This is a genomic window from Pantoea sp. OVA07A (genome assembly GCF_019969975.1).
Taxonomy (GTDB): domain Bacteria; phylum Pseudomonadota; class Gammaproteobacteria; order Enterobacterales; family Enterobacteriaceae; genus Pantoea; species Pantoea agglomerans.
The window spans coordinates 1,487,534-1,602,519 of the sequence record NZ_JAHXYM010000001.1; the positions used below are offsets into that span (position 1 = coordinate 1,487,534).

105 protein-coding genes (1 of these 105 cut by a window edge) are annotated in these 114,986 nt (G+C 56.4%); 65 read left to right on the forward strand and 40 right to left on the reverse strand.

Translation table 11 applies throughout. The features are described 5' to 3' along the window. Positions 1-46 precede the first annotated feature (46 nt). From LC417_RS07155 to idi, 5 genes are all read left to right on the forward strand, one after another. Complete coding sequence (locus LC417_RS07155) at positions 47-532, forward strand: DUF2778 domain-containing protein (RefSeq protein WP_223565655.1); 486 nt, start codon at positions 47-49, stop codon at positions 530-532. A 2-nt stretch (positions 533-534) separates the two neighbouring features. After that, entirely contained in the window at positions 535-762 is a 228-nt protein-coding gene (locus LC417_RS07160) for a hypothetical protein (protein ID WP_223565656.1), read from the forward strand. Between the two features lie 331 nt (positions 763-1,093). Further along, positions 1,094-2,203, forward strand: a complete 1,110-nt coding sequence (locus LC417_RS07165; protein WP_033779531.1) for a suppressor of fused domain protein — start codon at positions 1,094-1,096, stop codon at positions 2,201-2,203. Positions 2,204-2,394: 191 nt separating this feature from the next. Next, the gene (locus LC417_RS07170) at positions 2,395-4,290 is read left to right on the forward strand and encodes a methyl-accepting chemotaxis protein (RefSeq protein ID WP_022625996.1); all 1,896 of its coding nucleotides are present in this window, start codon (positions 2,395-2,397) and stop codon (positions 4,288-4,290) included. A 146-nt stretch (positions 4,291-4,436) separates the two neighbouring features. Beyond that, a complete protein-coding gene (idi, locus tag LC417_RS07175) occupies positions 4,437-4,979 on the forward strand; it encodes an isopentenyl-diphosphate Delta-isomerase (protein ID WP_010669710.1) in 543 nt (180 codons plus the stop codon). 124 nt (positions 4,980-5,103) lie between these two features. On the opposite strand, the gene LC417_RS07180 is transcribed toward idi, so the two are convergent. Next, complete coding sequence (locus tag LC417_RS07180; RefSeq protein ID WP_223565657.1) at positions 5,104-6,579, reverse strand: MFS transporter; 1,476 nt, start codon at positions 6,577-6,579, stop codon at positions 5,104-5,106. A 306-nt stretch (positions 6,580-6,885) separates the two neighbouring features. Here LC417_RS07180 and LC417_RS07185 point away from each other — a divergent pair, with 306 nt between their 5' ends. The 4 genes from LC417_RS07185 to LC417_RS07200 are packed head-to-tail and all read left to right on the forward strand — an operon-like array spanning position 6,886 to position 10,635. Beyond that, positions 6,886-7,797, forward strand: a complete 912-nt coding sequence (locus LC417_RS07185) for an ABC transporter substrate-binding protein (protein WP_050679471.1) — start codon at positions 6,886-6,888, stop codon at positions 7,795-7,797. A 3-nt stretch (positions 7,798-7,800) separates the two neighbouring features. After that, positions 7,801-8,976 (forward strand): ABC transporter permease, encoded by a 1,176-nt coding sequence (locus tag LC417_RS07190; RefSeq protein WP_223565658.1) that lies wholly within the window; start codon positions 7,801-7,803, stop codon positions 8,974-8,976. Further along, positions 8,969-9,916 (forward strand): ABC transporter ATP-binding protein, encoded by a 948-nt coding sequence (locus LC417_RS07195; protein ID WP_010254263.1) that lies wholly within the window; start codon positions 8,969-8,971, stop codon positions 9,914-9,916. The genes LC417_RS07190 and LC417_RS07195 overlap by 8 nt, the downstream gene beginning before the upstream one ends. Continuing rightward, a complete protein-coding gene (locus tag LC417_RS07200; RefSeq protein ID WP_223565659.1) occupies positions 9,904-10,635 on the forward strand; it encodes an ABC transporter permease in 732 nt (243 codons plus the stop codon). The genes LC417_RS07195 and LC417_RS07200 overlap by 13 nt, the downstream gene beginning before the upstream one ends. 175 nt (positions 10,636-10,810) lie before the next feature. Here LC417_RS07200 and LC417_RS07205 read toward each other — a convergent pair whose 3' ends face one another. Beyond that, positions 10,811-11,545 (reverse strand): MerR family transcriptional regulator, encoded by a 735-nt coding sequence (locus LC417_RS07205; protein WP_010254274.1) that lies wholly within the window; start codon positions 11,543-11,545, stop codon positions 10,811-10,813. A gap of 149 nt (positions 11,546-11,694) precedes the next feature. On the opposite strand from LC417_RS07205, the gene LC417_RS07210 reads away from it, so the two are divergent. From LC417_RS07210 to ybiB, 4 genes are all read left to right on the forward strand, one after another. Then, positions 11,695-12,258: an XRE family transcriptional regulator gene (locus LC417_RS07210; RefSeq protein ID WP_223565660.1), complete on the forward strand. Its 564-nt coding sequence runs from the start codon at positions 11,695-11,697 to the stop codon at positions 12,256-12,258. Further along, positions 12,255-12,773 carry a GNAT family N-acetyltransferase gene (locus LC417_RS07215; protein ID WP_061901634.1) on the forward strand — a complete coding sequence of 173 codons (519 nt, stop codon included), beginning with the start codon at positions 12,255-12,257 and terminating at the stop codon, positions 12,771-12,773. Before LC417_RS07210 ends, LC417_RS07215 begins: the two co-directional genes overlap by 4 nt. Before the next feature lie 191 nt (positions 12,774-12,964). Continuing rightward, on the forward strand, positions 12,965-15,133 hold the full coding sequence (dinG, locus tag LC417_RS07220; protein WP_033767358.1) for an ATP-dependent DNA helicase DinG: 2,169 nt from the start codon (positions 12,965-12,967) through the stop codon (positions 15,131-15,133). A gap of 26 nt (positions 15,134-15,159) precedes the next feature. Beyond that, positions 15,160-16,128, forward strand: coding sequence for a DNA-binding protein YbiB (ybiB, locus tag LC417_RS07225; RefSeq protein WP_223565661.1), 969 nt, complete (start codon positions 15,160-15,162; stop codon positions 16,126-16,128). Between the two features lies 1 nt (position 16,129). Here ybiB and LC417_RS07230 read toward each other — a convergent pair whose 3' ends face one another. The 3 genes from LC417_RS07230 to hutH (LC417_RS07240) form a co-directional block, all read right to left on the reverse strand. Continuing rightward, entirely contained in the window at positions 16,130-17,287 is a 1,158-nt protein-coding gene (locus LC417_RS07230) for a M20 aminoacylase family protein (protein ID WP_223565662.1), read from the reverse strand. Positions 17,288-17,487: 200 nt separating this feature from the next. Continuing rightward, positions 17,488-19,173 (reverse strand): urocanate hydratase, encoded by a 1,686-nt coding sequence (gene hutU, locus LC417_RS07235; RefSeq protein ID WP_033757077.1) that lies wholly within the window; start codon positions 19,171-19,173, stop codon positions 17,488-17,490. Positions 19,174-19,188: 15 nt separating this feature from the next. Continuing rightward, positions 19,189-20,739 (reverse strand): histidine ammonia-lyase, encoded by a 1,551-nt coding sequence (gene hutH, locus LC417_RS07240; RefSeq protein WP_010254298.1) that lies wholly within the window; start codon positions 20,737-20,739, stop codon positions 19,189-19,191. 326 nt (positions 20,740-21,065) lie between these two features. Here hutH (LC417_RS07240) and hutC point away from each other — a divergent pair, with 326 nt between their 5' ends. After that, entirely contained in the window at positions 21,066-21,821 is a 756-nt protein-coding gene (gene hutC / locus LC417_RS07245) for a histidine utilization repressor (RefSeq protein ID WP_223565663.1), read from the forward strand. Here hutC and LC417_RS07250 read toward each other — a convergent pair. Both LC417_RS07250 and LC417_RS07255 read right to left on the reverse strand, forming a co-directional pair. After that, entirely contained in the window at positions 21,805-22,347 is a 543-nt protein-coding gene (locus tag LC417_RS07250) for a HutD family protein (RefSeq protein ID WP_223565664.1), read from the reverse strand. The two genes, hutC and LC417_RS07250, sit on opposite strands and share 17 nt — an antisense overlap. Beyond that, a complete protein-coding gene (locus LC417_RS07255; protein WP_045140597.1) occupies positions 22,344-23,699 on the reverse strand; it encodes a formimidoylglutamate deiminase in 1,356 nt (451 codons plus the stop codon). The genes LC417_RS07250 and LC417_RS07255 overlap by 4 nt, the downstream gene beginning before the upstream one ends. Positions 23,700-23,780: 81 nt before the next feature. On the opposite strand from LC417_RS07255, the gene hutI reads away from it, so the two are divergent. Continuing rightward, entirely contained in the window at positions 23,781-24,998 is a 1,218-nt protein-coding gene (hutI, locus tag LC417_RS07260) for an imidazolonepropionase (protein WP_223565665.1), read from the forward strand. Beyond that, on the forward strand, positions 24,995-25,786 hold the full coding sequence (gene hutG / locus LC417_RS07265) for an N-formylglutamate deformylase (protein ID WP_062758093.1): 792 nt from the start codon (positions 24,995-24,997) through the stop codon (positions 25,784-25,786). The genes hutI and hutG overlap by 4 nt, the downstream gene beginning before the upstream one ends. On the opposite strand, the gene LC417_RS22410 is transcribed toward hutG, so the two are convergent. Continuing rightward, positions 25,773-25,907, reverse strand: a complete 135-nt coding sequence (locus tag LC417_RS22410; protein WP_255601832.1) for a hypothetical protein — start codon at positions 25,905-25,907, stop codon at positions 25,773-25,775. The genes hutG and LC417_RS22410 overlap by 14 nt on opposite strands. 194 nt (positions 25,908-26,101) lie before the next feature. Here LC417_RS22410 and LC417_RS07270 point away from each other — a divergent pair, with 194 nt between their 5' ends. From LC417_RS07270 to hutH (LC417_RS07290), 5 genes are read left to right on the forward strand one after another with little or no spacing between them, the layout of a single operon-like run. Further along, a complete protein-coding gene (locus tag LC417_RS07270; RefSeq protein WP_010669726.1) occupies positions 26,102-26,950 on the forward strand; it encodes a transporter substrate-binding domain-containing protein in 849 nt (282 codons plus the stop codon). Positions 26,951-26,962: 12 nt separating this feature from the next. Next, positions 26,963-27,682, forward strand: a complete 720-nt coding sequence (locus LC417_RS07275; RefSeq protein ID WP_010254310.1) for an ABC transporter permease — start codon at positions 26,963-26,965, stop codon at positions 27,680-27,682. Between the two features lie 8 nt (positions 27,683-27,690). Continuing rightward, a complete protein-coding gene (locus LC417_RS07280; RefSeq protein ID WP_010254311.1) occupies positions 27,691-28,422 on the forward strand; it encodes an ABC transporter permease in 732 nt (243 codons plus the stop codon). A 2-nt stretch (positions 28,423-28,424) separates the two neighbouring features. Then, entirely contained in the window at positions 28,425-29,219 is a 795-nt protein-coding gene (locus LC417_RS07285) for an ABC transporter ATP-binding protein (protein ID WP_022625980.1), read from the forward strand. Continuing rightward, positions 29,216-30,733: a histidine ammonia-lyase gene (gene hutH / locus LC417_RS07290; protein ID WP_223565666.1), complete on the forward strand. Its 1,518-nt coding sequence runs from the start codon at positions 29,216-29,218 to the stop codon at positions 30,731-30,733. The genes LC417_RS07285 and hutH (LC417_RS07290) overlap by 4 nt, the downstream gene beginning before the upstream one ends. Positions 30,734-30,736: 3 nt before the next feature. On the opposite strand, the gene LC417_RS07295 is transcribed toward hutH (LC417_RS07290), so the two are convergent. Then, positions 30,737-31,369 carry a flavin reductase family protein gene (locus tag LC417_RS07295; protein WP_010254320.1) on the reverse strand — a complete coding sequence of 211 codons (633 nt, stop codon included), beginning with the start codon at positions 31,367-31,369 and terminating at the stop codon, positions 30,737-30,739. Positions 31,370-31,510: 141 nt separating this feature from the next. On the opposite strand from LC417_RS07295, the gene rlmF reads away from it, so the two are divergent. After that, complete coding sequence (rlmF, locus tag LC417_RS07300; RefSeq protein WP_022625977.1) at positions 31,511-32,443, forward strand: 23S rRNA (adenine(1618)-N(6))-methyltransferase RlmF; 933 nt, start codon at positions 31,511-31,513, stop codon at positions 32,441-32,443. A 78-nt stretch (positions 32,444-32,521) separates the two neighbouring features. On the opposite strand, the gene glnQ is transcribed toward rlmF, so the two are convergent. From glnQ to rhtA, 5 genes are all read right to left on the reverse strand, one after another. Beyond that, positions 32,522-33,244: a glutamine ABC transporter ATP-binding protein GlnQ gene (glnQ, locus tag LC417_RS07305; RefSeq protein ID WP_010254327.1), complete on the reverse strand. Its 723-nt coding sequence runs from the start codon at positions 33,242-33,244 to the stop codon at positions 32,522-32,524. After that, the gene (glnP, locus tag LC417_RS07310) at positions 33,241-33,900 is read right to left on the reverse strand and encodes a glutamine ABC transporter permease GlnP (protein ID WP_022625976.1); all 660 of its coding nucleotides are present in this window, start codon (positions 33,898-33,900) and stop codon (positions 33,241-33,243) included. Before glnP ends, glnQ begins: the two co-directional genes overlap by 4 nt. Before the next feature lie 78 nt (positions 33,901-33,978). Beyond that, positions 33,979-34,725: a glutamine ABC transporter substrate-binding protein GlnH gene (gene glnH, locus LC417_RS07315; protein ID WP_010254333.1), complete on the reverse strand. Its 747-nt coding sequence runs from the start codon at positions 34,723-34,725 to the stop codon at positions 33,979-33,981. A 319-nt stretch (positions 34,726-35,044) separates the two neighbouring features. After that, a complete protein-coding gene (gene dps, locus LC417_RS07320) occupies positions 35,045-35,548 on the reverse strand; it encodes a DNA starvation/stationary phase protection protein Dps (protein ID WP_010254336.1) in 504 nt (167 codons plus the stop codon). Positions 35,549-35,874: 326 nt separating this feature from the next. Further along, positions 35,875-36,789, reverse strand: coding sequence for a threonine/homoserine exporter RhtA (rhtA, locus tag LC417_RS07325; protein WP_010254339.1), 915 nt, complete (start codon positions 36,787-36,789; stop codon positions 35,875-35,877). A gap of 368 nt (positions 36,790-37,157) precedes the next feature. On the opposite strand from rhtA, the gene ompX reads away from it, so the two are divergent. Continuing rightward, a complete protein-coding gene (gene ompX, locus LC417_RS07330) occupies positions 37,158-37,670 on the forward strand; it encodes an outer membrane protein OmpX (protein WP_010254344.1) in 513 nt (170 codons plus the stop codon). Between the two features lie 240 nt (positions 37,671-37,910). Here ompX and LC417_RS07335 read toward each other — a convergent pair whose 3' ends face one another. After that, positions 37,911-38,102 carry a hypothetical protein gene (locus LC417_RS07335; protein ID WP_029518943.1) on the reverse strand — a complete coding sequence of 64 codons (192 nt, stop codon included), beginning with the start codon at positions 38,100-38,102 and terminating at the stop codon, positions 37,911-37,913. 253 nt (positions 38,103-38,355) lie between these two features. Here LC417_RS07335 and mntR point away from each other — a divergent pair, with 253 nt between their 5' ends. The 7 genes from mntR (at position 38,356) to LC417_RS07370 (ending at position 47,374) form a co-directional block, all read left to right on the forward strand. Beyond that, positions 38,356-38,814: a manganese-binding transcriptional regulator MntR gene (mntR, locus tag LC417_RS07340; RefSeq protein ID WP_010254350.1), complete on the forward strand. Its 459-nt coding sequence runs from the start codon at positions 38,356-38,358 to the stop codon at positions 38,812-38,814. A 20-nt stretch (positions 38,815-38,834) separates the two neighbouring features. After that, a complete protein-coding gene (locus tag LC417_RS07345; RefSeq protein ID WP_022625975.1) occupies positions 38,835-39,944 on the forward strand; it encodes an SLC13 family permease in 1,110 nt (369 codons plus the stop codon). Positions 39,945-40,094: 150 nt separating this feature from the next. After that, positions 40,095-41,240: an HlyD family secretion protein gene (locus LC417_RS07350; protein ID WP_010254357.1), complete on the forward strand. Its 1,146-nt coding sequence runs from the start codon at positions 40,095-40,097 to the stop codon at positions 41,238-41,240. After that, a complete protein-coding gene (locus LC417_RS07355; RefSeq protein ID WP_010254360.1) occupies positions 41,237-42,805 on the forward strand; it encodes a DHA2 family efflux MFS transporter permease subunit in 1,569 nt (522 codons plus the stop codon). Before LC417_RS07350 ends, LC417_RS07355 begins: the two co-directional genes overlap by 4 nt. Position 42,806: 1 nt before the next feature. Then, on the forward strand, positions 42,807-44,336 hold the full coding sequence (locus LC417_RS07360) for an efflux transporter outer membrane subunit (RefSeq protein ID WP_010254363.1): 1,530 nt from the start codon (positions 42,807-42,809) through the stop codon (positions 44,334-44,336). A gap of 865 nt (positions 44,337-45,201) precedes the next feature. Further along, on the forward strand, positions 45,202-45,603 hold the full coding sequence (locus LC417_RS07365) for an H-NS family nucleoid-associated regulatory protein (RefSeq protein WP_003850507.1): 402 nt from the start codon (positions 45,202-45,204) through the stop codon (positions 45,601-45,603). A gap of 178 nt (positions 45,604-45,781) precedes the next feature. Next, positions 45,782-47,374, forward strand: a complete 1,593-nt coding sequence (locus LC417_RS07370; protein ID WP_010254366.1) for an ABC-F family ATPase — start codon at positions 45,782-45,784, stop codon at positions 47,372-47,374. A gap of 90 nt (positions 47,375-47,464) precedes the next feature. On the opposite strand, the gene moeB is transcribed toward LC417_RS07370, so the two are convergent. Then, a complete protein-coding gene (moeB, locus tag LC417_RS07375; protein WP_187508164.1) occupies positions 47,465-48,223 on the reverse strand; it encodes a molybdopterin-synthase adenylyltransferase MoeB in 759 nt (252 codons plus the stop codon). Then, the gene (gene moeA, locus LC417_RS07380) at positions 48,224-49,459 is read right to left on the reverse strand and encodes a molybdopterin molybdotransferase MoeA (RefSeq protein ID WP_163637315.1); all 1,236 of its coding nucleotides are present in this window, start codon (positions 49,457-49,459) and stop codon (positions 48,224-48,226) included. 256 nt (positions 49,460-49,715) lie between these two features. On the opposite strand from moeA, the gene LC417_RS07385 reads away from it, so the two are divergent. The 9 genes from LC417_RS07385 (at position 49,716) to LC417_RS07425 (ending at position 59,660) form a co-directional block, all read left to right on the forward strand. Beyond that, entirely contained in the window at positions 49,716-50,675 is a 960-nt protein-coding gene (locus LC417_RS07385; protein WP_010254371.1) for an isoaspartyl peptidase/L-asparaginase family protein, read from the forward strand. Positions 50,676-50,684: 9 nt separating this feature from the next. Continuing rightward, complete coding sequence (gene gsiA, locus LC417_RS07390; protein ID WP_187499891.1) at positions 50,685-52,541, forward strand: glutathione ABC transporter ATP-binding protein GsiA; 1,857 nt, start codon at positions 50,685-50,687, stop codon at positions 52,539-52,541. Between the two features lie 54 nt (positions 52,542-52,595). Beyond that, positions 52,596-54,131: a glutathione ABC transporter substrate-binding protein GsiB gene (gene gsiB, locus LC417_RS07395; protein ID WP_010669736.1), complete on the forward strand. Its 1,536-nt coding sequence runs from the start codon at positions 52,596-52,598 to the stop codon at positions 54,129-54,131. 46 nt (positions 54,132-54,177) lie between these two features. Then, positions 54,178-55,107 carry a glutathione ABC transporter permease GsiC gene (gsiC, locus tag LC417_RS07400; protein WP_223565667.1) on the forward strand — a complete coding sequence of 310 codons (930 nt, stop codon included), beginning with the start codon at positions 54,178-54,180 and terminating at the stop codon, positions 55,105-55,107. Further along, a complete protein-coding gene (gene gsiD / locus LC417_RS07405; RefSeq protein WP_010254377.1) occupies positions 55,104-56,009 on the forward strand; it encodes a glutathione ABC transporter permease GsiD in 906 nt (301 codons plus the stop codon). The genes gsiC and gsiD overlap by 4 nt, the downstream gene beginning before the upstream one ends. Further along, positions 56,006-56,455: a DUF4385 domain-containing protein gene (locus tag LC417_RS07410; RefSeq protein WP_010254385.1), complete on the forward strand. Its 450-nt coding sequence runs from the start codon at positions 56,006-56,008 to the stop codon at positions 56,453-56,455. Before gsiD ends, LC417_RS07410 begins: the two co-directional genes overlap by 4 nt. A 516-nt stretch (positions 56,456-56,971) precedes the next feature. Then, positions 56,972-57,607: a carbonic anhydrase gene (locus LC417_RS07415; RefSeq protein WP_010254395.1), complete on the forward strand. Its 636-nt coding sequence runs from the start codon at positions 56,972-56,974 to the stop codon at positions 57,605-57,607. Between the two features lie 141 nt (positions 57,608-57,748). Further along, entirely contained in the window at positions 57,749-58,408 is a 660-nt protein-coding gene (locus LC417_RS07420) for a DUF3313 domain-containing protein (RefSeq protein WP_050679483.1), read from the forward strand. A 115-nt stretch (positions 58,409-58,523) separates the two neighbouring features. Next, positions 58,524-59,660, forward strand: a complete 1,137-nt coding sequence (locus LC417_RS07425) for a PQQ-dependent sugar dehydrogenase (protein WP_010254401.1) — start codon at positions 58,524-58,526, stop codon at positions 59,658-59,660. Between the two features lie 208 nt (positions 59,661-59,868). Here the strand turns inward: LC417_RS07425 and LC417_RS07430 are convergent, their stop codons facing one another. Continuing rightward, a complete protein-coding gene (locus LC417_RS07430; protein ID WP_022625965.1) occupies positions 59,869-60,525 on the reverse strand; it encodes an HAD family phosphatase in 657 nt (218 codons plus the stop codon). A gap of 272 nt (positions 60,526-60,797) precedes the next feature. Between LC417_RS07430 and LC417_RS07435 the strand changes: the two genes are divergently transcribed. Continuing rightward, the gene (locus LC417_RS07435) at positions 60,798-62,000 is read left to right on the forward strand and encodes a serine hydrolase (protein ID WP_010254406.1); all 1,203 of its coding nucleotides are present in this window, start codon (positions 60,798-60,800) and stop codon (positions 61,998-62,000) included. 222 nt (positions 62,001-62,222) lie between these two features. Here the strand turns inward: LC417_RS07435 and ybjG are convergent, their stop codons facing one another. Both ybjG and LC417_RS07445 read right to left on the reverse strand, forming a co-directional pair. Then, positions 62,223-62,828 carry an undecaprenyl-diphosphate phosphatase gene (gene ybjG / locus LC417_RS07440; protein ID WP_010254408.1) on the reverse strand — a complete coding sequence of 202 codons (606 nt, stop codon included), beginning with the start codon at positions 62,826-62,828 and terminating at the stop codon, positions 62,223-62,225. Positions 62,829-63,232: 404 nt separating this feature from the next. Continuing rightward, positions 63,233-64,921 carry an aspartate:alanine antiporter gene (locus LC417_RS07445; protein WP_010254410.1) on the reverse strand — a complete coding sequence of 563 codons (1,689 nt, stop codon included), beginning with the start codon at positions 64,919-64,921 and terminating at the stop codon, positions 63,233-63,235. Positions 64,922-65,179: 258 nt separating this feature from the next. On the opposite strand from LC417_RS07445, the gene ybjM reads away from it, so the two are divergent. Continuing rightward, on the forward strand, positions 65,180-65,545 hold the full coding sequence (gene ybjM / locus LC417_RS07450) for an inner membrane protein YbjM (protein WP_010254412.1): 366 nt from the start codon (positions 65,180-65,182) through the stop codon (positions 65,543-65,545). A gap of 88 nt (positions 65,546-65,633) precedes the next feature. On the opposite strand, the gene LC417_RS07455 is transcribed toward ybjM, so the two are convergent. Beyond that, the gene (locus LC417_RS07455; protein ID WP_010254413.1) at positions 65,634-65,897 is read right to left on the reverse strand and encodes a GrxA family glutaredoxin; all 264 of its coding nucleotides are present in this window, start codon (positions 65,895-65,897) and stop codon (positions 65,634-65,636) included. 255 nt (positions 65,898-66,152) lie between these two features. On the opposite strand from LC417_RS07455, the gene LC417_RS07460 reads away from it, so the two are divergent. The 10 genes from LC417_RS07460 (at position 66,153) to rlmC (ending at position 74,975) form a co-directional block, all read left to right on the forward strand. Continuing rightward, positions 66,153-66,404 (forward strand): DUF1418 family protein, encoded by a 252-nt coding sequence (locus tag LC417_RS07460; protein ID WP_031593165.1) that lies wholly within the window; start codon positions 66,153-66,155, stop codon positions 66,402-66,404. A 16-nt stretch (positions 66,405-66,420) separates the two neighbouring features. Beyond that, positions 66,421-67,143, forward strand: a complete 723-nt coding sequence (gene nfsA, locus LC417_RS07465) for an oxygen-insensitive NADPH nitroreductase (RefSeq protein WP_050679485.1) — start codon at positions 66,421-66,423, stop codon at positions 67,141-67,143. A 20-nt stretch (positions 67,144-67,163) separates the two neighbouring features. Continuing rightward, the gene (rimK, locus tag LC417_RS07470) at positions 67,164-68,066 is read left to right on the forward strand and encodes a 30S ribosomal protein S6--L-glutamate ligase (protein WP_010254416.1); all 903 of its coding nucleotides are present in this window, start codon (positions 67,164-67,166) and stop codon (positions 68,064-68,066) included. 87 nt (positions 68,067-68,153) lie between these two features. Further along, positions 68,154-68,633 (forward strand): YbjN domain-containing protein, encoded by a 480-nt coding sequence (locus tag LC417_RS07475; protein ID WP_022625960.1) that lies wholly within the window; start codon positions 68,154-68,156, stop codon positions 68,631-68,633. A 387-nt stretch (positions 68,634-69,020) separates the two neighbouring features. Continuing rightward, entirely contained in the window at positions 69,021-70,130 is a 1,110-nt protein-coding gene (potF, locus tag LC417_RS07480) for a spermidine/putrescine ABC transporter substrate-binding protein PotF (protein WP_010254418.1), read from the forward strand. Positions 70,131-70,252: 122 nt separating this feature from the next. Next, the gene (potG, locus tag LC417_RS07485; protein WP_010254420.1) at positions 70,253-71,386 is read left to right on the forward strand and encodes a putrescine ABC transporter ATP-binding subunit PotG; all 1,134 of its coding nucleotides are present in this window, start codon (positions 70,253-70,255) and stop codon (positions 71,384-71,386) included. Positions 71,387-71,395: 9 nt separating this feature from the next. After that, on the forward strand, positions 71,396-72,358 hold the full coding sequence (gene potH, locus LC417_RS07490) for a putrescine ABC transporter permease PotH (protein ID WP_010254421.1): 963 nt from the start codon (positions 71,396-71,398) through the stop codon (positions 72,356-72,358). Next, entirely contained in the window at positions 72,355-73,200 is an 846-nt protein-coding gene (gene potI, locus LC417_RS07495; RefSeq protein ID WP_010254422.1) for a putrescine ABC transporter permease PotI, read from the forward strand. Before potH ends, potI begins: the two co-directional genes overlap by 4 nt. 75 nt (positions 73,201-73,275) lie before the next feature. Beyond that, a complete protein-coding gene (locus LC417_RS07500) occupies positions 73,276-73,743 on the forward strand; it encodes a YbjO family protein (RefSeq protein WP_010254423.1) in 468 nt (155 codons plus the stop codon). A 41-nt stretch (positions 73,744-73,784) separates the two neighbouring features. Next, entirely contained in the window at positions 73,785-74,975 is a 1,191-nt protein-coding gene (gene rlmC / locus LC417_RS07505; protein ID WP_187508161.1) for a 23S rRNA (uracil(747)-C(5))-methyltransferase RlmC, read from the forward strand. Here rlmC and LC417_RS07510 read toward each other — a convergent pair. The 6 genes from LC417_RS07510 to LC417_RS07535 all read right to left on the reverse strand — a co-directional run bounded on the left by LC417_RS07510 (position 74,954) and on the right by LC417_RS07535 (position 79,431). Continuing rightward, entirely contained in the window at positions 74,954-75,685 is a 732-nt protein-coding gene (locus tag LC417_RS07510) for an arginine ABC transporter substrate-binding protein (RefSeq protein ID WP_010254425.1), read from the reverse strand. The two genes, rlmC and LC417_RS07510, sit on opposite strands and share 22 nt — an antisense overlap. Positions 75,686-75,800: 115 nt before the next feature. Further along, positions 75,801-76,469 carry an arginine ABC transporter permease ArtM gene (artM, locus tag LC417_RS07515; protein WP_061704166.1) on the reverse strand — a complete coding sequence of 223 codons (669 nt, stop codon included), beginning with the start codon at positions 76,467-76,469 and terminating at the stop codon, positions 75,801-75,803. After that, the gene (gene artQ / locus LC417_RS07520; protein ID WP_010254430.1) at positions 76,469-77,185 is read right to left on the reverse strand and encodes an arginine ABC transporter permease ArtQ; all 717 of its coding nucleotides are present in this window, start codon (positions 77,183-77,185) and stop codon (positions 76,469-76,471) included. Before artQ ends, artM begins: the two co-directional genes overlap by 1 nt. Before the next feature lie 6 nt (positions 77,186-77,191). Beyond that, on the reverse strand, positions 77,192-77,923 hold the full coding sequence (artJ, locus tag LC417_RS07525; RefSeq protein WP_010254432.1) for an arginine ABC transporter substrate-binding protein: 732 nt from the start codon (positions 77,921-77,923) through the stop codon (positions 77,192-77,194). Between the two features lie 15 nt (positions 77,924-77,938). Then, positions 77,939-78,667 (reverse strand): arginine ABC transporter ATP-binding protein ArtP, encoded by a 729-nt coding sequence (artP, locus tag LC417_RS07530; RefSeq protein ID WP_010254433.1) that lies wholly within the window; start codon positions 78,665-78,667, stop codon positions 77,939-77,941. A 224-nt stretch (positions 78,668-78,891) separates the two neighbouring features. Continuing rightward, entirely contained in the window at positions 78,892-79,431 is a 540-nt protein-coding gene (locus tag LC417_RS07535) for a lipoprotein (protein WP_010254434.1), read from the reverse strand. Positions 79,432-79,537: 106 nt separating this feature from the next. Between LC417_RS07535 and LC417_RS07540 the strand changes: the two genes are divergently transcribed. Together LC417_RS07540 and LC417_RS07545 are read left to right on the forward strand one after the other, a co-directional pair. Next, positions 79,538-79,858 (forward strand): heavy metal-binding domain-containing protein, encoded by a 321-nt coding sequence (locus LC417_RS07540; protein WP_003849304.1) that lies wholly within the window; start codon positions 79,538-79,540, stop codon positions 79,856-79,858. Further along, complete coding sequence (locus LC417_RS07545) at positions 79,855-80,679, forward strand: N-acetylmuramoyl-L-alanine amidase (RefSeq protein ID WP_223565668.1); 825 nt, start codon at positions 79,855-79,857, stop codon at positions 80,677-80,679. The genes LC417_RS07540 and LC417_RS07545 overlap by 4 nt, the downstream gene beginning before the upstream one ends. A 4-nt stretch (positions 80,680-80,683) precedes the next feature. Here LC417_RS07545 and ltaE read toward each other — a convergent pair whose 3' ends face one another. From ltaE to LC417_RS07560, 3 genes are all read right to left on the reverse strand, one after another. Continuing rightward, positions 80,684-81,685, reverse strand: coding sequence for a low-specificity L-threonine aldolase (ltaE, locus tag LC417_RS07550; RefSeq protein ID WP_223565733.1), 1,002 nt, complete (start codon positions 81,683-81,685; stop codon positions 80,684-80,686). Positions 81,686-81,754: 69 nt separating this feature from the next. Continuing rightward, positions 81,755-83,476 (reverse strand): ubiquinone-dependent pyruvate dehydrogenase, encoded by a 1,722-nt coding sequence (gene poxB / locus LC417_RS07555; protein ID WP_010254446.1) that lies wholly within the window; start codon positions 83,474-83,476, stop codon positions 81,755-81,757. A gap of 130 nt (positions 83,477-83,606) precedes the next feature. Beyond that, positions 83,607-84,506 carry a lysine exporter LysO family protein gene (locus LC417_RS07560; RefSeq protein ID WP_223565669.1) on the reverse strand — a complete coding sequence of 300 codons (900 nt, stop codon included), beginning with the start codon at positions 84,504-84,506 and terminating at the stop codon, positions 83,607-83,609. A gap of 132 nt (positions 84,507-84,638) precedes the next feature. Between LC417_RS07560 and LC417_RS07565 the strand changes: the two genes are divergently transcribed. After that, positions 84,639-86,276, forward strand: a complete 1,638-nt coding sequence (locus LC417_RS07565) for an ATP-dependent endonuclease (protein ID WP_223565670.1) — start codon at positions 84,639-84,641, stop codon at positions 86,274-86,276. Between the two features lie 73 nt (positions 86,277-86,349). Here LC417_RS07565 and cspD read toward each other — a convergent pair whose 3' ends face one another. Continuing rightward, positions 86,350-86,571, reverse strand: coding sequence for a cold shock-like protein CspD (cspD, locus tag LC417_RS07570; protein WP_154209695.1), 222 nt, complete (start codon positions 86,569-86,571; stop codon positions 86,350-86,352). A gap of 316 nt (positions 86,572-86,887) precedes the next feature. On the opposite strand from cspD, the gene clpS reads away from it, so the two are divergent. Further along, positions 86,888-87,208 carry an ATP-dependent Clp protease adapter ClpS gene (clpS, locus tag LC417_RS07575; protein WP_010254453.1) on the forward strand — a complete coding sequence of 107 codons (321 nt, stop codon included), beginning with the start codon at positions 86,888-86,890 and terminating at the stop codon, positions 87,206-87,208. A 52-nt stretch (positions 87,209-87,260) separates the two neighbouring features. Next, positions 87,261-89,537, forward strand: a complete 2,277-nt coding sequence (gene clpA / locus LC417_RS07580) for an ATP-dependent Clp protease ATP-binding subunit ClpA (protein ID WP_010254457.1) — start codon at positions 87,261-87,263, stop codon at positions 89,535-89,537. A gap of 86 nt (positions 89,538-89,623) precedes the next feature. Here clpA and infA read toward each other — a convergent pair whose 3' ends face one another. From infA to trxB, 5 genes are all read right to left on the reverse strand, one after another. Then, entirely contained in the window at positions 89,624-89,842 is a 219-nt protein-coding gene (gene infA, locus LC417_RS07585; RefSeq protein WP_002211347.1) for a translation initiation factor IF-1, read from the reverse strand. A gap of 345 nt (positions 89,843-90,187) precedes the next feature. Then, positions 90,188-90,880, reverse strand: a complete 693-nt coding sequence (gene aat, locus LC417_RS07590; protein ID WP_187507063.1) for a leucyl/phenylalanyl-tRNA--protein transferase — start codon at positions 90,878-90,880, stop codon at positions 90,188-90,190. Positions 90,881-90,913: 33 nt separating this feature from the next. Further along, a complete protein-coding gene (cydC, locus tag LC417_RS07595; protein ID WP_223565671.1) occupies positions 90,914-92,644 on the reverse strand; it encodes a cysteine/glutathione ABC transporter ATP-binding protein/permease CydC in 1,731 nt (576 codons plus the stop codon). Beyond that, positions 92,644-94,413, reverse strand: coding sequence for a cysteine/glutathione ABC transporter permease/ATP-binding protein CydD (cydD, locus tag LC417_RS07600; protein WP_158149440.1), 1,770 nt, complete (start codon positions 94,411-94,413; stop codon positions 92,644-92,646). The genes cydC and cydD overlap by 1 nt, the downstream gene beginning before the upstream one ends. A 143-nt stretch (positions 94,414-94,556) precedes the next feature. Beyond that, a complete protein-coding gene (trxB, locus tag LC417_RS07605; protein WP_003849329.1) occupies positions 94,557-95,525 on the reverse strand; it encodes a thioredoxin-disulfide reductase in 969 nt (322 codons plus the stop codon). A 520-nt stretch (positions 95,526-96,045) separates the two neighbouring features. Here trxB and lrp point away from each other — a divergent pair. From lrp to LC417_RS07635, 6 genes are all read left to right on the forward strand, one after another. After that, entirely contained in the window at positions 96,046-96,540 is a 495-nt protein-coding gene (lrp, locus tag LC417_RS07610) for a leucine-responsive transcriptional regulator Lrp (RefSeq protein WP_006118610.1), read from the forward strand. 118 nt (positions 96,541-96,658) lie between these two features. Beyond that, positions 96,659-100,210 (forward strand): DNA translocase FtsK 4TM domain-containing protein, encoded by a 3,552-nt coding sequence (locus LC417_RS07615; protein WP_223565672.1) that lies wholly within the window; start codon positions 96,659-96,661, stop codon positions 100,208-100,210. Between the two features lie 177 nt (positions 100,211-100,387). Continuing rightward, positions 100,388-100,999, forward strand: coding sequence for an outer membrane lipoprotein chaperone LolA (gene lolA / locus LC417_RS07620; RefSeq protein ID WP_003849334.1), 612 nt, complete (start codon positions 100,388-100,390; stop codon positions 100,997-100,999). Positions 101,000-101,006: 7 nt separating this feature from the next. Beyond that, a complete protein-coding gene (locus LC417_RS07625) occupies positions 101,007-102,350 on the forward strand; it encodes a replication-associated recombination protein A (RefSeq protein ID WP_033757131.1) in 1,344 nt (447 codons plus the stop codon). Between the two features lie 92 nt (positions 102,351-102,442). Beyond that, positions 102,443-103,735 (forward strand): serine--tRNA ligase, encoded by a 1,293-nt coding sequence (serS, locus tag LC417_RS07630; RefSeq protein WP_010254930.1) that lies wholly within the window; start codon positions 102,443-102,445, stop codon positions 103,733-103,735. 318 nt (positions 103,736-104,053) lie between these two features. Beyond that, positions 104,054-105,205 (forward strand): MFS transporter, encoded by a 1,152-nt coding sequence (locus LC417_RS07635; RefSeq protein ID WP_010254932.1) that lies wholly within the window; start codon positions 104,054-104,056, stop codon positions 105,203-105,205. Between the two features lie 53 nt (positions 105,206-105,258). Here LC417_RS07635 and pflA read toward each other — a convergent pair whose 3' ends face one another. The 4 genes from pflA to ycaO form a co-directional block, all read right to left on the reverse strand. Beyond that, the gene (pflA, locus tag LC417_RS07640; RefSeq protein WP_010254935.1) at positions 105,259-105,999 is read right to left on the reverse strand and encodes a pyruvate formate lyase 1-activating protein; all 741 of its coding nucleotides are present in this window, start codon (positions 105,997-105,999) and stop codon (positions 105,259-105,261) included. Positions 106,000-106,163: 164 nt separating this feature from the next. After that, the gene (pflB, locus tag LC417_RS07645; protein ID WP_010254936.1) at positions 106,164-108,446 is read right to left on the reverse strand and encodes a formate C-acetyltransferase; all 2,283 of its coding nucleotides are present in this window, start codon (positions 108,444-108,446) and stop codon (positions 106,164-106,166) included. A gap of 71 nt (positions 108,447-108,517) precedes the next feature. Further along, a complete protein-coding gene (focA, locus tag LC417_RS07650) occupies positions 108,518-109,378 on the reverse strand; it encodes a formate transporter FocA (RefSeq protein WP_010254939.1) in 861 nt (286 codons plus the stop codon). A 372-nt stretch (positions 109,379-109,750) separates the two neighbouring features. Next, positions 109,751-111,514 (reverse strand): 30S ribosomal protein S12 methylthiotransferase accessory factor YcaO, encoded by a 1,764-nt coding sequence (gene ycaO / locus LC417_RS07655; RefSeq protein ID WP_033771267.1) that lies wholly within the window; start codon positions 111,512-111,514, stop codon positions 109,751-109,753. Positions 111,515-111,840: 326 nt separating this feature from the next. On the opposite strand from ycaO, the gene serC reads away from it, so the two are divergent. The 3 genes from serC to cmk form a co-directional block, all read left to right on the forward strand. After that, a complete protein-coding gene (gene serC / locus LC417_RS07660; RefSeq protein WP_010669757.1) occupies positions 111,841-112,926 on the forward strand; it encodes a 3-phosphoserine/phosphohydroxythreonine transaminase in 1,086 nt (361 codons plus the stop codon). An 82-nt stretch (positions 112,927-113,008) separates the two neighbouring features. After that, the gene (aroA, locus tag LC417_RS07665) at positions 113,009-114,295 is read left to right on the forward strand and encodes a 3-phosphoshikimate 1-carboxyvinyltransferase (protein WP_060679863.1); all 1,287 of its coding nucleotides are present in this window, start codon (positions 113,009-113,011) and stop codon (positions 114,293-114,295) included. Between the two features lie 198 nt (positions 114,296-114,493). Continuing rightward, positions 114,494-114,986, forward strand: partial view of a (d)CMP kinase gene (gene cmk, locus LC417_RS07670; protein ID WP_010254946.1) — the 5' portion only. It continues 194 nt past the right edge of the window; the window shows 493 of its 687 coding nt (coding positions 1-493); the start codon lies at positions 114,494-114,496; its stop codon lies beyond the right edge, outside the window.

Below are 114,986 nucleotides of genomic sequence, written 5' to 3' on the forward strand. Positions count from 1 at the left end.
GAATCAAGTGGATCTACTATATTCGCACATAAGGAATGGAATTCTCATGTCATATAGCTGCTATTTACTTCTCAATCGGCGTGAAATGACCAGCCTGAGCTGCCCTGGTATTGTTACATTTCCTGCTTTTTCTGGTCAAAAAGAAGGCCGCAATAATCCAGAAAAAACAAACGTACCCGATATAGGCCCAATAGTTCGTGGCCGTTACTTTATTGTAGAACGACCTTCAGGCGGAAGATTGGGACCGTTTAGAGAACGCTTGTTGAAAGACATATACGGTACGGATCGCTCAACATGGTTTGGACTATTTCGTGACGATGGAAAAATTGATGACTACACGTTTGTACAAGGCATCAGGCGGGGTGATTTCCGTCTGCACCCTATTGGGCCATTAGGGCTGAGTGAAGGCTGCATCACACTTCAGCATCCTCTTCAGTTCAATTACATGCGCGACATGTTCCTTAAATCTGGCCCAACGCTTAACATCCCGGGCAGCCAGCTCAAAGCCTATGGAACGGTAAAGGTATACTAACGATGCGCTTAATTTTTACTATTTTGCTGTTTGTTTTTTGTGCGATTGCTATTTCAAAAGCTATTGCTGTCATAGTGCCGGTAACATTCTTTTATGCCATCGCAGGTTTTCTCAATATTAATGGCGATGAGGCAACCATCGACTTTGTACTCTCAGCCAATATCCTTATTTCTATCATTATGTCTGTTGCGCTTTTATGGGTGCTGAAAGGTTTTTTCAAAAAGCATTAAACAGGACGATATGAGTACCATTGATTAGAAAAGTCAGTCTGCTAACCATAGTGAACGCTACAATCAACACCGTATCCGGTTGACTTTATGGGGCAGTGCATCGCGCTCCTTCGCTGCATCCACCCGTTACTGTAAGAGCATTATCAGACCGTGATGGTATGATTATGCTGCCAGATGGGCCTCTACTCCCGCCAATTGCGCCTGCTGTACTCTTCACTGCACTCCACCCCCCCCACACTTTGAGACTATTACCCTTGTCTCAGATAGCCGCAGCCAGGATCCTGCTCTATTCTCGGGGAAAATGGATTCCTCCAGGCTTTGTCGAGGCACTATGACGTACAAATCCCTGATTGCTGAAGTCCACAATCAGCAGCGCACCCTGACCGCTATTGTCGAACAGGATGAGCGCACTGCCTATTTTTACATCTGGCCAACCGACCTGTTCCGCAGCCAGTATGCGGTACGCGGCTGCTGGCTACGAAACCTGCTGCCGGCACCGGCGCAGGAAGATCGCGAGGCGATGGAGCAGGGCATAGCGCCGCTGCTCAGCGCCGAGTATTGCCGTAATCTGGAAGCCGAACCCGCGCTGGATCCAGCCGGTCTGCAGGTGCTATGGGAGCCGAGCGATGATGGCGCGGCGCTGTGGTATTACGGCCAGCTGCTGGCGGTGATCCCCGGCTGGAGTCTCTATCAGGAGAAGCAGGTGAGCTTCTCTGCAGGCTGCATCAAAAAGAACCGGCTGACGGCACCGCTGGGGTCGGCATCAACCAATGACTACTACGCCCGTGCGGAGCATCAGCGTCAGTTCTGGCGCGAATGGCACGACGGCAGCGAGTGGGATAAGGTGCAGAACGATCTGATGGCCTGCTATCAGGCGCGCTTTGGCGAGTCAGTGAAGTATTACGCTATCGATCAGGGCAGTTGGCCGCCGATGGCAATCTCCCAGCACTGGCATCAGGGCGTCTGGTATTTCCTGACCATCGGCATGAGCATTCGGCCGATGCCGCAGGTCGATTATCTGTTTGATGAGCTGGCGCCGCAGTATCGCCGCATTGAACTCGGCATGGCGGTTGACGGTGAAGTCATGACCGAAGGCAACGCGGTGCAGATGGCCAGCGCGCTGGCGGAGTTCGTGCATCTGCCTTGGGCGCGGCTGACCTGGCTGGGCGAGGGCCATACGCTGGCGTCGGAAGTGGCACCCGTCGGCTTTGAAAGCTTCCTGCTCGCCAATGAGCTGGCAACCGATCAGGCGCAGTTCTCGCTGCCAAAACGCGACGGCGATCGCCCGACTCTGCTCTGGACCACGCCGATTACTGAAGCGGAACGGCAGTTCGCGCAGGCGGATGAACATGGCGGTCAGAAGTTACGGGAATTGTTAACGGCGGATGGCAATAATCACATCTTCCGCCCGCGCCAGCAGGTCGTCAGTTCAGAAGAGTAGGCCAGCAATAATGCGGCTGTTCGCCCATTCCCCGGCGCCCGCCGGGGATGTGATAGTTTCCATATGAAATTAAATTTTTACAAAAATCAAACATTTCTCAAATATGTGATCCTGCTCATCTCAAGTTCCCGCTTGCCGCGCCGTTAAACCCGATCAGGCAATCGCGCCGCACCAGGTTCAGGGGAACGAAGATGTTTAAAACAACACAATCCCGCTTCACCGCAACAATGATCGCGTTCTTTGTTGCGCTTTTACTCGTTACAGTCTGGGTTATTAATCAGTTTGTCGCGCCACAACTGGTGGATAGCGAAAGCCGTCTGGTTCGCTATCAGGTGGATTCGCTGGCTTCCGGTATCGTTGAACAGATGAACCGCGTTCAGGCCCAGCAGCGCGCCATTACCGAAGCCGCATCTGTCATGGACAGCGCCACCATCGACACCCTATTACCGACGCTGGTTAACCAGTATCAGGACAGCAATGTGTTTGGTGGCGGGATCTGGCCACTGCCAAATCGTCGTGACCCGGCCAAAGAGAAGGACAGCAGCTTCTTTGCCCGTAATGCCAGCAATGAACTGCAGGTGAACACCTACTGGAACTCCGACGCGGCTGACAAATACTGGGAGCAACCCTGGTACAAAGATGGCATGGCCGCTCCGAAAGGCCAGTGTGCCTGGGCAAAAGCCTATCAGGATGCCGCCAGCCCGCAGCCGCGTACCAACTGTGCTATGGCCATCTACAAAAACGGCACGGCCTGGGGTGTCGCCACCATCGACGTGACGCTGGGGTTCTTTAACCAGCTGGCGAAGCAGATGGGTGAAACCATTCAGGGCAACGTCCTGATCGTCGAAGCCGACGGTAAAGTCGTGGGCAATGGCGCACTGGTGAATGCCGCACCGAAGCTGGAGAACCTGGCTGACGTGCAGATGCCGATGGCAGCACCGCTGAAAACGCTGCTTAACGGTGTTGGCAATCAGCCGCTGGAAACCACCTATGACAGCAGTGAAGGCGAGCAGACGCTGTTCGTGCAGGCCATTCCTGGCAGCCCGTGGTATCTCGCCAGTAGCCTGCCAACCAGCCTGCTGAAAGCGCAGTCGCATAACATGCTGACCCGCCTGGGTCTGGTGCAGATCCCTCTGGCGGTAATCCTGCTGCTGGTGTCGCTGGGCTTTGTCCGCGCCATGATGAAACGTCTTAACGTGCTGAACAGCAACATTGAAGCGCTGTCGACCGGTGGTGCGGATCTGACTCAGCGTCTGCCAGCCAGCAACAGCCCGGAGTTCAACGCCGTCGCGCAGAGCTTTAACCAGTTCATCAGCTATCTGCAGGGACTGCTCCAGCAGGTGGGCGACAGCGCGCTGGCGATCACTGCCGCGTCGCGGGAAATTGCCAGCGGCAACGCTAATCTCTCTTCCCGTACCGAAGATCAGGCCAGCTCGATTGTAGAAACGGCCGCGTCGATGGAGCAGCTGACCGGCACCGTGCGTCAGAACGCTGACAACGCCACCCACGCTAACCAGCTGGCGGGTGATGCCTCGCAGGTGGCCGCACGTGGCACCGAAGTGGTCCGTCAGGTGGTGACCACCATGGGCGAGATTCATCACTCATCCCGTAAAGTGGTCGATATCATCAGCGTGATCGACAGCATCGCATTCCAGACCAATATCCTGGCGCTGAACGCCGCAGTAGAAGCCGCTCGTGCCGGTGAACAGGGTCGCGGTTTTGCGGTGGTGGCATCGGAAGTGCGTAACCTGGCACAGCGTTCAGCCAACTCGGCGCGTGAGATTAAAAAGTTAATCGAAGAGTCGGTGGCGAACATCGATACCGGCAGCGCGCTGGTCGAGCAGGCGGGTCAGACCATGGATGAGCTGATGAAGGGCGTGAGCAGTGTGACAACGCTGATGAGCGAAATCATGTCAGCCAGCCGCGAACAGAGCCTGGGCATCGAACAGGTTAACGTTGCGATTACCCAACTGGATGGCACCACACAGCAGAACGCCGTGCTGGTGGAGCAGGTTTCTGCTGCCGCGCAGGCGATGGAATCGCAAAGCACCCAGCTTGAGCGGGTGGTTCAGAGCTTCCGACTGTAATCCCTCTCCAGGCCAGCCCTGCTGGCCTGATTTTCTCTCTGCTTCATCCGCTTATCTCCGCCTGACCCGGGTAAAAAATCCTCGATGATCCGCCCAAACCGATAATTCTGTGCCAGAATAGTTGGGAATAATCTCAAGGAAACGCCATGTCTGCTATTGAAGTTATCCTCGTTGACCACCTCGATCGTCCCACCGGCAAGATGGAAAAGCTGGAAGTGCATGAAAAAGGATTACTGCACCGCGCGGTGACGGTCTACGTCTTCAATTCCCGGCAGGAGCTGTTGCTACAACGGCGTGCCAGCGATAAATATCATTGTGGTGGCTTGTGGAGTAATACCTGCTGTGGTCATCCTTATCCCCATGAATCAACCCGCGACGCCGCCGAGCGCCGCTTGCGTGAAGAGATGGGGATGGTGGTGACGCTGACGCCGGTGTTTGAGCTGAGCTACAACCTGAAACTGAGCAATGGCCTGACTGAACATGAGTATGGTCACGTCTTCTTTGCCGTCTGCGACAGCCTGCCGCAGCTGAATCCGCAGGAAGCGGATGCCTGGGATTATCGCCCGATGGCGCTCATTGAGCAGCAGATGCAGCAGCAGCCACAGCAGTTCACACCGTGGTTTTTGCATACCTTCCCGCGCATCCCGGACTATCTGGAGCAGTTTCCTTTCCCGGCAGTTACCGCATAAAAAAACCGCACTAAGGTGCGGTTTCAATGCTGGCCGGAGAAGTCGGGCCGGGGTAAACAGTGCGCCAGGGCTATGAGCCCGTTTGCTCCCTGAGCCGGTGCGCTATCCACGTCCTTACCATTGATTATCGCTGCAGCTCGAAATCTTCCGCATCCACATCATAACCCGACGGTTCCCAGCGGATCGCCAGCAGCGCCAGCAGGCCCGCCAGTGGTGCCAGGAAGATCACCCAGAACACGCCGGTGCCCAGCGCCGCGACCAGCACCGGAAACAGAAACAGCGAAACGGTAGAGCTGCCGCGCATCAGCGTCTGGTTAAAGCCGACACCCACGCCGCGCAGCGACGTCGGATAGCTCAGCGACGCAAAAGTCATGGTATGCGAACCCGGCCCGAATCCCTGTCCAAACAGGAACAGCGCCAGCATGCCGATCGCCAGCGCGGCTTCCTGACCGCCTTCCGGACGACCAATCAGCGCCAGCCCGAGCAGCGCCACGCACTGACAGGCATAACCCGCCACCGACATCTTCCACGCCCCGAGGCGCGGCACCAGTCGCACCGCCAGTATCCCGCCGACAAAGGCGAACAGCAGATTCAGCGCCAGCGACACCAGAATGGTGGTAAGCATTGACTGGGCAAAGAAGCTGGAGATGATCACCGGCAAGCCAAACGCCACCGCGTTATAAGCAAAAGATGAGGCAATGGAAGTGATGGTCGCCAGCAATGTACGGCGGCGATAAACGCCCTGTAACAACGCACCATAGTTACGCCAGCTCGCCTTGCGCACCGGCATGGCAGGCGTCAGCGCGGCGTCGGGTGCCACCTGGGCATTAATACTCCACGCACTGCGTAAAATCGCCGCGGCACCTTTCAGGTCGCCCTGATTCGCCGCCCAAACCGGGGATTCGCTCATGTAACGGCTACGGATGGCGATGATGATAATCGCCGGAACGGCACCAAAACCAAGGATTAGACGCCAGAGCCAGTCGGTGTGGCTTTCGGGTAACACGGCATAGAGCAAGAGCACCAGCAGATAAGAGATGCTGATTGCCGCATACCAGGTTGGGCACCACATCGCCACGCTGGCCGCTTTATTTCCCTTGCCACGTAGTCTGGAAAACTCCGCCAGAAACGCCATCGCCACCGGCAGATCGATTCCGACTCCCAGACCCATCACAAAACGCGCGCCGGCCAGCACATACTCATTGGGGGCAAACGCACAGGCGATAGCCGCCACTACGAAAAAGAACATATCGGCCATAAACACCCGATAACGGCCAATTTTATCCGTGAGATAGCCGCCGATCAGTGCGCCGATAATGGCCCCGAAGGTGATTGCCGAAGCGACCATGCCGGTGCCGGCCGGGGTGAGATTAAATTCGCGCGTGATGTCTTTGATGCCAAAGGCCAGCGCACCCAGGTCGTAGGCGTCAAGGAAGACGCCCCCCAGCGCAATCGCCACCACAATGCGGGCATTATTACGGGCGCTGTCGCCACTGTTCACTAATCGGGAGACGTCAGCTGCGCTGCGGATCCACTGTGTTTCGCCACCGGGCGAACTCCCTGCTGTTGCCACGTGGGCGGAAGAGGTCAGGTCGGACATGATGTTGTGCGTCTTTTATTATAAAAACAGATTTCCGAGAATAGCCGTTTAGACGCCCAGACGTAAATTCATTTCGGTTATATGAGATGAATTTATAATCTCAAATCGTTATCAATTTGCGATAAAGTCAGCTACATCGCCGCTGCGCCAGGCTACGCTTTTAAGGCAGATAATTTCCGCTGTACGCCTTGCCAGCCTCCCGCAGAGTGGCAGGAGGGCAGCCTGAACGCGCAGGCGCACAACGCCTTGTTAATCATCACGCACGAACAAAACGTAAAAACAACACACTGCGATAAGGAAAAAGCCATGGTCAGAATTCGGGGTTGGATGGGCGTCAGCGCTTTGCTGCTCAGCATGGGGATAGCACAGGCGGCGGACCCGGTGCGGGTCGGCTCGAAAATTGATACCGAAGGTTCACTGCTGGGCAATGTGATTCTTCAGGTGCTGGAAAAGCACGGGGTAAAAACCGTCAATAAAATTCAGCTCGGCACCACGCAGGTGGTGCGCGGTGCCATCACGGCGGGCGAACTTGATATCTATCCGGAATATACCGGCAACGGTGCATTTTTCTTCAATGATGAGAAAGACAGCGCCTGGAAAAATGCCGCCGAAGGCTACGAGAAAGTGAAGAAGCTGGATGCGGAGAAAAACCATCTGGTCTGGCTGACACCGGCTCCGGCCAACAACACCTGGACTATCGCCGTGCGTAAAGACCTGGCGGAGAAGAACCAGCTCAACTCGCTGGCCGATCTCAGCGCCTGGCTGAAAAAAGGCGGCACTTTCAAACTGGCGGCCTCAGCAGAATTTATTGAACGCAGCGATGCCTTACCCGCCTTTGAAAAAGCCTATGGCTTTGACCTCAAGCAGGACCAGCTGCTGTCGCTGGCTGGCGGCGATACCGCTGTCACCATCAGCGCAGCGGCACAGCAGACTTCCGGCGTAAACGCGGCGATGGCGTACGGCACCGACGGTCCGGTAGCGGCATTAGGTCTGCAGACGCTCAGCGATCCTAAAGGGGTTCAGCCGATTTATGCGCCGACGCCGGTGATCCGTGAATCGGTACTCAAAGCCTATCCAGAGATTGCAGAGTGGCTGAAGCCGGTGTTCAGCGCACTTGACGAGAAGACGCTGCAACAGCTCAACGCCAGAATCGCAGTCGACGGTCAGGATGCCAGCAGCGTAGCGACCGAATGGCTGCAGCAGAAAAAGCTGCTGTAACCGATGCAGATATCGCGGGAAGCGATACGCCGTCCGGTTGAGCAGCCGGTGGCACTGCTGCTGCTGACGCTGCTGACTCTGGCGCTGGTGGCATTGCCGTTTCTGAACTTCGCCCCGAACCGCCTGGTGGCGGGTGAACCGCTGATGGGCTGGCAGATTAGCCGCTTCGGGCTGTTGCTGCTGCCGCTGTTGACGCTGTGGCTGCTGCTGTGGCGGCAGCCGACCCGCATCACGCTGATGCTGGCGCTGCTGGCGGCAGAACTGATGCTGGCGGCGATTATCTGGCTCAGCGGTCATCAGGCCACTTTACTCAGCCAGCAGGGCAGCCGTCTGGCGCGCACCAGCTTTGCCAGCGGATTGTGGTGCAGCGGCGCGCTGATCCTGCTGCTGATCACCGATCAGGTGCGGCAACTGACCCGCCATCGGCTGGCACAGCTGCTGCTCAATCTGCAGGTCTGGCTGTTGCCGCTGCTGCTGCTGTTCAGTGGCCAGCTCAGCGATCTCTCCCTGCTGAAAGAGTATGCCAACCGCCACGCGGTGTTTGATGCCGCGCTGAGCCGTCATCTCACCCTGCTGGCGGGTACGGTGGTGCCTGCGCTGATGATTGCGCTGCCGCTGGGCGTCACGCTGTTCCGGCGGCCTGGGTGGCAGGGCGGTGTGTTCGGCGTGCTGAATGTGATTCAGACTGTGCCCTCGGTGGCGCTGTTTGGTCTGCTGATTGCGCCGCTGGCCGGACTGGCTCAGCAGTTTCCGTGGCTCGGCGACTGGGGCATCAGCGGCATTGGGATGGCTCCGGCGCTGATCGCGCTGGTGCTTTACGCCCTGCTGCCGCTGGTGCGCAGCGTGGTGGTGGGGCTGCAACAGGTGCCGCACGAGGTGCGTGAGAGTGCACGTGGCGTCGGCATGAGTGGCTGGCAGCAGTTTATTGCGGTGGATGTGCCGCTGGCGCTGCCGGTCTGGCTGGCGGGCCTGCGGGTAGTGGTGGTGCAGACGCTGGGCATGGCGGTGGTGGCGGCGCTGATTGGCGCGGGCGGCTTTGGCGCGATTATTTTCCAGGGACTGCTAAGCAGTGCGCTTGATTTGGTGTTGCTGGGGGTGATCCCGGTGATTGCGCTGGCGGTGGTCATCGATGCGCTGTTCCGCCTGCTGATCTCACTGCTGGAGAGAAAAGATGATTGAGTTTGACGGCGTTTCCCGCGCGTTTAACGGTAAAGCGGCGGTGAAAGATCTGTCGTTACAGGTGGCGAAAGGGGAATTTTGCGTGCTGCTTGGCACCTCCGGTTCGGGCAAATCGACCACCCTGAAGATGATCAACCGGCTGGTGGAGTTTGACAGTGGTGAAATCCGCTTTGCCGGAGAGTCGATTCGCCAGCTCGATGCCCGCACGCTGCGGCGGCGCATGGGCTACGCGATCCAGTCGATTGGTCTGTTTCCGCACTGGACGGTGCGGAAGAATATCGCCACGGTGCCAGTGCTGCTGGGCTGGCCCCGGGCACAGGTCAATGAACGTATCACGGCGCTGCTGGCGCTGCTGAATCTCGATGCGCAGCTGCTGGACCGCTATCCGCATCAGCTCTCGGGTGGGCAGCAGCAGCGCATCGGCGTGGCGCGGGCGCTGGCGGCGGATCCGGAAGTGTTACTGATGGATGAGCCGTTTGGTGCACTCGACCCGGTGACGCGCGGGGTGCTGCAACAGGAGATGTTGCGCATTCATCAACTGTCGGGCCGCACCATCGTGCTGGTGACGCACGACATCGACGAAGCGCTGACGCTGGCAGACCGTATTGTGCTGATGGATAACGGCGAGATTGTTCAGCAGGGCAGGCCAGTCGAGCTGCTGACCCAGCCGAAAAATGATTTTGTGCGCGACTTCTTTGGTCGCAGCGAAATGGGGGTACGGCTGTTGTCGCTGGAGCAGGTCGGTAATGCCGTGCGGCGCGGCGAGTGGCTGCCGGGCGAACCGATCGCTGCGGCACTGACGCTGCGCGATGCCCTGTCGCAGTTTATCGCCCGGCGTACCGATAAACTGCCGGTCATCGACGATCAGCAGCGGCCGCTGGGCGTGCTCCACTTTGGCGATCTGCTGCAACTGCGCGAGGATTTAACATGCGCAGGCTAAGCGATCCGCTGCTGTGGCTGGTGCTATTCTACGGCGCGCTGCTGACCCTGATGCCTTACAGCGGGCCGCTGTTTCACCGCTGGTTTCCCGAACTGGCGCGGCCACTCTATCAGCAGGAGAGCTTCTGGCAGCTGACGCTGGCGCATCTGTTTCTGGTGATCACCGCCAGCCTGCTGGCGATTGTGATTGGCATCGGCAGTGGTGTGCTGGTGACACGGCGGGCGGGGCGGGCCTTCCGGCCGCTCATGGAAACCATTGTGGCGGCAGGGCAGACGATTCCGCCGGTGGCGGTGCTGGCGATTGCGGTGCCGGTGATGGGATTTGGGGCCTGGCCCGCAGTCGTGGCGCTGCTGCTCTACGGATTGCTGCCGATTTTACAGGGGACGCTGGCGGGTATTGATAGCGTACCGGCCAGCAGTCGGGAGATCGCCATCGGGGTCGGCATGAGTAGCTGGCAACGGCTGTGGCAGATTGAGCTGGCGCTGGCTGCGCCGGTCATCATCGCCGGGATACGCACCTCGGTGATCATCAACATCGGCACCGCTGCCATCGCCTCGACGGTCGGCGCGAAAAGTCTGGGATCGCCGGTGATTATCGGCTTAAGCGGCTTTAATACAGCCTATGTCATTCAGGGGGCATTACTGGTGGCGCTGCTGGCGATAGTCAGCGATCGCCTGTTTGAACGCCTGCAGCGCTGGCTTAGCGTGAGTGAACGATGAGAGAGTATCCCACCAGCATCAGACCGCCGGTGCCGCCTGCCGCCATAATAAAAAACAGCGTGGCGAAGAAAGCTTTTTTACAGTTCATGGGTAAAACCTGAGCTCGTTAACAGTGAGGCGGGGATAATAGCGCGCGCAAGGCAGCAGGCAAAGTGCCCGGCGTGCGTTTTTGTTATCAGGCGGGATCGTGCAACCGCACGGCATAGCCCTGTTCCTGCCAGTGTGACAGCTGTTCCTGCTGGCGGCGGGTCAGTTTTTTACCGGTAAAGACAAACATATTCATGCCGGGAAAGAGTTCAGGACGCGGTAAATCCAGCGGTTCTGCCAGCACATCAATCCGCCAGCCATGCTGCGACAGACGCCAGCCTTCCAGCCAGATTCGGGTACGATCGTCGATACCCCAGCCAATAATCAGCGCATCTTTACCCGATTTTTTGCGGCTGCCGGTCAGGCAGAACGCGACATAATCGATCAGCAAACCATCCAGCAGACTGCACATGGTGCGGGCGGTGTTCTGATCCAGACTCAGCTTCTGGCGCACCGGCATAAAAACATGATCGATCAGCGCATCAATCGGATGTTCGCGACCAATCGCGGCAATTTTATTACGAAGTTTAGCGGGTCTCACGTGACGCAGGACGCTGATCAGCTCATCCTGGAGTGTGGTCCAGCCGTCATGGGCATCTACATCGCCACCTTCCAGCAGTGCCTTAACTTTACCGACCGGCACGCCGCTTTCAATCCAGCGCATAATCTCTTCGATGCGATGAACATCTTCTTCGTCAAACTGACGATGTCCGCCTTCGGTACGTTGCGGCTTCAGTAAGCCATAACGACGCTGCCAGGCGCGCAGGGTGACTGGGTTTATGCCACAGCGCTCGGCGACGTCACCGATACTGTATAAGGTCATAAATTCCTCTTTCGATTGGTCTGAGTGCAATTACCATAACGAAGCCGACTAAGTTGTACAATACATTTCTCGATGTACAACTTGACTGATAAGCCGTTTCTCCGTTATATCTCATGTGAGAGAATTATTCCCAAATATGAGAAATCATCATGTCAGAGCTGAATACGGAGCAACGACTGGCGGTGAGGCTGGCAGAATTACGCCTGCAACGCGGCTGGTCGCTGGATGAACTTGCTGTCGCAACGGGCATCAGTCGTGCGTCATTATCGCGCATTGAGCGAAGCGAGACCAGCCCTACTGCTGCGCTGCTTAACCGTCTGTGTGTTGCCTACGGATTAACGATGTCGCGCCTGCTCAGTGAAGTGGAGGAGGAGTCCAATTTACTGATCAGAGATGACCAGCAGCCCGTGTGGCAGGATGAATCCAGCGGATTTATTCGCCGGAATGTTTCACCTCCTGCGCTTCATTTCCGATGCGAACTCGTTGAGGGCAGATTACGGCCTGGTGCACGTATAGATTACGATGCGCCACCCATTCAGGGTCTGGAGCAGCATATCTGGCTACGCGAGGGCGGCCTCACCGTCACGATGGGGGCGCAGCAGTGGGCGCTGAAGCCCGGTGACTGCTTACGTTTTCATCTGGTCGGGAAATCGGCTTTTGAGGCGCACCTGACTGACGGCGCGCGCTATTTACTGGTGGTGGCGAAACCATGATCGATTACACAATACTTCGCGCCGACGAAGCGCAACAGCAACTGGGTGAACTCACTGCGGTGCTGCAGGCCTGTGTGGCAGACGGTGCCAGCGTCGGCTTCATTGATGCCGCAGACGAAGAGGTGATGACGCGATTCTGGCAGCAGCGGATCGCCGGTCTGGCAGACGGCGACAGCGAATTATTCGTTGCGCGGCAGCACGGTCGCATCGTGGGCACGGTCATTCTCAGTGGCAGCGCGATGCCTAATGGCCGCCACCGGGCGGAGATCAGCAAACTGCTGGTGCATCCGCAGGCGCGCCGTCAGGGCATCGCGCGTGAGCTGATGCAGCGCGCTGAGCAGCAGGCCCGTGCGCAGGGCAAAACGCTGCTGGTGCTGGATACGCGCAGCGGCGATGTCGCCAGCGATCTCTATCGCTCGCTGGGCTGGCAGGTGGCGGGGTCGATCCCGTTTTATGCCGAATCCACCGCAGGCGTGCTGGATGCCACCACCTATATGTACAAAGTGCTGGCGTAGCCAGCCGCTAGCTCATGCGGCTGGCCTTTCTTCGTGCCGGCCCGGCCCGGGTTGACGGGCTGCCCGCACGACCCTGAAACGGGCAACTGCTGAAATTTACGACGTCGCACGAAAAATTCGGCGCGAAAGCTGACGCCAACAGGATACTGTGTAAAAATACAGGCCATATTTTCGGTGTGGTAACGCAAATCATGGCCCTGACAGCCGCAGTAAAAAGCCAGATAGCGCAGTGGTATAAAGCGCTTCAGGAGCAGGTGCCTGACTTCATCCCGCGTGCGCCGCAGCGCCAGATGATCGCCGAAGTGGCGAAATGTCTGGCGGGCGACGATTCGCGCCATCTGGCGGTTGAAGCGCCAACCGGCGTGGGCAAAACCCTCTCTTATCTGATCCCGGGCATCGCGGCCAGCCGCGCCCAGGAGAAACGGCTGGTGATCAGCACCGCCAACGTGGCGCTGCAGGATCAAATCTTCACCAAAGATCTGCCGCTGCTGAAAAAAATCATTCCCGATCTCACCTTTACCGCCGCTTTTGGTCGCGGGCGCTATGTCTGTCCGCGTAATCTGGCGGCGATGGCGGCCGATGACGATGAGCAGGGCGATCTGCTGCTTTATCTGGACGATGACGCCGTCAGCAGCACTAAAGAGGAGCAGACTCAGTGTGGCCGGTTGCAGAAATCGCTGGATCGCTATCAGTGGGACGGCCTGCGCGATCACAGCGACGAGAACGTCAGCGACAGCCTGTGGCAGCGGCTCTCCACCGACAAAGCGAGCTGCCTTGGCGCACACTGTCGCTGGTATCGTGAATGCCCGTTCTTTGTGGCGCGGCGCGAAATCGAGCAGGTGGATGTAGTGGTGGCGAACCATGCGCTGGTCATGGCAGCAATGGAGAATGAGTCGGTGCTTCCACCGGCAAAAAACCTGATGCTGGTGCTGGATGAAGGGCATCACTTGCCGGAAGTGGCCCGCGATGCGCTGGAGATGAGCGCCGACATCACGCCGGGCTGGAGCAGCCTGCAGCTCGACCTCTTTATCAAGCTGGTGGAGAGCATCATGACGCAGATGCGGCCAAAATCGCCGCCGCCGCTGGCTAACCCGGAGCGGCTGAAAGCGCACTGCGATGAGCTGCGTGAACTGCTGACGATTACCGCTCAGGCGCTGAATCCGCTGCTGCCACCGCATAATCAGCCGGGCGAATTCCGCTTTGTGCTGGGGGCGTTGCCCCAGGAGTTGCTGGATCTCTGCGCCCGGCTCTTTAAGCTCAGCGATGCGCTGCGCGGCCTGAGTGAAGGTTTGATTAATGCGCTGAGCGAGCAGACCGGCAAGGTGGATGTGGTGCGACTGCATCGCAATCTGCTGCAGCTCAATCGCCAGTTTGGCTGGTTTGAATCGGTCAGCAAACTGTGGCGGCTGGCGGCGATGGAAAAAGCCTCTGGCGCGCCGGTGTCGAAGTGGATCACCCGCGAGCTGCGCGAAGGTCAGGCGCACCTGCTGTTTCACTGCGCTGGCATCCGCGTCAGCGACCAGCTGGAGAAGATGCTGTGGCGTAAAATTCCGCACGTGGTCGTGACCTCCGCCACGCTGCGATCGCTTAACAGTTTCAACCGCCTGCAGGAGATGTCGGGACTCAGCGAGAAAGCGGGCGACCGCTTTGTGGCGCTGGACTCCCCGTTTAACCACGTGGAGCAGGGCAAGCTGGTGATCCCGCAGATGCGCTATGAGCCGCTGATGACGCACGAAGCGGAGCATATCGCGGAGATGGCCGGTTTCTTCCGGCAGCAGATGGCGGAGAAAAAGCACAAAGGCGTGCTGGTGCTGTTTGCCAGCAACCGGGCGATGCAGCAGTTTGTCGCCTGTCTGCCCGACCTGCGCCTCTCAATGCTGGTTCAGGGCGATCAGCCTCGCAGCCGCCTGGTCGATCTGCATCGTCAGCGCGTCGCCAAAGGGGAAACCAGCATCCTGATTGGCCTGCAGTCGTTTGCCGAAGGGCTGGATCTTAAAGGCGATCTGCTGAGTCAGGTGCATATCCACAAAATCGCTTTTCCCCCGGTAGACAGTCCGGTAATTTTGACCGAAGGCGAGTGGCTGAAAAGCCTTAAACGCTATCCGTTTGAGGTGCAGAGCTTACCCAGCGCCTCTTTTACCCTGATTCAACAGGTCGGACGCCTGATTCGCAGCCATCAATGTTATGGCGAAATCGTCATTTACGACCGCCGTCTGCTGAGCAAATCCTACGGCAGCCGGCTATTAGCGGCGCTGCCGATCTTCCCGATTGAGCAGCCGGAAACGCCAGAGCCGGCAGCGATACCGGCCACCGTGGTGCCAAAAAATACGGTGCGTAAACGACGTCCCACGCGGCGCTGAGCCGCGCACTTAACCGGAAGCGAGTGATGGAACTGAATAAAATCATTAAAGAGATTGGTCGCGGTAAAAATCATGCCCGCGATATCGACTTTGATACTGCCGTGGCGCTCTATGGCGCGATGCTGGCGGGCGAGGTGCCGGACCTGGAGCTGGGCGGCATTCTGATTGCGCTGCGTATTAAAGGCGAAGGCGAAGCGGAAATGCGCGGCTTTTATCAGGCGATGCAGGCGCAGATGATGCAACTGCAGGCGCCGGAAAACCGCCCGATGCCGATTGTGATCCCCAGCTACAACGGTGCGCGTCGGCAGGGCAATCTCACGCCGTTGCTGGCGCTGCTGCTGGTGAAACTCGGCTTCCCGGTGCTGGTGCATGGCGTCAGCGACGACGCGACGCGCATCACCAGTGAAGCGGTGTTTGCCGCGCTGGGTATTACCCCCGTCACCACCGCAGAGGCGGCGCAGGCAAAACTCGATCAGGGCGAACTCGCCTTTATCACCATCGATCATCTCTGCCCGACAATGGCGAAACAGCTGTCGCTGCGCTGGCGAATGGGCGTGCGTAACAGCGCGCATACGCTGGCAAAACTGGCGACCCCGTTTGCCGAACGTGCGGCGCTGCGTCTGTCGAGCGTGTCGCATCCGGAGTATGTGCCGCGTGTGGCGAAATTCTTCAGTGACATCGATGCGCCTGCGATACTGCTCAATGGCACCGAAGGGGAAGTCTATGCCAATCCACAGCGCTGCCCGGCGATCAGCATGATTCAGGGCGCAGGCGCAGAAGCGGAAGTGTGGGTTGAGCGTCAGCCCGAAGTGGCCGTTGAACTGCCGGCGGACAAGACGGCAGAGGTAACCGCGCGCTGGATTGAGCAGGTGCTGAATCAGCAGCGGCCGGTGCCCGCATCACTGCGACTGCAGCTCGCCTGCTGCCTGCGCGCCAGCGGCCAGTGCGACTCGCTGGCGGCGGCAGAGCAGCAGATCCTCGCCGCCGGTTACTGACTCAGGCTGCTGGCAGCGCCTGTTCAACCAGGTTCTGCCAGAAAGTAATGCCAATTGGCAGCAGCGCGTCGTTGAAGTCATAGCGGGCGTTGTGCAGCGGGGCGGAAGGCGTATCGCCATCCGCGCCCAGCCAGAAGTAAGCACCCGGACAGGCCTCCATCATGCAGGCAAAATCTTCAGACGCCATCGACGGATTAACCTGCCACTGAACCTGTTCGGCCCCCAGCGACGCCAGCGCCACCTCGCGCACCTGCTCAGCCGGGGCCGCATGGTTGGCGGTCACCGGATAGCCCGGTAACCACTCAATCTCACCGCTGACGCCAAACGGACGTGGCAGGGTAGCGACAAACTCATCAATCAGCCCGCGCACTTTTTCGCGCACGCTGGTCTGCAGGCAGCGCACCGTGCCGCGCAGCACAATCTGTTCCGGGATCACGTTGATCGCTTCGCCACCGTGGATCTGCGTGACGCTGACCACCGCCGAGGCGAGCGGCGAGAGCCGACGTGACGGAATCGTCTGCAGCGCCAGAATCAGCTCGGCCGCCACCACCATCGGATCGGCACCGCTTTCCGGCATCGCCGCGTGGCAGCTTTTGCCGTGCAGGGTAATCTCAAACGAATCCAGCGACGCCATCATGGCGCCAGGGTTAACCGCCAGTGACCCCAGCGGCAGGCCCGGCCAGTTGTGCATCGCATAGATCGCATCCATCGGGAAGCGCTGGAACAGTCCCTCTTCCACCATTTTGCGCGCACCGCCCAGGTTCTCTTCGGCAGGCTGAAAAATGAAATGTACCGTGCCGCTGAACTGGCGTGTGGCGGCCAACTGTCGGGCGGCGGCCAGCAGAATGGCGCTGTGACCGTCGTGCCCGCAGGCGTGCATCACGCCGGGAGTGACGGAGCGCCATTCAGTGTCGCCTTTTTCCGTAATCGGCAGCGCATCCATATCCGCACGCAGCCCGATAACCGGGCCGGGACCGTTTTCCAGCGTGCCGATCACGCCGGTGCCCGCCAGACCACGAAACACCTGCAATCCCGCCCGCTCTAACTCATCAGCGATAAACTGGCTGGTTTGCTGTTCCTGGTAACCTAATTCGGGGTGGCGATGAAACTCACGGCGCCAGCGCAGGGCATCTTCAAGCAGGGCAGGGGAAAGGGTCATGCAGAGTCGCGCTCCATACAGAATGAGAAGATTTCACTTTAGAGGTCGGGTGGCGCTGCGTCTATCGCCGGCAGGACGAAATCTGGCTATAGGCTAAATCAAAATGGAATAAGTAATAAGGAAGTGATGTCCGGGCAGGGCTTCAGAAGGGAAAAACGCGAAGAAAACGGGGCAAGCCGCTGCCCGCCCCGTTCAGCGTATTACTTCTGCATCGGCAGGTTCAGTTCATGCTCTGCCGCGCAACTTTGTGCCAGCTCATAACCCGCGTCGGCATGACGCATCACGCCGGTGGCCGGGTCATTCCACAACACCCGACCCAGACGCGCATCCGCCTCTTTGCTGCCGTCACAGACAATCACCATACCGGCGTGCTGCGAGAAGCCCATGCCAACACCGCCGCCGTGATGCAGGCTGACCCAGGTCGCACCGCCTGCGGTATTCAGCAGCGCGTTGAGCAGCGGCCAGTCTGAGATCGCATCCGAGCCATCCTTCATCGCTTCGGTTTCACGGTTAGGTGAGGCAACCGAGCCGCAGTCGAGATGGTCGCGGCCAATCACCACCGGCGCTTTCAGCTCGCCGTTGCGCACCATTTCATTGAACGCCAGACCGGCAAGATGCCGTTCGCCCAGTCCCAGCCAGCAGATACGTGCTGGCAGTCCCTGGAAGGCGATGCGCTCCTGCGCCATATCCAGCCAGCGATGCAGCGTTTTGTGATGCGGGAACAGTTCTTTGAGTTTCGCGTCGGTCTTGTAGATATCTTCCGGATCGCCGGACAGCGCCACCCAGCGGAACGGGCCTTTTCCTTCGCAGAACAGCGGACGGATGTAGGCCGGTACAAAGCCTGGGAAGTCGAAGGCGTTGCTGACACCCTCATCCAGCGCTACCTGACGGATATTGTTGCCGTAATCCACGGTCGGGATGCCCATATGACAGAAGTCGAGCATCGCCTGCACGTGGACCGCCATTGAGGCACGCGCCGCTTTCTCCACTGCCTTCGGCTGTGAGACGCGCTCCTGCTGCCAGCGCGCCAGATCCCAGCCAGCCGGCAGATAGCCATTAATCGGATCGTGTGCCGAGGTCTGATCGGTCACGATATCCGGTTTTGGCCCGCCCGCCCGGGCGCGTTTCACCAGCTCCGGCAGGATCTCGGCGGCATTGCCCAGCAGCCCGACCGAAATCGCTTTTTTCGCCGCGGTCGCTTCGCTGATTAACGCCAGCGCTTCATCCAGCGTGGTGGCTTTGTAATCTACATAGCGGGTACGCAGGCGGAAATCGATGCGCGACTCCTGACACTCAATCGCCAGCACACAGGCCCCGGCCAGAACGCCCGCCAGCGGTTGCGCGCCGCCCATGCCGCCCAGCCCGGCGGTGAGGATCCAGCGTCCGCTGAGGTCGTTGTTGTAGTGCTGACGTCCCGCTTCCACGAAGGTTTCGTAGGTGCCCTGCACGATGCCCTGCGCGCCGATATAGATCCAGGAACCGGCGGTCATCTGGCCGTACATCATCAGGCCCGCTTTATCCAGCTCATGAAAGTGATCCCAGGTCGCCCAGTGCGGCACCAGATTGGAGTTTGCCAGCAGTACGCGGGGTGCATCCGCATGGGTGCGGAAGATGCCGACCGGCTTGCCACTCTGGATCAGCAGTGTTTCATCCGGCTGCAGTGCCCGCAGCGAACGCAGGATCTGCTCGAAGCACTCCCAGTTACGCGCCGCCTTACCGATGCCGCCATAAACCACCAGATCTTCCGGCCGCTCGGCAACATCGGGATCGAGGTTGTTCTGAATCATGCGGTAAGCGGCTTCAATCAGCCAGTTGGCGCAGTGCAGCGTGGTACCGTGAGGCGCGCGAATTTCACGTGCCACAGCCTGAGAAAGAGTTTCGCTCATGAAAGATTCCTTAATTCAAGAAGTTGGGCGCATGCTCGGCAGCAGCGCGGTCAATGCCTGAGGCCAGTCAGTGCGACTTGCCCACTGACGCATTGCCTCGATATCGGGAGCCAGCAGGCGATCCTCCTCAAGGAAGGCGACCTGCTCGCGAATGGTGTCGATGGCCTGCTCAATCAGCGCAGAGCTTTTCAGCGGCCGGTTGAATTCAATGCCCTGTGCGGCGGCCATCGCCTCAATGCCGACTACCGCGGCGCTGTTAAAGCACATGCTGCCGAGACGGCGGGCGGCGTAGGTTGCCATCGAGACGTGATCTTCCTGATTTGCGGAGGTCGGCAGACTGTCGACGCTGCCCGGATGGGCCAGCGATTTATTCTCAGAGGCCAGCGCGGCGGCGGTCACCTGGGCGATCATAAAGCCGGAGTTTACGCCGCCGTCGCGCACCAGGAAGGGCGGCAGGCCCGACAAGCCGCTGTCCAGCAGCAGCGCCAGCCGCCGCTCGGAGATGGCTCCGACTTCGGCAATCGCCAGCGCCAGGATGTCCGCGGCAAAGGCCACCGGTTCGGCGTGGAAGTTGCCGCCGGAGATCACATCGCCGCTGTCACTGAACACCAGCGGGTTGTCAGAGGCCGCGTTCGCTTCGATTTCCAGAATCCGCGCGGCGTGGCTGAAGTTGTCCAGGCAGGCACCCATCACCTGTGGCACGCAGCGGATGGAGTAGGGATCCTGAACGCGGCCGCAATGCGTATGCGACAGCACTATTTCACTGCCCTCAATCAGGGTGCTGACGGCAGCGGCGACCGCAATCTGACCATGCTGACCGCGCGCCTGATGGATACGGGCGTCGAACGGTTTTAGCGAGCCTTTAATCGCCTCCAGCGACAGCGCACCGGCCATCAGACCAGCGGCAAACAGGTTTTCACCCTCAAACAGGCCGCGCAGCGCCAGCGCAGTTGAGACCTGGGTGCCGTTAAGCAGCGCCAGTCCCTCTTTCGGGCCGAGTACAAACGGCGACAGACCTACGCTTGCCAGGCCTTCGGTTGCCGGGATCAACTCACCCCTGAGCCGGACCTGACCTTCGCCCAGCAGCATCAGGGACATGTGCGCCAGCGGCGCCAGATCGCCGGAGGCACCGACCGAGCCTTTTTCCGGGATGCAGGGCATGACACCCGCATTGAACAGCGCCAGCAGCGCCTCAACCAGTTCGATTCGCACGCCAGAGTGACCGCGTGCCAGGCTGATGATTTTGGTGGCGACCACCAGACGGGTAACATTGTCGGGCAGCAGATCGCCCAGCCCGACGCTGTGTGACAGCACCAGATTACGCTGCAGATCCGCCAGGCGACTGGCCGGGATTTGCGTCTGCGCCAGCTTGCCAAAGCCGGTATTAATGCCATACACCACGTTGCCAGAGGCGACAATCGCATCCACGGTCTGCTGCGCCGCCGCAATCGCCTGACGCGCGGGCTCATCAAGCGTCAGCGTGACGTTGCCCTGATAGATAGCGCGTAATGTGGCGAGGTCCACCTCGCCTGGCACCAGGCGCAAAACCTGAAACGAACCTGACATAGTCTACTCCTGTCTATACAAGTGTGCTGGTGTGGCTAAACTGCTCTCCTTGCCCTGATCCAGCGGAATAATACGAGTGAAACATAAGCGTTAATTCTTGTCTATGCTTGTCTATACAATCAAAGGGAGCAAGCAAGTGCCGTGCCAGGCCGATCACAAAAATCGATTGCCCGTCCGCTGCGGGTTGACTATTTAGCGCTACTCAGAGGCTGCACCATCAGGATGCGCAGACTGCACCATTGGGGCACCGCGCAGCGTACTGGATGTATATACATTCACACGGTGAGACAGTAAACTTAGGGGACTTTCAGCATAAGGAACAGCAAATGGTTGAGCATACGGCACTGGCACAACTGGCGGCGGCAATGAGCGATGAGCCTGCCCCGATTTATCAGCGGGTGAAGCAGGCCATCGTCAGCCAGATCCGTGAAGGGTTGTGGAAAGCGAATCAGCGTGTGCCATCAGAAAGTGAACTGGTTAATGAACTGGGCGTCAGCCGCATGACCATTAACCGGGCGCTGCGTGAACTCACCAGCGAAGGCTTTCTGGTGCGGATGCAGGGCGTCGGAACCTTCGTGGCGGAGATGAAAGGCTACACCGCCATGCTGGAGGTGCATAACATCGCCGATGAGATCGCTCAGCGCGGCCATCAGCACAGCTGCAAAATCCTCGCCATCGGCCAGGACAAAGCCGATCCTGAGCAGGCGGCGGTGCTGGGACTGACCACCGGGCAGACGCTCTATCATTCGTTGATTGTGCATTACGAAAATGATCTGCCGGTGCAGCTGGAGGACCGTCTGGTCAATCCGCTGGTCGCGCCCGATTACCTGACGCAGGATTATCAGCAGATGACGCCTTACACCTATCTGATGCGCGTTGCGCCGCTGACGGCGGGCGAGCACATTGTTGAAGCGGTGTTGCCCGATGCGCGTCAGCGTAAACATCTGTCGGTGGATGAGCACGAACCCTGCCTGCTGATTCGCCGTCAGACCTGGAGCGACACTAAAATCGTGACCTTTGCGCGGCTGCTCTATCCCGGCTCACGTTACAAACTACTGGGCCGCTTCAGGGGACACGGTTAAGACGGGTAAACAGCAGCCGGGCATCGGTATCGCACGGGCTGAGTTGTGTTTCTTCATCGACCCACCACGCGCCCTGCTGCGCGGTCAGCCGTTCCCCGTCAGCCGTCTGCCAGGCGCCAGCCAGCACCCAGGCGACGCCATGCAGAGAGCTGACCGGCGTGGTCACCACCTCCACCGCTGCCTGCCATTCCCCGCGCCGCGTCATAATATTAAAATCTTCGCTGACGCTGCCCTGCAGCTTTGCCGTTAAGGCGAGTTCGCCGGCAAACGCCCAGGGCTGCTGAGGCGTCAGTAAGTGCTGCCCGCCCGGTGCGGTCAGCAACACCGGATCGCCATGCAGCAGGGTAATCACCCGATCAATGTCAGGAAAAGCAGAGAAGGGACCATCCTGCGCCAGCGTCGCAATGCTGGCGCGCCAGCCGAAGCGCTCCGCGCCGGGTGGAAAGCTGATGATTTCGCGGGTTTCGCCGCCGCCGTTGCGCCAGCGGCTGACCGCCAGCTCCGCGTATGTGAACCGGGCGATCATCGCAGCGTCTCCATCGCCTGAGCAAAGCGGGCGGCACACGCCGTCTGGTGCGGATGCACCCCATCTTCTACCACGGCTTTACCCGCCACATAAACGTCCCGAATCTGATCGCGCTGCCCGGCAAAGAGCCAGCGGTTGAGGACGGCGTGCGACCCGACGCTGCCGAGCCACGCCTCATCCCGCAGCACCAGCCAGTCGGCACGTTGTCCCACCGCCAGCGTGCCCTGCTGAATGCCACACGCCTGCGCACCGCCCGCAGCTGCCTGTTGCCACAGCAGATCGCCTACCGACGGCTGGCCGGGCAGGGTAATCCGGTTGCGGCGCTGGTCGCGCAGTCGCTGAGCATACTCCAGCCAGCGCAGCTCCTCCTGGGCGCTCAGCGAAACGTGACTGTCAGAGCCGATGCCCCAGCGTCCGCCCTGCGCGATGTACTCCACTGCCGGAAAGATGCCGTCACCGAGGTTGGCTTCGGTGGTCGGGCAGAGACCCGCCACTGCGCCACTGCGGGCGAGACGCGCCAGCTCACTCTCATCCAGATGGGTGGCGTGGATCAGGCACCAGCGCGCATCCACCTCAAAGCGGTTCAGCAGCCAGGCCACCGGACGCTCGCCGCTCCACGCCAGCGAGTCATTCACCTCTTTCTGCTGTTCAGCCACATGGATATGTACCGGCAGCGTCGGATCACTGGCCGCCAGCACGTCCTGCATCTGGCTTTCACTCACCGCCCGCAGTGAATGGAAACAGAGGCCACGGTTCAGCAGTGGCCTTTGCTGCTGCCACGTATCAAGCCGCGCCTGCTGTTGCAGATAGCGGTCGGTCTGCTGGATAAAACGCTTCTGACCCGCCGACGCTGGCTGGCTGCCGAAGCCGCTGTAGCTGTAGAGCACCGGCAGCAGCGTCTGGCCGATACCGGCGATCTCCGCCGCTTCAATCAGCTGTTGCAGCATCGCATCATCACTGTAGGGCGCACCCTGTGTGTCGTGGTGCAGGTAGTGAAACTCTGCCACCTGGGTGTAGCCGCCTTTCAGCATCTCGATGTAGAGCAGGGCGGCAATATCGCCCACCTGTTGCGGCGTCAGGCGCTGCACCATGCGGTACATCAGATCCCGCCACGTCCAGAAACTGTCCTGAGGATCGCCCGCTACTTCAGCCAGACCCGCCATGGCACGCTGGAAGGCGTGCGAGTGCAGGTTGGCGATTGCCGGGATCACCTCGCCGTTGAGCCGGATAGCCTGATCAGCGTGGCTATCCGGAGTAATAGAGTCGATAAAACCGGCCTGATTGACCGTGATACGCACCTGCTGCTGCCAGCCCTCCGCCAGCAGGGCTCGCGAGGCAAAAAAAGTCGCCATGGTTGATCCTCATCGGATGTGGTTGTATATACATATACATACTTTGAGGCACAGTGTAAACGGCGGAGGCATGAGGTAACGATGGCAGAAGAGATGCGCGTAGAGACGGTGTGGACCGGGGCTGACCTGGTCACCATGCGTGACGGAAAGTACCATCTTATCCCGCAGGGGGCGCTGGTGGTGCGGGCGGGCAGGCTGGTGTGGGTAGGGCCGCAGGCGGAGATGCCCGCGTTCGTCGCCGATCAGCATCATCATCTGCCGGGCGGCATCGTGACCCCGGGGCTGGTGGATTGTCATACCCATCTGGTGTTTGGCGGCGACCGCAGCCAGGAGTTTGAACAGCGCCTGAATGGCGTCAGCTATGCAGAGATTGCCGCGCAGGGCGGTGGCATCCTCTCAACCGTGCGCGCTACCCGCGCCGCCACTGAAGAGGAACTGGTGGCATCGGCTCGCTGGCGGCTAAACCGCCTGCTGGCAGAGGGCGTCACCACCGTGGAGATCAAGTCCGGCTATGGCCTGGATGAAAAGAGCGAACTGCGGATGCTGCGGGCGATTCGCCAGCTGGCAGAGAGCGTAGCCGCTGACGTGCGCGCCACCTGTCTGGCGGCACATGCTTTTCCGCCGGAGTTTAAGCACGACCCGGATGGCTGGGTCGATATCATCTGCGAACGGCTGCTGCCGCAGGTGCAGGCACTGGGACTGGCGGATGCGGTGGATGCGTTCTGCGAGCATCTCGCCTTTTCACCGCAGCAGGTGGCGCGGGTGTTTGACCGTGCAGTGGCGCTTGGCATGCCGGTGAAACTGCATGCGGAGCAGCTCTCGGCGTCAGGTGGCGCAGCACTGGCGGCGCGCTATGGGGCGCTCTCTGCCGACCACCTTGAATATGCCACCGAGGAGGATGCCAGAGCGATGGCACAACATGGCACCGTGGCGGTGCTGCTGCCTGGTGCATTTTATCTGCTGCGGGAGACGCAGCGTCCGCCGGTGGATCTCTTCCGGCGCTATGGCGTGCCGATGGCGCTGGCCAGCGATGCCAATCCCGGCACCTCGCCTGCGCTGTCGCTGCGTCTGATGCTTAATATGGGCTGTACCCTGTTTGGCATGACGCCGGAAGAGGCGCTGGCGGGCGTCACGCTGTGGGGGGCAAAAGCGCTGGGGCTGGCTGACAGTCACGGCTCGCTGGAGGCGGGAAAAGTGGCGAACTTCGTTCACTGGCCGCTGGCCCGTCCGGCAGAACTGGTTTACTGGCTGGGTGGTGAACTGCCCTGTACCGTTATCTATCGTGGAGAACCGCAATGAACCCTTTCCATTTTACCCAGGGCAGTCTGCCGCTGCTGGTCAGCATTCCCCACGCCGGTACCGAGCTGACGCCCGACGTGGAAGCCGGACTGAGTGAGGCCGCGCGCGGCTTACCCGACACCGACTGGCATATTCCCCTGCTGTATGATTTTGTGCGTGATCTCGGGGCCAGCGTGTTAATCGGCCGCTACTCCCGCTTTGTGGTCGATCTCAATCGCCCGCCCGATAACCAGCCGCTCTACACCAGCGCCACCACCGGCCTGTTCCCGGAAACCCTGTTCGACGGTACACCGACCTTTGCACCAGGCAAAACACCCGACGACACGGCGCGTCAGGGCTATATCGATCAGATCTGGCAGCCCTATCATCAGCAGATTCAACAGGAGCTGGCGCGGCTCAAAGCGCAGCATGGCTATGCGCTGCTGTTTGACGCCCACTCTATCGCCAGTGAAATTCCCCGCCTGTTTGACGGACGTCTGCCCGATATCAACATCGGCACCAACGACGGCGCAAGCTGCACGCCTGCAATGAGTGCGGCGCTGGAGGCCGTGTGCGCGGCGCAGAACGACTACAGCTGGGTGATTAACGGGCGCTTTAAAGGCGGTTACATCACCCGTGCCTACGGTCAGCCGCAGCAGCAGATTGAGGCGGTCCAGCTGGAGCTGGCGCAGCTCAACTACATGGATGAAACCCCACCTTACGCCTGGCAGCAGGCGCGTGCCGCCCGGTTGCAGAACGTGCTTAAGGCACTGATCCACGCCATGCTGGCGCAGGCTAAACCGCAATAAAACTCACCAGAGCGATGCGCCACTCCGGTGCATCGCTGCCCTGCTTAAGTGCAGCGGCGGGCAGGTCGCCTGCCCGCTCCCAGACTCCCGCCGCTTTTTTCCACCTCTGCAGAGCTGGCATAACCTTTGCTTGGTTGTATGTACAAGTGCAGCAGCACCGCCATCTGCGTAATAAATTCTGTCTGGCTCACAAAACGATAAAGCCGGCAATGAACTGCGCTGCGTTAACTTGTATATACATGACATATCATCCTGTGAAATTTATGTTAAATCTCGTCAGGGCGATCACCAGGCCGCTACTTTCAGGAGAACCGTATGACGCACCCTCTGACTCTTCGTCGTTTATGTCTCACTACGCTGGTTTCCAGCCTGCTGCTCTGTGGCGTCAGCGCCCAGGCCAAAGAGTGGAAGTCTATTACCATTGCCACCGAAGGCAGTTATGAACCCTGGAACCTCACCCTGCCAGGCGGCAAGCTGGGCGGTTTTGAACCGGAGCTGATGGCCGATCTCTGCCAGCGTATGGCAATACAGTGCAAGCTGGTGGTGCAGAACTGGGATGGAATGATCGCCGGTCTGAATGCCGGAAAATATGATGTGATCATGGATGCAATTGTGATCACCCCCGAGCGCAAGAAAGTGATCAATTTCACCGTGCCCTATGCCTCTACGCCCGCCACCTTCATCACGGTGAAAGGGTCGTTGCTGCCTGCCGACAGTAAGATCATCAAACTCACCGACGATGAGAAAACCGTGGAGCCTGCCATCGCACCCCTGAAAGCGGCGCTGAAGGGCAAAACCATCGGTATTGCCTCCGGCACCGTCTACACGCCGTTTATCGACAAGTACTTCAAAGAGGTGGCGGATGTCCGGGAATACACCAGCTCAGCCGATGCGATCCTCGATTTGCAGGCGGGGCGTATTGACGCAGTGTTTGACGATGTGACCTTTGCGCAGTCGATGCTGGCGCGACCGGATAACCGTAACCTCAGCTTTAGCGGTCCGCAACTGGGCGGCCCAATCTGGGGTGAGGGCGAGGCGATGGGCGTGCGCATGGCAGACAACGATCTGAAAGCCCGGCTGGATCAGGCGATCAAAGCCGCGCTGGCCGATGGCACAGTGAAAAAGCTGAGCGAGAAGTGGTTCAAAACTGACGTCACACCCTGAGTGAGGTAACTGATGATAAGCCTGCTGAGTTTTGGCCCGGAGGGCTGGGGACGGTTGATTCTGAGTGCCACGCTGACGACGTTGCTCCTGTCATTTGCCGCGCTGCTGGTCGGTGCGGTAGTGGGATCGGGCGTTGCCGCTGCAAAGTTATCCCCGCACCGCGCGGTGCGCTGGGCAGGGGAAGGCTACTCGGTGATCTTTCGTGGCATTCCTGAGCTGCTGGTGATCTACCTGTTCTACTTCGGCGGATCGGGATTGATCACGCAGATCGGACAACTGTTTGGCGCGGACGGGTTTATCGAAGCGCCGCCGTTCCTGATCGGGGCGCTGGCCATCGGGCTTATCTCCGGCTCTTACCAGGCGGAAGTCTATCGTGCCGCACGGCTGGCCCTGGCGAAAGGGGAGATCGAAGCCGCTGTCGCTATTGGTATGCCGCGCTGGCGCATCCGGCAACGCATCCTGCTGCCGCAGGTGGCGCGCTATGCGCTGCCCGGCCTGTCAAACGTCTGGCAGATGAGCCTGAAAGACTCGGCGCTGGTGTCAGTGACCGGCATTGTCGAGCTGATGCGGGCCAGCCAGATCGCGGCCGGCTCCACCCGTGATTACTTCTCATTTTATCTGGTGGGCGGTGCCTGTTATCTGCTGCTGACGCTGCTGTCGAACCGCGCCTTTCTGCGGGCTGAATCCCGTCTTGGTCGCGCCTGGCAAAGCCGCACCGCTGCACAGCATTAAGGAGACTTATGATCGATTTCGCGTTCCTCACTGACACCTTCCTGAAACTCAGCGCCGCGTTGCCGGTTACGCTGGGCCTGTTTATCAGCGCCTTTCTGTGCGGTGGCGTGCTGGCGGTGGGTATTCTGGCGCTGCGCATGAGCCGCTGGCGTCTGCTGAGTGCTTTTGCCCGTGGCTACATTCTGGTGTTTCGCGGCTCGCCGCTGATGATCCAGCTGTTCCTGATCTACTACGGTCTGGGGCAGTTTGGTGTGATCCGGCACAGTCTCTTCTGGCCGTTTCTGCGTGAGCCCTTTACCTGTGCGGTGCTGGCACTGTCGCTCTGCACCGCCGCCTACACCGCGGAGATCCTGCGCGGTGCGCTGCTGGCTGTGCCGCCCGGTCAGGTGGAGGCGGGGATGGCGTGCGGCATGTCGCGCGGGCTGCTGCTGCGGCGCATTATCGCGCCGGTGATGCTGCGTTATGCGCTGCCCGCTTACTCCACCGAGGCGATTCTGCTGGTGAAATCGACCGCGCTGGCCAGTCTGGTCACGGTCTGGGATGTTACCGGAGTGGCGCAGCAGATTATCCAGCGTACTTACCGCACCATGGAGGTGTTTCTCTGTGCGGCGGCGATCTACCTGATTCTCAACTTCATCATTGTGCAACTGTATGCCCTGCTGGAGCGGCGCCTGACGCCGGTTCATAAACCGGAAAAAAAGCCGTTACCGGCCGCTAAGCCGATTCCTGGAGGAAAATAAACATGTCTGAACTGCCACCCGTCACGCTGTCGGCCAGCGATATCCATAAATCCTTTGGCGCCATGGAGGTGCTGAAAGGCATCTCGCTGCAGGCGCACCAGGGCGATGTTATCTCAATACTCGGTGCCAGCGGCTCGGGCAAAAGTACGCTGCTGCGCTGCATTAATCTCCTTGAGACGCCTGACGCGGGCGTGGTCAGCGTGGGTGGTGAAACCATTGAGATGAAGCGCCATGCCCGGGGACACCAGCTGGCGGCTAACCCGCGTCAGATTGAGCGGCTGCGCTCCCGGCTCGGCATGGTGTTTCAGAGCTTTAACCTCTGGTCTCACCTGACGGTGCTGCAGAATGTCATTGAAGGGCCGCACTACGTCCTCAAGCGCGATAAAAAAGCCTGTATTGCCCAGGCGGAACAGCTGCTGGATCGGGTCGGTCTGCTGAATCGCAAAGATTTCTATCCCGCCCAGCTTTCAGGCGGTCAGCAGCAGCGGGTGGCGATCGCCCGGGCGCTGGCAATGGACCCGGAGGTGATGCTGTTTGATGAGCCAACTTCGGCACTCGATCCGGAACTGGTAGGCGAGGTGCTGAAGGTCATGCGCAGCCTGGCGGAAGAGGGCCGCACTATGCTGGTGGTGACCCATGAGATGGGTTTTGCCCGCAACGTCTCTAACCGGGTGGTGTTTATGCATCAGGGCACTATTGATTGTCAGGGCACGCCAGAGGCGATGTTCGGCGAGGCGGGATCGGCGCGCTTTAAGCAGTTTATCTCCAGTCATCATCAGGTGGAGCCGGTGGTATGAGCGACGTAATACGTCAGACGCTGGTCTGGGGCGATGGCCCGCTGAAATGGCAGGCGCTGGTGCAGGTCGCCCGGCACGGCGCCACCCTGACGCTGAGCGACAGTGCCTGGCAGCGAATTGCGCAGAGCCGTGAAATCGTCGGTAATATCGTGGCGGCGGGGCAGGTGGCTTACGGTATCAATACCGGGCTGGGGGCGTTGTGCAACATCACCCTGTCTGAAGATGAGCTGAGCCAGCTGTCGCGCAATACCCTGCTGAGCCATGCCTGTGGCGTCGGGCCGGTGCTGGCAAAACCCGAGGTCCGCGCCATTCTGTGCGCTGCGATTGCGAACTACAGCCACGGAAAATCAGGTGTCTCAGTGGCGCTGGTGCAACATCTCCTGGCGCTGCTAAACCTGCAGATTACCCCACAGGTACCGTCGCAGGGATCGGTGGGATATCTGACCCACATGGCGCATATCGGCCTGGCGCTGATTGGCATCGGCGAGGTGGAGTGGAAGGGCGAAATCGTTCCGGCGCAGCAGGCGCTGGCCCAGGCGGGATTAGCCCCTTACCGGCCTGGTGCCAAAGAGGGGCTGAGCCTGGTCAACGGCACGCCCTGCATGACCGGCTTAGCCTGTCTGGCACTGGACGATGCCGAACGGCTGCTGGACTGGGCAGACGTCACCGGTGCGATGAGCTTTGAGGCGCTGCGCGGTCAGCTGGTGGCGTTTGACCCTGAGGTGCTGGCGCTGAAGGCCAGCCCGGGGATTCAGCGCAGTGGCGAACGCCTGCGCCAGTTGCTGAGTGACAGCCCGCTGCTGAAAGCCAGCGTTGGCATCCGGACTCAGGATGCACTCAGTCTGCGCTCGATGCCGCAGGTGCACGGCGCCTGCCGCGATCAGTTTAGTCATGCTGTCCGTCAGGTGGAGACCGAACTCAACGCCTGTACCGACAATCCGCTGGTGCTGGGGACGCCGCAGGCCTGGCGCGTGGTGTCACAGTCCAATCCGCATGGCGAGTCGGTGGCAATGGCCTGCGACCTGCTGGCGATTGCGATGGCGGAGCTGGGCAGCATCGCCGAGCGACGGCTTGATCGGCTGGTGAATCCGCTGGTCAGCGGCCTGCCGCCATTTCTGGTCGCCGAGCCGGGCGTCAATTCCGGCATGATGATTGCGCAGTACGTGGCGGCATCACTCTGCGCGGAGAACCGTCAGCTGGCGCAGCCTGCGGTGCTTGATAACTATGTCACTTCAGGATTACAGGAGGATCATCTGAGCCTCGGCACCGGCTCGGCGCTGAAGCTGCTGAAACTGGTCAGCAATGTTGATCACATTATCGCGATTGAGTATCTGCTGGCGGCGCAGGCGCTGGAGTTTCACGGTGAGTCACAGCTGGCAGCAGGCACGCGGCGCGCCTGGCAGCATTTGCGGCAGGTTGTTGAGCGCTGGCAGCAGGATCGCTGGCTGGCACCCGACATCGCCTGCGCGGTAGCTCAGATTAAAGCGCACCGGGCCGATGCGCTTGTGGGGTGAGGATTACCTGCGGCGTGCGTCCGGACGGACTAAATCAAAACGTTGCGCTTCGCTGATGCCGTAATAGGCGCTGGGGCCGCCCGCGCGCAGAATCGGCTCGGCTTTAGCGGTCTGATAAATGCCCTCTTCCAGCAGCGATTCATCGATGTGAATCGCCACCGCTTCACCCAGCACCAGCCAGCTGTCGATCAGATTGCCGCTGGCATCCTGCAGCTGAATCAGTTGCGTCAGGCGGCACTCGAAGTTGACCGGGCTCTCTGCCACCAGACTGGCGCTGACCTGGGAAGCCGCCAGCGGCGTTAAACCGGCAAAGGCGAACTCATCCTGATCGGCAGGCAGCGAGGCGGAACTTTCGTTCATCGCTTCCGCCAGCGGACGCGTCGCCAGGTTCCAGACAAACTCTTTGGTCTCAGCAATATTTCTCACGCTGTCTTTCCAGCCACTACTGGCGAAACCGATAATCGGCGGATGATAGTTGAAGCAGTTAAAGAAGCTGTAAGGTGCCAGATTGCGCTGGCCGCTGCTGCTCACTGAGCTAATCCAGCCGATCGGGCGCGGCCCGATAATGGCGTTCAGCGGATCGTGCGGCAGACCGTGACCAGCACGGGGTTGATAGGAATAGCGTTTCCGGGTCATAACTTCTCCAGCAGGGAATTTTATTTATCTTAGCCCGACAGCATCGCCCGACGGAATCGGAAAGAGGTAAGCGGATGGTGCGGGTTTATTTTCCGCCGCCTACAGCGTATTGTACGCGCGCCTGAATAATTGAGAGAACGTATGAAAAAGTCAGCCAGCACGTCGCCTTTCCACGCCCGCAATCGCCATCAGGGCGAATACGATTTTGCCGCGTTAACCGCTGCCCATCCGCCGCTGAAAGCCAAAGTCCGGCCCAATGGTTATGGCGTGCAGTCCGTGGATTTCGCGGACCCGGAGGCGGTGATGCTGCTGAACCAGGCGCTGATCAAACTATTTTACGACATCGACTGGCAGCTGGCTCCCGGCTCACTCTGCCCGCCCGTGCCGGGACGCGCCGATTATCTGCACTACCTTGCCGATCTGCTGGCGCTGGATAACAACGGCGTGATCCCCACGGCGGACGTTCTGGATGTCGGCTGCGGTGCAAACTGCATCTATCCGCTGATTGGCGCGGCAGAATATGGCTGGCGCTTTACCGGCACCGAAGTCGATGAAGCCGCCATCAAAGCTGCTAACCGCATTGTTGCTGCCAATCCGCGCCTGACGCGCCAGATCCGTCTGCGTCGTCAGAAAAACAGCGATGCAGTGCTGGCTGGTGTAGTCAGTAAAACTGAATTTTTCAGTGCAGTGATGTGTAATCCGCCATTCCACGCGTCGGCGGAAGAGGCGGTATCGGGATCGCAGCGTAAGGTCCGCAATCTCGGACTGGATAAGAGTGCGCCGCTCAACTTTGGCGGCCAGCACAATGAGCTGTGGTATCCCGGTGGCGAAAAGGGCTTTATCGGCAAGATGATCGCCGAGAGCGTGGCGTTTGGTCGTCAGATCGGCTGGTTTACCTCGCTGGTGTCGCGCAAAGAGAACTTACCGGCGCTGGAAAAACAGCTGCAGGCGCTCGACGTGGCGGAGATGCGGGTGGTTAATATGGCGCAGGGTCAGAAGCAGAGTCGCTTCCTGGCGTGGAGTTTTATGCCTGCCGCCCAGCGCACTAAGCTGCTGAGTCGCCTGGGGAACTGAGGTGTCGCTTTACATGGTAACAGGTGTATCTGTGGGCGAAGAGTAAAATAGAACGGGCCGCATCGCGGCCCGTTTTGATCAGGAAACGTGCTGCAGGAATTCGCGCAGACGCTCGCTCGGTGGGTTGCTGATCAGGCTGTCGGGATCGCCATCTTCCGCAATCCGGCCTTTATCGATAAAGATCAGCCGTGAGGCCACCTTCTGTGCGAAGCCTACTTCGTGCGTCACAATCACCATCGTCATGCCTTCTTCCGCCAGATCCTGCATCACCTTCAGCACTTCGTGACGCAGTTCCGGGTCGAGCGCTGAGGTTGGCTCATCAAACAGCATCATTTTCGGCTTAACTGCCAGTGCACGGGCAATCGCCACGCGCTGCTGCTGACCGCCGGAAAGCTCAGACGGAAAGTGGTGCGCGCGCTCGGCGAGGCCCACTTTGCCCAGCAACTCACGCGCCAGCTGGCGTGCCGCCTCTTTGCTGGCACCGCGCACCCGGATAGGACCAAAGGCGACGTTATCCAGCGCACTCATCTGTGGGAACAGATGAAACTGCTGAAACACCATGCCCGCTTCCTGACGAATCAGGCGGTCATCGACTTTCGGATCATTGACGCGCAGGCCATCGACAATCAGTTCGCCACTAGTGATCTCTTCCAGCTTGTTAATGCAGCGCAGCAGGGTTGATTTACCGGAACCGGATGGGCCGATAATCACCACCACTTCGCCCTGGTTAATCTTCAGGTCAATATTGTGCAGCACCTGGGTCTGGCCAAAATGCTTGGAGACATCTTTAAATTCAATCACAGGATTTTCACCCTTTTCTCAATGCGGCGCAGCACAAAGCTCAACACCAGCGTAATAACCAGATAGATAATCGCGACGGCGCTCCAGATTTCCAGTGCGCGGAAGTTACCGGCAATAATCTCCTGACCCTGACGAGTCAGTTCAGCCACACCAATAACGATAAACAGCGAAGTATCTTTGATGCTGACAATCCACTGGTTGCCCAGCGGTGGCAGCATACGGCGCAGCGCCAGCGGCATAATCACGTAGCGCAGCGTCTCGCGGCTCGACAGGCCCAGCGCCAGTCCGGCTTCGCGGAAGCCCTTGTTGATCGACAGCACGGCACCACGGGTAATCTCGGCAATGTAAGCGCCGGAGTTAATCATGATGGTTACCACCGCCGCGCTGAAGGGATCAATGCGCAGGTCGGGGAACGCCATCGGCAAAGCAAAATAGATAAACATCACCTGCACCACGATAGGGGTGCCGCGAATGATTTCGATAAACACCAGTGCGATGTTATTGGTGATCCAGCCACCGTAAGCGCGGGCAAAGCCCGCTACCAGGCCGATGAAGAGGCCGCCAACCAGTCCAATAATTGAGATAATTAAGGTCAGTTTAGCGCCTTCAAGCAGCGCTGGCATGGCGGGCCAGATGACGCTCCAGTCAAACTCCATGGTGTCACTCCAGATATGTTGCGATGGAAAAAAGCAGGGAAAAAGTTTCCCTGCTGAAATCAGATAACGGGCAAATTATTATTTAGGTTCGGTGCCGAACCATTTTTTATAGAGCGTGTTGTAGGTGCCGTTCTCTTTCAGGGTTTTGAGTGCGCCGTTGACTTTTTCACGTAAATCGTCGCTGCCTTTCGGGAAGGCGATACCATACTGCTGCGCTTCAATTGAATCGCCTACCGCTTTAAAGCGGCCTTTACCGGCGGTATGGATGAAGTAAAGGATGTTTGGCGTGTCATGCAGCACGGCGTCCGCACGGTTAGTGCCCAGCTCCATATAGGCGCTGTCGATATTCGGGAACTGACGCAGATCTTTGGATTTGATGTTGGCTTTCGCATATTCCACGGAGCCGGTGCCGCTTTTCACTGCGACCACTTTACCGTTCAGATCGCTGATGCCTTTGATGTCGTTTTCATTGTTACGCACCATCACCTGCAGACCGCTTTTGTAATAGCCGTCAGAGAACTCAATCGCTTTTTTACGTTCCTCGGTAATAGTGATACCCGCCAGTGCCAGATCGACATTGCGCGTTTGCAGTGCAGGGATAATGCCGCTGAAGTCCATTGGCTTCAGGGTGTAATCGAGCTTCAGCTCTTTCGCAATGGCATCCCACAGATCCACATCGAAGCCGACATATTTATCACCCTGTTTAAATTCAAACGGAACAAAGGCGGTATCCGTGGCGACGACCAGCTTTTTGTCTGCTGCAGTGGAAGAGAGAGAGAAGGCCAGCGCCAGCGCGGCCACAGAAACTTTTAACAGTGACTTCATCATTTTTCCTTTTTTTACTACCAGGCGGCAGGGCCTGCGTTTGCGGCTTGTCATATGAAAGAATTATGCCAACTTTGCAAAATCCGCGAAATCAGAGAGTTAAATAACATAGCTGACACGATTTTGCAGTTAATTCTGCCATTGCACCAGTTTGGTGCTCAGTTTTGGTGCAGGTGGCTGTTTTGGTGCAAGCGGTAGTGTGCCTCAGATGTTAAGGCTGTGAAGCGGAGGAGGGAAGAACTGTTAACAGGGTCATAAAAATGCGGTAACACAGACGTAAAAAAGGCGGGTTTCCCCGCCTGACAGACTGCATTGAATCTTATTCGATGTTCGCTTCGATAAACCACAGGAATTTATCAAGGTCACGTGATGCTGCAGTGAAGATGTCAGCGGTATCTTCGTCTTTCACTTCAGTGATCGCTTTACGGGTGTCATTCGCGACAACGCTGTAACGGTCTGCCAGCGCTTTCAGATGATCCTGAACGCTGTGAATATTCAGCGGATAGCTCTTCAGCGGAGTCGTATCGTTAACGACCTGCGTGGTGCCCAGTGCCACACCACCCAGCTGAACCACACGCTCGGCAATAGTATCCTGATGATCGGTAATCGCGGTGCGGAAACCGTCCAGCATCTCATGCACACCGATAAAATTAGCACCGCGCATGTTCCAGTGCGCCTGCTTAGTGATCAATGACAGGTCAATAAACTCGACTACCAGACGGTTTAACACCGCGATGGTGGCTTTTTTATCGTCTTCGGCCACATCATTGCGGGTATAAATCAGGTCAGAAGATTTAGTTTTAACCAATTTAGCGGTACTCATCGTTTCAGTCCTCTCTTTGATGGTTGTCCTAATCAAGTACCGGATAAGTATAGCAGCGCTTTTCAGGTTTGCAGAAACGACTTTGTCGATGGATGAAATAGCGTGCGTCTTTACTAAAAGCAGAGCTGAGCTAAGAAGGTTAATGCCATGTTAAAATATAAAAACAAATAAATAGCTATTTAAATCATGTTGTTATTCTATTATGTAAATAACTGGTAAGTGTCTGTTTCAAAATAGGCAACTCAGGAAGGAGCGAAGATTAGGAATAATTCTCATGATGAGCATGATTATTATTTAGCCCCGCCTGCAGGCGGGGCGGATAGCGTTTATTTTTGGATATCGTCTGATAATTCAACGCTGTTTAACTGACTCTTTTTCGGCCGCATGGTCAGCGTTGAACCTGCCGAGGCGATGATGATCGCCAGCAGCGCCAGCCACTGAAGCCCGGTCAGGGTTTCCCCCAGAAACAGCATGCCTGAAAAGGCAGCCATGGCGGGTTCCAGACTCATCAGCGTGCCGAAGATGCGCGCCGGTAAGCGGGTGAGGGCGATCATCTCCAGCGAATAGGGGATGGCGCTGGATAGCAGGGCAACCAGCAACGCGATCGGCATAACGGCCCATGTCCAGATGCCACTTTCTGCGAACGTCAGCCCCAGCGGTACAAAAATCACTGAGGCAATCAGCGACCCGATAGCCACTGTCGCCGGGCCATGTTCTGCGCCTGCCCGCTGTCCCGCCAGGATATAGATCGCCCAGCAGGCGCCTGCACTCACCGCCAGCGCAGCGCCCAGCGGATCAATCGCAGTCATGCCTGTGCCAAAAGGCAGCAGGAACCACAGACCAATCACGGCCAGCAGCACCCAGACAAAATCCAGTGGCCGGCGCGATCCGAATAGCGCCAGCGCCAGTGGGCCGGTAAATTCCAGTCCCACCGCCACACCCAGCGGCACGGTACGAATCGCCAGATAGAACGTGAAATTCATTGTGCCCAGCGCCAGTCCATACATCAGGAGTGGCAGACGTTGTTCCCGGCTAAAGCGTAAACGCCAGGGTTTGAAGATAATACAGAGTATCAGGGTGCCAAATCCCAGACGCAGCGCGGTGATGCCGGTAGCGCCAACGGCAGGAAACAGGCTTTTCGCCAGCGAAGCACCGCCCTGAAGCGACAGCATCGCAATCAGCAGTACGGCAATCGGCATCACTATCGGGGCAAGGTTTTTAGAAGCGGGAGAGGCAGACATCCTGTGTACTTTTCCTGGTCATCAACGTAATGAGTCAGCCAGTGTAAAGGAAATAGCAGGCAAAAAATCACGGAATGGGGTTTTAAATTTCTCTCAACTGAGCGATTTTTGGCCAGAATCAGGGCCATTTAGGTAAAGAAATGTCAGGTTTTTTTAGGATTTAACTTAAAGAACGAAATGAGCACAAAATGATTATTGCAGAAAGATGACGGATTTTATAAGAAAAATGAATGACATAGGTTGTCGCATTAACTTCCTGTTACACCAAACATTCTGTTAGACAACAAAATCCGGGCAGAGTTTCTCGCTATTTTTTGTTATATTTTCAGCGTTGTCAGGAGAGAAGTATTTTCACATTTGAGGTGGTTATGAAAAAAATTGCATGTCTTTCAGCATTAGCCTGTGTACTGGCAGTATCTGCAGGTTCAGCAATGGCACAGAGCACCGTAACTGGTGGCTATGCTCAGAGCGACTATCAGGGCGTAGCTAACAAAGCTAACGGCTTCAACCTGAAATACCGCTACGAAGACGGTTCTAACCCACTGGGTTGGATCGGTTCATTCACCTACACAGAAAAAGATAACACCGATTCTGGCATTTATAACAAAGGCCAGTACTACGGTGTGACCGGTGGTCCTGCTTTCCGTCTGAACGACTGGGCAAGCATCTACGGTGTTGTGGGTATCGGCTACGGTAAATTCCAGCAGAACGATACTTCATCACGCGATAAAACTGATTCAAGCGACGTAGGTTTCTCTTACGGCGCAGGTTTGCAGTTTAACCCAGTTCAGGACTTCGCAGTTGACGTTGGTTACGAGCAGAGCCGTATCCGTAACGTTGACGTTGGCACCTGGATTGCTGGCGTAGGTTACAGCTTCTAAGTTTAGCTTAGCTGACCTGCAAAAAAGCGGCCCCTTGTGGGCCGTTTTTTATTGTGCTGATTTACTCACCCATCTCTCGTGCCTGCACGTTTCCCGACTTTCCCGGATCGCTGTAGCCGATCAGCAGCCATGCTGGTTGAAGCCGCAGGTCATATTAATTCGATGGGGAAACAGGAAAAGAAGAGAGCAGAAAGGGAGAGTGCGCCTCTCAGCCAGCGGCTGAAAGGCATAGAATCAGGATTAGCCGCGCCAGATCAGATTCTGACAGCGACGATCGTCAGACTTATGGCCCAGCAGTTTTTCCAGCAACATCAGACGCAGTGTGAACGGTGAACGCGTCAGCAGGCACAGCCAGGATTTCATCTCCGTGGTTGTTTTCTTCTCAGCCTGGAAGCATTTACTGCAATCTAAGCAACATTTCAGGGTGCTCATAGAATCACCTCCCAATCATTGTCGACGCGGTAGTCAGCAGCCTGCGGTGAGAGGCGTCATCATCACCGGAGCAACAGAGGATCATCAGGGATCGCTCTTTTGCTGCTTACATTATCGTCAAATATAGCACTGGCTATATCCTTTAGCCAAGGCTAATGACGAAAAATTTGAGCTTCTTTGCGGCTGGTTTACAATGAGCGCAGCTAAATCCGTACAGCAGTGACAGTACGGGAAAAAATAATGAGGAAGCTGAATGAGTCGTCGTGCTAAAAGCGTGGTTTCTGCGCCAAAAGGACCACTGAAAGATATTGAAGAGCATGTCGAAGGTTTTCGGCAGGTGCGTGAAGCGCATCGTCGGGAATTAATTGATGACTACGTTGAGTTAATCTCTGATTTGATTGGTGAATTTGGCGAAGCGCGTCAGGTTGATATGGCGGCCCGCCTGGGCGTTTCACAACCTACCGTAGCGAAAATGCTGAAGCGGCTTGGCAGTGCCGGGCTGGTTGAACAGGTGCCTTACCGCGGTGTCTTTCTGACTGGTGAAGGAGAGAAACTGGCAGAGGAGAGTCGCGCCCGTCATCACATTGTTGAAAGTTTTCTGCTGGCGTTAGGCATCAGTCCCGAAACTGCCCGACGTGATTCAGAAGGTATTGAGCATCACGTCAGTGATGAAACGCTGGCCGTATTTAAGAAATTCTCCGAAACCCGCTAACGCTAAGGCGTACCTTCATCATGCCTCAACTGCTTCGATCTTTTTTGCATGACTCTGTTTTGCATTTATTAATCGTGATTGGTGTAGTTCTGGCATTTCTGGCGGATTTTCGCTGGGCCGATCTGCCCGGTGCCGTAGACTGGCATACCATTATTACGCTCACCGGGTTGTTGATCCTGACCAAAGGGCTGGAAACCAGTGGCTACTTTGACGTGCTGGGGGGACGACTGATTGCGCGTTTCCGGCACGAACGTGCGCTGGCGCTGTTTATGGTGCTGGCTGCCGCGTTGCTCTCTACGTTTCTGACCAATGATGTGGCGCTGTTTATTCTGGTGCCGCTGACGCTGACGCTGCGAAAGTTCTCTCACTTACCCATCTCGCGACTGATCATCTTCGAGGCGCTGGCGGTCAACGCCGGATCCCTGCTGACGCCGGTCGGCAACCCGCAAAACATTCTGCTGTGGAGCCACGGCAAACTAAGTGTTGTCGCGTTTATTGTGCAGATGCTGCCGCTGGCCGCCTGGCTGCTGCTTAGCCTGATGGTATTAACCTGGTTCAGCTTTTCAAAGCGGTCGATTGATAAGCATGACAACCCGGAACAGCCGCAGTGGCAGAAGCCGCTGTTTATTGTCAGCGTGGTGCTATACCTGCTGTTTATCGCCGGCCTGGAGCTGGAAATCACCGGTTGGGTCCTGCTGCTGATTCTTGCCACGTTCCTGGTGATGGCGCGTCCAGTGCTGCTGCGCATCGACTGGAGCCTGCTGGCGGTGTTTATCGCCATGTTTATTGACGTCTTCCTGATGACGCGTCTGCCGGTGATGCAGGCTCACTTTGATGCGGTTTCTCATTTCGGTCAGGGGCAGCTCTACCTGCTGGCGATTGGTCTGTCACAGGTGATCAGCAACGTTCCCGCGACGATTCTGCTGCTGCAAAAAGTCCCGCCTGGCGATGTGCTGGCCTGGGCGGTCAATATTGGCGGTTTCGGCCTGCTGCCGGGTTCGCTCGCCAACCTGATTGCCCTGCGTATGGCGAAAGATCGGGCCGTCTGGTGGCATTTCCATCTCTTTTCTCTCCCTCTGCTTGCCTGGTCGATGGCCAGCGGTTGGCTGCTGTTGCGGCTGCTCAATTAGGCCCGACGCATCTTGCTACCCGCCACAGGTGGCAGGATGTGCGCCATTTCTCAAGTTTCGTAAAGTTGCGCTGGATTTTGTCAGTTTCCGATATAAGGTTAACAGGACCTTTATGCCCGGGAATTAGGGCCTTAGCCAGTGATGGGAACTATGAGCGAGAATAACCAACGCGATCCACACCAGCAGGACGCAGAAAATGCGACGGATAAAAACCGTCAGTCAGAGGAAAATCAGGACAACGACCAGCAGCCTGAGCGTAAACGCCCCGGTAAAAAGCCGCTGATTATTCTGGCGGTAGTGGTGGTGATTATGCTGATTGTCGGCTTCTGGTTCTGGTTCACTACCCGCAATATTGAAACCACCGACGACGCCTTTACCGAAGGCGATGCCGTTACCATTGCGCCTAAAGCCTCCGGCTATGTCGTGAAGCTGCTGGTGAAAGATAACCAGCGGGTGAAGAAGGGCGATCTGCTGGTGGAGATCGATCCCAGCGACAATCGTGCCCAGCGTGAACAGGCTAATGCGCAGCTCGGTTTAGCTGTCGCACAGCTGCATCAGGCGCAGGCTCAACTGGCGCTGTCAAAGGTACAGTATCCGGCACAGCGCGATCAGGCGCTGGCGGATCAGGCGAAAGCCGAAGCGAATCTGCTTAATGCGCAGGCGGATTATCGTCGCCAGCGCGGCGTCGATCCGCGTGCGACCAGTCAGCGTAATATCGACAGCGCGTCCGCGCAGTTACGTTCGGCGCAGGCGCAGTTACAAAGCGCGAAAGCACAGGTTGAAGTGGCGTCACAGGTTGCTCTGCAGATTCGCCAGCAGGAGACCAATGTTGAAGCGCGTCAGCAACAGGTTGAGCAGGCTAAGGCGCAGTTAAGCACGGCCGATCTTAATCTCTCCTATACCCAGGTTCGCGCGCCCTATGACGGGTTTGTCACCAAGCGTAACGTTCAGCTGGGCACACTGGTGCAGGCGGGATCGTCGCTGTTTTCGCTGGTCTCGCCTGAGATCTGGGTCACCGCTAACTTCAAAGAGTCTCAGCTGCAACACATGAATCCTGGCGACAAAGTTGAAATCAGCGTCGATGCCTGGCCGGATATGAAGCTGGAAGGGCATGTCGATAGTATTCAGATGGGCTCTGGTTCACGCTTCTCGACTTTCCCGTCAGAAAACGCCACCGGTAACTATGTGAAAATCGTTCAGCGCGTGCCGGTGAAAATCGTCATCGACAAGGGCCTTGATCCGAACCATCCTCTGCCGCTGGGTCTCTCTGTTGAACCGAAGGTAACGGTGGAATGAGTACGGCGCAGAGCTGGAAACCCGCCAGTAATCCGTGGTTAGTGGCGATCACGGTCACGCTGGCGGTGTTTATGGAGATCCTCGACACCACCATTGTTAACGTGGCGCTGCCGCATATCGCCGGTTCGCTCTCCTCCAGTTACGATGAGTCAACCTGGGTGCTGACCTCCTATCTGGTGGCGAACGGCATTGTGCTGCCTATCTCTGCGTTCTTCAGCCGACTGTTTGGCCGTAAACAGTTTTTCCTGATCTGCATCGTGATGTTTACCATCTGCTCCTTCCTGTGCGGCATCGCTACCGAACTGTGGCAAATCATTCTGTTCCGCGTGCTGCAGGGCTTTTTTGGTGGCGGATTGCAGCCGGTTCAGCAGTCTGTGCTGCTGGACTACTTCAAGGCGGAAGATCGCGGCAAGGCATTTGGGCTCTCCTCTATCGCCATTATTGTCGCGCCGGTGATTGGTCCGACATTAGGTGGCTGGATTACCGACAACTACAGCTGGCGCTGGGTGTTCTTTATCAACATTCCGGTCGGCGTACTTACCGTGCTGGCGATCTATCAGCTGCTGGAAGATCCACCGTGGGAGCGTAAATGGGCCAAAGGTAAACTGAAGATCGACTATATCGGTATCAGCCTGATTACCTTAGGACTGGGTTGTCTGCAGGTGATGCTGGATCGCGGAGAGGATGAGGACTGGTTTGCCTCGCACTTTATCGTGCTGTTCGCCATTCTGGCGCTGATTGGCATCGTCGGTGCCATCTACTGGCTGATGTATGCCCGTAAGCCAGTGGTCGATATTCTGGTGATGAAAGACCGCAACTTCTGGGTCGCCGGGCTGTTGATGGCGGGGATGGCGATGATTCTGTATGGCAGCTCCGTAGTGCTGCCACAGCTGGCGCAGCAGGATCTGGGGTACACCGCCACCTGGTCAGGTCTGGTGTTGTCGCCTGGCGCGGTGCTGATTGTGCTGACCATACCGCTGGTGCTGAAACTGATGCCAATCGTTCAGACGCGCTACATCATTGCCTTTGGCTTTAGCTGTCTGGCCGTGGCGTTTCTCTACTCCGCCACCTTAACGCCCAACGTCGATTTCACCACGCTGGTGTTGATGCGCAGCGCACAGTCAATCGGGCTGGGTTTCCTGTTTGTCCCGCTGACGACTATCGCCTTTGTCACCATTCCACAGCGGCTTAATGCTGACGCCTCGGCGCTGTTTACCATGTTCCGTAACGTGGCCGGATCGATTGGGATTTCACTCTCGACCGCTGCCATTACCGAGCGCGAACAGGTGCGGTCAGCGCACATGGTGCATAACATGACGCCGCTGAATGAGCCGTTCAACATTACGCTTCAGCACTGGGCGCAGGCGATACGCGACTTTACCTCGGCGGTGGGCGATCCCGTCACGCTGGCAACCGGTCAGCTCTATCAGGAGATGATTGCGCAGTCGCGTATCCTCGCTTACATCGATGTCTTCTCAGGCCTGAGTATTGTCGCCCTGATTTTGATTCCATTTTGTTGGCTGCTGTCGCCGATTAAGAGCGAAGGCAGTGCAGGAGCACACTAACATGAAGGTTTTTTACTCTCATCGCCTGAAACCCCTGAGTTTACTGCTGGCCCTCGGGCTGGCGGGCTGCGCCGTCGGACCTGACTATCAGGCGCCGAAACCTGCCGTGCCGGGTGGCTACAACACCCTGGATTCGCAGGAGGCGTCAAAGCCACAAAACGCCGCGATTAATTCACGCTGGTGGCGCAGCTTCAATGATCCGCAGCTCGACAGTCTGATTGAACGGGCGATTGCGGGCAACCTGAGCCTGCAGCAAACGGTGCTGCGCATTGCCGGGGCACGTGAACAGCTGACGCAGGCGCAGGGCAGCCTGTTCCCCACCCTGGGCGGTTCAGCCAAAGTGACGCGTCAGCAGCTCGGGCTGGAAGGCTTGCTGAAATCCAATGGCGCAACCGATCAGCTCGACAGCAACGTGGCCAGCCAGCTCAATGGATTAACCCAGCCGGTTAACCTTTATCAGGGCAGCTTCGATGCCAGCTGGGAGCTGGATCTGTGGGGCAAAGTGCGCCGTCAGGTTGAGGCAGCCAATGCCCAGCAGCAGGCAGCGATAGAACAGCGCAACGATGCGCTGGTCTCACTGGAGGCCGAAGTGGCGCGAGCCTGGCTGCAGCTGCGTGGCGCGCAGAGCACGATTCAGACGCTGCAACAGCAGATTGAGGTGGCGCAGCAGACAACCGAGCTGACTCAAAGCCAGCAGCGTAATGGCCTTGCCCCGCTGACCGATGTGGAAAATGCGCGTGCCCAGCTCAGCACGCTGCAGGCGCAGCTGCCGCAGTATCAGTCGCAGGCGCGGCAGGCGATGAATGGGTTAGCGGTGCTGCTCGGCAAGACGCCGGGGGCGCTGGATGCTGAACTCAGTACGCCAAAAGCGTTACCCCCGCTGCCACAGTTTGTCCCGGTAGGCATTCCTTCTACGCTGGCACGTCGTCGTCCTGATATTCGTCAGGCTGAAGCGACGCTGCATGCACAAACCGCTGAGATTGGGGTTTCTGTCGCGCAGCTTTTCCCGAGCCTGTCCCTAACCGGCCAGCTGGGCGTGCGCAACACCGATGTCAGCTATCTGGATAACTGGAGCAGCCATTTCTACAGTTATGGCCCGTCGTTATCGATTCCGATTTTCCAGGGCGGACAGTTGGTGTCGAGCGTGAAGTTAGCGCGGGCACAGCAGGCCAGTGCCGCGCTGGATTATCGCCAGACGGTGCTGACGGCGTTGCAGGATGTGGAGAATGCGCTGGTCAGCTATCGCGCCGATCAGCAGCGGGTCACCGCGCTGGATGAGACAACCGGTGCGCTTCAGCGCGCGTTTGATCTCGCCAGCGACAGTTATCGCCAGGGGCTCTCGACCTTCCTGGAGGTGCTGGATGCGCAGCGTCAGCTGGCTCAGGCAGAGGAGCAGGCGACACAGGCGCGGATGCAGAGTGCACTCGATTTAGTGGCGCTCTATAAAGCACTGGGCGGCGGCTGGGAGACTTACCAGAACGTGGATATGCCGCAATATCCGGTATTTGGCCCGGCCACGCAGGCGAATTAGTCATCCGGCGGTAGCTGCCTCTGTGCAGTTACCGCTTTATCTCTCCTCCGGCAGCGTTAAACCGATGCTGCCTGTCTCTCCATGTTGTTCATCATGATCTAACCCGTTGATAAAGAGAGCTTCTCAGCATCACTATAGCGGGTGCAGCCAGCAGAAAATAAAACAGTGATAATCGCAGGGTTATTATCAGCGCCTCCGGCGAGCGATTATTTTCATGTTGCTGGCACTTTCCGCATTCAGGTTTTTGAGCTCTGTCACCTTTCTCAGTTTATTTCTTTGACGCTTTTTTAAGGCAACTTACGACTGAACGAGTGGGGGCGCGTGAGGCTATTCAGTCAGCCTGAGCCGGGCGGAACTGTTATTGTGCAGCTAAGCGATCTGCGAATAATCCGACTCTGCTATAAATCGCAGCGGCAAAAATGGTTAACAGGTGGCAAAGGGCATAATTAAAAAAGCCACCAGAGCGTTAATTCTTTTGCGCTATTTAACGGTGCCGGGGGTGGCTTTTTAAGCATAATCTGTAAGCTGGTGTGACTGGGGTCACGGGCAGGCACATTTTTAATCTGTTATCTCCGGCCCGTAAACGTAAATAATGAGGCTGCATGGCCCGCATTTAGTTGATAGCGTTAACTGCCTTCTGCCGGGATAATCTGCCTGAAATCGTTTTCAACTCCTGAGTAAAAGTGCCATTTGTTGTTAATTCAGCGTTAATAAAAGGTCAGGCACGCCCGATTTTAATAGCTCTGTTTTGCCCGAATTAATACTTAGGAATTATCTGTAGCGTAAAAATAATTTATTTTTTTATTTGAATTAGGTAGTCTTGGCGCTACAGTTTTATTAACCCCCCTTAATCAAGGACATTGTGATGAGTGACGCATTTAAGGTACTGAACAATATTCGCACATTACGTGCCCAGGCTCGTGAACTGCCACTGACCGATCTTGAAGAGATCCTGGAAAAATTAACGGTTGTTGTTACTGAGCGCCGTGAAGAAGCAGAAGCGGAAGAGACGCAGAATCGCGAAAAAGAAGAAAAGCTTTCTAAATATCGCGAAATGCTGCTGGCTGACGGTATCGATCCTAATGAATTATTAGGTGCACTGGAAAGCGGGAAAAAACGTACCAAGCGTGCGCCGCGTCCGGCTAAATATTCTTACACCGACGAAAATGGTGAGCAGAAATCCTGGACTGGCCAGGGCCGTACCCCGGCAGCGATTAAAAAAGCGCTGGATTCCGGTAAAAGCCTGGACAGTTTCCTGATCGATTGATCGACACAATCCTTGTAAGTGGGAGCCGGGGGGCCATCATGGCCTTCCGGCTTTTTTATTTCTGCCGGGATATCAATCACCCCGCAAGGAATCCACGGCTGACGCTGGCGTGCGCTGCGTCACATCTGGCATAATAGCCGCCGTTTTTTCATCCATTCTCTTCACAAAGGTCAATGCCGTGTTAGTTAGCAGCAATATCACCATGCAGTTTGGCAGCAAGCCACTGTTCGAAAATATCTCCGTTAAATTTGGCGGCGGTAATCGTTACGGTTTAATCGGTGCGAACGGCAGCGGAAAATCCACCTTCATGAAGATTTTGGGTGGCGATCTGGTGCCTTCAGGCGGCAATGTGTCTTACGATCCCAACGAGCGCATCGGTAAGTTGCGTCAGGATCAGTTCGCCTTTGAACAATTTAGCGTACTGGACACCGTTATCATGGGTCACCATGAGTTATGGGAAGTGAAGCAGGAGCGCGACCGTATTTATTCTTTGCCAGAAATGAGCGAAGAAGAGGGGTATAAAGTCGGCGATCTTGAGGCACTTTACGGTGAGATGGACGGCTATAGCGCGGAGTCTCGTGCCGGTGAGTTATTACTCGGCGTCGGCATTCCGGTTGAGCAGCATTATGGCCCGATGAGCGAAATTGCGCCGGGCTTTAAATTACGTGTGCTGCTGGCGCAGGCGCTGTTTTCTAATCCTGATATTCTGTTACTCGACGAACCGACGAACAACCTGGACATCGATACTATTCGCTGGCTGGAGCAGGTGCTGAACGAGCGTGACAGCACCATGATTATCATTTCGCATGACCGTCACTTCCTTAATATGGTCTGTACGCACATGGCTGATTTGGATTATGGCGAGCTGCGGGTTTATTCCGGTAATTATGACGAATATATGACCGCGGCGACCCAGGCGCGTGAACGTCTGTTATCCGATAACGCCAAGAAAAAAGCGCAGATTGCTGACTTACAATCGTTCGTCAGTCGTTTTAGCGCCAACGCCTCTAAATCGCGTCAGGCGACATCACGCGCTAAGCAGATGGATAAAATTAAACTGGATGAAGTGAAAGCCTCCAGCCGTCAGAACCCGTTTATCCGTTTTGAGCAGGACAAGAAGTTGTTCCGTAATGCGCTGGAAGTGGAAGGTTTGACCAAAGGATTTGATAACGGTCCGCTGTTTAAGAATTTAAATCTGCTGCTGGAAGTGGGTGAGAAGCTGGCGGTGATCGGTGCCAACGGTATCGGTAAATCAACACTGTTAAAATCGCTGGTGGGTCAGCTGACGCCAGATAACGGCAGCGTTAAATGGTCAGAGAATGCACGTATTGGTTATTACGCTCAGGATCACGCCGATGATTTTGCCAATGACCTGACGGTATTTGACTGGATGAGTCAGTGGAAACAGCCTGGCGATGATGAGCAGACCATTCGCGGTATTCTGGGTCGCCTGCTGTTTTCGCAGGATGATATTAAGAAGCCGGCCAAAGTGCTTTCTGGTGGAGAGAAGGGTCGTATGCTGTTCGGTAAGCTGATGATGGAAAAACCGAACATTCTGATTATGGATGAGCCGACCAACCACCTCGATATGGAGTCGATTGAATCGCTCAATATGGCGCTGGAGATGTATGAAGGCACGCTGGTGTTTGTTTCACACGACCGTGAATTTGTCAGCTCGCTGGCAACCCGCGTGATAGAGCTGAAAGCAGACCGCGTGGTGGACTTCACCGGTAATTACGAAGATTACCTGCGGAGTCAGGGTATCGTCTGATTGAAACGGGGTGGCGCAGGCCACCCCGTTTTTTTTGGTGGTTTGTTGGTTCAGCACGGGCTTCAGGTAGCACAGGCGTTCCTGCCGACGCTACGCGCTACCACCACACACTTCACAGTGCGCATCCTGCGCCACCTTCATGCTGCGGAACTCCGCGCTCATCGCATCGTACATCAGCAACCGGCTGGTGGCGGGCGTGCCAAATGCCGTCAGCACTTTAATCGCTTCCATCGCCTGCATCGCACCAATCACGCCAACCAGCGGAGCCATGACGCCCGCTTCCACGCAACTCAGGGTTTGTTCCCCAAACAGGCGGCTGATGCAACGATAGCAGGGTGTGCCGGGCTGCCAGTTGAATACGCTGATCTGACCTTCCATCCGAATCGCGGCGCCGGAGACCAGTGGCACCCGCTGCTGACGGCAGAGTCGGTTAAGCTGCTCACGCACCGCAACGTTGTCGGTGCAGTCCAGCACCACCTGCTGCCGGGCGATCAGCGCCAGCAGCGCTGCATCGTCCAGCTGTCCATTAACCGGATGCAGCTGACAGTGCGGATTGATGGCGGCCAGGCTTTGTGCGGCGGAGTCCACTTTGGCGCGGCTAATGTCAGCATCGTGATGCAGGATCTGCCGTTGCAGGTTAGAGTGCGATACGGTATCGAAGTCGAGCAGCGTCAGGCTACCGACACCGGCAGCCGCCAGATAGGGCGCAGCGGCGCAGCCGAGTCCGCCCAGCCCCACGACCAGCGCGTGACTCGCTTTCAGCCGCTCCTGACCGTCGAAATCAAAGCCGCGCAATACAATCTGCCGGTTGTAGCGCAGCATCTCCTCATCGCTTAATTCAGGTAGCATTTACGCCTCCAGCAGGGCGTTGAACGGTTCCACCTCGACCCATTCGCCCGGTTCAACATTGCCGCGATCCCGTTCCAGCACAATAAAACAGTTTGCCTGGGCGAAGGAGCTGAAGACGTGTGAACCCTGCATCCCCGTGGTTTCCACCTCCAGTTCGCCCTGTGCGTTCTGTCGCAGGATGCCGCGCTGGAAATCGAGCCGGCCTGGTGACTTTTTCAGCCGCGAGGCGCAGCGCACTTTCTGACGTGGCGGCAATGCTGATTTTTGCTGGCCGGTGAGGGTGGCAAGCAGCGGCTGAACGAGCTGATAAAAGGTCACGGCGGCGGAGACCGGATTACCTGGCAGGCCGCAGAACCAGCTGCTGTTGAGGCGGCCAAAGGCAAATGGCTTGCCAGGCTTGATCGCCAGCTTCCAGAAGCTGATGGCACCAAGCTCCTCCAGCATCGTTTTGGTAAAGTCCGCTTCGCCCACCGAGACGCCGCCGGTAGTAATCACGACATCCGCCTGCCGATCGGCCTCGGTGAAAGCAGCACGCAGTGCGGCCGGGTCATCTTTGATGATGCCAAGGTCGATGACTTCGCAACCCAGCTTATGCAGCATCAGTGATACCGCAAAGCGGTTGGTGTCGTAGATCTGGCCTTCGGCCAGCGGCTCGCCTACCGGCTGGAGTTCATCACCGGTGGAGAAGATAGCGACCCGCAGTTTTCGCAGCACGCTGACCTGTGCGATACCCAGTGAGGCGAGCAGTGGCAGCTCCGCGGCACCCAGACGTGTTCCCGCTTCCAGCACCACGGTGCCTGGCTGAATGTCATCGCCGATGAGACGAATGTTCTGTCCGGGACGGACCGGCGCGGTGATCATAATCGCATCACCCTGTGTTTCGGTCTGCTCCTGCATCACTACTGCTTCACAGCCTGCGGGCACCGGCGCACCGGTCATGATGCGAATCACGCTGCCCTGCGGCCACTCACCGTTAAACGGTGCGCCGGCAAAGGCTTTACCCGCCACTGGCAGCGGCTGACCGCTGCTGGCGTCTGCCAGCCTGACGGCGTAGCCATCCATCGCAGAGTTATCAAATGGCGGCACGGCAATCGGTGAGGTCACCGCTTTGGCGGTGATACGCCCGACCGCTTCGGCCAGCGGCACGCTAAGAGAGTCGGTGACGGGCGTCAGCTGTGACAGCATTTTTTGTTGTGCCTCCTCAAGGGAGATCAAGCCTGCAGTAAAACTTTCCATGGATATTCCAGCCTGGTTATCTCAGATGCTGCCTATTATGGTGGGAATTAGCCGCTGAGTCACATCGGTGTCGGCCTGACTTGCCTGTTGTTGTGGCCAAAGTGAAATATGGCGGTAAGAAAAGGTTATAACCACAGGAACAGTTTCCGCTTTACAACACTTAGCAGGCTTTCTATAGTCAAAAATCACCAAAAATGGGTGAAAACCATTTTAAATCAGTGTTTTTCGTCCTGATGCAACCACAGGGTAGATCGTTATGGTCAATGCAGTGATCGCCATTCATGGAGGCGCCGGTGCCATTACGCGCTCAGCAATGAGCGCCGAAAAAGAGCAACTCTATCGTCAGGCGCTACACGATATTGTCACTCAGGGCCAGCAGATACTGGCTCAGGGCGGCAGCGCACTCGATGCGGTGACCGAAGCGGTGCGGCTGCTGGAAGAGTGTCCGCTGTTCAACGCCGGTAAAGGCGCGGTCTTCACCCATCAGGGCACCCATGAACTCGATGCCTGCATCATGGATGGCCGCACCCTGGGAGCAGGGGCGGTCGCGGGCGTAACGCGGGTACGGAATCCGGTGCTGGCGGCACGTGCCGTGCTGGAACATAGCGAGCATGTCCTGTTTATCGGCGAGGGCGCAGAGCAGTTTGCTGAAGCGCACGGGCTGGAAACGGTCACGCCTGATTACTTCTCGACTCCGGAACGCTGGGAGCAGTTGCAGCGCGCGCTGAACAGCGATACGGCAGTGCTGGACCATGATGGTGCCGCGCACAGCGATGACCCGCTCGACCCGGACCGTAAGTTTGGTACGGTGGGGGCCGTCGCGCTGGATCTTGAGGGCAACCTCGCGGCCGCCACGTCAACGGGTGGTATGACCAACAAGCAGGCCGGACGGGTCGGCGACTCGCCGCTGCCAGGCGCGGGCTGTTACGCCAGTAACGACAGCGTGGCGGTCTCCTGTACCGGCACCGGAGAAGTCTTTATGCGGACGCTGGCGGCCTATGATGTGGCAGCGCAGATGCGCTACGCCGGGCGCTCACTGCAGCAGGCCACAGTTAATGTTATTCATGACAGTGTGCTGGAGCTGGGCGGCAGCGGGGGGCTGATTGCCGTCGACCGCGCAGGCAACGTAGCGCTGCCGTTCAACAGCGAAGGGATGTATCGCGGTGTGGCGCGGGTTGGCGAAGTGGCAGACGTCGCTATCTATCGCGAAAGTTAAGGAGCAGAGATGAGCGACAGGCAAACGTTACCGCCGCTGGCCCCTGAGCAGGTCCTGGCGGTGCGCGATCTCAATGTTCGTTTTCAGCACGAAACCACCGTCACTGACGCGGTGCGTCATTTGTCACTCGATCTGTTTCGCGGCGAAACGCTGGCGCTGGTGGGGGAGTCAGGCTCGGGGAAATCAGTGACCTCGCTGGCGCTGATGCGGCTGATTGAGCAGGCTGGCGGGAGGGTCAGCGGCGAGGTGCTGTTACGGCGTCGCAACGGCGACGTGCTGGATCTGATGCGCGCCTCAAAAGGTCAGATGCGGCGGGTGCGCGGTGCGGATATGGCGATGATCTTTCAGGAGCCGATGACCTCGCTGAATCCGGTCTTCTCCGTGGGCGAGCAGATTGCGGAATCCATCCGTCTGCATCAGGGCCTGAGCCACGCCGGCGCGCTGGCCGAGGCGCGCCGGATGCTGGATCTGGTACGAATCCCGGATGCGCAAAATGTGTTATCCCGCTTCCCGCATCAGCTGTCGGGCGGGATGCGTCAGCGCGTGATGATCGCCATGGCGCTCTGCTGCAAACCGGCTCTGCTGATTGCCGATGAGCCGACCACCGCGCTCGACGTCACCATTCAGGCGCAGATTCTGCAGCTTATCCGCGTGCTGCAAAAAGAGATGCAGATGGGGGTGATTTTTATCACTCACGATATGGGCGTGGTCGCCGAAATGGCCGATCGGGTTCAGGTGATGTATCGCGGCGAAGTGGTAGAAAATGCTCCGGTCGCTGAGCTGTTCAGCGCCCCGCAGCAGCCCTATACCCAGGCGCTGCTGGCGGCGGTGCCAAAGCTCGGTTCGATGCAGGGCCAGCCCCTGCCAGCTAAATTTCCGTTGCTGCACAGCGATGCCGTTGATGATGTGCCGCAGGATACGGTTCGCCGCCTGCAGCCACCCATTTTGCAGGTGCGCGATCTGGTCACCCGCTTTGATATTCGCGGCGGCCTGCTGAACCGCGTCAAACGCCGGGTGCATGCCGTCGAAAAAGTCAGTTTTGATCTCTATGCCGGTGAGACACTGGCGCTGGTGGGAGAATCTGGGTGTGGTAAATCGACCACCGGGCGATCGCTGCTGAAGCTCGTTGCCAGTCAGGGTGGCACCCTGACCTTTGACGGACAGCGAATAGACCATTTGTCAGGTGCCGCGCTGGCCCATCTGCGACGCGACATTCAGTTTATCTTCCAGGATCCCTACGCCTCGCTCGATCCCCGGCTGACGGTTGGCTTCTCCATTATGGAGCCGCTGCTGGTTCACAAGGCGATGCCGCGTCGTGAGGCGGAGCAGCGCGTCGCCTGGCTGCTGGATAAAGTGGGTCTGCTGCCGGAACATGCTCAGCGCTATCCCCATGAATTTTCCGGCGGCCAGCGTCAGCGCATCTGTATAGCCCGCGCGCTGGCGCTGAATCCCAAAGTGGTGATCGCCGATGAGTCCGTCTCGGCGCTGGATGTGTCAATTCAGGCGCAGATTATTAATCTGATGCTCGACCTGCAGCGCGAGTTTGGCATCGCTTTCCTGTTTATTTCTCATGATATGGCGGTGGTGGAGCGTATCAGCCACCGCGTGGCGGTGATGTATCTTGGTCAGATTGTCGAGATGGGGCCGCGTCAGGCGGTGTTTGAGCAGCCTCAGCACCCTTATACCCGAAAACTCATGGCGGCGGTGCCGGTAGCCGATCCGGCTCACCGGCGTCGCGAACGAGCCTTACTGGTCGATGAGATCCCCAGCCCGATTCATGCGTTAGGGGATGAACCTGAAGTGGCGCCGCTGATGGAGGTGGCTCCGGGCCATTTCGTCGCCCGCCACGTTATCAGTGCGACCTGAACAGTGACGATGTCGCCCCGGCGACCAACCCGACAGGGATTACAGGAGAACAAGATGCAGATTACGATGCGTAAAGGGTTACTGGCGGCTGGCGTGTTAAGCAGCGCAATGGCATTGCCCGCTTGGGCAGCACAGGATGCGGTGATTGCCGTCGCGTCCAACTTCACCACTCTCGATCCCTATGACGCCAACGACACGCTGTCGCAGGCGGTCGCGAAATCCTTCTATCAGGGCCTGTTTGGTTTTGATAAAGAGATGAAGCTCACTAACGTGCTGGCTGAGAGCTATCAGGCCAGCGCCGACGGCCTGACCTACACCATTAAGCTGCGTTCCGGAGTTAAATTCCAGGATGGCACTGACTTCAATGCGGAAGCGGTAAAGGTCAACCTCGATCGCGCCAGCAACCCGGATAACCATCTTAAGCGCTACAACCTGTTTAAACATATCGCCAGCACCGAAGTGGTGGATCCAACTACGGTAAAAGTAACGCTGAAAGAGCCGTTCTCCGCCTTTATCAACATTCTGGCCCATCCGGCGGCGGCGATGATTTCACCCACCGCGCTGAAAAAATATGGCAAGGAGATCGGTTTCCATCCGGTAGGAACCGGCCCGTTTGTGTTTGAAACCTGGAACCAGACCGATTTTGTCAAGGTGAAAAAGTGGGACGGCTACTGGAAGCCGGGCTATCCGAAGCTGGACAGCATTACCTGGCGACCGGTGGTGGATAACAACACCCGCGCGGCGATGCTGCAGACCGGCGAAGCGAACTTTGCTTTCCCGGTGCCCTATGAGCAGGCAAAACTGCTGGAGAAGAACAGCAAGCTTGCTGTGGTAACGACGCCATCGATTATGCAGCGTTACATCAGCCTTAACGTCACTCAGAAGCCGTTCGATAATCCGAAGGTGCGTGAAGCGCTGGAATATGCCATCAACCGTCAGGCGCTGGCGAAAGTGGCGTTCTCCGGTTACGCCACGCCTGCTACCGGCATCGTGCCGCCCACCATCGACTTCGCTCAGACCTATCCGGCCATCAGCTACGATCCAGCCAAAGCGAAAGCCCTGCTGAAAGAGGCGGGTTACCCGAACGGGTTTGAAACCACGCTCTGGTCGTCACACAACCACAGCACCGCGCAGAAAGTGTTGCAGTTCACCCAGCAGCAGCTGGCGCAGGTTGGCGTGAAAGTTAAAGTTACGGCGATGGATGCGGGTCAGCGTGCCGCAGAAGTAGAAGGCAAGGGCCAGAAAGAGAGCGGCGTGCGCATGTTCTATACCGGCTGGTCCGCCTCAACCGGCGAAGCGGACTGGGCACTGACGCCACTGTTTGCTACTACGGCCTGGCCACCGGCGATCTTCAATACCGCGTTTTACAGCAATCCTAAGGTCGATAAAGATCTGGCTGATGCGCTGAAAACCACCGATCGTGCCGAGAAAGCGCGTCTCTACAAAGATGCGCAGGATACCATCTGGCAGGATCACCCATGGATCCCACTGGTGGTTGAGCAGCTGGTTTCTGCCAACAGCAAAAACCTCAGCGGTTTTTATGTAATGCCCGATACCTCATTCAATTTTGATGAGGCAACTCTGAAGTAACGGAGCCGGCCAGCCCGCGAGGCTGGCCGCAGCTGCAGGATGTTGCATGTTTAACTATTTTCTCAAACGACTCTTTGGGCTGATCCCCACGCTGCTGATTGTGGCGGTGCTGGTGTTCCTGTTTGTTCACCTGCTGCCGGGCGACCCGGCGCGTCTGATCGCCGGGCCGGAAGCCGATGCCTCGGTGGTGGCGCTGGTGCGTCAGGAGCTGGGACTCGACCTGCCGCTGCCGCAGCAGTTCTGGCACTTTATGCTGAATGCGCTGCAGGGCGATTTCGGCCAGTCGATGGTCTCGAAGCGGCCGGTCGCGGAGGAGATCGCCTCACGCTTTATGCCAACTTTGTGGCTGACGCTGGTCAGCATGATCTGGGCAGTGATTTTTGGCATGGCAATCGGCATCGTTTCCGCTGTCTGGCGCAATCGCTGGCCCGATCGACTGGGGATGACGCTGGCGGTGTCGGGCATTTCGTTTCCCGCCTTTGCACTGGGCATGCTGCTGATGCAGGTCTTCTCGGTGGAGCTGGGATGGCTGCCAACCGTCGGTGCAGAGAGCTGGAAACATTACATTCTGCCCTCCATCACCCTGGGTGCGGCGGTGGCGGCGGTGATGGCGCGCTTTACCCGTGCCTCGTTCGTGGAGGTGATGCAGGAAGATTATATGCGGACCGCCCGGGCCAAAGGGGTGCGCGAGTTGCTGGTGGTGGTCAAGCATGGCCTGCGCAACGCCATGATCCCGGTGGTGACGATGATGGGGCTGCAGTTTGGTTTCCTGCTGGGCGGATCGATCGTGGTTGAGGTGGTGTTTAACTGGCCGGGCCTGGGGCGACTGCTGGTCGATTCCGTGGCGATGCGCGACTACCCGGTTATTCAGGCGGAAGTTTTGCTGTTTTCACTGGAGTTTATTCTGATCAACCTGTTTGTCGACATGCTCTATGCGGTGATTAATCCCGCTATTCGCTTTAAGGAGTCGCGATGAAAAACTGGCGACGCGAAGCGGCACTGAAAACGATGCCGCTGATTGCGGAGAATCGGGTGCGAACGCCGTGGCGTGAATTCTGGCGGCGTTTCAGAGGGCAGCCGGTGGCGCTGCTGGCCGGGCTGTTTGTGCTGGTACTGATTGTGCTGGCGGTTATCGCCCCATGGATTGCGCCGTTCGACGCAGAGAATTACTTCGATTATGACCGGCTCAATGACGGCCCCTCGCTGATGCATCTGTTTGGCGTCGATTCGCTGGGGCGCGACATCTTCAGCCGGGTGCTGGTCGGCACGCGGATTTCCCTGATTGCGGGCTTCTTTTCGGTGGTGATCGGCGCGCTGATCGGCACATTCTTTGGTCTGTTAGCCGGCTATTACGAAGGCTGGTGGGACCGCATCACCATGCGTATCTGCGATGTGCTGTTTGCCTTTCCCGGCATTCTGCTGGCGATTGCGGTGGTGGCGATTATGGGCAGCGGCATGAGTAATGTGATTGTGGCAGTCGCTATCTTCAGTATCCCGGCTTTTGCCCGGCTGGTTCGCGGCAATACGCTGGTGCTGAAGCATCAGACCTATATTGAGTCGGCACGCAGCATCGGCGCTTCTGACTGGACTATCCTGATGCGGCATATCCTGCCCGGCACGGTATCGCCGATTGTGGTCTATTTCACCATGCGGGTCGGTACCTCAATCATTACCGCGGCCAGCCTGTCATTTCTGGGGCTGGGCGCACAACCGCCTACGCCGGAGTGGGGTGCAATGCTGAATGAGGCGCGGGCCGACATGGTTATCGCGCCTCACGTGGCAATTTTCCCCAGCCTGGCCATCTTCCTCACCGTTCTGGCATTTAATTTACTCGGAGACGGGCTGCGCGACGCACTTGATCCTAAACTAAAGAGATGAAACCTTTCGATTATGATCAGGACTTCAGCACTATCGACTTCCGCCAGCACCCCGAGCTTTATCAGGTCGGGCGTGGTGAGCAGGGCGTGCTGATGGTCGAGCCTTATAAAGGCGAAATACTGCCACACTGGCGTTTTCGTACCGTTCCCATTGCTGAAGAGTCGGCTGAGAAAATCATGGCGCTGTTTGAGGAGTATCGGCGCAAAGATGATTTTGTCGGCATGGATATGGCGCGCAAATTTATTCAGATGGGGTATACCCGTGCGCGCCGTTACAGCAACCACAAGGGCGGACGCAAATATGATGCGGATGGCAAGGAGCTGCCGCGCGGCGTCAACGAGGAAAAAGCCGCGGCGGCGGCTGTTTTCAAAGGCTACTGGGACAAACTTCGTGCAGATGAAGACTATCTGCGACGTAAAAAAGCGCATCAGCAGCAGTATGGCTAAGCGTTAATCCTGCTCTCCCGGCAGCTGTTACCTCCTGCTGCCGGGGTTGTTTTAATGACCCCGTCCTGCTCAATCCTATCCCTCATTTCTTGCCTGCAACGGTTCTGCTGCAGCGCCCGTGCTGCCAGATGCGCAGCCGTTTCGCCACGCCCTAAAACGCCGTAGCCCGCCACGCTTGCCAGATAAGGTCAGACGGCAGCAGAAGAGAAACCTTTTCTGCTGGCGAGCCGGGGGCGTAAAGTAGTGAAAAAACGCGTAAAAGCCGATCCACAGCACAGGCAAAAAAACGGGCAGTTCAAACCGTGCTTTTTCCAATAACTTCCCGTGCTATAAAAAGAAATTGGCTGCGGAGCCTCTGACTGATGAACAAGCGAAACGCTGACAGTGGCCGCTGTTTAGAGCATCCGGTAAAAGGCGGGTTGATATTCACTTGTTTTCATTAATAATAAACGGGCAAACCCCACTGAGGGGGCTATGCCCCTCAGGTAATGAAATGGATAATGTGAGAGCTAAATAATGAAAGAGATCATCAACGGATTTCTGAATTTCCAGCAGAATGTGTTTCCTGAAAGGAAGGATCTTTTCAAAAGCCTGGCATCAAATCAAAATCCGAAAGCGCTGTTCATCTCCTGTTCAGACAGTCGTCTGGTGCCTGAACTGGTGACGCAGCAGGAGCCAGGAGAGCTGTTCGTTATCCGCAATGCGGGCAACATTGTTCCCTCATTCGGCCCGGAGCCAGGCGGTGTCTCCGCCACTATCGAATATGCGGTGGTCGCGCTGGGCGTCTCCGACATCATCATCTGTGGTCACTCTAACTGTGGTGCCATGAACGCCATCGCCTCCTGCGCCTGCATGGATACCATGCCTGCGGTTGAGCACTGGCTGCGCTATGCCGATGCGGCAAAAGCGGTGGTTGAGCAGCGTGAGTATGACTCACCAGAGAAGAAGCTGAACGAGATGGTCAAAGAGAACGTTATTGCCCAGCTGAACAATATGAAAACCCATCCTTCCGTCTCCGTCGCGCTGCGTAACGGTAAGCTGCGTCTGCACGGCTGGGTTTACGATATCGAAAGCGGCACCATTATGGCGCTGACCCAGGGTGGCAAACAGTTCATCACCCTGTCTGAGAATCCTGATACCTGCTTTGAGTAATCTTTTTCGCCCGCTGTGCTCTGCAGCGGGTTTTCCTGCTATTTATTCTGCATAACAGCGTTAAATCGCCTCTGTTATTCTGCATTTCCCCTCTGGCTTATCTATGCTTGCTTAAACCTTCCTGATACAAGCGAGTTGATGATGCGTAAAACTTCCGTTGCTGCTCTTCTGGCGGTCTCTGCCGTGCTGCTCAGTGGTTGTACTTCTCATGTTGCTGATAAGCAGCAATATTCAGGTTTTTTAAGCGATTACAGCCAGTTGCAACCGACGTCGTCAGCCAGTGGTGAACCGACTCTGCGCTGGATATCACCCGACTATCAAAGCAGCCATTATAAAGATGTGCTTTATACATCGCTGGTCTACTACCCGGCGGCGCACCCCACGCCACGCGTCACTCAGCAAACGCTGGATCAGGTGCTCAGTTACACCGAGATCCAGCTAAAAGGCGCGATAGCCACCCGCCTGCCGCTGGTGAATCAGGCTACGCCGCATACCCTGAAGGTAAGGGCCGCCATTACCGCCGTGTCAGCAGAAAATCAGGGCGTGCAGTTTTATGAAGTGGTACCGGTTGCCGCGGTCGTTGCCAGCACCATGGCGGCGTCAGGGCATCGTACTCAGAACAGCGAACTGTTTCTGGAGATAGAAGCCAGCGATGCGGTGACGGGCAAACCGATGATCCGGGTGGTTCGCAAAGCCTTTGGCAAAACGGTCAGTAACAGCAATACGCCGATCACCTTTGACGAGCTGAAGCCTGGTATCGATACGATGGTGCGTGACACGGTAAGTTTTAACGCGCCCTGACTCTGACGGGCGACAGCAGAGCGCTGTCGCCCTGATTAATCTTTTGTAAATCCTCAACATCATTGCAGAGGGGCTGACTACGCTTAAGGGCATTCTATCCCGTCAGGAGATCGTTATGGCCCGTTTCTCAACTGCCTTGTTGCTAAGTGGCTCCCTGTTCTGTACCGCCCCCCTGTTTGCCGCCGACGTAAAGGTCGAGGTATTACAGGATAAGTTACAACATCCATGGTCCGTCGCCTTCCTGCCCGACAACAAAACGCTGCTGATTACCGAACGTAGCGGACAACTGCGCAGCTGGAGCCCGGAGAGCGGCCTGTCGCAGCCGATCCAGGGCGTGCCAAAGGTCTGGGCAGAACGGCAGAGTGGCCTGCTGGACGTGGTGCTGGCACCCGATTTTGCCACCAGTCGTCGCGTCTGGCTTAGCTATACCGAAGCGAACAGCAGTGGCAAAGCGGGCGCGGTGGTAGGCGTGGGCACGCTGAGCAAGGATAACCGGCAACTCAGCGATTTCCGCGAGGTGATTCGGCAGACGCCGATGCTCTCCAGCGGCAACAACATCGGTACCCGGCTGGCGTTTGATACCCAGGGCTATCTCTGGATCGCCTTCGGCGATAACTTTGCCAGCAGCGCTGCGCAGGATCTCGATAAGCTGCAGGGCAAACTGCTGCGGCTCAACGCCGATGGCAGCGTGCCGGACGATAACCCGTTTGCGAAACAGCGCGGCGCACGGCCAGAGATCTGGGCCTATGGTTTGCGTAATCCGCAGGGGCTGGCGCTTAACCCCTGGACCGGCAAAATATGGGAAAATGAACATGGCCCGCGCGGCGGCGATGAAGTGAATATCATGGAGCGGGGCAAGAATTACGGCTGGCCGCTGGCAACCTACGGCATCGACTATAGCGGTGACAAAGTGCCGGAGTCACAAGGCACACAGGTTGCGGGTACCGAACCGCCGCTTTATCACTGGAAGGATTCTCCGGCCATCAGCGGCATGGCGTTCTACAATAGCGCCCGTTTTCCGCAGTGGAAAAACTCGCTGTTTATCGGCGCTCTGAAAGAGAAAAACCTGATTCGTCTGAGTATCAACGGCGAGAAAGTGGTGGAAGAGCAGCGTCTGCTGGACGATCAGAAGGCGCGCATTCGCGATGTTCGCCAGGGGCCGGATGGCTGGCTCTATGTGCTGACCGATGAGGCCAATGGCAAGCTGCTGAAAGTGGGATTAGCGCAGGACGCTGGTGCGTCCCGCGGCTAAGAGCCTGTCCCCGGGCTATTTTATGTGTCAGTCTGGGCCTGGGCAGTGCTCACACAGGCTGCTTTAGCAACCTGAACGCCCGTCAGGGCGGCCCTGAAGGGGCGAGCGCAGCGAGTAATCCTCACGGACTACGTGTACTACGGATTGTGCCGCGCTGCCCGTGTCCAGGCTGCCAGCAACAGTTACGCCTGATGGAGCAGGCTCGGAGTCAGCGCGCCCAGTGATAAACCTGCCAGCCGCGGTTTAACGCTTCCTTGTGTAACTGTTCGTCAGGGTTGATGACATGGGCATGATCGGCCTGTTCCAGTAGCGGCAGGTCGTTCATCGAATCGCTGTAGGCCCAGGTGCGGTCAAAGGCCTCGTCCTGCTGCAGCGCTTTCCAGTCACCCAGTCGCGTGACTTTGCCCTCTTTATAGGTCATGGTGCCGTAAGTGTTGCCGCTGTAGCGCTCGTCCACGATTTCAACGCCAATCGCCAGCGCGCCGCAGGCTCCCAGCTTTTCTGCAATCGGCACCACCAGATGCTCGCCGCTGGCGGAGATGATCATGACCTTGTCGCCACGCGCCCGGTGCCACTCAATCCGCTCGCGGGCTGCAGGATAAACGCGTGGCATGATGTCGCGGTGAATGAAGCGGCGCACCCAGCCTTCAACGGTAAGCGTGGCCATGCCCGCCAGAGGGGAGAGTGTTTTATTCATATACTCTTCAATCGACAGCGTACCGGCATAGTACTGGCTCATTAATGCCTGTTCCTGATCAATCAGTTCACTGGGGGCGAATCCCTGTGATACCAGCCAGCGCAGCCACAGGCTGGTGCTGTCTTCACAAATGAGTGTTTCATCCAGATCAAAAAGGGCTAAGTCCATGGTCGGTCTCCTCGGCTGACTGGCGTTCAGGTTAACTGATATTTGTGACGGGCTTAACTCTTCTGCGAAAAATCGGAATTTCACGCAGTTTTGATAGCGACAGAATCGGGGAAAAGCGGCACGCGCGCGGCACTTATGCCAGGGTTACTCTACTAAACTCTAAAAAACTTTACGATTCGACGGTTTTTTTCGCTGCCGTCAAGGGTTAGCGTTTGAGTGAGAATTTTCTGCCCCTGGAATTTCGATTTAACAAGGACAATCCGGCCAAGCCCATGACAAACACTCGCTTCACATCTCGCCTGCGGCACCTTGCTGCCACTTCATTACTGATTCTTGCCCCCGTCAGCGTTTTTGCTGAGCAGGCTCCCGCCGCGCCAGGCATTGATGCTAAAGCGTGGATTCTGATCGACTACGCCAGCGGTAAGGTGTTAACCGAATCCAGTGCCGATCAGCGCCTCGACCCCGCCAGTCTGACTAAAATGATGACCAGCTATGTTGTGGGTCAGGCGATTAAAGCGGGGAAAATCAAGCCGGATGACCTGGTTACCGTCGGACAGGATGCCTGGGCCACCGGCAATCCTAAGCTGCGCGGCTCGTCGCTGATGTTCCTCAAGCCGGGCGATCGTATTCCGGTGCATGAGCTGAATAAGGGAATCGTGATCCAGTCCGGCAATGACGCCTGTATTGCGCTGGCGGATTATGTGGCGGGCAGTCAGGATTCGTTTATCGGCCTGATGAACAACTACGTGAAGGCGCTGGGACTGCAGAATACCCACTTTATGACGGTGCATGGTCTGGATGCAGAAGGGCAGTACAGTACCGCGCGTGACATGGCGCTGATTGCTCAGGCGCTAATCCGCGATGTGCCCGAAGAGTACGCGCTGAATAAAGAGAAAGAGTTCACCTTCAATAATATTCGCCAGATCAACCGCAACCGCCTGTTGTGGAGCACCAACCTCAAGGTTGATGGCGTCAAAACCGGCCACACCTCGGGCGCGGGGAATAATCTGGTCGCTTCAGCAACCGAAGGGGATATGCGTCTGATCTCGGTGGTGCTGGGCACCGCCAGCGATGCGATTCGTTTCCGCGAAAGTGAAAAGCTGCTGACATGGGGCTTCCGTTTCTTTGAAACGGTTACGCCGATTAAAGCGGATGCGCCGTTTGCGCAGCAGCGGGTCTGGTTTGGTGATCGCAGCCAGGTCAATCTGGGCGTGGCGAAAGATGCTGCGCTGACCATCCCTAAAGGGCAGATGAAGAATCTGAAGGCGAGTTTCAGACTCACTACGCCGCAGCTGGAAGCTCCGCTGAAGAAGAATCAGGTGGTCGGCACCATCGATTTCCAGCTGGACGGGAAAACCATTGAGCAGCGGCCGCTGGTGGTGATGCAGGATGTGCCGGAAGGCGGGTTCTTCAGCCGGATGATTGATTTCGTGATGATGAAATTCAATGGCTGGTTCGGGAAGTGGTTTTCATAAGTAAGCAGGGACGCAGGCTCGTACTGCGTTGAGCCCGAGCCTGCACAGGGAACAGGGTCAGATCGGAAAGACGCAAAATCCGTCATCCATGACACGCTCGGCCCGCGCCGTCCCTGGCGCGGGACGCTTTCCTCCTCTGACCCTGTTCCCTGCGCTTTAAGCTTATTCGCTGCGGTAAATCCGGGTTTGCCACAGTGCTGGGGACGCTAACGCGTCCCTTTTTTAATCCTGCGTCCAGCCTTTGCGAATCGGCACGGCAAACAACGACCGATAGAGTGGATTGATTACCGCCAGCATCCGCTCGCCATAGAACTGCCACGCCAGATGCGAAGCCAGACAGCTCAGCAGCCCCACCAGGAACCCGCCCAGCATATCCATTGGCCAGTGAACGCCAAGGTAGACCCGCGACCAGGCAATAGCGCAACCGGCCACCATCAGAACCACACCTGACCAGAGGCGATGCCAGAAGATAAAGGCCAGTGCAAAGGTGAATATTGTGGTGCCGTGATCGCTGGGATAGGAGTCATCGGCGGCGTGATGCAGGAACTGATAACCAAAACCGATAGCGAAAGGGCGGGGATGCGGCAACAGCTGGCCCACAGACCAGGAGATCGCCAGCGCATAGATCAGCGCCATACCGGTTTTCAGTACCAGCACCCGCTGCGAAGAAACCTGATCGCGCGGTCCCCAGAGCCACATCGCCACGATTAACAGCGGCACGATGGCGATCAGATCTTTGGCAAAAAACGTCGCCAGCTGCAGTAACCAGGCAGGTGAAGCCGGTGTGGCATTAATGGCAGTAAACAGTGAATGGTTCAGCTCTTCCATTTCGGGATAAATTCCTCAGCAGACAGTCCGGTTAACGGCAGCTGGCAGCATCCCGCCAGCCCGGTCCGATAACAGCGGCAAAAAAAACGGTCAGCGACAGCACGCTCACCCAATCAGTCAGCACAAATTGCTAACTAAACAGCGGTCTATCCTGCTTTTTACCGTTTTGTTCGTCTATAGAAAGGCTCTTAATCTGCCGTTGAGTTGTGTAACGGTTTAAGTTTTATGACACATGAAGTTGCGAATCAGGCGGGGAATGACGGGGAGGGACGAAAAAAAGGCATAAAAAAACCCGCCGGGAAAAAGACCAGCGGGCTCCACAATTTGGGGATTTCAAAGAAAAGCAGTGGCACTTATTATGACTATCCCTTAACAATAAAGTTCTGGACGCAGGCAAAAAAATTTTATAGGGGCAATATCGGCCAGATAATCACAATCAGCGTTCCCGCCAGCGTCAGCAACACGTTGGCGATGGCATAGGTCCCGGCATAGCCCAGCGCCGGGATATTGCTGCGTGCCGTATCACTGATGATCTCCATGGCCGGTGCGCAGGTACGTGCGCCCATGATGGCGCCAAACAGCAGGGCGCGGTTCATCCGCAACACATAAGCACCAAACAGATAGCAGATGATCACCGGAATCAGGCTGACCAGCAGGCCGCACAGCAGCATCAGCGCACCATCGCTGCTCAGGCCGTGATTAATGCCGCTACCGGCACTCAATCCCACACCCGCCATAAACACCATCAGACCGAACTCTTTCACCATAGTGAGCGCGCCCTGCGGAATATAACCAAAGGTCGGATGGTTGGCACGCAGGAAGCCGAGCATAATACCGGCAAACAGCAGGCCCGCGGCGTTACCAATACCAAAACTGAAATTGCTGAACTGGAAGGTGATCAGACCAATCATCAGACCCACGATAAAGAAGGCGCAGAAGGCTAAAAGATCGGTCATCTGACTGTGAATCGCGATAAAGCCAATGCGATCCGCAACGCTTTTCACTCGTCGTGCCTCGCCGCTGACCTGCAGCACATCACCTTTGTTCAGCATGATACTGTCGTCGATCGGCATCTCAATCTGGCTGCGTATCACCCGGTTCAGGAAGCAGCCGTGATCGGTGAGGTTTAACTTGCTGAGGCGTTTGTTTACCGCATTGTGGTTTTTAACCACGATCTCTTCAGTGACGATGCGCATATCCAGCAGGTCGCGGTCAAAAACCTCTTTGCCGTTGCGGAAGCTGGGGTCGAGCCGGGCGTGAGCATCGGGATAGCCCACCAGCGAGATATCATCACCGAGCTGTAACACCGCATCGCCATCGGGACTGGCGAGAATACCGTTGCGGCGGATGCGCTCAATGTAGCAACCGGTCTGACGATAGATACCCAGTTCGCGCAGGTTTTTGCCGCCGCTCCATGCCACCAGTTCCGGGCCGACGCGATAGGCGCGGATCACCGGCAGGAAAACTTTGCGCTGGCTGTCCGCATCCAGACCGCGTTCCCGGGCGATCTGCTGAGCGCAGGTGGGCAGATCCTGATGTTGCAGACGGGGCAGATAACGTGCGCCGAAAATCAGACTGACCAGGCCTATCAGATAGGTCACGGCATAACCGAGGCTCAGCTGATCCTGCATCAGTCCAAGCTGTTTCGGATCGCTGATGCTTTGCCGCAGGGTATCGCCCGCTCCGACCAGCACCGGCGTTGAGGTCATCGACCCGGCCAGCATGCCGGCGGTGAGACCGATATCCCAGCCAAAGAGTTTGCCCAGTCCCAGCGCCAGCAACAGTGCGCTGACCACCATGACGATAGCGAGCATGAAATAGTTTTTGCCGTCGCGAAAGAAAATGGAAAAAAAGTTGGGACCCGCTTCGACGCCGACACAAAAAATAAACAGCATAAAGCCCAGACTCAATGCATCGGTATTGATCGTAAAGTGCTGCTGGCCTAATAAGAGCGAAACCACTAATACGCCAATCGAATTTCCCAGCTGAACCGAGCCCAGACGCAACTTACCCAGACAGAGGCCGAGCGCTAAAACGACAAACAATAACAAAATGTCATTTCCGCTTAACAATCCTGCGACGTTAATATTCACTGTTTAACTTCTTGTTTACATGTAACCTATTGAAGAGTAGCCTGTTTTTCGCTATCGTGAGCAGGCCGTTGAGGTGCTGTTGCATCAGTACTGCAAATGGAACCTTTACCGCGGCGCTATTCTAATCACAAATATCTTTCACAGCCATTGGCTGTTTTCATTCGTTGCCACAGCGAACTGTTTCTTTTTATTTCCATCTGAACGCATCAGGGTTATCAGCAGGTTATTGTCGGGGTTACTTTTAATCAGTGGGGTGGTATGCCGCAGCGTTCTTATCTCTGGACTACCCGCCTGTGCGGCGTGGTGTTGTACAGTCTGGTGTTTGTCTTTACCTGTCATTTCTGGCAGGTCGGTCCCGGCCCGCTTCGTGGTCAGCCCGAATTACTGCTCTTTATGTTGCCCGGTATTGTGATGGCATTGGTGCAGGTGGAGAGCCCGCTAAAAAGCACCCTGCTGATGGGGCTATGGGGAACGTTACTGGCAGCACTGCTGTTAAACAGCAGCCTGTTTATCCACAGCAATGCACTTTTTGTGGTCGCATGGAGCCTCAGCGCGCTGTTCTGGGCAGGCTGCGGGGCCTTGCTGGTGCGGTTGATGCAGATAGTGATGGCGTCACTCAATTAAACTGTGCCGGGCGGTGGGTGTCAGGCAGAGCGCAAAAAGGCGAGACAGGAAAATCCTGGCTCGCCTTTTTCATTCCGGCTATCAGCGCTTACGCGGCAAATCCCAGATTCTCTTTGGTCCAGGCCGCAAACTCGGTGTAGCCACCGATATGTTTTTCGTCGACGAAAATCTGTGGCACGGTGCTGACCGGTTTACCTGCGCTCGCTTCCAGGTCGGCTTTAGTAATGCCTTCTGCGTTGATATCGACATACTGGTAGCTAAAATCATCACGTTCAGCGGTCAGCTTGTCGGCCAGTTCATGGGCACGCACACAGTAGGGACAGCCCGGACGACCAAAAATAACAGCAATCATTGAGAACTCCTTGCAGCGACTATTATGTGATGTGTATCACACAATGAAACAGAGAATGGCAACCATGATGCCCGCTCGTATCGCTTAAGGAAAGCAGGATTTGCCTGTTAGTCTGATGCCCGCACGCTATCGCTGCCCGGTCAGGAAGCCTCTGAATCAGAGGCTTTTTCGCGCCAGCAGCCCGTGTATCTCGCGCAATTTTTGGGTTGTTGACCATAATTGACGCTCAGTCAGCCGCTAAGGCAGGAGGATATCATGCAGAGTGTAGCCAGATTACCCCGGTTTGTGGTGGTGCTGGAGGCGGCTGGCGGCCTGTTAATCGTGGCCGCGCTGCTGCTGATCAACCACTGGCTTCCGCTGCCAGACCTGGCGGACGTGAAAACGCTGGCGACTGTGCTGTTCATTGCTGGCGTGGTTCTGATGCTGCCTGCTGCCTGGCTGTTAATGTGGCGCACCGCGAAAGCGATAGCACCACAGCTGTTTAATCAAACTGACAAAAAAAGATAATATTGCTGGAGACTTTATGACACCGACCATTGATTTACTGTGCAGCCATCGTTCAATCCGCGCCTTTACTGACCAGCCGGTCAGCGAAGCACAGCGTGAAGCGATTATTACTGCGGCGCAATCGGCGTCCACATCCAGTTTTTTACAGTGTTCTTCCATTATCCGTATCACCGACAAAGCCCTGCGCGACAAGCTGGTGACGCTGACGGGCGGACAGACCTGGGTCGCGGATGCGCCTGAGTTCTGGATCTTCTGCGCTGACTTTAATCGCCACCTGCAGATTTGCCCTGATGCGCAGCTGGGTCGTGCCGAGCAGTTGCTGCTGGGCTGCGTCGATACCGCGCTGATGGGTCAGAATGCCATGGTCGCAGCGGAATCGCTGGATCTGGGCGGCGTCTTTATCGGCGGAATCCGTAACAGTATCGTGGAAGTAACCGAACTGCTGGGCCTGCCGAAATTTGTTCTGCCGTTGTTTGGTTTTTGCCTGGGCCATCCGGAGTCAAAGCCGGACGTCAAACCGCGTATGCCGCACGCGATGCTGGTGCATGAGAACCGCTATCAGCCGCTGGATCCGGCGGTGCTGGCCGAATACGATAGCCGCACAGAACTCTATTATCAGCAGCGCGGCAGCAACCAGCGCAGCGAAACCTGGAGTGAGCTGATCCAGCGCCTGATCATTAAAGAGACGCGTCCGTTTATGCTCGATTATCTGCATCAGCAGGGCTGGGCCACGCGTTAAGCCAGTAAGGGAGAGCAGCGATGAAGATAGCTATCCTGTCACGTGATGAGACGCTCTACTCCAGTCGGCGACTGCGTGAGGAGGCCGCCGCGCGCGGCCACCAGGTTCAGATCATCGATCCGCTCTCCTGCTATATGAATATTAATCCCGCCTCACCGGCGGTTCACTACTGTGGTGAACCGCTGGGCCATTTTGATGCGGTTATCCCGCGCATCGGCAACCCTATTACCTTTTATGGCACGGCCGTGCTGCGACAGTTTGAGATGTGCGGCAGCTATCCGCTGAATGAGTCCGCTGCCATTACCCGCACCCGTGACAAATTGCGCTCGCTGCAGCTGCTGGCACGGGAAGGCATCGACATGCCGGTCACCGGCTTTGCCTCCTCACCCGATGACACCGCTGATCTGATCGCCCTGGTCGGCGGTGCGCCGCTGGTGGTCAAGCTGGTGGAGGGCACCCAGGGCATTGGCGTGGTGCTGGCGGAAACGCGGCAGGCGGCAGAAAGCGTTATCGATGCCTTTCGCGGCCTGAATGCCCATATTCTGGTGCAGGAGTTTATTAAAGAAGCGCAGGGTCGTGATGTTCGCTGTCTGGTGATTGGCAATCAGGTGGTGGCAGCGATTGAGCGGGTGGCGAAAGAGGGCGACTTTCGCTCTAATCTGCATCGCGGCGGCAAAGCTTATCCGGTCGTCATTACGCAACAGGAGCGGCAGATCGCCGTGAAAGCGGCGGCTACGCTCGGGCTGGAAGTGGCGGGCGTCGATATTCTGCGCGCCCATCGCGGCCCGCTGGTGATGGAAGTTAACGCCTCGCCCGGTCTTGAAGGCATTGAAACCAGCAGTGACCTTAACATCGCCGCCCTGATGATCGAGCGGATTGAGCAGCAGGCCATCCCCGGGCTCCGTCCTAAAACCGCTGGCTGACACGCGCTTTTCAGCGGTTTTCATGGCATCGTCGCGCATTTTTCCGTAAGCTAAGTCGCCTGTTTATCACCCCACTGGGATTTTACGATGGATTCTCTTGTCGTTCCGGATATCGACCTGCTGCGTCGCTGGCTGGATCAGCAAAATATCACCTGGTTCGAATGCGATGCCTGTCAGGCACTTCATCTGCCGCACATGCAAAACTTCGATGGGGTGTTTGACGCCAAAATCGATCTGGTCGACAACGTCATTCTGTTTTCGGCGCTGGCTGAAGTGAAGCCGACGGCGCTGATTCCACTGGTTGGCGATTTGTCGCAGATCAATGCCAGTTCGCTGACGGTGAAAGCATTTATCGACATTCAGGATGATAATCTGCCGAAACTCATTGTCTGTCAGTCAATGATTACCACCGCCGGGTTAACCTTTGGTCAGTTCTCGCACTTTATGAAACAGAGTGAAGAGCAGATCTCCATGGTGATCCTGGAAGCCTTTGCCAACAATCTGTTGATCGTGGGCGAAGAAGAAGAGCACGTTCCGGTGACCAGCGTTCATTCTGTGCTGCACTAAGCCCGACATGGTCACACACTAAGCCGTCCCTGAGACGGCTTTTTTATGCCCGCCATCCGCTGCCGCGATAATTTTTTATTCTGCATTTTGCCCTTTAACGCCAGATATTAGTCGTGGTTTATGCCATCAAAGCCGAACCTCATAGCTCAAACATGCATAAAATATCGCTTTCAGGCGTTTTTTACGCTGGGGTCTGGTGAAGCCTGACCGGGGGGGCTATGCTTGCGGGGCTGTAACAGGCGCGTAACTGCGCCTCAGCTATAGGTTTTTGCTATTAAACTCCCGCTGAATAATGATTCATTGTGTCACTGACGTCTTGTACAGAACGCAATGCAGGGATCTCTGGTTTGCAGCGTTGTAATGACCCGCTCAGGAGGATGGAAAAATATGTTCAACTCACGTCAGAAATGGCTGTCAGCTGTGGTAGCTGCTGCGCTGATGGCCGCATCGGCCAGCAGCATGGCGGAAGATAAAACGCTGCACGTCTACAACTGGTCCGATTATATTTCGCCAGATACCGTGCCGAACTTTGAAAAGCAGTCCGGCATCAAAGTGGTCTACGATGTGTTTGACTCCAACGAAGTCCTGGAAGGCAAACTGATGGCGGGCAGCACCGGCTATGATGTGGTGGTGCCATCCTCCAGCTTCCTGGCGCGTCAGTTGCAGTCCGGGGTATTCCAGCCGCTGGATAAGAGCAAACTGCCTAACTACAAAAACCTCGATCCGGCGCTGATGGAAAAAGTGGCGCAGCACGATCCGGGTAATAAATATGCCATTCCTTATCTGTGGGGCACCACCGGTATCGGCTACAACGTCGACAAGGTCAAGGCCGCACTGGGCGCCGATGCGCCGGTCAACAGCTGGGATCTGGTGCTGAAGCCGGAAAACCTGGAGAAGCTGAAAAGCTGCGGCGTCTCCTTCCTGGATGCGCCAGAAGAGATTTTCGCCACGGTGCTCAACTACCTGGGCAAAGATCCTAACACCTCTGATGCTAAAGAGTATTCGGGCGCGGCCACTGACCTGCTGCTGAAACTGCGTCCGAATATCCGCTACTTCCATTCGTCGCAGTACATCAACGATCTGGCCAACGGTAATATCTGCGTCGCCATTGGCTGGTCGGGCGATATTCTGCAGGCGAAAAACCGTGCTGATGCGGCGAAAAATGGCGTGCATCTGGGCTACAGCGTACCGAAAGAGGGCGCACTGGCCTTCTTCGATATGATGGCGATCCCGAAAGATGCGAAAAACCTCGATGGTGCTTACGCCTGGCTGAACTACATCATGGATCCGAAAGTGATCGCCGATGTCTCCAACAAAATGAACTACGCCAACGGCAACAAAGCGTCGCTGCCGTTGATCAATGCCGACGTCCGCAACAACCCGGGTATCTTCCCGACGCCTGAAGCGATGTCGAAATTGTTTGTGCTGAAAGTCCAGGATCCTAAACTGGATCGTGTGCGTACGCGTGCATGGACTAAAGTAAAAAGTGGTAAGTAATTCGTCCTTCACGGATTGACCTGTCATGTATCAGCAACAGAGGCGCGGTGTCGGCCTCTGTTGTGCCATTTTTAGCGGCAAATTTTGTCGCCATGTTCCGCCTGGCTCCGGAGAGAACCTTTGTGAACGATGCCATTCCCCGTCCTCAAAATAAAACCGCAAAGGCGTTAACGCCACTGCTGGAAATTCGCAATCTGACCAAATCCTTTGACGGGCAACACGCCGTGGATGATGTCAGCCTGACTATTTATAAAGGTGAGATCTTTGCCCTGCTGGGCGCATCGGGCTGTGGTAAATCAACGCTGCTGCGCATGCTGGCCGGTTTTGAGCCGCCAACCAGCGGGCAGATTGTGCTGGATGGCCAGGATCTGTCCCACGTTGCTCCCTATCAGCGCCCGATCAACATGATGTTCCAGTCCTACGCGCTGTTTCCCCACATGACGGTGGAGCAGAATATCGCCTTTGGTCTGAAACAGGATCGGCTGCCGAAAGGGGAGATCACCAGCCGGGTAGCAGAGATGCTGGCGCTGGTGCATATGCAGGAGTTTGCTAAACGCAAACCGCACCAGCTCTCCGGTGGTCAGCGTCAGCGTGTGGCGCTGGCCCGCAGCCTGGCGAAACGGCCGAAACTGCTGCTGCTGGATGAGCCGATGGGGGCACTGGACAAGAAGCTGCGCGACAGGATGCAGCTGGAAGTGGTCGATATTCTGGAGCGTGTTGGCGCCACCTGTGTGATGGTGACGCACGATCAGGAAGAGGCGATGACCATGGCGGGCCGTATCGCGATTATGAATCGCGGCAAGTTCGTGCAGATTGGCGAGCCGGAGGAGATCTACGAGCATCCTACCAGCCGCTACAGCGCGGAATTTATCGGTTCGGTTAACGTCTTCGAAGGCTTACTGCGTGAACGTCAGGCGGATGGCCTGGTGATCGACAGTCCCGGCCTGATGCATCCGCTGAAAGTCGACTCCGATGTTTCAGTGGTGGATAACGTTCCGGTCCATGTCGCACTGCGCCCGGAAAAAGTGATGTTGTGCGATGAGGTGCCTGCCGATGGCTGTAACTTTGCTGTGGGCGAAGTGGTCCACATCGCCTATCTCGGCGACCTCTCTATCTTCCATGTCCGTCTGCACAGCGGACAGATGATCAGCGCACAGTTGCAAAACGCGCATCGCTACCGCAAAGGGTTGCCGACCTGGGGTGATGAAGTCCGCCTCTGCTGGGAATGCGACAGCTGCGTGGTGTTGACGGTTTAAGGAGCGGCTATGAGCCAGATTTTCCAACGCGCTAAAGCGCCTGCCCGACTGGTCGGCACGCCGCTGCAACGCTGGGCCACGCGGATAAAAATGCAGCATGGCCGCAAGCTGGTGATCGCCTTGCCTTATGTCTGGCTGGTGCTGTTGTTTCTGCTGCCGTTTCTGACGGTGCTGAAGATCAGCTTCGCGGACATTGCGCGTGCGATTCCCCCCTACACCGAGCTGGTGAGCTGGGCTGATGACCAGTTCAGCATTGTGCTCAATTTCGGCAACTACCTGACGCTGACCGACGATCCGCTCTACGTCGATGCCTATCTGCAATCGCTGAAAGTGGCGGCGATCTCCACGGTGATCTGTCTGCTGATTGGCTACCCGCTCGCGTGGGCCGTGGCGCACAGCAAGCCATCCATGCGCACCATTCTGCTGCTGCTGGTGATCCTGCCGTCATGGACCTCATTTCTGGTGCGCGTCTACGCCTGGATGGGGCTGCTTAACAACAACGGTATTCTGAACCGGTTCCTGCTGTGGCTGGGGGTGATCGATCATCCGCTGGTGATCCTCTACACCAATACAGCGGTCTATATCGGTATCGTCTACTGCTATCTGCCGTTTATGGTGCTGCCAATCTACACCGCGCTGACCCGCATTGATTACTCGCTGGTGGAAGCCTCACTGGATCTGGGTGCGCGTCCGCTGAAGACCTTTTTCAGCGTGATTGTCCCGCTGACAAAAGGGGGCATTATCGCCGGATCGATGCTGGTGTTTATCCCGGCGGTGGGGGAGTACGTGATCCCTGAACTGCTGGGTGGCCCGGACAGCATCATGATTGGCCGCATCCTGTGGCAGGAGTTCTTTAACAACCGCGACTGGCCGGTGGCCTCTGCGCTGGCGGTCATCATTCTGCTGATCCTGATTCTGCCGATCATCTGGTTCCATAAGCATCAAAACCGTGAAATGGGAGAGAAGGCATGAATAATTTGCCAACCATTCGCTCACCCTGGCGTACCGGTATTCTGGTCTGCTGCTTCCTGTTCCTCTATGCGCCGATGCTGTTGCTGGTGGTTTACTCCTTCAACAGTTCACCGCTGGTGACGGTGTGGGAGAGCTTCTCGTTCCACTGGTACAGGGTGCTCTTCCAGGACAGCGCGATGATTGACGCCGTGCTGCTGAGTCTGAGCATTGCCGGTCTCTCCGCCACCATGGCGGTGGTGCTGGGCACGCTGGCGGCGGTAATTATCGTGCGCTTTGGTCGCTTCCGTGGCCACAACGGTTTTGCCTTTATGCTGACCGCGCCGCTGGTGATGCCCGACGTCATCACCGGACTGTCGCTGCTGCTGCTGTTTGTGGCAATGGGCAACGCCTTTGGCTGGCCGAGCGAACGCGGCATGCTGACCATCTGGCTGGCCCACGTCACCTTCTGTACCGCCTATGTGGCCGTGGTGATTAACTCGCGTCTGCGTGAGCTGGACCGCTCCATCGAAGAGGCGGCGATGGATTTAGGCGCAACGCCGCTGAAGGTCTTTTTCGTGATTACCGTGCCCATGATTGCACCGGCTATTGTGACCGGCTGGCTGCTGGCGTTTACCCTGTCACTCGACGATCTGGTGATCGCCAGCTTTGTGACCGGGCCGGGTGCCACTACATTGCCGATGGCGATCTTCGCCACCGTGCGACGCGGCGTTAACCCGGAAATCAATGCGCTGGCTTCATTGATCCTGTTTGTGGTCGGTTTAGTGGGTTTTATCGCCTGGCGGGTAATGGCACACGAAGAAAAACAACGTTTAAGCGATATTCAGAAAGCTAAACGTGGCTGAAATCCGTAACCTTTGCCACTATATGAACGGGCCGGTCTGACCGGCCCGTTTTTCGATCAGGTGGAGTCACGGACTATGTCAGAAATCTTCAAAAGCAGTGCTACGCTTTCAATCGCGCCGGTTCCGGTGACCGTTGCGGGCATTGCTATTATCGCGACCCGCTGCCTGAGCGTTTTGATGCTGGCAAACGAGCTGGGTTACAGCGAACTCGCCAATTTTGTTCACCGCAGCGCCCAGTCCTGGGACGCGACACTCATCTTTGTCGCCAGCCAGCTGATCTTCCTGTTCGAACTGCGCTGCGCCTTTACCCTGATGCGCGGCAGTAACCGTGGACGCTGGGGCTATGTGGCGACGCAGGTGATTGTGCTCAGCTATATGCTGGTCGCCTCGCTGGGCTGGATCTACCCCGAGATTTTCAGCATTGATGGCGACAATAACGTCCAGATTATCCACCATACCCTGTCGCAGAAAATCCCCGATCTGCTGGTGCTCCTGCTGCTGTTTCTGCCTGCCAGCAGCCGCGCTTTTTTCAGGAAGCGATGATACAATCGCGCTCCGCCCGACCCGATCGTTAAGGCTTTACCATGCACTGCGCGCTTTATGACGCTAACCGTTGCCGCTCCTGTCAGTGGCTGGAAAAACCCTATCCCACTCAGCTGAACGACAAACAGTCGCTGCTGGAACAGTTACTGGCTGAGCAGCCGGTCGCTGCCTGGTTGCCGCCGGTCGCATCACCGCAGCAGGCATTTCGTAATAAAGCCAAAATGGTGGTGAGTGGCAGCGTTGAGCGTCCGGTGCTGGGATTAATCCATCGTGATGGTGAAGCTGTGGATCTGTGCGATTGTCCGCTCTATCCCGCCAGCTTCCAGCCGGTTTTTGCTGCACTTAAGCCCTTTATCGCCCGTGCCGGACTGACGCCCTATAACGTGGCGCGCAAACGCGGCGAACTCAAATTCCTGCTGATAACCGAAAGCCAGCAGGGCGGCGTGATGCTGCGCTTTGTCCTGCGTTCAGCCGCGAAACTGGAACAGCTGCGCGCCGCATTGCCGTGGCTGCAACAGCAATTGCCGCAGCTGGCGGTGATCTCTGCCAATATTCAGCCGGTGCATATGGCGATTCTGGAGGGGGAAGAGGAGATTGCGCTGACGCCCGCGCAGTCGCTGGCAGAGAACTTCAACGGCGTGCCGCTGTGGATCCGCCCGCAAAGCTTCTTCCAGACCAACCCGCAGGTTGCCAGCGCACTCTATGCCACCGCGCGCGACTGGGTCAGGGCGCTGCCGGTCAACAGCATGTGGGATCTCTTCTGCGGCGTAGGCGGTTTTGGTTTGCACTGCGCGACAGCGGAGATGGAACTGACGGGCATTGAGATCAGCGCCGAGGCGATAAAATGCGCCCAGCGTTCCGCTGAGATGCTGGGGCTGGAAAAAGTGCAGTTTGCGGCGCTGGATTCTACGGCGTTTGCGACCGGACGCGATGCGGTGCCGCAGCTGGTGCTGGTTAATCCACCGCGTCGTGGGATTGGTGAGGCGCTGTGTGACTATCTCAGCCAGATGGCTCCGGATTATCTGCTCTATTCAAGCTGCAATCCGCAGACCATGGCGCAGGATATTGCCCGACTGAGCGCCTATGAGGTGACGAAGGTGCAACTGTTCGATATGTTTCCCCACACCGCCCATTTTGAAGTGCTGACGCTGTTAACCCGCCGTCAGCACGAGTCCGGGAAAGCATCGGCAGAGGCTGCCTCAGCCGGTAATCACTCCGGGAACCACTTCTGATTAAGCTGCTGCCAGCTTCCGTTGGCTTTCAGTTCGTTCAGCGCCTGATTGAACTGATCGCGAAGCGCCGTATTGCCTTTACGCACGGCAATGCCGAGACCGGTGCCAAAGTAGTCCGCATCCGTAACATGTTCACCGACAGTGGCGAGATCCGCATTGGTCTTCAGCCACTGATTCACCACCGCGCTGTCGCCAAATACGCCATCCAGCCGGCCACTCTTCATATCCAGAATCGCATTCTGATAGCTGTCATATGCTACCACTTTCACTTCCGGATGCTTATCCTGCAGGTACTTCTGGTGAGTGGTGCCGTTTTCCACGCCGATGCGCTTGCCCTTAAGCTCAGCAAAGCTGCTGAACTGGCCTTTACGGGCGATCACGATGGCGGAGTTAGCGTAATAAGGCTGGGTAAAATCGACCTGCTTGCTGCGCTCAGTGGTGATATCCATGCCGGAAATCACCGCGTCATAGCGGCGGAACTTCAGTGACGGGATCAGGCTGTCGAAGGCATTGTTGGTAAAGGTACACTCCGCTTTCATCTGCTGGCACAGCGCTTTGGCCAGATCGATATCGAATCCCACCAGGTTATTTTCCCGATCCAGGGATTCAAACGGCGGATAAGTCGCTGAAGCGGCGAAGCGAATCTTTTCCGCTGCCTGGGCGGTAAGTGCCAGCGAAGCCAGCGCAGCGGCAACAATCCATTTTTTCATTTTATGATTCCTGTGATGTGGTCAGCCAGAGAAGGCGATACCCTGCCATAAAATGCATTTTTATGCAATTAGTGTGATTTTTCAGGCGAAAAGGGCGAGGAGCCTCGCCCGGATATCAGTTACGTCGTTCGAAGGCCAGAGCGCGCTTTTCGATCAGCCGCATCATCAGCGTCAGCAAACCGTTAACGCAGAGATAAACCAGACCCGCCGCGGTATAGACCGTGATGTCGTAGGTGCGGCCATAGAGCAACTGGCCGTGGCCCATGACTTCCATCAGGGTGATGGTGTAGGCCAGCGAGGTGCCTTTGAACACCAGCACCACTTCATTGGAGTAGGAGGAGAGGGCGCGTTTAAATGCATATGGCAGCAGAATGCGCAGGGTATCTTTGCGGCTCATGCCGAGCGCGGCACACGATTGCCACTGTCCGGAAGGAATTGCACGCACCGCACCGTAAAACAGCTGCGTGGTGTAAGCCGCGCTGTTCAGGGACAGCGCCAGCATCGCGCACAGCCAGGGCTGCGACAGTAAATGCCACAGCCAGGGGATCTGCTGGATCGAGGGAAACTGTCCCGGACCGTAATAGATCAGGAAGATCTGCACCAGCAGCGGTGTGCCGGTAAACAGTGTAATAAAGCCTTTGACCAGCGGGTTGAACACCGGCGTTTTCAGCGACAGCACCACGGTGAAGAGCAGCGCCAGCAGCAGGGCCACGACCAGCGAGGCTGCCGTCAGCGTCAGGCTGGTATGCAACCCTTTCAGGAGTTCAGGCAGATAGGCCAGCATTAGCTGTTCCCCCGTTCAAAGCGGGTGGTGCGCAGTTCGATGCGGCGTAACACCGCCTGGCTGAACAGCGTGATCACTAAGTAGATAGCGGCCGCCACCAGGAACCAGGTAAACGGCTCCTGCGTGCGGGTGGCGATACTTTTGGTTTGCAGCATTAGATCGTTGACGCTAATCAGCGAGACCAGCGCAGTATCTTTCAGCAGCACCAGCCACTGATTGCCCAGACCGGGCAGGGCGTGACGCCACATCTGCGGCATAATCAGCCGGAGAAAGATGGCCGATTTTTTCATGCCCAGCGCCTGACCCGACTCCCACTGACCCATCGGCACCGCTTTCAGCGCGCCGCGCAGCGTCTGCGAGGCGTAGGCGGCATAGAGCATCGCCAGCGCTATCACACCGCACAGGAACGGACTGACGTCGAAGTTTTCAATTTCTACCTGTATCGGTAACTGAAACAGGCCGAAATTCAGGGTGAAGCCGTCAGAGAGGGTGAGCAGCAGCTGTGAGGCGCCAAAATAGATAAACAGCACTACCAGAATTTCCGGCAGGCCGCGGATCAGCGTTACCAGGCCGGTGCCAATCCACGCCAGCGGTTTCAGGCGTAGTGACTCCCAGCCAGCGAAAATCATCGCCAGCACCAGGCCAGCGATGAGAGCACAAACAGCAAGGCCGACGGTCATGCCGGCGGCGCTTGCGAGGGTCATCATTTCATTCATCAGAGATTACTGCTGGAACCATTTGCTGTAGATGGTTTTGTACGTGCCGTCTGCTTTGATCTTATCCAGCGCGCCATTGAATCTGGTCTGCAGCTCGGTGTTACCGGTACGTACCGCAATGCCCAGGCCGGTACCAAAGTAGGCTTTGTCCGTGACTTTCTCACCAACGGCAGCCAGCGCGGCATTCTGCTTCAGCCATTCGTTGACGACTGCGGTGTCACCGAACACAGCATCAATACGGCCATTTTTCAGATCCAGCACCGCATTCTGATAGCTGTCGTAAGGAACGGTGGTAATTTCGCTGTGTTTCTCAGTCAGGTATTTCTGATGCGTGGTGCCGTTCTGGACGCCAACCCGCTTGCCTTTCAGCGCTTCCACGCTGGCGACTTTGCCTTTCTGGGCAACAAACAGCGCGGAGTTGTCGTAGTAAGGCTTGGTGAACAGGACCTGTTTTTCACGATCTGGTGTGATATCCATGCCCGCCATCACCGCATCAAAACGACGGAATTTCAGGCTTGGGATCAGGCTGTCGAACGCCTGATTGGTGAAGGTGCAGGTCGCATCAATCTCTTTACACAGCGCATTGGCCAGATCGACATCAAAGCCCTGAATCTTGTTGTCCGCATCCACAAACTCAAAAGGAGGATAAGAGGCTTCGGTCGCAAAACGAATCGTCTGTGCCGCCGTAGCGCTCAGGCTAAAACCAGCAAGCAGTGCAGCAAGTACCATTTTTTTCATTTTTAGCATCCTGACTTAGTGCGAAAGATAGTGAGCAAACGCCTCGGTTTGCGGCTGTGTAAAGCGGCTGGCATCGCCCTGTTCCACAATGTGACCGTTCTCCATATAGACGACGCGGCTGGCCGTTTTACGTGCCACCTCCACTTCATGGGTCACAATCACCTGGGTAATGCGGGTCTGGGCCAGTTCGCGAATGATACTGACAATCTGTGCGGTAATTTCAGGGTCCAGCGCGGCTGTCGGCTCATCGAACAGCAGCACCTGCGGCTCCATCATCAGCGCGCGGGCAATCGCCACACGCTGCTGCTGACCACCGGAGAGATGCAGCGGAAAGCGATCGCTGTAGGGCGTCAGGCGCAGCCGGTCAAGCAGCTTGTCGGCGCGGGCGCGGGCGTCACTTTTGCTGAGACCCAGTACCCGGCAGGGCGCTTCAATCAGATTCTGCAGCACGGTAAGATGCGGCCAGAGATTGTACTGCTGAAACACCATACCGACGTTCTGACGCAGTTCGCGAATCGCAGCATCGGAGGGTTTCTGGCTGAAGTCGAACTGATTACCGGCAATCTGCAACTGACCTGAACGGGGTTGCTCCAGCAGGTTAAGCACCCGCAGCAGCGAACTCTTACCCGCACCGCTGGGACCCAGCAGTACCAGGGTCTCGCCTTGCGGACACTCAAGGTTAATGTCGAACAGCGCCTGATGAGCACCGTAGAAGCAGTTTATTGCGTTTAGTTGAATACTCATGCGCCAGATTTGAATAGCTATTAGTGTCGCGGATTTTAACGTCACCAGAATAGTTATGCAAATAAGGTGGGTTAAAATTTGTAAAACAGCAGGCTAACCGCAAAAGCTTAGCACAATATCATGCACAGTCTGGGGGCAGCCCGCTGCAGCGGGCCGGGCGGCGGAAATAAAAAAAGCGCAGCGCCCGGGGGCGACTGCGCTTCTCTGAACGGTTAAGCCTGAGGTTATTTTTTCGATTTCTCAAGCATCTGGCTCAGGCTGCCACCCTCTGCATGCGCAGGGTTGGCCATGTAGCGCACATCATCCACCACCCAGCAACTGCCCTGATGGATCATCAGCACTTCATCCTGCCACTGCTTGCCGTCGCGGCTCAGATCGACCCGCAGCGGGATGTTGCGTGCATCGCGGTTCGGAATGGTGGAAGCATCAGCGACGCTGGCGGCGGTCGGACCCTGTGACAGGCTGGAGAAGAGATCGCCATTGCGCCACTGTGCGCCTGCATTGCTGCCGCTGGCCGCCTGCAATGAGTGGTACAGCGCATCACTCAGGTAAGGGCGATATTTTGCCAGGGTGTTGCTGTCGGGCAGACCCTGCGTAGGCTGTTCGATACGCAGGTCGTAAAACTGCTGGGCCACCTGGTCAGGACCGCCTTCAATGCACGGTGCGGTACGTGGGCCATTATCCTTAATCACTGGCTCAACGGTGGTACAGGCGCTGAGCAGCAGGGCCGCCGGGATCATTAGCGCAAACGCGTTGTTTCTCATCTCGATTTCCTTATGGTTCTCTGGCAAGGTGCCCTTTTTAGCATAGAGTATAGCCGTGCTTTTTAGTCGAAAGAGCCTTAGCCCGGTTTTCAACAAGGAGAATGCGATGAAATTTTCAACAACCCCCACGCTGGAAGGTCACAGCATCAGCGAATATTGTGGCGTCGTCACCGGTGAAGCGATTCTGGGTGCCAACATCTTCCGTGACTTTTTCGCTGGCATCCGTGATGTGGTCGGTGGCCGCTCCGGTGCTTACGAGAAAGAGCTGCGTAAAGCGCGAGAGATCGCGTTTGAAGAGCTGGAGGAGCAGGCAAAAGCGCTGGGCGCCAACGCAGTGGTCGGTATCGATATTGACTACGAAACGGTCGGCAAAGATGGCAGCATGCTGATGGTAAGCGTCAGCGGTACGGCGGTGATCATTCGTTGAAACGGTGGCTGTGGCTGATACTGGCGCTGCTGCTGGCGGGCTGCCAGTCCGGGATAGAATCCCGTGACGGCTACTGGGCCGATCTGCGGCATCCGGCGCAGGGCGCGCGACCGAGGGTGAAGGTGATTGTGATCCACTACACCGCCGAGGATTTTTCTTCGTCGCTGGCGACCCTGACCGATCGGGAAGTCAGCGCCCACTATCTGATCCCCCGCCAGCCGCCACAGCGCGCCGGGAAAGGCATTATCTGGCAACTGGTGCCGGAGCAGCAGCTCGCCTGGCATGCCGGTCCAAGCTTCTGGCGCGGAGCCAGCCGCATCAATGACACATCGATTGGTATCGAACTGGTGAACCAGGGTTATCGCCGGACCCTGACCGGTCTTGAATGGCAGCCGTTTACCGCTGCGCAGATCACCACGCTGGAGGCGCTGCTGCGCGATATTGCACAGCGCTACGGCATCGCACCGGAAAATATTGTCGGTCACAGTGATATCGCGCCGCAGCGTAAGCAGGATCCCGGCCCACTCTTTCCGTGGCAACAGCTGGCCCAGCGCGGAATGGGTGCCTGGCCCGATGCCGGACGAGTGCAGTTTTATTTAGCGGGTCAGGATCCGCACGCGGTGGTGCCCGTGGAGCCACTACTGGAAAGTTTGCAGCGCTATGGCTATCCCGTAACGGCAGGAATGAGCGCGCGTGAACAGCAGAGGGTGATCGCCGCGTTTCAGATGCATTTCCGGCCTGCGGATTATCGCGGGCAGCCCGATGCAGAAACCGCCGCGATAGCTGCCGCGCTACTGGATAAATATGGCGCGGCGCAATAGCGGATTATTGGTGTAAAAACGCCTTCCAGTGGGCGACGACCTGCGCCAGTGCCGCACGATCAGCATCCAGATGGGTGACCAGACGGGTGCGGGTTCCTGCGCTGATTAACACCCCGCGCGCCTTCATCCACTCACCTAATGGTTTGACCTGGGCTTCCGGCACCGCCACAAACAGCATGTTGGTCTGCTGATCGATGACCTGAACGCCCAGCTCATGCAACTGCTGTCCCAGCCAGGCGGCATTGTCATGATCCTCCTGCAGCCGCGCCACGTTGTGTTCTAACGCATAGAGACCCGCCGCCGCCAGAATACCGGCCTGGCGCATGCCGCCGCCGGCCATTTTACGCCAGCGACGTGCGCGCTCAATCAGCGCCGTGTCGCCACACAGCAGAGAACCGACAGGCGTGCCCAGGCCTTTAGAGAGACAGATGGTCAGGGTGTCGCAGTAGCGGGCAATCGCCGCCAGCGTGGTCTGCTGCGCGACTACCGCATTGAAAATGCGTGCGCCATCAATGTGCAGCGCCAGCTGGTGCTCGCGGGTAAAAGTCCACGCCTGTTCCAGATACGCCAGCGGCATGACTTTACCGTGATGCGTGTTCTCCAGACTCAGCAGACGGGTGCGGGCAAAGTGAATATCGTCCGGCTTGATGGCGGCCGCTACTACGTCGAGCGGCAGGGTGCCATCGTCGGCGGCCAGAATCGGCTGTGGCTGAATACTGCCCAGCACCGCCGCGCCGCCCGCCTCATATTTGTAGTTGTGCGCCTGCTGACCGACGATATATTCATCGCCGCGTTCGCAATGGCTGAGTAGCGCCACCAGATTCGCCTGGGTGCCGGTCGGGAAAAACAGCGCTGCTGCTTTGCCGCTCAGCCGTGCGGCTTCCGCCTCCAGCGCATTTACGGTGGGGTCGTCACGGTAGACGTCATCACCGGTTTCGGCAGACATCATCGCGCTTAACATGGCGGCGCTGGGCCGGGTTACGGTATCACTGCGTAAATCGATCACCCTATGCTCCTGAACGTGGCGGAAGAAAAAAAAGGCGGGCATCGCGCCCGCCTGGATGGAGTCTCTGTTTTACCGCAGCCAGTTGGTTTTCGCCAGTTCTACCACCTCATCACCGCGACCATTCATGATGGCGCGCAGCATGTAGAGACTGAAGCCTTTAGCCTGCTCCATTTTGATCTCCGGCGGCATCGCCAGTTCCTCTTTGGCGGTAATGACATCCACCAGCACCGGGCCATCGTGGGCAAACGCCTGCTCCAGCGCGCCATTGAGATCAGATGCCTTTTCCACCCGGATACCCCGGATACCGCAGGCCTCGGCGATAGCGGCAAAGTCAGGATTCTCCAGCTCGGTGCCATCGGTGAGATAGCCACCCGCTTTCATCTCCATCGCCACAAAGCCCAGCACGCTGTTGTTGAAAATCACCAGTTTGACCGGCATTTTCAGTTGCGCCAGCGAGATAAAATCCCCCATCAGCATGCTGAAGCCGCCGTCGCCACACAGTGCCACCACCTGACGATTGCGATCAATCGACTGCGCGCCCAGCGCCTGTGGCATCGCGTTCGCCATTGAGCCGTGGTTAAACGAACCCAGCAGGCGACGTCTGCCGTTCATCTTCAGATAGCGCGCCGCCCAGACGGTCGGTGTCCCGACATCGCAGGTAAAGATGGCGTCATCACTGGCGTAGTGGCTGATCTGCTGTGCCAGATATTGCGGATGGATCGGCTGCTTGTCGTTGGGCTGCGCCAGCTCGTCCAGACTTTTGCGCGCCTCGCCATAGTGCTTAACCGCGCTGTCGAGATGGCTGCGATCGCTTTTGTGCGTCAGTTGCGGCAGCAGCGCCTGCAGTGTGCTTTTCACATCGCCGACATAGGCCTGATTGACGTGACAATGTGACCCAAGGCTGCCCGGATTGATATCAATCTGGATGATTTTAGCCTTTTCCGGATAGAAGGCGCGATAGGGGAACTGCGTGCCCAGCAACACCAGCGTCCCGGCATTCATCATGGCGTGGAAACCGGATGAGAAACCGATCAGTCCGGTCATGCCGACATCATAAGGGTTGTCATATTCGATGTGTTCTTTGCCGCGCAGCGCATGGACGATAGGGGCTTTCAGCGCTTCTGCCAGCGCTACCACCTCCTGATGCGCTCCGGCGCAGCCACTGCCGCACAGCAGCGTAATATCGCTGGCTTCGTTCAGCGTTTGCGCCAGCTGCGCCAGTTCGGCGGGCTGTGGCAGGACCTGCGGCAACTGTGGCGGATACCATTCCGCGCTGGCGCTCTCTGGCGCCAGTTTAAGCGCGACATCCCCAGGCAGCACCACCACCGAGACACCCCGATTCAGAATCGCTTTACGCATCGCGATGCCCAGCACCTGCGGGAGCTGCTCAGGGTTCGAAACCAGTTCGCAGTAGTGGCTGCATTCGCGGAACAGCTCCTGCGGATGGGTTTCCTGAAAATAGCCGCTGCCGATTTCGCTGGAGGGAATATGTGCCGCAATCGCCAGAACAGGAACGCGGTTACGATGGCAATCGAATAGACCGTTGATCAGATGTAAGTTGCCTGGCCCACAGGAGCCGGCGCAGACCGCCAGTTCACCGCTGATGTGCGCTTCCGCGCCCGCTGCGAATGCGGCGACTTCTTCATGGCGCGTCGGCATCCATTCAATGGTGCCCATGCGATTAAGACTGTCGCTCAGGCCGTTAAGGGAATCCCCGGTGACGCCCCAGATGCGTTTTACGCCCGCGCTTTCCAGCGTTTTGGCGACCAGCGCCGCGACGGTTTGTTTCATGCTCTTCTCCTTTGTCGGCCCGCCCTGAAGAGTGACGTGACCAGAACCGAAAAAAGAAGCGTAGACGACACGGCAGAAAAGCAGGCGTGAAAAAATGCGCTGGCAGAGCTCAGCGCATATCAGACAGGATTCAGGCGGAGAAGAGGGCGATAAGAATCGGGGCCAGCAGGCTCATCACAAAGCCGTGCACAATGGCGGCCGGGACGATCTCATTGCCGCCCGCCCGCTGCAGCACCGGCAGGGTAAAGTCCATTGAAGTGGCGCCACACAGGCCGAGTGCGCTGGAGCGATGACGGCCAATCAGCGCCGGAATGAGCATGATTGCCACCAGTTCACGTATCAGGTCGTTGAAGAAGGCGGCGCTGCCGATGACCGGACCAAAAGCTTCGGTCATCAGAATGCCGGAGAGAGAGTACCAGCCAAAACCACTGGCTAACGCCAGACCGGTTTTCAGCGGCACGCCCAGCAGCAACGCCGCAATCATGCCGCCGATAAGCGCGCTGACCAGCACCACGCTGGCAACCAGCAGGCCACGACGGTTCAGGATAATCTGACGCAGCGTCATGCCGCTGCCGCGCAGCTGAATGCCCACCAGAAACAGCAGGAAGATCAGCGCATATTCGCTGGCCGTCGAGGCGTGGTGCAGCAGTGGCCACTGGGTCAGGCCAAGCAGAAAACCGATGACAACCACGCCGCACAGCTTCAGAGAGTCCAGTGCCATATGCAGCCGCGAGGGCAGTTTCTCCTGCCGGTGCGCATGCTGCCAGGGGGCATATTTTTCCAGCCCGCGCAGCGCCAGCAGGTTGCACAGCAGAATGCAGAAGGCCGCTACTAGCGCGGTGTGAAATACCGCCAGCAGATTGCTGCTCAGGTTGTCGAGAAAGGCCAGGCTGATGCCCATAAAGAACAGAATGACGTAAACCATCCAGCCCAGCAGCTGATTGACCTGGCGCAGGGTTGAAGTTTGACGGAACGGTAGCAGCCAGCCGGCGATCAGCGGCAGCAGAATAATCAGGAGTCCGGAGTACATAGCGATAAGGGCCATCCATGGTGGAAGAGGCCACACGCTAGCGAAAAAGCGTAACGGAGTAAACCCTGAGAAAGCGGCTTGACCGGCTCGCTGGCGGCAACCATGCTGTTTATAAACTGAGGATGGACGCCTATGATTCTGGAACATATCGACATTCGCGGTTTCCGCGGCATCAATAAGCTCTCACTGCCTTTAACCCAGACCAATCTGCTGATTGGTGAGAACGCCTGGGGCAAATCCAGTCTGCTGGATGCCCTGAGCCTGTTACTTTCGCCCCATGAACCGGCCTATGTTTTTACCGAGGCTGATTTCCATTTCACCCCAGGCGATGTGACCGATGCGATGCGCCGTCTGTCGGTGGTGTTCCACTTTCGCGATGACGGCAACGACCCGGATGCGTTGCTCTCGACCTTCTGGCAGCGTGATGCTCAGGGCCAGCGTCAGCTCTGTTACAGCGTCAGCGCCACCTGGCGTGACAGCGGTATCGAAACCCGCCGCCGTTTTGTTGACCTGAACTATCAGCTGTTGCCTGAGCAGAACTGCGCGGCGGCCATCGATCTTTTGCTGAAACGGTATCCGGTTCTGCGATTGCGCGATGCGCGTTTCAGTAAGCGGACGCGGAGTAGTGCGCCGCTCCCCACCGCACATCCTGAGCTACTGGCGGGTATGGAGACGCTGGCGCGCGATCTGGAGCACCATCCGCAACAGCTCAGCGATGAGGTGCTGCGGCAGGGGCTGAAGACGATGCAGCAACTGATGCAGCACTACTTCCTGGTGCAGCCGCCTGATGCGGGCAACGAGGTCAGGCTACGGGATCCGCAGACGCGCGAGGGGGGACAGGGATGGCGGGCGCTGGATCACCTGAATCAGCTGATTGCCGGAACCGACTCCCGCAGCCGTCAGCTGATACTGCTGCAGATGTTTACCCTGCTGATTGAGGCACGAGGAGACGTCCCGCTGGCCGCTGGTGCCCGCCCGCTGCTGCTGATTGAAGATCCGGAAACCCGGCTGCATCCGATTATGCTGTCGGTAGCATGGAATCTGCTGAGGTTGCTGCCGCTGCAAAAAATCGCCACCACTAATTCGCCGGAGCTGCTGTCGCAGGTGCCGGTGGAAAACGTCTGTCGTCTGGTGCGTGGACCCTCGCGCGTAGCGGCCTGGCGCATCGGTCCGGAGGGACTGAGTGCCGAAGAGAGCCGGCGCATCGGCTTCCATATTCGGGTCAACCGGCCTGCTGCGCTGTTTGCCCGTTGCTGGCTGCTGGTGGAGGGAGAAACCGAAGTCTGGATCATGAATGAGCTGGCGCAGCAGTGCGGTTACAACTTCGCTGCTGAAGGCGTGAAGGTGATTGAGTTTGCGCAGTCGGGGTTAAAACCGCTACTGAAGTTTGCCCGGCGCATGGGTATCGCCTGGCATGTCCTGACTGACGGTGATCAGGCGGGGAATAAATATGCCAGTACGGCACGCACTCAGTTAAAGCCGGGTGAACCGGAGCCGCGTTTTCTGACGCAGTTACCGGCGCTGGATATGGAAAATTTTCTCTATCAGCACGGCTTTCAGGATGTCTATCATCAGATGGCGCACCTGCCGTTAAACGTTCCGATGAGTTCCAGGCGTATTATTACTAAAGCGATTCACCAGAGCTCCAAGCCGGAACTGGCGATCGCAGTGGCTACGTCGGCGGCGGAACGCGGGCCAGAGGCCATCCCGCCATTGATGCGGCAGATGTTTGCCCGGGTGATTGGACTGGCGCAGGGCCAGGCAGATTAGGTGACATCGAACAGGAAAATGCCAGCGGCACTGGCTGGCATTTTTGGGTCTTTGTTCAGAAAGGCGATATGTGTCAGGCCACAGCCTGCACCTCGACCGGCACGATCAGGCTGGCGTGATTGCCTTTCGGGCCTTCGTGGACATCGAACTGAACCTGCTGGCCTGCCTTAAGCGTGCGGTAGCCTTCCATCTGAATGGTGGAGTAGTGCGCAAAAATATCTTCGCCACCGCCAATCGGACAGATAAAGCCAAAGCCTTTGGAATTGTTGAACCATTTAACTATGCCCGTCTCCATGCTTTTACTTCCCTCGCAAGACATTTTATAAGTAGGTGAGGTCATCGAAGCTGTGAGTCGGATTTGATTAAAACTCAATCAGCCTGTGCAGCTAGAATGTAGAGAAAGCGCGGCTGACGTCAAGCAAACCACCGGGCCAGGTGGGGAAAAAATCATCAAAATTTGAGGCAGTTAACGCTATTGCAAATTTTGTGATGCAGGTCGCGCAGGGGAATTTCTGAATAAATTTTCAGCAGCGGCATGCGGCTTGACAGGCATGTTAAACTCTCAATATGTAGCTACTTAAAGGCTAAAAGCAAAATCTCAACGGAACACTATGGCAAACGCAAACGACTGGCTTAACTTTGAACATCTGGCCGACGATAAAGTACGTGAAGGGTTAAAGCCGCCTTCTATGTATAAAGTCATTCTGAATAATGACGATTATACACCTATGGAATTTGTTATTGACGTTGTACAAAAGTTCTTTTCTTATGATGTTGAACGTGCAACGCAGCTGATGTTGAAAGTTCACTATCACGGCAAGGCGATCTGTGGTGTATTTACTGCAGAAGTCGCCGAAACAAAAGCGGCCCAGGTGAACAACTATGCACGGGAAAATCATCATCCGTTGCTGTGTACGCTGGAAAAGGCCTGAACCCGTCTCCATATAGGAAACAGGTAAGGGCGATAATTGGGGGAGGTGCCTAATGCTCAATCAAGAACTGGAACTCAGTTTAAATATGGCTTTCGCCAGAGCGCGTGAGCACCGTCATGAGTTTATGACCGTCGAGCATCTGTTACTGGCGTTGCTCAGTAACCCGTCGGCCAGAGAGGCACTGGAAGCCTGTACGGTGGACATTGTGGCTCTGCGGCAGGAACTCGAAGCCTTCATCGAACAAACTACGCCCGTGCTGCCTGCCAGCGAAGAGGAGCGTGATACACAACCCACGCTTAGCTTCCAGCGCGTCCTGCAGCGTGCGGTTTTCCATGTCCAGTCATCCGGTCGCAGCGAAGTCTCCGGTGCGAATGTGCTGGTCGCCATTTTCAGCGAGCAGGAGTCGCAAGCGGCTTATCTGCTACGCAAACATGAAGTGAGCCGCCTTGATGTGGTGAACTTCATCTCTCACGGTACGCGTAAAGATGAGTCCGGCCAGGCGCCAGGCGCAGAAAATCCGGTTAACGAAGAGCAAGCAGGCGGGGAGGAGCGTATGGAAAACTTCACCACCAATCTTAATCAGCTTGCTCGCGTCGGTGGTATTGATCCACTGATTGGTCGCGATAAAGAGCTGGAACGTACCGTTCAGGTGCTATGTCGTCGCCGTAAAAATAACCCGCTGCTGGTGGGTGAGTCGGGTGTGGGTAAAACCGCCATTGCTGAAGGTCTCGCCTGGCGCATAGAGCAGGGCGATGTACCGGAAGTGATGAAAGACTGCACGATCTACTCGCTGGATATCGGTTCGTTATTAGCCGGCACCAAGTACCGTGGTGACTTTGAAAAACGTTTCAAAGCGCTGCTGAAACAGCTGGAGCAGGACGAACACAGCATTCTGTTTATCGATGAGATCCATACCATCATCGGTGCGGGTGCTGCATCCGGCGGCCAGGTCGATGCTGCGAACCTGATCAAACCTCTTCTTTCCTCTGGCAAGATTCGGGTGATGGGTTCCACCACCTATCAGGAATTCAGCAACATCTTTGAAAAAGACCGTGCCCTGGCACGTCGCTTCCAGAAGATCGATATCACGGAGCCTTCACCAGAAGAGACCGTGCAGATCCTGAATGGCCTGAAGACCAAGTACGAAGCGCATCACGATGTGCGCTATACCGCGAAAGCGGTGCGCGCAGCCGTGGAACTGGCGGTGAAATATATCAACGACCGTCATCTGCCTGACAAGGCGATTGATGTGATTGATGAAGCGGGTGCGCGAGCGCGCCTGATGCCAGCCAGTAAGCGCAAGAAAACCATCAACGTCTCTGACATTGAAACGGTGGTGGCCCGTATTGCCCGTATTCCTGAGCAAAGCGTGTCAGCAAGCGACCGCGATACGCTGAAAAATCTGGGCGATCGTCTGAAGATGCTGGTGTTTGGTCAGGACAACGCCATTGAGGCGCTGACGGAAGCGATCAAAATGAGCCGTGCAGGTCTGGGTCAGGATCGTAAGCCGGTCGGTTCCTTCCTGTTTGCCGGGCCTACCGGTGTCGGTAAAACGGAAGTCACCGTGCAGCTGGCGAAAGCGCTGGGCATTGAGTTGCTGCGCTTTGATATGTCCGAGTATATGGAGCGTCACACCGTCAGCCGTTTGATTGGTGCGCCTCCGGGTTACGTCGGCTTTGATCAGGGCGGCCTGCTGACGGATGCAGTGATTAAGCATCCTCATGCGGTGGTGTTGCTGGATGAGATAGAGAAAGCACACCCGGATGTCTTCAACCTGCTGCTGCAGGTGATGGATAACGGTATGCTGACCGACAACAACGGTCGCAAAGCGGACTTCCGCAACGTGGTGCTGGTCATGACCACTAACGCCGGTGTCCGCGAGACTGAACGTAAGTCGATTGGCCTGATTCATCAGGACAACAGCACCGATGCCATGGAAGAGATCAAAAAGATGTTTTCTCCAGAGTTTCGTAACCGTCTCGACAACATTATCTGGTTCAGTCACCTGTCACCAGAGGTGATCCATCAGGTGGTCGACAAGTTCATTGTCGAGTTGCAGGCGCAGCTGGATGCCAAAGGCGTGTCGCTGGAAGTCAGCGATGAAGCACGCGACTGGCTTGCTGAGAAAGGCTACGACAAAGCGATGGGCGCTCGTCCGATGGCGCGCACCGTGCAGGACAGCCTGAAGAAACCGTTAGCCAATGAACTGCTGTTTGGTTCGCTGGTGGATGGCGGCTCGGTGTCAGTGGCGCTGGATCGTGAGAAAGGTGAACTGACCTATCACTTCCTGAGTGCTGAAAAACGCAAAACCGAAGGCACGGTGCATTAATCACCTGCTGCAGATATGAAAAAGGCCGGATTAAAATCCGGCCTTTTTTTTCGCTGCAAATTGCAGAGCGATGAGATTACTGCAAATTAGCGACTACGGAAGACAATGCGGCCTTTGCTCAGGTCGTACGGGGTCAGCTCAACGGTCACTTTGTCACCCGTCAGGATGCGGATGTAGTTTTTGCGCATTTTACCGGAGATATGAGCAGTAACCACGTGTCCGTTCTCAAGTTCTACGCGGAACATGGTGTTAGGTAACGTATCCAGTACGGTACCTTGCATTTCAATATTGTCTTCTTTGGCCATCGAATCCTCTGGGTGTACTACCTTTCAGTTGAACCGGCAAGATAATGCCCAATTCAACGATTTATGTAAAGAACCGTCGGCGATTTTGCCAACGCTTTGCCGGGGTGCACGTCAGTCGCGCGCATCCGGTAAAATTAGGGTGTTTATGTGACGTCTGCGGGGGATTAGCGGGCTAAGAATCTGTATCAACCGGTTACACGCGCACGATTGAAAACAGTTCCGAGAGTGCGTTGAGATTCCCAGCCTGGCAATTCCGGCTCGTTATTGCGAAGCGCGGACGACATACCAAACTCGACCATTATACCACTTAATACGCCTTTATGTGTGCAAAACATCTCTGTGCGACTAAAAAAGGGTTTGTGTCTGCCAGCAGCCATCGCTGACAGGCTGGCACGCAAGGCTTTGTACATATTGCAGATAGTCAGCGCGCGGTATCTCGTGCGCCCCCAAAGAGGCCGTATGAGGGTTAAGTACCTGACAATCCACCAGACGGCCCTGATGTCTGAGGAAATGCTGACAAAATACCCAAAGTGCGGTTTTTGACGCATTCTGCTGACGGCTGAACATTGATTCGCCGCAGAAGATTTGCCCCATCGCCAGCCCATACATGCCACCTGCCAGCTGATGTTCGTCCCATACTTCAATGGAGTGGGCGTGGCCCAGTTCATACAATCGCAACCAGGCGCGCTTCATTTCAAAGGTGATCCAGGTGCCTTCCTCACGACCGGTGGCACAGCCCTCGATCACCTCGGCAAATGACTCATTCATCGTCACCCGATAGGGCGAACGGCTGTGGAAACGCTTCATGCTCCGGCTGAGATGAAACTGCTCAGGCAATAGCACTGCACGGGGATCGGGCGACCACCACAGAATCGGGTCGCCGGAAGAAAACCACGGAAAGATGCCGCGCTGATAAGCGTTAAGTAACCGGGCAGGGGAGAGATCACCCCCCATGGCCAGCAGGCCGTTTGGCTCACGCAGCGCCATCTCCGGTGGAGGAAATTGCAAAGATTCCCGTGACAGTTGTACCAGTCTCATCGCGTTTTGTTACCTATCAGCATTTCGCTAAGACTATAGCGCAATCCGCTGTCGGAAACGCCAGTACCGACCCGCTTTTGAGATTAATTCGGCATGACTTCCCTGTTCCACAATCACGCCATTATCCATCACGCAGATGCGATCCATCTGCTCCAGGCCGCTGAGCCGGTGCGTGACCATTATTACGGTCTTGCCTGCGGTCAGCCGCTGCAGCAGGGTGAGGATATGCTGCTCGGTTGTGGCATCCAGTCCTTCGGTGGGTTCATCCAGCAGCCAGAGATCGCCGTTATGCAGTAACGCACGCGCCAGCGCCAGCCGACGCAGTTCGCCGCCTGACAGCGGGCGACCGCCTTCTCCCATCCAGGCGTTTAATTCTTCCGGGCTCTCAAGCAGGCGCTGCAGGCCGACGTCATTCAGCACGCGGCGTAACTGCTCATCAGTAGCATCGGGACAGGCCAGCAGTAGGTTATCACGCAGGCTCTGACTGAAGAGATGAACCCGCTGAGTCACCACGCTGATGCGCTGACGCAGCGCTGGCTCTGACCATGCGGTGATCGGCAGGTCATTCAGGCTGATGACACCGTGCTGGCTATCCCAGCCACGGGTTAACAGCGCCAGCAGAGTCGATTTGCCGCAGCCGGTCGGCCCCAGCAGTGCAATGTGTTCACCGGCTGCCACCTTAAGGGTAAAGCGGTTCAGCACCTTATCCGGGCGGTCGGGATAGCTGAAGTCGAGCTGATCGATATCGACTGCGAGACGTCCTGGCCGGGCATCTGAATCTGCCGGAAAGGTGATAGCGGGTGACTGATCGATAATGTCATTGACCCGCTGAGCGGCATTTATCACCTGTGACATGGGCAGAAAGGCCCCCGCAACTGGTGCCAGCGCCTCGAAAGCAGCCAGCGCGCAAAACACCACCAGGGCAATCAGCGAGCCGGGCAACTGCTGCTGGCTGATTGTCGCCGCACTGAGCCAGAGCAACAGTGTGACGGTTACGCCGCTGATCAGCAGCAGCAGGCTCTGTGCCGCAGCCTGCAAGCGCTGTTGCTGGCTCTGAGCCTGCTGCCAGCGCTGTTCATCTTCATCAAGTTGCTGACGCCAGCCCCGCGAGGCACCGTACAGGGTGAGTTCAGCCTGAGCCGCCAGCCACTGCATCAGCTGTAAGCGCCAGCGGGCGCGCCCACGGGCAATCGCGCCGCCTGCGGGCGATCCCAGACGGTAAAACAGCGCTGGCATCACCACCAGGGTACTCAGCATGATGCCGCCCAGCGTCAGTGCCAGCTGAAGATCGATAAAGCTCATTCCGAGGGTAACCACGACAATCACCACCAGTGCGCCGATCAGCGGCGAGATGACGCGCAGATAGAGATGATCCAGCGTATCGACATCGGCCACGAAGCGGTTGAGCAGGTCCGCCTGCCGGAACCGCGAAAGCTGGCCCGGCGAAAGGGCCATCAGGCGACTGAAGGTGTGGACACGCAGATGCTGAAGAACCCTGAATGTTGCATCGTGGCTGACCAGCCGTTCAGCATAGCGTGCGGCAGTGCGAATGATGGCGGCGCCACGTACGCCTGCCGCAGGCAGCATATAGTTGAAGGTATAGAGACCGGCTACGCCTGCCACTGACGAGGCGGCCAGAAACCAGCCTGAAAGCGTCAGCAGGCCGATGCTGGCCAGCAGGGTAACAATCGCCAGCACGATGCCCAGCGCCAGGCGATAAGGGTGGCGCAGCCAGAGACGAAGAAAAGGACGCAAGGCGGACATCAGCGAATCTCCTGTTGACGATGCTTCAGCATCTCACTGAAAGCACCCGGCTGTTGCGACAGCTGCTGCCAGTTACCCTGTTGCACCAGCTTACCGGCTTCCATTACCCAGAGGGTCTGCCAGTGACTTAGCGTATCAATCTGATGGGTTATCATCAGCGTGGTCTGGCGGGCTGCCGCCTGGTTAAGTGCCAGCATCACATGACGTTCACTGAGCGCATCCAGGCTGGCTGCGGGTTCATCGAGCAGCAAAAAATGCGAGGATTTATAGAGTGCGCGCGCGACCGCGACCCGCTGCGCCTGACCCACCGACAGCTGATTACCGCCATCGCCTGGCAGGGTGTCAATGCCCTCGGGCAGACGAGGCAGGAACTCATTAATGCCGCACGACTCCAGCAGTGCCGCAAAACGCTCGTCATCCCAGGCCGCATTCATCACGATATTGTCGCGCAAGGTGGCGGCCGGTAACTGAGGATTCTGTCCTACCCAGCTGAGCTGCTGATGCCAGTCACTCCGTCGTATATCGCGAAGTTCAACGCCATTCGCTTTCAGCGAACCCTGATAAGGCAGAAAACCGAGCAGGGCGTTCATCAGGGCCGTTTTACCGGCCCCGCTTTGACCGACCAGCGCAATCTGTTCGCCAGGGACGACAGTAAAAGAGAGCGGGCCGCACAACACCTGACCATCAGGCGCACAGACACGCAGATCTTCGGCGGTAAGTGCGATTGAGCGATCGGCAGTGAAGGGCAACTGGCCTTCCTGCGGCGCGGTGGCAGGCGTCGCCTGCATAAAGGCTTCAAGGGCATCGGCACCGCCTACAGCCTGGGCTTTGGCGTGATAGAAAGCGCCGAGATCGCGCAGTGGCTGGAAAAACTCCGGGGCGAGGATCAGCACCAGAAAGCCGGCCAACAGCGTCACGCCCTGGCCGTAATCACCAAAATGCAATTCGCCCAGATAGGAGAAGCCAAAGTAGACGGCCACCACGGCAATCGCCAGCGAGGCAAAAAACTCCAGCACGGCAGAGGAGAGAAAGGCTAAGCGCAGCACTTCCATGGTGCGCTGGCGAAAATCGGTGGTGGCGGCGGCAACCGCCTGCTGCTCCGCTGCGCCACGATGAAACAGCCGCAGCGTCTCTCTGCCGCGCAGGCGGTCGAGAAAGTTACCGCTCAGGCGGGCCAGCACCAGGAAGTTCCGGCGGTTGGCCTCGGCCGCACCCATCCCGACCAGCGCCATAAACAGCGGAATCAGTGGCGCGGTGGCAAACAGGATCAGACCCGCCGTCCAGTTGAGCGGAAAAATAGTCAGCAGAATGCAGCAGGGGATCAGCACCGCCAGGGTCATCTGCGGCAGATAGCGCGCGTAATACTCCTGCATCTCTTCGATCTGCTCCAGCAGCAGCGTCGCCCAGCTGCCGGCTGGCTTTCCCTGAATCCACGCCGGCCCCAGATCAGACAATCGGTCTAATACCTGCTGACGTAAAGCCTGACGGATAGCCTGTCCGGCACGATAACCGGTCAGTTCACGGGCATAGTTAATCAGGGCGCGGAGCACAAAGCAGAGCAGTAACAGCAGGATGCTGACAGTCAGGGATTCACGCGGCTGCTGGTCAACAATCAGAGCCTGCAGCAGCGAGGCCAGTAAACCCGCCTGAGCAATGATCAGAAGTGCACTTGCCATGCCCAGCAGGGTGTTGAGTCGCAACCAGCGACCGGCGAAATGACGTTGCTGACGAAGCCAGCGGGTAAGATGCTGCTGCCGCGATTTGTCCATGCGAGACCATGATGAATGTCGATGACGGGTGAAAATGGAAAGACATTTCCATCTCTTCAGGCGCAAGAATCTAGCATGAGAGCAATAAAAAAGGCGACGGAAAAACCGTCGCCTGGAACATTTGAGATCAGAGGGTTAACAACTTACTGATCGTTTTTAACCAGTCCGTCAAGAAAGCGCTCAGCGTCTAACGCGGCCATACAGCCGGTGCCCGCAGAGGTGATCGCCTGACGATAGATATGGTCCATCACATCGCCTGCCGCAAAGACGCCAGGGATGCTGGTCTGAGTGGCGTTGCCGTGCAGACCTGACTGAACTTTGATGTAACCGTTCTCCAGCGCCAGCTGACCTTCAAAAATGGCCGTATTCGGGCTATGTCCGATAGCAACAAAAAGACCCGCCACCTCCAGCGCTTCTGTCTCATCACTGTTCTGGGTAGAACGTAGCGTCAGACCGGTGACACCCATCTGATCGCCCACCACTTCTTCCAGCGTGCGATGGGTGTGCAGCACGATATTGCCATTGCGCACTTTTTCCATCAGGCGGTCGATCAGGATCTTCTCTGCGCGGAAGCTGTCACGACGGTGAATAAGGTGCACTTCAGCCGCAATATTCGCCAGGTAGAGCGCCTCTTCCACAGCCGTGTTGCCACCGCCAATCACCGCGACTTTCTGGTTGCGATAGAAGAAGCCGTCACAGGTTGCACAGGCAGAGACGCCTTTGCCTTTAAAGGCCTCTTCGGAAGGCAGACCGAGGTAGCGCGCTGACGCACCGGTGGCGATGATCAGGGCATCTGCCGTGTATTCGCCACTGTCACCCGTGAGGCGGAACGGACGGTTCTGCAAATCGACGGTGTGAATGTGATCGAAAATGATCTCAGTATTAAATTTTTCGGCATGCTCATGCATCCGCTCCATCAGCGATGGACCTGTCAGATCGTGCGGGTCGCCCGGCCAGTTCTCCACCTCGGTGGTAGTGGTCAGCTGTCCGCCTTTTTCCAGACCCGTGATCAGTACCGGGTTCAGGTTGGCGCGTGCAGCATAAACGGCTGCGGTATAACCCGCTGGGCCGGAGCCCAGAATGAGTAACTTACTGTGTTTGGCCGTACTCATGCGTTCCTCAGTTTCATTCGGCTGACATAGCCTGCGATTGTAGGGAATATCCGGCGACAATGACAAGGCTTAGGCAATTTTGTTAACGATAGCTGCAAACGGCGTAGACGATGAGCGACGGTTTTGCCTGGCCAATGCGCCAAAAGGGGGCAAAACTCGGGTTAGAAGGGTGCAATAGTGGAAAAATAGTCATTTAAAAACAGATACCCAGCGGACTGTCTGGCATCTTGTCCTGAATTTGGTGATTTTACTTTGACAATCGCCTGCGCTTTTGCGAAAACATTATCAGAAGCGAATAACATTTATCGGAACAAAACAGGTTTTCATCGCCCGTTTTGCACGTAACGCCGAATAAAAGCAGCCTGATATGGATAATGACGCATGATGTGGACAGACAACATGCGTCATATCGATAGGTGTCAGAACACAGGCTCTGTTAGCTCACTTCAGAAATGCCCCGAACAATGAGCGTTTTCAGGGCGTGGCAGGTAAAGGGAAGGAATTAAGAGAGACAATAATAATGGTAGACAATAAGAAACGCCCCGGGAAAGACCTCGACAGAATTGACAGGAACATTCTGAATGAACTTCAGAAAGATGGTCGCATTTCAAACGTAGAGCTTTCCAAACGCGTAGGCTTATCGCCTACGCCATGTCTTGAGCGCGTGCGTCGTCTCGAACGTCAGGGATTTATTCTTGGCTACACCGCGCAGTTGAACCCGCACTATCTGGATGCGTCGCTGCTGGTGTTCGTTGAGATTACTCTGAATCGTGGTGCACCGGATGTGTTTGAGCAATTTAACGCCGCTGTGCAAAAACTTGAGGAAACTCAAGAGTGTCACCTCGTTTCCGGCGATTTCGACTACCTGCTGAAAACGCGCGTACCTGATATGTCAGCCTACCGTAAGCTGCTGGGTGAAACCCTGTTGCGCCTGCCGGGCGTAAACGACACGCGTACGTATGTGGTGATGGAAGAGGTTAAACAGAGCAATCGACTGGTGATCAAAACTCGCTGATGCGGGGCAGGTGCAAAACCTGTGAGATTTCGGTACACTCCTGTGCATTCATACAGGATCAGCGTCGGGCTCGCCCGGCGCTGTTGCTTCTTACTTTACAGGCACCTGGAGAGTCCTCTTGAGCCAGGAATATACAGAAGATAAAGACGTTTCGTTACAATCGATGAGCAGTGGACGTCGTCTGCTGGAAGCAATGCTCATTCTGGTGGCGCTGTTTGCCATCTACCTGATGGTTTCTTTGGTCAGTTTTAATCCTTCCGACCCGAGCTGGTCGCAAACGGCCTGGCATGAACCTATCCACAATATCGGCGGCAGCGTCGGTGCCTGGCTGGCTGACACCTTACTCTTCATTTTTGGTGTGATGGCGTATGCCATTCCGCCCGTCATCCTGGGTCTGTGCTGGATTGCTTTCCGTCAGCGCGACAGCCAGGACTACTTTGACTACTTTGCCGTCGGGCTGCGCTTAATTGGCGTCCTCGCGCTGGTGGTGACGACCTGTGGTATGGCGGCGCTGAACGCCGATGATATCTGGTACTTTGCCTCGGGCGGCGTGATCGGCAGCCTGGTCAGTAATGCTATTGCACCCTGGTTCAGTCCGGCTGGCGGCACGCTGATGCTGCTCTGCGTCTGGGCGGCAGGCATTACCCTTTACACTGGCTGGTCATGGCTCACCATTGCAGAAAGAATTGGTGGCGTAGTCATGGGCGTACTGACGTTTGCCAGCAACCGCTCACGTCACGATGAACCCTGGCAGGAAGAGGATGACGAGCGGGACGCGCGTGAATACGCGGATGTGCCTGAGCTTCATGCCGCCGATCAGGATGATGATGTGCTGCTTTCTGCCCCACGTGCAGCTGCTGAGCCTGCGGCATCACAACAGGATCCGCTGCTGGCTAAAGCTGCAGCAGCCACCAGTGCGGCAGTCGCGGCCACCGCTGAAGCCGCTGAGGTGACCCTCGCCCCGGCAGCCACGGTGACGCCTGCACCTGTCGCCGCACCTGCTGCTGCTGCTGCGGTTTCAGCTTCGGCGCCTGCCGCGTCAGCGACATCCATCCCTGCATCGCCGTCTGCACAACCTGCGCCTGCGTACGCACAGAGCGCGCCAGCTCCGCAGAGTGTGGCGAATTCCCCGGCGCAGAGTGCTTCTGCACCCGCAGACTCACCACCGCTTTATCATTTTGAAATGCCAGACGACGCTCCGGCTACGCCGTCGTTCAGTGCTTACGACGATGATGAACCTAAAATGGGTAACTGGCGGGATACGTCAGCCATCCCTGCGGCATCGGCGGCAGCGGCATCCGCTGCAACGGCAGCCCAGGCAACAACGCGTACTGCGCCTGTTTTTGATTTAGCCCCTGAAACCAATCTCAATCCGCAGGTTAAACAAGGTATCGGCCCGGCACTGCCGCGTCCTAACCCGGTAAAACTGCCAACCCGTCGTGAGCTGGCCTCTTATGGCATTAAGCTGCCTTCTCAGCGCATGGCAGAAGAGAAAGCGAAAACGGAAGAGACCGAACCGGTTAGTGCTGGCTCCGTTTCCTCTGCTCCGGATGCTGAAGAGGCGTTGCAGCAGGCTGAACTGCGACAGGCTTTCCAGTCTGAACAGCAGCAGCGTTACGGCACCAGCTGGCAGCAGGACGAGGAAGATGAACAGGATGCACAGCAGCAGGATGCACTGGCGCGTCAGTTCGCCGAGCAGCAACAGCAGCGCTATGAGCCAGAAGTGAAAAAAGAGCCGGTATTCAATATTGATACCGCCTCAGCGTTTGATTTTTCACCGATGAAAGATCTGGTGGATGACGGTCCTTCTGAACCGCTGTTTACCATTGCGGCGACGCCAGAACCTGAAGCCCCAGCGGTTTCACACGAACCCTGGCAGCAGGTGAGTGAGGTTTCAAGACCTCAGGCTCCGGCTCATGTTCCTGCACCAGCGAGCTTTGCCCCGGCAGAGCCTGCCTATAGCGCCCCGGCAGCACCGTCTGAACCTGACTATGCTGCGCCTGCGGCAACCTCTGCACCCGCTTATGGTGCCCCTGCGGCGGCTCCTCAGGTTCCGGCTTACGCTGCGCCTGGCTATGGCACGCCAGCGGCAGCGCCTGTTCAGCCGGTGGAAGAGGCGAAACCTTCACTGCATGACAGCCTGATTCATCCATTCCTGATGCGCCATGAGCAGCCGCTGGAGAAACCCTCCACGCCACTGCCTTCGCTGGATCTGCTGACCGCACCGCCTGAAGAGGAAGAGCCGGTTGATATGTTCTCGCTGGAGCAGACTGCCCGTCTGGTGGAGTCGCGCTTAGGCGATTATCGCGTCAAAGCGGAGGTGGTCGGTATCTCGCCTGGCCCGGTTATTACCCGTTTCGAACTCGACCTGGCACCAGGCGTTAAAGCTGCGCGTATCTCCAATCTGTCCCGCGATCTGGCGCGTTCGCTGTCGACGGTAGCGGTTCGTGTGGTGGAAGTGATCCCAGGCAAACCTTACGTAGGTCTGGAACTGCCAAACAAGCATCGTCAGACCGTCTATCTGCGTGAAGTGCTGGATTGCCCTAAATTCCGCGACAACCCTTCACCGCTGGCGGTCGTGCTTGGTAAAGATATTGCCGGTCAGCCGGTGGTGGCCGATCTGGCGAAAATGCCACACTTACTGGTCGCCGGTACCACCGGTTCCGGTAAATCTGTGGGCGTGAACGCCATGATTATCAGCATGCTGTATAAGGCGACGCCGGAAGAAGTTCGCTTCATCATGATCGACCCGAAAATGCTTGAGCTGTCGGTCTATGAAGGTATTCCGCATCTGCTGACCGAAGTGGTCACAGACATGAAGGATGCTGCCAATGCGCTGCGCTGGAGCGTCGGTGAAATGGAGCGTCGCTACAAGCTGATGTCGGCGCTGGGCGTGCGTAATCTGGCGGGCTACAACGAAAAAGTGGAACAGGCCGAAGCGATGGGTCGTCCGATTCCCGATCCGTTCTGGAAGCCGGGCGACAGCATGGATATGACGCCGCCGGTTCTGGAGAAGCTGCCTTATATTGTTGTGATGGTCGATGAGTTTGCTGACCTGATCATGGCAGTCGGTAAAAAGGTGGAAGAGCTGATTGCCCGCCTGGCACAGAAAGCCCGTGCTGCCGGCATCCATCTGGTACTGGCGACACAGCGTCCATCCGTGGATGTCATTACCGGTCTGATCAAAGCGAACATTCCGACGCGTATCGCCTTTACCGTTTCCAGCAAAATTGATTCACGTACCATTCTCGATCAGGGCGGCGCGGAGTCATTGCTGGGTATGGGTGACATGCTCTACATGCCGCCGAACTCCTCGCTGCCGATTCGTGTTCACGGTGCGTTTGTTCGTGACCAGGAAGTGCATGCAGTGGTTCAGGACTGGAAAGCGCGTGGTCGTCCGCAATATATCGACAGCATTACGGCGGGCGAAGAGAGCGAAAATGCCGGTGGCATCGACAGTGATGAAGAGCTCGATCCGCTGTTCGATCAGGCGGTCGGTTTTGTGGTCGATAAGCGCCGTGCGTCGATTTCAGGCGTTCAGCGTCAGTTCCGCATTGGCTATAACCGCGCGGCACGTATCATTGAACAGATGGAAGCGCAGGGCATCGTTTCTGCACCAGGACACAATGGTAACCGTGAAGTGCTGTCGCCACCGCCACACGATATGTAGTGGCTAAATGTTTTGAAACACAACGCAATGAGCCAGTTCCGACTGGCTCATTGTTTTTATGCGGTTAAACCCCATATCTGAATCAGCTTTCGGTTTTTTCCTCTGTTCTGATGGCGGAACGGCGGCCAGGCTTAATGCAGTTATCGATGGGAACGTTTAAATAAGGAATTGAAGCAGATGAAATTACGCGTAATCGCTCTGGGCCTGTTGGCCACCTTTTCATCAGCCAGCGTTCTGGCTGATGCTTCCAGTGATCTGCAACAGCGCCTGAACAAGGTCAGCAGCTTCCACGCCAGCTTCACCCAAAAAGTGACCGACAGCAGCGGCGCGAATGTGCAGGACGGCGAAGGCGAATTGTGGGTAAAACGTCCCAGCCTGTTTAACTGGCACATGACCGCGCCGGACGAAAGCATCATCATCTCCGACGGTAAATCGCTGTGGTTCTACAACCCGTTTGTTGAGCAGGCGACAGTCAGCCTGTTGCAGAATGCGACCAGCAACACGCCCTTTATGCTGATTGCCCGCAACCAGTCAAATGACTGGAAGCAGTACAATATCAAACAGCAGGGTGACAATTTTGAACTGACACCTAAGAACAGCGACGGCAACCTGAAACAGTTCACCATCCAGGTGACGTCCAGCGGGACCATCAACCGCTTCAGTGCTATCGAGCAGGATGGCCAGCGCAGCGATTACCAGCTGAAAAGCCAGCAGAATGGCGCTATCAGCCCGGATAAATTCACGTTCACACCGCCAAAAGGCGTGACGGTGGACGACCAACGTCAGTGAGGTCACGGTGAGTAACCTGTCCCTGGATTTTTCCACCGAAAATTTCAAACCTCTGGCCGCGCGTATGCGGCCAGAAACATTGAAACAGTACATTGGTCAGCAACATCTGCTGGGCGCAGGCAAGCCTCTGCCGCGCGCGATTGAAGCAGGGCACCTGCATTCAATGATCCTGTGGGGACCTCCCGGGACCGGCAAGACCACGCTGGCTGAGATCATTGCCCATTACGGTAACGCCGATGTGGAACGTATTTCGGCCGTCACCTCCGGCGTAAAAGAGATCCGTGAGGCGATTGAGCGGGCCCGTCAGAATAAACATGCCGGGCGGCGCACGATCCTGTTTGTGGACGAGGTCCATCGGTTCAACAAGAGCCAGCAGGATGCCTTTCTGCCCCATATCGAAGATGGCACCATTACCTTTATTGGTGCGACCACCGAAAACCCCTCTTTTGAACTTAACTCTGCGTTGTTGTCACGCGCCCGCGTTTACCTGCTGAAATCACTTACTCTGGAAGATATTGAGCAGGTGCTGGATCAGGCGATGCAGGATAAAGCGCGAGGCTATGGGGACAGTGACATCGTGCTGCCGGACAACACACGCAGGATGATCGCTGAACTGGTTAATGGTGATGCACGTCGGGCGCTGAACACGCTGGAGATGATGGCTGATATGGCCGAAATCACCGCATCAGGTCAGCGAGAACTGACGCCGCAGCTGCTTAACGAAGTCTCTGGTGAGCGATCCGCGCGGTTTGATAATAAAGGCGATCGTTTTTACGATCTGATTTCTGCACTTCACAAATCGGTACGCGGCTCCGCACCGGATGCGGCGCTCTACTGGTATGCGCGCATTATCACTGCGGGCGGCGATCCGCTCTATGTGGCTCGTCGGTTGCTGGCTATTGCCTCCGAAGATGTCGGCAATGCCGATCCGCGCGGTATGCAGGTGGCAATTGCGGCCTGGGATTGCTTCACGCGCGTCGGTCCGGCAGAAGGGGAGCGCGCGATTGCCCAGGCGATTGTTTATCTGGCTTGCGCGCCTAAAAGTAATGCGGTCTACAACGCGTTTAAAGCCGCAATGCGTGATGCACGCGACCATCCCGATTACGATGTGCCGGAACATCTGCGCAATGCCCCGACTAAGCTGATGAAAGAGATGGGCCTGGGTAAAGAGTACCGTTATGCCCATGATGAAACCAACGCCTATGCCGCGGGTGAAGTCTATTTTCCGCAGGAACTGGCCAGCGCGCGCTATTACACCCCAACCCAGCGCGGGCTTGAGGGCAAGATTGGTGAAAAGCTAAGCTGGCTGGCTGAGCAGGATCAAAATAGCCCGACAAAACGCTACCGCTGAAACAGACGTTACGGTAATGTGGGCAATGTTTTCAACGCATTCCGCTGGAATGCGTCCCTTCTTTCAACCAACTTTTTATACACAGGATAAGCATGCTCGATCCCAATCTGCTGCGTAACGAGCCAGACGCAGTCGCAGAAAAACTGGCACGCCGGGGATACAAACTGGATGTGGAAACGCTGCGTTCGCTTGAAGAGCGTCGCAAAGTGCTGCAGGTGGAAACAGAAAATCTGCAGGCAGAGCGTAACTCCCGATCCAAATCCATCGGTCAGGCCAAAGCACGTGGGGAAGACATCGAGCCGCTGCGTCAGGAAGTGAACGCGCTGGGCGAACGCCTGGATGCCGCAAAAGCAGAACTGGATGAACTGCAGAATCAAATCCGTGACTTCTCACTGGCACTGCCGAACATTCCGGCCGATGAAGTGCCGCTGGGCAAAGATGACAGCGAAAACCAGGAAGTGAGCCGCTGGGGTACCCCGCGCGAGTTCAGCTTCCCGGTTAAAGATCACGTTGAGCTGGGTGAAGCGGCTAAAGGCCTGGATTTTGCGTCTGCCGTGAAACTGACCGGTTCACGCTTTGTGGTCATGCAGGGGCAGATTGCCCGCCTGCACCGTGCACTGAGTCAGTTTATGATTGACCTGCACACCGAGCAGCATGGCTACCTTGAAACCTACGTGCCTTATCTGGTTAACCACGAAACGCTTTACGGTACCGGACAGCTGCCTAAGTTTGGCGAAGACCTGTTCCACACCCGTCCGCTGGAAGAGGAGTCAGACAGCAGCAACTATGCGTTGATTCCTACCGCAGAAGTGCCGCTGACTAACCTGGTGCGTGATGAGATCCTCGAAGAGGATAGCCTGCCGGTTAAACTGACTGCGCATACGCCGTGCTTCCGTTCTGAAGCGGGTTCTTACGGTCGTGACACGCGTGGCCTGATCCGTATGCACCAGTTCGACAAAGTTGAGATGGTGCAGATCGTCACGCCGGAGCAGTCAATGGATGCCCTGGAAGAGCTGACCGGTCACGCTGAGAAAGTGCTGCAGCTGCTGAACCTGCCATATCGTAAGGTTTTACTCTGCACCGGCGATATGGGCTTTGGATCGACTAAAACTTACGATCTGGAAGTCTGGCTACCGGCGCAGAATACCTATCGTGAAATTTCATCCTGTTCCAACATGGGTGATTTCCAGGCGCGTCGTATGCAGGCGCGTTGCCGCAACAAACAGGATAAGAAACCGCGTCTGGTTCATACCCTGAATGGCTCAGGGCTGGCCGTAGGCCGTACCCTGGTGGCAGTGCTGGAAAATTATCAGCAGGAAGATGGCCGCATCACTGTGCCTGAGGTTTTACGCCCCTATATGAATGGCGTCGAAATTATCGGCTAAGCAATAGTGACTCTCTGAACCCGGCCATGGCCGGGTTTTTTTATGTTATTGCTCCGGAAAAACTGTTTTGTCAGACCTCATTTTAATCACAAATAAACGTTATCGATATCAGTCAGGCCGGAATGGCTAAAAACCTAATTTTTCATAGAGATAGCATTTAACGACCTGCCGCTTCTTACGATTGTAACCCACTGAAGATTAGTAAATTAAATTGTCGCACAGCAAAATGTGCTGCCGTTGAAATTCGCCCATTGACTTTAAAAAAGCCAGTGGCAAACTGCGCGCAATTTCCTTCATTTGCTCTGGTTTCTATCCCCTATGTCAACCTGGTCACGCCCCGTGATATTGCTGCTTTGCGGCCTGATGTTAATGACGGTCGCAATTGCCGTGCTGAATACGCTCGTTCCACTATGGCTGACGCATGACTTACTGACAACCTGGCAGGTGGGCATCGTAAGCTCCTCCTATTACACCGGTAATCTCGCAGGAACTCTGCTGGCTGGCTGGTTAATCAGGCATTACGGCTTCAACCGCAGCTACTACCTGGCTACCTTGATGTTTGCCGTCGCAACTCTGTGCCTGGCGATGATGTCGGGTTTCTGGGCATGGAGTTCAATGCGTTTCATCGCCGGTGTCGGCTGTGCGCTGATGTGGGTGGTGGTTGAGAGCGCACTTCTGTGCAGCGGAACGGTACGTAATCGGGGACAGCTGCTGGCGGCCTATATGGTTGTCTATTACATCGGCACCGTGACAGGCCAGTTGCTGGTCAGCAAACTGTCTACGGAATTACTCAGCGTGATTCCGTGGGTGACGTCGCTGGTCTTCTGCGCCGTGCTGCCGCTGGTCTTTACTCGCGTCTCCGCCAGCGGTGAAGCGACAGAAGCCGCTCCGGCCCGCATCTGGCCGATGCTGCGTCGCCGTAGCTCACGCCTGGGCATCAATGGCTGCATTATCTCTGGCATCCTTCTGGGCTCGCTTTATGGCCTGATGCCGCTTTACCTGTCACATCAGGGAATGAGTGATGCCAATGTGGGTTACTGGATGGCGTTGCTGGTCAGCGCAGGCATTGTGGGCCAGTGGCCCATTGGCCGTCTGGCCGATCGTTTTGGTCGCATGCTGGTGCTGCGAGTCCAGGTCTTTGTAGTTATCCTGGGTGCGATGGCCATGTTAACCAATGCTGCGATGGCGCCAGCGCTATTTGTTCTGGGACTGGCAGGCTTCACACTCTATCCGGTGGCGATGTCCTGGGCTTGCGAGACGGTCGCACATCATGAACTGGTAGCGATGAATCAGGCACTGCTGATGAGTTATACCGTGGGCAGTCTGGCTGGACCGGCAATGACCTCTGTTCTGATGCAAAATTATTCTGACCAGCTACTGTTCGTGATGATCGCTGCTGTGGCGCTGATTTATCTGGTGATGCTGCTGCGCAAAGCGAATCATCAGGCTACGCCAGTGGCACATGCCTGATCGCTGAACAGCAAAAAGGGAGCGTTAAGCTCCCTTTTTTTGTGGCAGATTCTTCAGTACATCACTTCGTGGCCATAGCTGGCGAGAATGTTTTTCACGCGTTCCATTGTCTCTTTGCTTGGTGGCTTCACCCCGTCCAGCTTGTACTCTTCACCCATCGCAATCCATTTATGCTTACCCAGTTCGTGATAGGGCAGCAATTCAATCTTCTCAACGTTCTCCATATCACGCGTGAATTCCCCCAGCCGATGCGCGGTGTCATCATCGTCGGAATAGCCGGGCACCACGACAAAACGGATCCATGTCCGTTTGCCTTTTTTCTGCAGGTAACGGGCAAAGTCCAGCGTACGGTGATTGGAGACACCCACCAGAATCTGATGCACGTCGTCATTCATCTGTTTCAGGTCGAGCATCACTAAGTCGGTAACGTCGAGCAGTTCATCGATCACCGGATCATAGCGGCGTACGAAGCCGTTGGTGTCGAGACAGGTATGAATACCTTCGGCCTTACAGGCACGGAACCAGTCGCGCACAAATTCAGCCTGAAGAATGGCTTCACCACCCGACGCCGTGACGCCGCCGCCAGAGGCGTTCATAAAATGGCGATAGGAGAGCACATCCGCCATCAGCGCTTCGACGCTGATCTCTTTGCCACCGTGCGTATCCCAGGTGTCGCGGTTGTGACAGTAGAGGCAGCGCATCAGGCAGCCCTGGAAGAAGGTGATAAAACGGATACCGGGACCATCGACGGTGCCGCAGGATTCAAATGAGTGGATACGACCGTTAACTGACATTGCGATGTTTTCTCCAGTAAGTCTGCCGGGACAGACGGCGCAATCTCTGTTGCGCTCAGGGCAGGAAATCGATTCTGGTGGGAACCTTGATGGAGATGACCACCAGAACAGACTTTTAATTAAAAGGCTCCGCGAGGAGCCTTTTTTATCAGGTAGAGCAGTAATTACAGTGACTTAGTGAAGGTTCGGGTAATCACATCCTGCTGCTGCTCTTTAGTCAGTGAGTTAAAGCGCACAGCGTAACCGGAAACGCGAATGGTCAGTTGCGGATATTTCTCTGGATGTTCCATCGCATCCAGCAGCATTTCACGGTTCATAACGTTAACGTTGAGGTGCTGACCGCCTTCGATGCTGGCTTCGTGATGGAAGTAACCATCCATCAGACCGGCAAGGTTGGTTTTCCGCACGTTATCATCTTTACCCAGCGCGTTTGGTACGATTGAGAAGGTATAAGAGATACCATCTTTTGCATAGGCAAACGGCAGTTTCGCGACGGAAGTCAGCGAGGCAACTGCACCTTTCTGGTCACGACCATGCATCGGGTTAGCACCTGGTCCAAACGGCGCGCCAGCGCGACGTCCATCTGGTGTGTTACCGGTTTTCTTACCATATACCACGTTCGAAGTAATGGTCAGAACAGACTGCGTCGGCACGGCATTACGATAGGTGTTCAGCTGCTGAATTTTCTTCATGAAGCGTTCAACCAGATCGCAGGCCAGGTCATCTACCCGTGAGTCGTTGTTACCGAACTGCGGATATTCGCCTTCAATATCGAAGTCGATGGCCAGACCATCTTCGTCACGAATTGGTTTCACTTTGGCATATTTAATGGCAGAAAGTGAATCCGCAGCGACGGAGAGACCCGCGATACCACAGGCCATGGTGCGGTAGACATCCCGATCATGTAAGGCCATCAGCGCCGCTTCGTAGCTGTATTTATCATGCATGTAGTGAATGATGTTCAGCGAAGTCACATACTGTTTTGCCAGCCAGTCCATGAAGTGATCCATACGCTCCATGACGGTGTCGAAATCCAGTACGTCGTCGCTGATTTTGTCGCCTTTCGGTCCAACCTGCATTTTCAGCTTTTCATCCACGCCGCCGTTGATTGCGTAGAGCAGCGTTTTCGCCAGGTTGGCACGTGCGCCAAAGAACTGCATTTGTTTGCCGACAATCATCGGGCTCACGCAGCAGGCGATTGCGTAGTCATCATTGTCGAAATCAGCACGCATCAGGTCATCGTTCTCATACTGCAAAGATGAGGTATCGATAGAGACTTTAGCGGCATATTTTTTGAAATTAATCGGCAGTTTTTCTGACCACAGGATGGTCATGTTCGGCTCAGGTGAAGGACCCATGGTGTAGAGGGTATTCAGGAAGCGGAACGTACTTTTTGAGACCAGGGTACGGCCATCAACGCCCATACCTGCCAGGGATTCTGTTGCCCAGATTGGGTCACCTGAGAACAGCTCATCATATTCAGGTGTACGCAGGAAGCGAACCATACGCAGTTTCATCACCAGATGGTCAATCAGTTCCTGTGCCTGCTCTTCAGTCAGTTTACCGGCTTTAAGGTCACGTTCGATATAAACATCAAGGAAGGTTGAGACGCGGCCAAATGACATGGCAGCACCGTTTTGTGATTTAACTGCAGCCAGGTAGCCATAGTAAGTCCACTGTACTGCTTCAACCGCATTGGTAGCCGGACCGGAGATGTCATGGCCATATTTTGCTGCCATCTCTTTAATCTGGGCCAGCGCATGATGCTGGTCAGAAATCTCTTCACGCAGACGAATGGTCGCTTCCAGATTAACGCCATTCTCTAAATCTTCCTGCAGTGAGGCGAACTGAGCGAATTTATCCGCCATCAGGAAATCGATGCCGTACAGCGCCACACGACGATAGTCACCGATAATACGGCCACGGCCATAAGCATCAGGAAGGCCGGTCAGGATTCCTGATTTACGGCAGCGCAAAATGTCCGGGGTATAAACATCGAACACGCCCTGGTTGTGCGTTTTGCGGTATTCGGTGAAGATTTTTTTCAGTGAAGGGTCGAGTTCACGGCCATACACTTTGCATGACCCTTCGACCATTTTGATGCCGCCATAAGGAATAATGGCGCGTTTTAATGGCGCTTCGGTCTGCAGACCAACAATTTTTTCCAGTGGCTTAATGATGTAACCCGCGTCGTGCGAGGTAATGGTTGAGGCGAGATCGGTGTCGAAGTCGACTGGCGCGTGGGTGCGGTTCTCAATTTTGATGCCTTCCAGCACGCTTTCCCACAGTTTGGTGGTCGCTTCGGTGGCACCCGCCAGGAATGACTCGTCACCTTCGTATGGGGTGTAGTTTTTCTGAATGAAGTCGCGCACATTGACGCTATTCTGCCATTCGCCTTCAGCAAATCCTTCCCATGCTGAAGCCAGTTTTGCATTAAGTTCGGTCATAATATACCTGCCTTATATGAGGAGACTTTACGGTCGGGCACAGCCAACTTCCTGTGCCGTCAAAAATGCGTTTAATGAACCTGGTCACCTTTACGGAGATAGATAACCCAGTAGGTCAACCCAACCAGAACGCCGCCGCCGATAATGTTTCCGATGGTCACGGGAATCAGGTTGTCGATAATAAAGTTACTGAGGGTCAGCGAGTGAAACTGTGCCGCCGTGGTGCCAGCTGCCTGCCAGAATTCAGGTGTCGCGAAGTCACGAATAGCAATGGCATAGGGTATAAGAAACATGTTGGCGATACTGTGTTCGAAACCGCTTGCGACAAACATCGCAACAGGCAGAATCATCACGACCAGCTTATCGGTCAGGGTGCGGCCTGAGTAACTCATCCAGACGGCGAGACAGACCAGCAGATTGGCTAATGTACCCAGACAAACCGCCTCTATGAAGGTGTGATGCATCTTGTGGTCGGCGGTTTGCAGGACATTCAATCCCCAGGCGCCATTCGCGACCATGTGCTGTCCGGCAAACCACATCAGGGCGACAAAGAAGAGTGCACCTGCAAGGTTACCGGCGTAAACGTTAATCCAGTTGCGGGCCAGCTGTCCCCAGCTGATGCGGCCACTGGCTTTGGCGACAACGATTAGTACAGTAGAGGTAAAAAGGTCGGCACCACATACCACGACCAGCATTAAGCCGAGTGAAAAGCAGATACCTCCAATCAGTTTGGCTATGCCATAGGGCATCGCGCCGCTACCGGTGGTCGCTGTAATATAAAAAACGAATGCGATTGAGATAAATACGCCGGCGTTTATTGCCAGAAAGAAGGTCGTAAAAGGATGTTTGGTTGCTTTATAGATACCCGCGTCTTCGGCCACTTTTGCCATCGCGGCGGGTAATAAAAGATTAAAAGGGTTGTCAGTTTTCACACTAACTTACTCCTGAAGTTGTCTGAAAAAATACTAACAAAGGAGTATAGGTCAGTAATTGATATGGATCATGTTTGCCAGGGTGGTAACCCACTGGTCGCAAATTAATGAGAAAATAATGAGTTAACTAGCTGAATATAGACAAATAAATTTATTTTAAAAATACAAAAATATTTTAATATAAAGTGATGCGCCACTTTTTTAGTTCAGGCTGTGTTATTAATTAATGGCTTATATGTTAATTAAAATGATGTGATGTAATGGGAAGGAATTTAAAGTAGCTAATGTTTCATAGAGAAAGTGGGGAAGGATGGCACCAGATAAATCCAGTGCCATGTTTAACCGTCTGCTTTCAGTCTGACGCGTTATGGCTTACGCGTTTTTCCAGTAGTGACGTTTGGCGTTTTGCAGTTTTTCGTAGGCGGCAAGCAGAGACTGATGGGCAGGGAAGGCCTGCAGCTCATCATCAACAGCCTGAAGGCCATTAAACGGATTCTCACCACTGATCGCGGCGGAGGCTGCTTCCATTGCGCTCTCACCATACATCCGCAGGAAAGCGTGATGATACTGCAACGGATCACGCTCATCTTCCATAGCCAGTAACAGCAGGGTCTGCAGGCAACGATAGTAGTTAGCGCGCTCTGGCGTAAAGATTGAGCTGTTAAACTCCATCGTCCATTCTGTCCAGATCAATGCCTGATCCAGATCGCCGCCCGCCAGCGCCAGCATCGCTTTTAATTCGCCAACACGCAGCGTGTACCAGCCATTGTCTTTACCGGTCGCCAGACCCAGCAGCTCACGAACGCGGGTGAAGTCATCAAAGCCTTCATCATCAAGCTGTCCAATCAGATCCAGATACTCTTCCGGATTCCAGTTGCTGTCAGGCAGGGCCAGCAGGGTTTCACGCATGCCCGCTCCCATGCTGTTGTTCGCCAGGAACAGATCTTCTGCCGGATAGATATCAGACATGCCTGGCACGATGATGCGGCAGGCATAGACACCCAGATGCTCGTAGTCTGCAATATAGACTTCCTTATCTTCCGAGGCGAAGATTGCCATCAGCGTGGCGAATTCCTGTTCGGTGCTGCCCGCGAATGACCAGTCGACAAAAGGATAATCCGCAGTTTCTTTAAACAGATCCCAGGAGATCAGGCCGCTTGAATCGATGAAGTGTGTTTCAAGGTTGGCATGCTCAGCCACTTCTTCGTCATCAAAGGTCGGTGGAGTAAACACATCCAGATCTTTGAGGCTTCGGCCCTGCAGCAACTCGGTAACGGTACGCTCCAGCGCCACACCGAAATCAGGGTGAGCACCAAATGAGGCAAAACAGGTTCCGTTGGTTGGGTTAAACAGCACCACGCAGATAACCGGATATTTACCGCCGAGAGAGGCGTCATAAGCGAAAATCGGGAAGCCTTCCGCTTCAAGACGTGCAATGGCTTCGATCACCTCAGGATAACGCTGCATCACGTCATCTGGAATCGCAGGCAGGCTGATCGCTTCAGCAATAATGCGGTTTTTAATATAGCGCTCAAACACTTCAGACAGCCCCTGAACACGCGCTTCGTTCGCGGTATTACCTGCCGACATGCCGTTTGAGACATAGAGGTTGCCGATAATATTCATCGGGATATAGACAGTCTGCTGGTCGGACTGACGGGTAAAGGGCAGGGCGCAGATACCACGTTCAGTATTCCCGGACTGCAGATCAATCAGGCCGGAAGCCGTCAGTGCATTATCGGGATCGTAAAATGCGCGCAGGCGTGGATCCAGAATACCTTCAGGTAATGACTCATCATCAGGTAATGCAAACCATTTTTCATTGGGATAGTGAACAAAATCGCCGTTAGCGATCTTTTTTCCCAGCCAGAAGTCAGCAAAAAAATAGTTAGTTGAGAGACGCTCGAAATACTCGCCAAGCGCGGAGGCCAGCGCCGCTTTTTTACTGGCGCCCTTGCCGTTGGTAAAACAGAGCGGGCAATCGCGGTCGCGGATATGCACTGACCAGACATGGGGGACAGGATTCAGCCAGGATGCTTCTTCAATGTTAAAGCCAAGATCCTGCAGCTTGTTCTGGAAACGCGCAATGGAGTCTTCCAGTGCGGCATCTTTGCCCGGGATAAATGTTTGCGTCATAGTGCCGCTCTCTCAGTTGTCATAGGGTGCGTAAAGCGCGCAATGATACGGATTTTGCTAACAGACCGCTATCAGGGCGGGACATTTTTACCGGCTTACTTTACCGGCTTACTTTTCATCACTTCTGCTCTCAGGCCAAACGCGGATTAATGGCGCTGGATAAAGCCTCACAAAATTCCGCGCAGATTTGCATTGGTAACATAACCTCCGGCGAGCCGGATTCAGAAAATGTGACCGCTCCCTGATTTATGATTGCAGCTATCAGAATGCAGTGATAAAACCGGATGGTTATTCATAACCGTTCGATATGACAGTGGTGAGGGGAAATGACGCAAGTTTATAATTTTAGCTCTGGCCCGGCGATGCTACCGGTTGAAGTGCTTCGTCGTGCAGAACAGGAACTGACGAACTGGCGCGGTCTGGGTACCTCTGTAATGGAGATCAGTCACCGCAGTAAAGAGTTTATTCAGGTGGCTGAAGAAGCGGAGCAGGACTTCCGTGATCTGCTAAAAATACCGTCGAATTACAAAGTTTTATTCTGTCATGGTGGGGCGCGTGCGCAGTTCGCTGCCGTACCGGGAAATCTGCTGGGTAAAGCGACCAGTGCCGACTATGTTGATGGCGGTTACTGGGCGCATAGCGCAATAAAAGAAGCGGAAAAGTATTGTTCCCCACGCACGCTGGATGTCAAAACTACGCGCGACGGTAAACGAGCCATCCTGCCGATGAGCGAATGGGAGGTGAGTGAGACGTCCGCTTACCTGCATTTCTGCCCGAATGAAACCATTGATGGCATCGCGATTGACGAACAGCCCGACTTTGGCAGTAAAACCGTTGTTGCTGATTTCTCATCCACCATTCTGTCACGCCCTATCGATGTGAGTCGTTACGGTGTGATTTATGCGGGTGCGCAGAAAAATGTGGGCCCGGCCGGATTAACGCTGGTTGTCGTTCGCGAAGATCTGCTGGGTCAGGCGCACGCCTCTGTGCCCTCAATCCTCGATTACAAAGTGCTGGCCGATAACGATTCGATGTTTAACACCCCGCCGACTTTTGCGTGGTATCTCTCAGGGCTGGTGTTTAAATGGCTGAAAGAGAAGGGCGGTGTCGCTGAAATTGATCGTATCAATCAGGCAAAATCTGACCTGCTTTATGGCGTAATCGATCACAGTGGCTTCTATCGTAATGATGTGGCAACAGAAAACCGCTCACGCATGAACATCCCTTTCCAGCTGGCCGATGCTTCACTCGATGCGCTGTTCCTGGAGGAGTCGTTTAAGGCGGGATTACACGCGCTTAAAGGCCATCGTGTAGTAGGCGGTATGCGCGCCTCTATTTATAATGCGATGCCGCTGGAAGGTGTGAAGGCCCTGACCGATTTCATGGTCGATTTTGAACGCCGTCACGGCTGATTATTAAGATATCAGCATTGATGCTGATGCCAGACCTCGTCACACGGCGAGGTCTCTGTATTTTTTGAGGATTTCGTTTCACATGCAGGACTCCCTGACTCTCCAACCGATTGCGCGCGTCAACGGCACGGTAAATCTGCCCGGCTCAAAGAGCGTTTCCAATCGTGCATTGCTGCTGGCTGCTCTGGCTAAAGGTACAACCCGTCTTACCAACCTGCTCGACAGCGACGACGTTAAGCACATGCTGAATGCGCTGACCGCGCTTGGTGTAAGCTATACGCTTTCCAGCGATCGCACCCTGTGTGAAGTGACGGGAAATGCCGGGCCACTGCACGCATCTCAACCGCTGTCACTGTTTCTGGGCAATGCAGGAACCGCAATGCGTCCGCTGGCCGCGGCGCTTTGTCTGGGCCAGCACGATATCGAACTGACCGGCGAACCCCGCATGAAAGAGCGTCCAATCGGGCATCTGGTTGACGCACTTCGTCAGGGCGGAGCAACCATTGAGTACCTGGAAAACGAAAACTATCCGCCGCTGCGTTTACGCGGTGGTTTTACCGGGGGTGAAGTCAGTGTGGATGGCAGCGTTTCCAGCCAGTTCCTGACCGCGCTGCTGATGACCGCGCCGCTGGCACAGCAGGATACCTGCATCACCATCAAAGGTGATTTGGTGTCGAAACCTTACATCGATATTACCCTCAATCTGATGCAGTGCTTTGGCGTCGAGGTTGAGAATCAGAACTATCAACGCTTCCTGATCAAGGGACAGCAAGAGTATCAGTCGCCGGGTGATTACCTGGTTGAAGGCGATGCCTCTTCCGCTTCCTATTTCCTGGCCGCTGCCGCCATTAAAGGCGGCACGGTTCGCGTCACCGGGATTGGACGCCAGAGTGTGCAGGGTGACATCCGGTTTGCTGACGTGCTGGAAAAGATGGGCGCGACGATTGAGTGGGGCGATGATTACATTGCCTGTACGGCCGGAAAACTGCAGGCCATCGATATGGACATGAACCATATTCCGGATGCTGCAATGACCATCGCGACTACGGCGCTATTTGCAGAGGGCACCACCCGGTTACGCAATATTTATAACTGGCGGGTAAAAGAGACCGATCGACTGAGCGCAATGGCCACAGAGCTGCGTAAAGTCGGGGCAGAAGTCGAAGAGGGTCATGACTACATCCGCATTACGCCGCCAGCGACGCTGATTCATGCGGATATTGGCACCTACAATGACCACCGCATGGCGATGTGTTTCTCTCTGGTTGCTCTTTCTGATACCCCGGTGACCATTCTCGATCCTGGCTGTACTGCAAAAACCTTCCCGGACTATTTCGTTCAACTGGCTAAAATCAGCCAGAGCGCCTGATATCTCCCTTTCCGGTGCGGTTCGCACCGGAACTCCCCTGATTTTATCTGGCTGTAACAGGCCAGAGATCCTCTGAATTGACTAAGATTACGAACCTGATCAGTGCTAAAGGGTAACCAAGCCGTGCTATGCAGCGTATAATGCTAGTCATTAATGGTGACCGAAAGGTCAGGAAGCACGCAGCAACAGGAGGGAATAATGACAGTAACTGCCCCGGTCATAACTATTGATGGGCCAAGTGGAGCGGGAAAGGGAACCCTGTGCAAAGCGATGGCGGAATCGCTGCAGTGGCATCTGCTGGACTCCGGTGCTATTTATCGCGTGCTGGCGTTGGCCGCATTGCATCATCAGGTGGAGATTGAATCTGAAGAAGCGCTGGTGCCGATTGCCGCTCACCTGGATGTGCGCTTTGTGTCACAAAATGGTGAAATGCAGGTCATACTTGAAGGTGAAGATGTCACCGGTGAAATCCGTACTCAGGAGGTCAGCAACACCGCTTCTCGTGTTGCCGCTTTTCCCCGGGTACGCGAAGCATTATTGCGCCGCCAGCGCGGTTTCCGCGAGATGCCGGGCCTGATTGCTGATGGCCGTGATATGGGCACCGTGGTTTTTCCGGATGCGCCAGTGAAAATTTTCCTTGATGCCAGCCCGGAAGAGCGTGCTCAGCGCCGTATGCTACAGTTGCAGGATA

What these genes read in the sequence shown, in the direction of transcription:
- gsiD (WP_010254377.1), top strand. Translation starts at nt 55,104, where the DNA reads ATGAAAAACTGGCGACGCGAAGCGGCACTGAAAACGATGCCGCTGATT.
- moeA (WP_163637315.1), bottom strand. Translation starts at nt 49,459, where the DNA reads ATGGAAAGTTTTACTGCAGGCTTGATCTCCCTTGAGGAGGCACAACAA.
- infA (WP_002211347.1), bottom strand. Translation starts at nt 89,842, where the DNA reads ATGGCCAAAGAAGACAATATTGAAATGCAAGGTACCGTACTGGATACG.
- ybjM (WP_010254412.1), top strand. Translation starts at nt 65,180, where the DNA reads ATGCCGCAGCGTTCTTATCTCTGGACTACCCGCCTGTGCGGCGTGGTG.
- LC417_RS07190 (WP_223565658.1), top strand. Translation starts at nt 7,801, where the DNA reads ATGCAGATATCGCGGGAAGCGATACGCCGTCCGGTTGAGCAGCCGGTG.
- LC417_RS07355 (WP_010254360.1), top strand. Translation starts at nt 41,237, where the DNA reads ATGAGTACGGCGCAGAGCTGGAAACCCGCCAGTAATCCGTGGTTAGTG.
- LC417_RS07255 (WP_045140597.1), bottom strand. Translation starts at nt 23,699, where the DNA reads ATGGCGACTTTTTTTGCCTCGCGAGCCCTGCTGGCGGAGGGCTGGCAG.
- LC417_RS07460 (WP_031593165.1), top strand. Translation starts at nt 66,153, where the DNA reads ATGCAGAGTGTAGCCAGATTACCCCGGTTTGTGGTGGTGCTGGAGGCG.
- gsiC (WP_223565667.1), top strand. Translation starts at nt 54,178, where the DNA reads ATGTTTAACTATTTTCTCAAACGACTCTTTGGGCTGATCCCCACGCTG.
- glnP (WP_022625976.1), bottom strand. Translation starts at nt 33,900, where the DNA reads ATGGAGTTTGACTGGAGCGTCATCTGGCCCGCCATGCCAGCGCTGCTT.
- LC417_RS07410 (WP_010254385.1), top strand. Translation starts at nt 56,006, where the DNA reads ATGAAACCTTTCGATTATGATCAGGACTTCAGCACTATCGACTTCCGC.
- poxB (WP_010254446.1), bottom strand. Translation starts at nt 83,476, where the DNA reads ATGAAACAAACCGTCGCGGCGCTGGTCGCCAAAACGCTGGAAAGCGCG.
- LC417_RS07360 (WP_010254363.1), top strand. Translation starts at nt 42,807, where the DNA reads ATGAAGGTTTTTTACTCTCATCGCCTGAAACCCCTGAGTTTACTGCTG.
- LC417_RS07280 (WP_010254311.1), top strand. Translation starts at nt 27,691, where the DNA reads ATGATCGATTTCGCGTTCCTCACTGACACCTTCCTGAAACTCAGCGCC.
- LC417_RS07195 (WP_010254263.1), top strand. Translation starts at nt 8,969, where the DNA reads ATGATTGAGTTTGACGGCGTTTCCCGCGCGTTTAACGGTAAAGCGGCG.
- LC417_RS07540 (WP_003849304.1), top strand. Translation starts at nt 79,538, where the DNA reads ATGAAATTTTCAACAACCCCCACGCTGGAAGGTCACAGCATCAGCGAA.
- LC417_RS07565 (WP_223565670.1), top strand. Translation starts at nt 84,639, where the DNA reads ATGATTCTGGAACATATCGACATTCGCGGTTTCCGCGGCATCAATAAG.
- ycaO (WP_033771267.1), bottom strand. Translation starts at nt 111,514, where the DNA reads ATGACGCAAACATTTATCCCGGGCAAAGATGCCGCACTGGAAGACTCC.
- ompX (WP_010254344.1), top strand. Translation starts at nt 37,158, where the DNA reads ATGAAAAAAATTGCATGTCTTTCAGCATTAGCCTGTGTACTGGCAGTA.
- rlmF (WP_022625977.1), top strand. Translation starts at nt 31,511, where the DNA reads ATGAAAAAGTCAGCCAGCACGTCGCCTTTCCACGCCCGCAATCGCCAT.
- dinG (WP_033767358.1), top strand. Translation starts at nt 12,965, where the DNA reads ATGGCCCTGACAGCCGCAGTAAAAAGCCAGATAGCGCAGTGGTATAAA.
- gsiB (WP_010669736.1), top strand. Translation starts at nt 52,596, where the DNA reads ATGCAGATTACGATGCGTAAAGGGTTACTGGCGGCTGGCGTGTTAAGC.
- LC417_RS07155 (WP_223565655.1), top strand. Translation starts at nt 47, where the DNA reads ATGTCATATAGCTGCTATTTACTTCTCAATCGGCGTGAAATGACCAGC.
- hutH (WP_010254298.1), bottom strand. Translation starts at nt 20,739, where the DNA reads ATGTCAGGTTCGTTTCAGGTTTTGCGCCTGGTGCCAGGCGAGGTGGAC.
- LC417_RS22410 (WP_255601832.1), bottom strand. Translation starts at nt 25,907, where the DNA reads ATGCCAGCTCTGCAGAGGTGGAAAAAAGCGGCGGGAGTCTGGGAGCGG.
- LC417_RS07455 (WP_010254413.1), bottom strand. Translation starts at nt 65,897, where the DNA reads ATGATTGCTGTTATTTTTGGTCGTCCGGGCTGTCCCTACTGTGTGCGT.
- LC417_RS07285 (WP_022625980.1), top strand. Translation starts at nt 28,425, where the DNA reads ATGTCTGAACTGCCACCCGTCACGCTGTCGGCCAGCGATATCCATAAA.
- LC417_RS07535 (WP_010254434.1), bottom strand. Translation starts at nt 79,431, where the DNA reads ATGAGAAACAACGCGTTTGCGCTAATGATCCCGGCGGCCCTGCTGCTC.
- LC417_RS07270 (WP_010669726.1), top strand. Translation starts at nt 26,102, where the DNA reads ATGACGCACCCTCTGACTCTTCGTCGTTTATGTCTCACTACGCTGGTT.
- artM (WP_061704166.1), bottom strand. Translation starts at nt 76,469, where the DNA reads ATGCTGGCCTATCTGCCTGAACTCCTGAAAGGGTTGCATACCAGCCTG.
- dps (WP_010254336.1), bottom strand. Translation starts at nt 35,548, where the DNA reads ATGAGTACCGCTAAATTGGTTAAAACTAAATCTTCTGACCTGATTTAT.
- aroA (WP_060679863.1), top strand. Translation starts at nt 113,009, where the DNA reads ATGCAGGACTCCCTGACTCTCCAACCGATTGCGCGCGTCAACGGCACG.
- LC417_RS07345 (WP_022625975.1), top strand. Translation starts at nt 38,835, where the DNA reads ATGCCTCAACTGCTTCGATCTTTTTTGCATGACTCTGTTTTGCATTTA.
- LC417_RS07510 (WP_010254425.1), bottom strand. Translation starts at nt 75,685, where the DNA reads ATGAAAAAATGGATTGTTGCCGCTGCGCTGGCTTCGCTGGCACTTACC.
- LC417_RS07210 (WP_223565660.1), top strand. Translation starts at nt 11,695, where the DNA reads ATGTCAGAGCTGAATACGGAGCAACGACTGGCGGTGAGGCTGGCAGAA.
- LC417_RS07295 (WP_010254320.1), bottom strand. Translation starts at nt 31,369, where the DNA reads ATGACCCGGAAACGCTATTCCTATCAACCCCGTGCTGGTCACGGTCTG.
- lrp (WP_006118610.1), top strand. Translation starts at nt 96,046, where the DNA reads ATGGTAGACAATAAGAAACGCCCCGGGAAAGACCTCGACAGAATTGAC.
- LC417_RS07250 (WP_223565664.1), bottom strand. Translation starts at nt 22,347, where the DNA reads ATGATCGCCCGGTTCACATACGCGGAGCTGGCGGTCAGCCGCTGGCGC.
- LC417_RS07335 (WP_029518943.1), bottom strand. Translation starts at nt 38,102, where the DNA reads ATGAGCACCCTGAAATGTTGCTTAGATTGCAGTAAATGCTTCCAGGCT.
- hutU (WP_033757077.1), bottom strand. Translation starts at nt 19,173, where the DNA reads ATGAGCGAAACTCTTTCTCAGGCTGTGGCACGTGAAATTCGCGCGCCT.
- gsiA (WP_187499891.1), top strand. Translation starts at nt 50,685, where the DNA reads ATGAGCGACAGGCAAACGTTACCGCCGCTGGCCCCTGAGCAGGTCCTG.
- LC417_RS07635 (WP_010254932.1), top strand. Translation starts at nt 104,054, where the DNA reads ATGTCAACCTGGTCACGCCCCGTGATATTGCTGCTTTGCGGCCTGATG.
- cspD (WP_154209695.1), bottom strand. Translation starts at nt 86,571, where the DNA reads ATGGAGACGGGCATAGTTAAATGGTTCAACAATTCCAAAGGCTTTGGC.
- glnH (WP_010254333.1), bottom strand. Translation starts at nt 34,725, where the DNA reads ATGAAGTCACTGTTAAAAGTTTCTGTGGCCGCGCTGGCGCTGGCCTTC.
- LC417_RS07385 (WP_010254371.1), top strand. Translation starts at nt 49,716, where the DNA reads ATGGTCAATGCAGTGATCGCCATTCATGGAGGCGCCGGTGCCATTACG.
- clpS (WP_010254453.1), top strand. Translation starts at nt 86,888, where the DNA reads ATGGCAAACGCAAACGACTGGCTTAACTTTGAACATCTGGCCGACGAT.
- potF (WP_010254418.1), top strand. Translation starts at nt 69,021, where the DNA reads ATGTTCAACTCACGTCAGAAATGGCTGTCAGCTGTGGTAGCTGCTGCG.
- nfsA (WP_050679485.1), top strand. Translation starts at nt 66,421, where the DNA reads ATGACACCGACCATTGATTTACTGTGCAGCCATCGTTCAATCCGCGCC.
- ybiB (WP_223565661.1), top strand. Translation starts at nt 15,160, where the DNA reads ATGGAACTGAATAAAATCATTAAAGAGATTGGTCGCGGTAAAAATCAT.
- LC417_RS07230 (WP_223565662.1), bottom strand. Translation starts at nt 17,287, where the DNA reads ATGACCCTTTCCCCTGCCCTGCTTGAAGATGCCCTGCGCTGGCGCCGT.
- rimK (WP_010254416.1), top strand. Translation starts at nt 67,164, where the DNA reads ATGAAGATAGCTATCCTGTCACGTGATGAGACGCTCTACTCCAGTCGG.
- LC417_RS07420 (WP_050679483.1), top strand. Translation starts at nt 57,749, where the DNA reads ATGCGTAAAACTTCCGTTGCTGCTCTTCTGGCGGTCTCTGCCGTGCTG.
- LC417_RS07205 (WP_010254274.1), bottom strand. Translation starts at nt 11,545, where the DNA reads ATGACCTTATACAGTATCGGTGACGTCGCCGAGCGCTGTGGCATAAAC.
- LC417_RS07500 (WP_010254423.1), top strand. Translation starts at nt 73,276, where the DNA reads ATGTCAGAAATCTTCAAAAGCAGTGCTACGCTTTCAATCGCGCCGGTT.
- cydC (WP_223565671.1), bottom strand. Translation starts at nt 92,644, where the DNA reads ATGTCCGCCTTGCGTCCTTTTCTTCGTCTCTGGCTGCGCCACCCTTAT.
- LC417_RS07365 (WP_003850507.1), top strand. Translation starts at nt 45,202, where the DNA reads ATGAGTGACGCATTTAAGGTACTGAACAATATTCGCACATTACGTGCC.
- potH (WP_010254421.1), top strand. Translation starts at nt 71,396, where the DNA reads ATGAGCCAGATTTTCCAACGCGCTAAAGCGCCTGCCCGACTGGTCGGC.
- serC (WP_010669757.1), top strand. Translation starts at nt 111,841, where the DNA reads ATGACGCAAGTTTATAATTTTAGCTCTGGCCCGGCGATGCTACCGGTT.
- cydD (WP_158149440.1), bottom strand. Translation starts at nt 94,413, where the DNA reads ATGGACAAATCGCGGCAGCAGCATCTTACCCGCTGGCTTCGTCAGCAA.
- LC417_RS07180 (WP_223565657.1), bottom strand. Translation starts at nt 6,579, where the DNA reads ATGTCCGACCTGACCTCTTCCGCCCACGTGGCAACAGCAGGGAGTTCG.
- pflA (WP_010254935.1), bottom strand. Translation starts at nt 105,999, where the DNA reads ATGTCAGTTAACGGTCGTATCCACTCATTTGAATCCTGCGGCACCGTC.
- LC417_RS07170 (WP_022625996.1), top strand. Translation starts at nt 2,395, where the DNA reads ATGTTTAAAACAACACAATCCCGCTTCACCGCAACAATGATCGCGTTC.
- LC417_RS07165 (WP_033779531.1), top strand. Translation starts at nt 1,094, where the DNA reads ATGACGTACAAATCCCTGATTGCTGAAGTCCACAATCAGCAGCGCACC.
- mntR (WP_010254350.1), top strand. Translation starts at nt 38,356, where the DNA reads ATGAGTCGTCGTGCTAAAAGCGTGGTTTCTGCGCCAAAAGGACCACTG.
- aat (WP_187507063.1), bottom strand. Translation starts at nt 90,880, where the DNA reads ATGAGACTGGTACAACTGTCACGGGAATCTTTGCAATTTCCTCCACCG.
- hutG (WP_062758093.1), top strand. Translation starts at nt 24,995, where the DNA reads ATGAACCCTTTCCATTTTACCCAGGGCAGTCTGCCGCTGCTGGTCAGC.
- lolA (WP_003849334.1), top strand. Translation starts at nt 100,388, where the DNA reads ATGAAATTACGCGTAATCGCTCTGGGCCTGTTGGCCACCTTTTCATCA.
- rlmC (WP_187508161.1), top strand. Translation starts at nt 73,785, where the DNA reads ATGCACTGCGCGCTTTATGACGCTAACCGTTGCCGCTCCTGTCAGTGG.
- serS (WP_010254930.1), top strand. Translation starts at nt 102,443, where the DNA reads ATGCTCGATCCCAATCTGCTGCGTAACGAGCCAGACGCAGTCGCAGAA.
- clpA (WP_010254457.1), top strand. Translation starts at nt 87,261, where the DNA reads ATGCTCAATCAAGAACTGGAACTCAGTTTAAATATGGCTTTCGCCAGA.
- hutH (WP_223565666.1), top strand. Translation starts at nt 29,216, where the DNA reads ATGAGCGACGTAATACGTCAGACGCTGGTCTGGGGCGATGGCCCGCTG.
- LC417_RS07350 (WP_010254357.1), top strand. Translation starts at nt 40,095, where the DNA reads ATGAGCGAGAATAACCAACGCGATCCACACCAGCAGGACGCAGAAAAT.
- hutI (WP_223565665.1), top strand. Translation starts at nt 23,781, where the DNA reads ATGGCAGAAGAGATGCGCGTAGAGACGGTGTGGACCGGGGCTGACCTG.
- LC417_RS07425 (WP_010254401.1), top strand. Translation starts at nt 58,524, where the DNA reads ATGGCCCGTTTCTCAACTGCCTTGTTGCTAAGTGGCTCCCTGTTCTGT.
- ybjG (WP_010254408.1), bottom strand. Translation starts at nt 62,828, where the DNA reads ATGGAAGAGCTGAACCATTCACTGTTTACTGCCATTAATGCCACACCG.
- LC417_RS07560 (WP_223565669.1), bottom strand. Translation starts at nt 84,506, where the DNA reads ATGTACTCCGGACTCCTGATTATTCTGCTGCCGCTGATCGCCGGCTGG.
- LC417_RS07435 (WP_010254406.1), top strand. Translation starts at nt 60,798, where the DNA reads ATGACAAACACTCGCTTCACATCTCGCCTGCGGCACCTTGCTGCCACT.
- LC417_RS07275 (WP_010254310.1), top strand. Translation starts at nt 26,963, where the DNA reads ATGATAAGCCTGCTGAGTTTTGGCCCGGAGGGCTGGGGACGGTTGATT.
- trxB (WP_003849329.1), bottom strand. Translation starts at nt 95,525, where the DNA reads ATGAGTACGGCCAAACACAGTAAGTTACTCATTCTGGGCTCCGGCCCA.
- potI (WP_010254422.1), top strand. Translation starts at nt 72,355, where the DNA reads ATGAATAATTTGCCAACCATTCGCTCACCCTGGCGTACCGGTATTCTG.
- LC417_RS07160 (WP_223565656.1), top strand. Translation starts at nt 535, where the DNA reads ATGCGCTTAATTTTTACTATTTTGCTGTTTGTTTTTTGTGCGATTGCT.
- artP (WP_010254433.1), bottom strand. Translation starts at nt 78,667, where the DNA reads ATGAGTATTCAACTAAACGCAATAAACTGCTTCTACGGTGCTCATCAG.
- LC417_RS07415 (WP_010254395.1), top strand. Translation starts at nt 56,972, where the DNA reads ATGAAAGAGATCATCAACGGATTTCTGAATTTCCAGCAGAATGTGTTT.
- artJ (WP_010254432.1), bottom strand. Translation starts at nt 77,923, where the DNA reads ATGAAAAAAATGGTACTTGCTGCACTGCTTGCTGGTTTTAGCCTGAGC.
- idi (WP_010669710.1), top strand. Translation starts at nt 4,437, where the DNA reads ATGTCTGCTATTGAAGTTATCCTCGTTGACCACCTCGATCGTCCCACC.
- LC417_RS07475 (WP_022625960.1), top strand. Translation starts at nt 68,154, where the DNA reads ATGGATTCTCTTGTCGTTCCGGATATCGACCTGCTGCGTCGCTGGCTG.
- moeB (WP_187508164.1), bottom strand. Translation starts at nt 48,223, where the DNA reads ATGCTACCTGAATTAAGCGATGAGGAGATGCTGCGCTACAACCGGCAG.
- LC417_RS07200 (WP_223565659.1), top strand. Translation starts at nt 9,904, where the DNA reads ATGCGCAGGCTAAGCGATCCGCTGCTGTGGCTGGTGCTATTCTACGGC.
- hutC (WP_223565663.1), top strand. Translation starts at nt 21,066, where the DNA reads ATGGTTGAGCATACGGCACTGGCACAACTGGCGGCGGCAATGAGCGAT.
- pflB (WP_010254936.1), bottom strand. Translation starts at nt 108,446, where the DNA reads ATGACCGAACTTAATGCAAAACTGGCTTCAGCATGGGAAGGATTTGCT.
- LC417_RS07430 (WP_022625965.1), bottom strand. Translation starts at nt 60,525, where the DNA reads ATGGACTTAGCCCTTTTTGATCTGGATGAAACACTCATTTGTGAAGAC.
- rhtA (WP_010254339.1), bottom strand. Translation starts at nt 36,789, where the DNA reads ATGTCTGCCTCTCCCGCTTCTAAAAACCTTGCCCCGATAGTGATGCCG.
- LC417_RS07215 (WP_061901634.1), top strand. Translation starts at nt 12,255, where the DNA reads ATGATCGATTACACAATACTTCGCGCCGACGAAGCGCAACAGCAACTG.
- artQ (WP_010254430.1), bottom strand. Translation starts at nt 77,185, where the DNA reads ATGAATGAAATGATGACCCTCGCAAGCGCCGCCGGCATGACCGTCGGC.
- LC417_RS07185 (WP_050679471.1), top strand. Translation starts at nt 6,886, where the DNA reads ATGGTCAGAATTCGGGGTTGGATGGGCGTCAGCGCTTTGCTGCTCAGC.